The organism is Cyclobacterium roseum (assembly GCF_010119225.1).
GTDB classification, from domain to species: domain Bacteria; phylum Bacteroidota; class Bacteroidia; order Cytophagales; family Cyclobacteriaceae; genus Cyclobacterium; species Cyclobacterium roseum.
On sequence record NZ_WNKF01000009.1, the window covers coordinates 115,344 to 230,686 of the forward strand.

General features: G+C 45.3%; 101 protein-coding genes, 1 tRNA gene, 1 other RNA gene and 1 pseudogene (2 of these 104 cut by a window edge). 40 read left to right on the top strand and 64 right to left on the bottom strand.

Features of this window, described 5'->3' with window-relative positions:
* The 4 genes in view from fucP to GJQ68_RS13920 are tightly spaced (at most 29 nt apart) and all read right to left on the bottom strand, a layout consistent with a single transcriptional unit that may run on beyond the window.
* Window positions 1-687, bottom strand: the 5' portion of a protein-coding gene (fucP, locus tag GJQ68_RS13905; protein ID WP_162417862.1) for an L-fucose:H+ symporter permease. 615 nt of this gene lie to the left of the window's left edge; 687 of the gene's 1,302 nt are visible here — the first part of the coding sequence; its start codon is at window positions 685-687; its stop codon lies beyond the left edge, outside the window.
* A 21-nt stretch (window positions 688-708) separates the two neighbouring features.
* The gene (locus GJQ68_RS13910; RefSeq protein WP_162417863.1) at window positions 709-1,752 is read right to left on the bottom strand and encodes an aldo/keto reductase; all 1,044 of its coding nucleotides are present in this window, start codon (window positions 1,750-1,752) and stop codon (window positions 709-711) included.
* 29 nt (window positions 1,753-1,781) lie between these two features.
* Window positions 1,782-2,735 carry a GNAT family N-acetyltransferase gene (locus GJQ68_RS13915; protein WP_162417864.1) on the bottom strand — a complete coding sequence of 318 codons (954 nt, stop codon included), beginning with the start codon at window positions 2,733-2,735 and terminating at the stop codon, window positions 1,782-1,784.
* 8 nt (window positions 2,736-2,743) lie between these two features.
* Entirely contained in the window at window positions 2,744-3,562 is an 819-nt protein-coding gene (locus GJQ68_RS13920) for a 1-acyl-sn-glycerol-3-phosphate acyltransferase (protein WP_235941517.1), read from the bottom strand.
* A gap of 274 nt (window positions 3,563-3,836) precedes the next feature.
* Between GJQ68_RS13920 and GJQ68_RS13925 the strand changes: the two genes are divergently transcribed.
* Window positions 3,837-4,673, top strand: a complete 837-nt coding sequence (locus GJQ68_RS13925) for an SDR family NAD(P)-dependent oxidoreductase (protein WP_235941540.1) — start codon at window positions 3,837-3,839, stop codon at window positions 4,671-4,673.
* Here GJQ68_RS13925 and GJQ68_RS13930 read toward each other — a convergent pair.
* Together GJQ68_RS13930 and GJQ68_RS13935 are read right to left on the bottom strand one after the other, a co-directional pair.
* A complete protein-coding gene (locus GJQ68_RS13930; protein WP_162417865.1) occupies window positions 4,670-5,506 on the bottom strand; it encodes a DUF4249 family protein in 837 nt (278 codons plus the stop codon). The two genes, GJQ68_RS13925 and GJQ68_RS13930, sit on opposite strands and share 4 nt — an antisense overlap.
* 4 nt (window positions 5,507-5,510) lie before the next feature.
* Window positions 5,511-7,922: a TonB-dependent receptor gene (locus GJQ68_RS13935; RefSeq protein WP_162417866.1), complete on the bottom strand. Its 2,412-nt coding sequence runs from the start codon at window positions 7,920-7,922 to the stop codon at window positions 5,511-5,513.
* A gap of 197 nt (window positions 7,923-8,119) precedes the next feature.
* Between GJQ68_RS13935 and GJQ68_RS13940 the strand changes: the two genes are divergently transcribed.
* The 8 genes from GJQ68_RS13940 to GJQ68_RS13975 all read left to right on the top strand — a co-directional run bounded on the left by GJQ68_RS13940 (window position 8,120) and on the right by GJQ68_RS13975 (window position 14,533).
* The gene (locus GJQ68_RS13940) at window positions 8,120-9,085 is read left to right on the top strand and encodes a vWA domain-containing protein (protein ID WP_162417867.1); all 966 of its coding nucleotides are present in this window, start codon (window positions 8,120-8,122) and stop codon (window positions 9,083-9,085) included.
* A 3-nt stretch (window positions 9,086-9,088) separates the two neighbouring features.
* The gene (locus GJQ68_RS13945; RefSeq protein WP_235941542.1) at window positions 9,089-9,760 is read left to right on the top strand and encodes a hypothetical protein; all 672 of its coding nucleotides are present in this window, start codon (window positions 9,089-9,091) and stop codon (window positions 9,758-9,760) included.
* Window positions 9,738-10,361: a hypothetical protein gene (locus GJQ68_RS13950; protein WP_162417868.1), complete on the top strand. Its 624-nt coding sequence runs from the start codon at window positions 9,738-9,740 to the stop codon at window positions 10,359-10,361. The genes GJQ68_RS13945 and GJQ68_RS13950 overlap by 23 nt, the downstream gene beginning before the upstream one ends.
* Window positions 10,362-10,441: 80 nt before the next feature.
* Window positions 10,442-11,251, top strand: coding sequence for a toxin-antitoxin system YwqK family antitoxin (locus tag GJQ68_RS13955; protein ID WP_162417869.1), 810 nt, complete (start codon window positions 10,442-10,444; stop codon window positions 11,249-11,251).
* A 119-nt stretch (window positions 11,252-11,370) separates the two neighbouring features.
* Window positions 11,371-12,306, top strand: coding sequence for a phosphoribosylaminoimidazolesuccinocarboxamide synthase (locus GJQ68_RS13960; protein WP_162417870.1), 936 nt, complete (start codon window positions 11,371-11,373; stop codon window positions 12,304-12,306).
* Window positions 12,307-12,419: 113 nt separating this feature from the next.
* Window positions 12,420-12,800: an STAS domain-containing protein gene (locus GJQ68_RS13965; RefSeq protein ID WP_162417871.1), complete on the top strand. Its 381-nt coding sequence runs from the start codon at window positions 12,420-12,422 to the stop codon at window positions 12,798-12,800.
* A gap of 15 nt (window positions 12,801-12,815) precedes the next feature.
* Window positions 12,816-13,730, top strand: coding sequence for a ribonuclease Z (locus GJQ68_RS13970; RefSeq protein WP_162417872.1), 915 nt, complete (start codon window positions 12,816-12,818; stop codon window positions 13,728-13,730).
* A gap of 2 nt (window positions 13,731-13,732) precedes the next feature.
* Window positions 13,733-14,533 carry a queuosine precursor transporter gene (locus tag GJQ68_RS13975; protein ID WP_162417873.1) on the top strand — a complete coding sequence of 267 codons (801 nt, stop codon included), beginning with the start codon at window positions 13,733-13,735 and terminating at the stop codon, window positions 14,531-14,533.
* Here GJQ68_RS13975 and GJQ68_RS13980 read toward each other — a convergent pair.
* The 3 genes from GJQ68_RS13980 to GJQ68_RS13990 form a co-directional block, all read right to left on the bottom strand.
* Complete coding sequence (locus tag GJQ68_RS13980) at window positions 14,526-15,509, bottom strand: bile acid:sodium symporter family protein (protein ID WP_162417874.1); 984 nt, start codon at window positions 15,507-15,509, stop codon at window positions 14,526-14,528. The two genes, GJQ68_RS13975 and GJQ68_RS13980, sit on opposite strands and share 8 nt — an antisense overlap.
* Window positions 15,510-15,686: 177 nt before the next feature.
* Window positions 15,687-16,118 carry an SRPBCC domain-containing protein gene (locus tag GJQ68_RS13985; protein ID WP_162417875.1) on the bottom strand — a complete coding sequence of 144 codons (432 nt, stop codon included), beginning with the start codon at window positions 16,116-16,118 and terminating at the stop codon, window positions 15,687-15,689.
* 220 nt (window positions 16,119-16,338) lie between these two features.
* Window positions 16,339-17,094 carry a TrmH family RNA methyltransferase gene (locus GJQ68_RS13990; RefSeq protein WP_162417876.1) on the bottom strand — a complete coding sequence of 252 codons (756 nt, stop codon included), beginning with the start codon at window positions 17,092-17,094 and terminating at the stop codon, window positions 16,339-16,341.
* A gap of 50 nt (window positions 17,095-17,144) precedes the next feature.
* On the opposite strand from GJQ68_RS13990, the gene tamL reads away from it, so the two are divergent.
* The 3 genes from tamL to GJQ68_RS14005 are packed head-to-tail and all read left to right on the top strand — an operon-like array spanning window position 17,145 to window position 21,052.
* Window positions 17,145-19,529, top strand: a complete 2,385-nt coding sequence (gene tamL / locus GJQ68_RS13995) for a translocation and assembly module lipoprotein TamL (protein ID WP_235941551.1) — start codon at window positions 17,145-17,147, stop codon at window positions 19,527-19,529.
* Window positions 19,530-19,550: 21 nt separating this feature from the next.
* Complete coding sequence (hemF, locus tag GJQ68_RS14000) at window positions 19,551-20,462, top strand: oxygen-dependent coproporphyrinogen oxidase (RefSeq protein WP_162417878.1); 912 nt, start codon at window positions 19,551-19,553, stop codon at window positions 20,460-20,462.
* Window positions 20,459-21,052: a phosphatase PAP2 family protein gene (locus GJQ68_RS14005; RefSeq protein WP_162417879.1), complete on the top strand. Its 594-nt coding sequence runs from the start codon at window positions 20,459-20,461 to the stop codon at window positions 21,050-21,052. The genes hemF and GJQ68_RS14005 overlap by 4 nt, the downstream gene beginning before the upstream one ends.
* On the opposite strand, the gene GJQ68_RS14010 is transcribed toward GJQ68_RS14005, so the two are convergent.
* Window positions 21,039-21,626, bottom strand: coding sequence for a riboflavin synthase (locus GJQ68_RS14010; RefSeq protein WP_162417880.1), 588 nt, complete (start codon window positions 21,624-21,626; stop codon window positions 21,039-21,041). The two genes, GJQ68_RS14005 and GJQ68_RS14010, sit on opposite strands and share 14 nt — an antisense overlap.
* Window positions 21,627-21,749: 123 nt before the next feature.
* Between GJQ68_RS14010 and GJQ68_RS14015 the strand changes: the two genes are divergently transcribed.
* From GJQ68_RS14015 to GJQ68_RS14040, 6 genes are all read left to right on the top strand, one after another.
* A complete protein-coding gene (locus tag GJQ68_RS14015) occupies window positions 21,750-22,406 on the top strand; it encodes a protein-L-isoaspartate(D-aspartate) O-methyltransferase (RefSeq protein WP_162417881.1) in 657 nt (218 codons plus the stop codon).
* A gap of 12 nt (window positions 22,407-22,418) precedes the next feature.
* Window positions 22,419-22,958, top strand: a complete 540-nt coding sequence (locus tag GJQ68_RS14020) for an acyl-CoA thioesterase (protein ID WP_162417882.1) — start codon at window positions 22,419-22,421, stop codon at window positions 22,956-22,958.
* A gap of 5 nt (window positions 22,959-22,963) precedes the next feature.
* Entirely contained in the window at window positions 22,964-23,542 is a 579-nt protein-coding gene (locus GJQ68_RS14025; RefSeq protein WP_162417883.1) for a hypothetical protein, read from the top strand.
* 7 nt (window positions 23,543-23,549) lie between these two features.
* A complete protein-coding gene (locus tag GJQ68_RS14030) occupies window positions 23,550-23,876 on the top strand; it encodes a DUF3817 domain-containing protein (RefSeq protein ID WP_162417884.1) in 327 nt (108 codons plus the stop codon).
* Between the two features lie 12 nt (window positions 23,877-23,888).
* Entirely contained in the window at window positions 23,889-24,911 is a 1,023-nt protein-coding gene (locus tag GJQ68_RS14035) for a hypothetical protein (RefSeq protein ID WP_162417885.1), read from the top strand.
* A 223-nt stretch (window positions 24,912-25,134) separates the two neighbouring features.
* Window positions 25,135-25,629, top strand: coding sequence for a Dps family protein (locus GJQ68_RS14040; protein ID WP_162417886.1), 495 nt, complete (start codon window positions 25,135-25,137; stop codon window positions 25,627-25,629).
* A gap of 67 nt (window positions 25,630-25,696) precedes the next feature.
* Here the strand turns inward: GJQ68_RS14040 and GJQ68_RS14045 are convergent, their stop codons facing one another.
* The 7 genes from GJQ68_RS14045 to alaS all read right to left on the bottom strand — a co-directional run bounded on the left by GJQ68_RS14045 (window position 25,697) and on the right by alaS (window position 35,705).
* The gene (locus tag GJQ68_RS14045) at window positions 25,697-28,141 is read right to left on the bottom strand and encodes a leucine-rich repeat domain-containing protein (protein WP_162417887.1); all 2,445 of its coding nucleotides are present in this window, start codon (window positions 28,139-28,141) and stop codon (window positions 25,697-25,699) included.
* Window positions 28,128-28,970, bottom strand: a complete 843-nt coding sequence (locus tag GJQ68_RS14050) for a hypothetical protein (protein ID WP_162417888.1) — start codon at window positions 28,968-28,970, stop codon at window positions 28,128-28,130. The genes GJQ68_RS14045 and GJQ68_RS14050 overlap by 14 nt, the downstream gene beginning before the upstream one ends.
* Window positions 28,967-29,545, bottom strand: coding sequence for a hypothetical protein (locus GJQ68_RS14055; RefSeq protein WP_092174978.1), 579 nt, complete (start codon window positions 29,543-29,545; stop codon window positions 28,967-28,969). Before GJQ68_RS14055 ends, GJQ68_RS14050 begins: the two co-directional genes overlap by 4 nt.
* Window positions 29,546-29,576: 31 nt before the next feature.
* Complete coding sequence (locus tag GJQ68_RS14060) at window positions 29,577-30,047, bottom strand: nucleoid-structuring protein H-NS (RefSeq protein WP_162417889.1); 471 nt, start codon at window positions 30,045-30,047, stop codon at window positions 29,577-29,579.
* A 345-nt stretch (window positions 30,048-30,392) separates the two neighbouring features.
* A complete protein-coding gene (locus GJQ68_RS14065) occupies window positions 30,393-31,514 on the bottom strand; it encodes a redoxin domain-containing protein (RefSeq protein ID WP_394351314.1) in 1,122 nt (373 codons plus the stop codon).
* The gene (gene gatB / locus GJQ68_RS14070; RefSeq protein ID WP_202927942.1) at window positions 31,514-32,995 is read right to left on the bottom strand and encodes an Asp-tRNA(Asn)/Glu-tRNA(Gln) amidotransferase subunit GatB; all 1,482 of its coding nucleotides are present in this window, start codon (window positions 32,993-32,995) and stop codon (window positions 31,514-31,516) included. Before gatB ends, GJQ68_RS14065 begins: the two co-directional genes overlap by 1 nt.
* Before the next feature lie 73 nt (window positions 32,996-33,068).
* Window positions 33,069-35,705, bottom strand: a complete 2,637-nt coding sequence (alaS, locus tag GJQ68_RS14075; protein ID WP_162417890.1) for an alanine--tRNA ligase — start codon at window positions 35,703-35,705, stop codon at window positions 33,069-33,071.
* A gap of 156 nt (window positions 35,706-35,861) precedes the next feature.
* Here alaS and GJQ68_RS14080 point away from each other — a divergent pair.
* The 4 genes and pseudogenes from GJQ68_RS14080 (at window position 35,862) to GJQ68_RS14095 (ending at window position 39,190) form a co-directional block, all read left to right on the top strand.
* A pseudogene (locus tag GJQ68_RS14080) lies at window positions 35,862-36,840 on the top strand (M23 family metallopeptidase).
* 159 nt (window positions 36,841-36,999) lie between these two features.
* Window positions 37,000-37,356 carry a MerR family transcriptional regulator gene (locus tag GJQ68_RS14085; protein ID WP_162417891.1) on the top strand — a complete coding sequence of 119 codons (357 nt, stop codon included), beginning with the start codon at window positions 37,000-37,002 and terminating at the stop codon, window positions 37,354-37,356.
* A complete protein-coding gene (gene dprA, locus GJQ68_RS14090; protein ID WP_162417892.1) occupies window positions 37,334-38,461 on the top strand; it encodes a DNA-processing protein DprA in 1,128 nt (375 codons plus the stop codon). The genes GJQ68_RS14085 and dprA overlap by 23 nt, the downstream gene beginning before the upstream one ends.
* Before the next feature lie 72 nt (window positions 38,462-38,533).
* Window positions 38,534-39,190 carry a hypothetical protein gene (locus GJQ68_RS14095; RefSeq protein WP_162417893.1) on the top strand — a complete coding sequence of 219 codons (657 nt, stop codon included), beginning with the start codon at window positions 38,534-38,536 and terminating at the stop codon, window positions 39,188-39,190.
* 227 nt (window positions 39,191-39,417) lie between these two features.
* Here the strand turns inward: GJQ68_RS14095 and dnaN are convergent, their stop codons facing one another.
* From dnaN to GJQ68_RS14165, 14 genes are all read right to left on the bottom strand, one after another.
* Entirely contained in the window at window positions 39,418-40,542 is a 1,125-nt protein-coding gene (gene dnaN, locus GJQ68_RS14100; protein WP_162417894.1) for a DNA polymerase III subunit beta, read from the bottom strand.
* A 233-nt stretch (window positions 40,543-40,775) separates the two neighbouring features.
* Window positions 40,776-42,464, bottom strand: a complete 1,689-nt coding sequence (gene gldG / locus GJQ68_RS14105) for a gliding motility-associated ABC transporter substrate-binding protein GldG (RefSeq protein ID WP_162417895.1) — start codon at window positions 42,462-42,464, stop codon at window positions 40,776-40,778.
* A complete protein-coding gene (gene gldF / locus GJQ68_RS14110; RefSeq protein WP_162417896.1) occupies window positions 42,457-43,179 on the bottom strand; it encodes a gliding motility-associated ABC transporter permease subunit GldF in 723 nt (240 codons plus the stop codon). The genes gldG and gldF overlap by 8 nt, the downstream gene beginning before the upstream one ends.
* A gap of 4 nt (window positions 43,180-43,183) precedes the next feature.
* Window positions 43,184-44,092, bottom strand: a complete 909-nt coding sequence (locus GJQ68_RS14115) for an ATP-binding cassette domain-containing protein (protein WP_162417897.1) — start codon at window positions 44,090-44,092, stop codon at window positions 43,184-43,186.
* Between the two features lie 231 nt (window positions 44,093-44,323).
* Window positions 44,324-45,523 carry a phosphoglycerate kinase gene (locus tag GJQ68_RS14120; protein ID WP_162417898.1) on the bottom strand — a complete coding sequence of 400 codons (1,200 nt, stop codon included), beginning with the start codon at window positions 45,521-45,523 and terminating at the stop codon, window positions 44,324-44,326.
* A 37-nt stretch (window positions 45,524-45,560) separates the two neighbouring features.
* Entirely contained in the window at window positions 45,561-46,523 is a 963-nt protein-coding gene (locus tag GJQ68_RS14125; RefSeq protein WP_162417899.1) for an L-threonylcarbamoyladenylate synthase, read from the bottom strand.
* Window positions 46,523-47,236 (bottom strand): tetratricopeptide repeat protein, encoded by a 714-nt coding sequence (locus GJQ68_RS14130; protein WP_162417900.1) that lies wholly within the window; start codon window positions 47,234-47,236, stop codon window positions 46,523-46,525. Before GJQ68_RS14130 ends, GJQ68_RS14125 begins: the two co-directional genes overlap by 1 nt.
* 84 nt (window positions 47,237-47,320) lie before the next feature.
* The gene (locus GJQ68_RS14135) at window positions 47,321-47,872 is read right to left on the bottom strand and encodes an NUDIX hydrolase (protein WP_162417901.1); all 552 of its coding nucleotides are present in this window, start codon (window positions 47,870-47,872) and stop codon (window positions 47,321-47,323) included.
* A gap of 2 nt (window positions 47,873-47,874) precedes the next feature.
* Window positions 47,875-48,462, bottom strand: a complete 588-nt coding sequence (locus GJQ68_RS14140; protein WP_162417902.1) for a hypothetical protein — start codon at window positions 48,460-48,462, stop codon at window positions 47,875-47,877.
* A complete protein-coding gene (locus GJQ68_RS14145) occupies window positions 48,459-50,381 on the bottom strand; it encodes a RecQ family ATP-dependent DNA helicase (RefSeq protein ID WP_162417903.1) in 1,923 nt (640 codons plus the stop codon). Before GJQ68_RS14145 ends, GJQ68_RS14140 begins: the two co-directional genes overlap by 4 nt.
* Window positions 50,382-50,450: 69 nt before the next feature.
* Window positions 50,451-52,427 (bottom strand): ComEC/Rec2 family competence protein, encoded by a 1,977-nt coding sequence (locus tag GJQ68_RS14150; protein WP_162417904.1) that lies wholly within the window; start codon window positions 52,425-52,427, stop codon window positions 50,451-50,453.
* A 164-nt stretch (window positions 52,428-52,591) separates the two neighbouring features.
* Entirely contained in the window at window positions 52,592-53,158 is a 567-nt protein-coding gene (locus GJQ68_RS14155; RefSeq protein ID WP_162417905.1) for a DUF3575 domain-containing protein, read from the bottom strand.
* A 31-nt stretch (window positions 53,159-53,189) separates the two neighbouring features.
* Window positions 53,190-53,648, bottom strand: a complete 459-nt coding sequence (locus GJQ68_RS14160; RefSeq protein ID WP_162417906.1) for a GNAT family N-acetyltransferase — start codon at window positions 53,646-53,648, stop codon at window positions 53,190-53,192.
* Window positions 53,645-54,607 carry a PhoH family protein gene (locus GJQ68_RS14165; RefSeq protein WP_162417907.1) on the bottom strand — a complete coding sequence of 321 codons (963 nt, stop codon included), beginning with the start codon at window positions 54,605-54,607 and terminating at the stop codon, window positions 53,645-53,647. The genes GJQ68_RS14160 and GJQ68_RS14165 overlap by 4 nt, the downstream gene beginning before the upstream one ends.
* A 105-nt stretch (window positions 54,608-54,712) precedes the next feature.
* Between GJQ68_RS14165 and GJQ68_RS14170 the strand changes: the two genes are divergently transcribed.
* Both GJQ68_RS14170 and GJQ68_RS14175 read left to right on the top strand, forming a co-directional pair.
* Complete coding sequence (locus GJQ68_RS14170; RefSeq protein WP_162417908.1) at window positions 54,713-55,483, top strand: SAM hydrolase/SAM-dependent halogenase family protein; 771 nt, start codon at window positions 54,713-54,715, stop codon at window positions 55,481-55,483.
* Between the two features lie 146 nt (window positions 55,484-55,629).
* Window positions 55,630-55,713, top strand: a tRNA-Leu gene (locus GJQ68_RS14175).
* Window positions 55,714-56,244: 531 nt separating this feature from the next.
* Here the strand turns inward: GJQ68_RS14175 and GJQ68_RS14180 are convergent.
* The 5 genes from GJQ68_RS14180 to GJQ68_RS14200 form a co-directional block, all read right to left on the bottom strand.
* On the bottom strand, window positions 56,245-57,555 hold the full coding sequence (locus tag GJQ68_RS14180; RefSeq protein ID WP_162417909.1) for an AAA family ATPase: 1,311 nt from the start codon (window positions 57,553-57,555) through the stop codon (window positions 56,245-56,247).
* Between the two features lie 110 nt (window positions 57,556-57,665).
* Window positions 57,666-57,818 carry a hypothetical protein gene (locus GJQ68_RS14185; RefSeq protein WP_162417910.1) on the bottom strand — a complete coding sequence of 51 codons (153 nt, stop codon included), beginning with the start codon at window positions 57,816-57,818 and terminating at the stop codon, window positions 57,666-57,668.
* A gap of 103 nt (window positions 57,819-57,921) precedes the next feature.
* Window positions 57,922-58,323, bottom strand: coding sequence for a helix-turn-helix domain-containing protein (locus GJQ68_RS14190; protein ID WP_162342841.1), 402 nt, complete (start codon window positions 58,321-58,323; stop codon window positions 57,922-57,924).
* Between the two features lie 51 nt (window positions 58,324-58,374).
* Entirely contained in the window at window positions 58,375-58,563 is a 189-nt protein-coding gene (locus GJQ68_RS14195; RefSeq protein ID WP_162417911.1) for a type II toxin-antitoxin system HicA family toxin, read from the bottom strand.
* A gap of 380 nt (window positions 58,564-58,943) precedes the next feature.
* Window positions 58,944-59,405: a hypothetical protein gene (locus tag GJQ68_RS14200; RefSeq protein ID WP_162417912.1), complete on the bottom strand. Its 462-nt coding sequence runs from the start codon at window positions 59,403-59,405 to the stop codon at window positions 58,944-58,946.
* Between the two features lie 172 nt (window positions 59,406-59,577).
* On the opposite strand from GJQ68_RS14200, the gene GJQ68_RS14205 reads away from it, so the two are divergent.
* Complete coding sequence (locus GJQ68_RS14205; protein ID WP_162417913.1) at window positions 59,578-59,964, top strand: helix-turn-helix domain-containing protein; 387 nt, start codon at window positions 59,578-59,580, stop codon at window positions 59,962-59,964.
* 213 nt (window positions 59,965-60,177) lie between these two features.
* Here GJQ68_RS14205 and GJQ68_RS14210 read toward each other — a convergent pair whose 3' ends face one another.
* The 8 genes from GJQ68_RS14210 to GJQ68_RS14245 form a co-directional block, all read right to left on the bottom strand.
* Window positions 60,178-60,687 (bottom strand): hypothetical protein, encoded by a 510-nt coding sequence (locus tag GJQ68_RS14210; protein ID WP_162417914.1) that lies wholly within the window; start codon window positions 60,685-60,687, stop codon window positions 60,178-60,180.
* A gap of 428 nt (window positions 60,688-61,115) precedes the next feature.
* Complete coding sequence (locus tag GJQ68_RS14215; RefSeq protein ID WP_162417915.1) at window positions 61,116-61,820, bottom strand: hypothetical protein; 705 nt, start codon at window positions 61,818-61,820, stop codon at window positions 61,116-61,118.
* The gene (locus tag GJQ68_RS14220) at window positions 61,813-66,348 is read right to left on the bottom strand and encodes a DUF6443 domain-containing protein (protein WP_202927943.1); all 4,536 of its coding nucleotides are present in this window, start codon (window positions 66,346-66,348) and stop codon (window positions 61,813-61,815) included. Before GJQ68_RS14220 ends, GJQ68_RS14215 begins: the two co-directional genes overlap by 8 nt.
* Window positions 66,345-66,785: a hypothetical protein gene (locus tag GJQ68_RS14225; RefSeq protein ID WP_162417916.1), complete on the bottom strand. Its 441-nt coding sequence runs from the start codon at window positions 66,783-66,785 to the stop codon at window positions 66,345-66,347. The genes GJQ68_RS14220 and GJQ68_RS14225 overlap by 4 nt, the downstream gene beginning before the upstream one ends.
* Before the next feature lie 7 nt (window positions 66,786-66,792).
* On the bottom strand, window positions 66,793-69,978 hold the full coding sequence (locus GJQ68_RS14230; RefSeq protein WP_162417917.1) for a hypothetical protein: 3,186 nt from the start codon (window positions 69,976-69,978) through the stop codon (window positions 66,793-66,795).
* Between the two features lie 408 nt (window positions 69,979-70,386).
* On the bottom strand, window positions 70,387-71,106 hold the full coding sequence (locus tag GJQ68_RS14235; RefSeq protein ID WP_162417918.1) for a DUF4197 domain-containing protein: 720 nt from the start codon (window positions 71,104-71,106) through the stop codon (window positions 70,387-70,389).
* Window positions 71,107-71,208: 102 nt separating this feature from the next.
* Entirely contained in the window at window positions 71,209-72,075 is an 867-nt protein-coding gene (locus GJQ68_RS14240) for a hypothetical protein (RefSeq protein WP_162417919.1), read from the bottom strand.
* A gap of 72 nt (window positions 72,076-72,147) precedes the next feature.
* Entirely contained in the window at window positions 72,148-73,383 is a 1,236-nt protein-coding gene (locus GJQ68_RS14245; RefSeq protein ID WP_235941553.1) for an MBOAT family O-acyltransferase, read from the bottom strand.
* Window positions 73,384-73,890: 507 nt separating this feature from the next.
* On the opposite strand from GJQ68_RS14245, the gene GJQ68_RS14250 reads away from it, so the two are divergent.
* Window positions 73,891-74,997 carry an AI-2E family transporter gene (locus tag GJQ68_RS14250; RefSeq protein WP_162417921.1) on the top strand — a complete coding sequence of 369 codons (1,107 nt, stop codon included), beginning with the start codon at window positions 73,891-73,893 and terminating at the stop codon, window positions 74,995-74,997.
* A gap of 73 nt (window positions 74,998-75,070) precedes the next feature.
* Here the strand turns inward: GJQ68_RS14250 and GJQ68_RS14255 are convergent, their stop codons facing one another.
* The 3 genes from GJQ68_RS14255 to GJQ68_RS14265 form a co-directional block, all read right to left on the bottom strand.
* Window positions 75,071-77,719, bottom strand: a complete 2,649-nt coding sequence (locus GJQ68_RS14255; protein WP_162417922.1) for a DUF7133 domain-containing protein — start codon at window positions 77,717-77,719, stop codon at window positions 75,071-75,073.
* Window positions 77,720-77,840: 121 nt separating this feature from the next.
* On the bottom strand, window positions 77,841-78,533 hold the full coding sequence (locus tag GJQ68_RS14260) for a phosphoadenylyl-sulfate reductase (protein WP_162417923.1): 693 nt from the start codon (window positions 78,531-78,533) through the stop codon (window positions 77,841-77,843).
* A 120-nt stretch (window positions 78,534-78,653) separates the two neighbouring features.
* The gene (locus GJQ68_RS14265; RefSeq protein WP_162417924.1) at window positions 78,654-79,811 is read right to left on the bottom strand and encodes an MFS transporter; all 1,158 of its coding nucleotides are present in this window, start codon (window positions 79,809-79,811) and stop codon (window positions 78,654-78,656) included.
* Window positions 79,812-80,186: 375 nt separating this feature from the next.
* On the opposite strand from GJQ68_RS14265, the gene GJQ68_RS14270 reads away from it, so the two are divergent.
* Both GJQ68_RS14270 and GJQ68_RS14275 read left to right on the top strand, forming a co-directional pair.
* Window positions 80,187-80,870, top strand: a complete 684-nt coding sequence (locus GJQ68_RS14270; RefSeq protein ID WP_162417925.1) for a spheroidene monooxygenase — start codon at window positions 80,187-80,189, stop codon at window positions 80,868-80,870.
* A 6-nt stretch (window positions 80,871-80,876) separates the two neighbouring features.
* Window positions 80,877-81,785 (top strand): glutamate--tRNA ligase family protein, encoded by a 909-nt coding sequence (locus GJQ68_RS14275; RefSeq protein ID WP_162417926.1) that lies wholly within the window; start codon window positions 80,877-80,879, stop codon window positions 81,783-81,785.
* Here the strand turns inward: GJQ68_RS14275 and GJQ68_RS14280 are convergent.
* The gene (locus GJQ68_RS14280; RefSeq protein WP_162417927.1) at window positions 81,763-82,965 is read right to left on the bottom strand and encodes a Gfo/Idh/MocA family protein; all 1,203 of its coding nucleotides are present in this window, start codon (window positions 82,963-82,965) and stop codon (window positions 81,763-81,765) included. The genes GJQ68_RS14275 and GJQ68_RS14280 overlap by 23 nt on opposite strands.
* Before the next feature lie 215 nt (window positions 82,966-83,180).
* Here GJQ68_RS14280 and GJQ68_RS14285 point away from each other — a divergent pair, with 215 nt between their 5' ends.
* Window positions 83,181-86,249 (top strand): PVC-type heme-binding CxxCH protein, encoded by a 3,069-nt coding sequence (locus tag GJQ68_RS14285; RefSeq protein WP_162417928.1) that lies wholly within the window; start codon window positions 83,181-83,183, stop codon window positions 86,247-86,249.
* Window positions 86,250-86,264: 15 nt separating this feature from the next.
* Window positions 86,265-87,158, top strand: coding sequence for a hydroxypyruvate isomerase family protein (locus GJQ68_RS14290; protein WP_162417929.1), 894 nt, complete (start codon window positions 86,265-86,267; stop codon window positions 87,156-87,158).
* A 96-nt stretch (window positions 87,159-87,254) separates the two neighbouring features.
* On the opposite strand, the gene GJQ68_RS14295 is transcribed toward GJQ68_RS14290, so the two are convergent.
* The 5 genes from GJQ68_RS14295 to GJQ68_RS14315 form a co-directional block, all read right to left on the bottom strand.
* The gene (locus GJQ68_RS14295) at window positions 87,255-88,421 is read right to left on the bottom strand and encodes a glycosyltransferase family 4 protein (protein ID WP_162417930.1); all 1,167 of its coding nucleotides are present in this window, start codon (window positions 88,419-88,421) and stop codon (window positions 87,255-87,257) included.
* 85 nt (window positions 88,422-88,506) lie between these two features.
* Complete coding sequence (locus GJQ68_RS14300; RefSeq protein WP_162417931.1) at window positions 88,507-89,559, bottom strand: NAD-dependent epimerase; 1,053 nt, start codon at window positions 89,557-89,559, stop codon at window positions 88,507-88,509.
* Window positions 89,560-89,826: 267 nt separating this feature from the next.
* Window positions 89,827-92,877 (bottom strand): efflux RND transporter permease subunit, encoded by a 3,051-nt coding sequence (locus GJQ68_RS14305; protein WP_162417932.1) that lies wholly within the window; start codon window positions 92,875-92,877, stop codon window positions 89,827-89,829.
* Window positions 92,878-92,880: 3 nt separating this feature from the next.
* Window positions 92,881-93,954, bottom strand: coding sequence for an efflux RND transporter periplasmic adaptor subunit (locus GJQ68_RS14310; protein WP_162417933.1), 1,074 nt, complete (start codon window positions 93,952-93,954; stop codon window positions 92,881-92,883).
* 259 nt (window positions 93,955-94,213) lie between these two features.
* Window positions 94,214-95,773, bottom strand: coding sequence for a SulP family inorganic anion transporter (locus GJQ68_RS14315; RefSeq protein WP_162417934.1), 1,560 nt, complete (start codon window positions 95,771-95,773; stop codon window positions 94,214-94,216).
* A gap of 234 nt (window positions 95,774-96,007) precedes the next feature.
* Here GJQ68_RS14315 and GJQ68_RS14320 point away from each other — a divergent pair, with 234 nt between their 5' ends.
* The gene (locus GJQ68_RS14320) at window positions 96,008-96,259 is read left to right on the top strand and encodes a TraR/DksA family transcriptional regulator (protein ID WP_162417935.1); all 252 of its coding nucleotides are present in this window, start codon (window positions 96,008-96,010) and stop codon (window positions 96,257-96,259) included.
* Between the two features lie 28 nt (window positions 96,260-96,287).
* On the opposite strand, the gene GJQ68_RS14325 is transcribed toward GJQ68_RS14320, so the two are convergent.
* Entirely contained in the window at window positions 96,288-96,593 is a 306-nt protein-coding gene (locus tag GJQ68_RS14325) for a serine hydrolase (RefSeq protein WP_235941555.1), read from the bottom strand.
* Window positions 96,594-96,657: 64 nt separating this feature from the next.
* Here GJQ68_RS14325 and GJQ68_RS23540 point away from each other — a divergent pair, with 64 nt between their 5' ends.
* Complete coding sequence (locus tag GJQ68_RS23540; RefSeq protein WP_262888117.1) at window positions 96,658-96,792, top strand: hypothetical protein; 135 nt, start codon at window positions 96,658-96,660, stop codon at window positions 96,790-96,792.
* Between the two features lie 201 nt (window positions 96,793-96,993).
* Here GJQ68_RS23540 and GJQ68_RS14330 read toward each other — a convergent pair whose 3' ends face one another.
* Window positions 96,994-98,652: a vWA domain-containing protein gene (locus GJQ68_RS14330; RefSeq protein ID WP_162417937.1), complete on the bottom strand. Its 1,659-nt coding sequence runs from the start codon at window positions 98,650-98,652 to the stop codon at window positions 96,994-96,996.
* A gap of 650 nt (window positions 98,653-99,302) precedes the next feature.
* Here GJQ68_RS14330 and GJQ68_RS14335 point away from each other — a divergent pair.
* The gene (locus tag GJQ68_RS14335; protein WP_162417938.1) at window positions 99,303-99,797 is read left to right on the top strand and encodes a LytR/AlgR family response regulator transcription factor; all 495 of its coding nucleotides are present in this window, start codon (window positions 99,303-99,305) and stop codon (window positions 99,795-99,797) included.
* Window positions 99,798-99,967: 170 nt separating this feature from the next.
* On the opposite strand, the gene GJQ68_RS14340 is transcribed toward GJQ68_RS14335, so the two are convergent.
* Entirely contained in the window at window positions 99,968-100,858 is an 891-nt protein-coding gene (locus GJQ68_RS14340) for a serine hydrolase (RefSeq protein WP_162417939.1), read from the bottom strand.
* Window positions 100,859-100,882: 24 nt separating this feature from the next.
* Window positions 100,883-102,406 (bottom strand): SLC13 family permease, encoded by a 1,524-nt coding sequence (locus GJQ68_RS14345; RefSeq protein WP_317174438.1) that lies wholly within the window; start codon window positions 102,404-102,406, stop codon window positions 100,883-100,885.
* A 100-nt stretch (window positions 102,407-102,506) separates the two neighbouring features.
* Between GJQ68_RS14345 and GJQ68_RS14350 the strand changes: the two genes are divergently transcribed.
* Entirely contained in the window at window positions 102,507-103,526 is a 1,020-nt protein-coding gene (locus tag GJQ68_RS14350; RefSeq protein ID WP_162417940.1) for a hypothetical protein, read from the top strand.
* Between the two features lie 351 nt (window positions 103,527-103,877).
* Here GJQ68_RS14350 and GJQ68_RS14355 read toward each other — a convergent pair whose 3' ends face one another.
* Entirely contained in the window at window positions 103,878-104,438 is a 561-nt protein-coding gene (locus GJQ68_RS14355) for a helix-turn-helix domain-containing protein (protein ID WP_162417941.1), read from the bottom strand.
* Window position 104,439: 1 nt separating this feature from the next.
* Window positions 104,440-104,778 carry a type II toxin-antitoxin system HigB family toxin gene (locus GJQ68_RS14360; RefSeq protein WP_162417942.1) on the bottom strand — a complete coding sequence of 113 codons (339 nt, stop codon included), beginning with the start codon at window positions 104,776-104,778 and terminating at the stop codon, window positions 104,440-104,442.
* Between the two features lie 190 nt (window positions 104,779-104,968).
* On the opposite strand from GJQ68_RS14360, the gene ssrA reads away from it, so the two are divergent.
* Window positions 104,969-105,373, top strand: a transfer-messenger RNA (tmRNA) gene (gene ssrA / locus GJQ68_RS14365).
* Window positions 105,374-105,557: 184 nt separating this feature from the next.
* Window positions 105,558-105,899 carry a hypothetical protein gene (locus GJQ68_RS14370; RefSeq protein ID WP_162417943.1) on the top strand — a complete coding sequence of 114 codons (342 nt, stop codon included), beginning with the start codon at window positions 105,558-105,560 and terminating at the stop codon, window positions 105,897-105,899.
* A 322-nt stretch (window positions 105,900-106,221) separates the two neighbouring features.
* Here the strand turns inward: GJQ68_RS14370 and GJQ68_RS14375 are convergent, their stop codons facing one another.
* The 3 genes from GJQ68_RS14375 to GJQ68_RS14385 form a co-directional block, all read right to left on the bottom strand.
* The gene (locus GJQ68_RS14375; RefSeq protein ID WP_235941557.1) at window positions 106,222-107,358 is read right to left on the bottom strand and encodes a Fic family protein; all 1,137 of its coding nucleotides are present in this window, start codon (window positions 107,356-107,358) and stop codon (window positions 106,222-106,224) included.
* A 411-nt stretch (window positions 107,359-107,769) separates the two neighbouring features.
* Window positions 107,770-110,010 (bottom strand): S9 family peptidase, encoded by a 2,241-nt coding sequence (locus GJQ68_RS14380; RefSeq protein WP_162417944.1) that lies wholly within the window; start codon window positions 110,008-110,010, stop codon window positions 107,770-107,772.
* 699 nt (window positions 110,011-110,709) lie between these two features.
* Window positions 110,710-111,153 (bottom strand): DinB family protein, encoded by a 444-nt coding sequence (locus tag GJQ68_RS14385; RefSeq protein ID WP_162417945.1) that lies wholly within the window; start codon window positions 111,151-111,153, stop codon window positions 110,710-110,712.
* Window positions 111,154-111,338: 185 nt separating this feature from the next.
* Between GJQ68_RS14385 and GJQ68_RS14390 the strand changes: the two genes are divergently transcribed.
* The 4 genes from GJQ68_RS14390 (at window position 111,339) to GJQ68_RS14405 (ending at window position 113,486) form a co-directional block, all read left to right on the top strand.
* Window positions 111,339-111,881 carry a DUF6428 family protein gene (locus GJQ68_RS14390; RefSeq protein WP_162417946.1) on the top strand — a complete coding sequence of 181 codons (543 nt, stop codon included), beginning with the start codon at window positions 111,339-111,341 and terminating at the stop codon, window positions 111,879-111,881.
* A 237-nt stretch (window positions 111,882-112,118) separates the two neighbouring features.
* Entirely contained in the window at window positions 112,119-112,418 is a 300-nt protein-coding gene (locus tag GJQ68_RS14395; RefSeq protein WP_162417947.1) for an SDR family oxidoreductase, read from the top strand.
* Between the two features lie 81 nt (window positions 112,419-112,499).
* The gene (locus GJQ68_RS14400) at window positions 112,500-112,958 is read left to right on the top strand and encodes a DUF305 domain-containing protein (protein ID WP_162417948.1); all 459 of its coding nucleotides are present in this window, start codon (window positions 112,500-112,502) and stop codon (window positions 112,956-112,958) included.
* Between the two features lie 6 nt (window positions 112,959-112,964).
* Window positions 112,965-113,486, top strand: a complete 522-nt coding sequence (locus GJQ68_RS14405) for a DUF421 domain-containing protein (protein ID WP_162417949.1) — start codon at window positions 112,965-112,967, stop codon at window positions 113,484-113,486.
* 93 nt (window positions 113,487-113,579) lie between these two features.
* Here the strand turns inward: GJQ68_RS14405 and GJQ68_RS14410 are convergent, their stop codons facing one another.
* Window positions 113,580-114,293 (bottom strand): collagen-like triple helix repeat-containing protein, encoded by a 714-nt coding sequence (locus GJQ68_RS14410; RefSeq protein WP_162417950.1) that lies wholly within the window; start codon window positions 114,291-114,293, stop codon window positions 113,580-113,582.
* A gap of 429 nt (window positions 114,294-114,722) precedes the next feature.
* Window positions 114,723-115,343: the 3' portion of an arabinan endo-1,5-alpha-L-arabinosidase gene (locus GJQ68_RS14420; protein WP_202927944.1), read on the bottom strand. 411 nt of this gene lie beyond the right edge of the window; 621 of the gene's 1,032 nt are visible here — the last part of the coding sequence; its start codon lies beyond the right edge, outside the window — the gene reads right to left on this strand; the stop codon is at window positions 114,723-114,725.

Below are 115,343 nucleotides of genomic sequence, written 5' to 3' on the forward strand. Positions count from 1 at the left end.
CTCTGAGGCCACCGGCATGCGCACGGCCCGGATTACAAACCAAACGACCACCAGAAACAGAGCCACGCCTACATATGTGCTGACGACCCCGGCAAGTTCTTCCGCCTGCATGGCTTTCAGCGTTTCCGGATCCATCGTCGTTCGGTCTGCTGCCTCAGCCGTATTCAATTGGGAGAGGATAAAAACCTTGCTCAAATAGACGCCGATAACCGACCCAATGGGATTGAAGGACTGCGCCAGATTAAGCCGTTGAGTGGCCGTCTCTGGCGGACCAATCACCAAAATATAGGGATTAGCCGCTGTCTCCAAAATGGATAAGCCTCCTGCCAGCACGTATAAGGCCACCAGAAAAAACCCATAGGACATCATGATGCCTGCGGGATAAAAAAGCAATGACCCCAGGGCAAAGAGCCCCAGCCCCAATAGAATACCGGATTTATAGGTGTATTTTCTGATAAATATGGCTGCTGGTAAGGCCAGGCAAAAATAAGAACCATAAAAAGCCAACTGAATCCAGGAGGTCTGAAAGTCAGTCATGCTCATGATCCTCTTGAAAGCAGCCAACAAGGTGTCGGTCATATTATGCGCCACTCCCCAAAGCATAAAAAGAGTAGTGAGTAATAAGAAAGGCCAAAAATTCTTTTTGGAAATCAGTCCGGCTTTTTCAGAGGTTATTTGTGAACTCATGGGTTTGAATTGAAGGTGAATCTATTCTGATGTTAAAAAGGGGAAATCTGAAATTAAGGATTTATCTATTAATTCCTGCCAAAAGGAAGCTGGCAATTTATGATTTACTGCACGTATATTTTTCCGAATCCAATCGGGATGGTTGATGCTAAGCGCAATGCTACACAGTCCGGGAATGGCAAGAGAAAATTGAATACACGCATGATAAGGGGCTATCTTGTACTGCGTGCAGGTCTCAAAAAACCGTCGCCGCCACGAAAATTTCTCTTTTCCTTCCTTGCTATCCGGATTGATTTTACGGTAGTCAAAGAAATCTTCGCCCACCAGAAATCCGGAATGGAAAATGGCCGCATTGATGATTCCCACCTTCTTTTCCCTCAATGATTCCACAAACTCCATCAGTTCCGGGGGGTGCGAATAAAGCGACAGGCTATTCGCCAGCATGACATAATCCAGCGAGACTTCCTGGCAGAGGCGGCAAATAATGGTCCAGTCCTTGGCCCCTACACCTATTCCCGCTACCTTCCCCGCACGTTTTAGATCACTTAATGCGCGATACGCCTCCAGAATATGCTCCCAACGACGCGCCTTCTCCTCTTTGCCTTTTGCCGCCATCAGGTATTCATCCGGATCGTGCAGCGAAATCAACTGGGGTTGGTAGCCCTGTAGTAGGGCATTATCCTTTTCGAAGCATTCCATCATTCCGGCATAGCCAATCTTTTGGACGGCATCCTGCTGAATCCCTTTCCAAATACCCGGTTCAAAGGTGGGCTCCTCTGCTTCCAGTGGCACTCTCACCCACCCCAACTTATTGCTAATGATTACTTCCTCTTTCTTTATACCTGCTTCCTGTAAAAAATCCCCCAGCACCTCCAGTGCAAGCCCAGCTCCGTACTTTCCAGCCGTATCAAAAACGGTGTGCGGGGAGCTCGCCTGAAAAATCTCTTTCAGAATGGCTACCTTATCCTTTTTGGGATATTCCTGAAAAAGATTCCCCAGGGAGCTGCTACCAAAAATGATAGGAGGCACCTGCAGTCCGGTATTTCCTAGGGGACTTACATTCATCTTCCAGGTATTTCACTATACTGCATCGCCTATTTCTTTTTCACGCCATACTCCCGGTCCCGGTCAAAGGTCTCCAGATGCCGGTGTTTTTTGGAATCATAGATATCCGCAATCGTAATCAAAATACCCGTTTCCTCCACCGCACCAAATTCATAATTCATTGCCGTGCCAAAAGTCTTCATGGTAGAGGATAGGTTCATATACGTATTGATGAGCGGAGGAATATTTTCTCCCTGTAGCCGTACCTGAGAATTAAGCGCCTTGTATCCTTCTTTATAACTCAAACCGTCGAAAAAGCCTTCATAATTTTCCGGATTGGTCTTATAACCCAGCGGCGTGATCGGCCAGATCAGTTCGTCCTTGTCCGGAAAGTAATGATTCATAAAATAAAGCAACAAATCCCGGGCTTTTGCATTGTAATGTGGATACATGGTCACTTTTCCGAACAAATACCTAATATCGGGATTGATCATGACCACTGCACCTAAGCCATCCCAGAGGTTGTCCAGGGAAAAAATCCCCTTTCGGTTATCCACGCTGGGCTGATAATTTGGCTGGACAAACGACCTTCCCAATTCGATGGTATAGGGAAGGTACTCCTGTACAAACCGATCTGAAAAATTGAAGAGGTGAGCGGTAGAAAGATTCACTGCCCCATCCGAAGTAAATCCGGCATCTGCACATTTAATCAGCCGGTACCCTGCGATGATCTCCTTATCTTCGGGGTTCCAGGCGATCAATTGCTCGTAACAATTTTCACAGGTATCGTTTTCGTCGATGTCCAGCGGTAAACCCGTTCCTCCTCCTGCTGCTCTAAATGACACTTCACGCAACCTTCCAATTTCCTTCAGTACATTGGGTGCGTTGTGCTGATTAACCAGATAAATTTCATTCTCACCGTTGTTTACATATCTCAAAAACCGCTCGGCCGATAATTCACGTTGGATAACTTCCCGGTCAATCGGGTTGATAATTGCTTGCATAAATCCTACTAGTCTTGGACAATGTTGTAAACTATTTTTTTGACCTCTTCTGCCCAGTATTTGTCCGTTTTGGAAGCATCAAAATACTTGTAAGAAATTGGTTTTCCTATATGGACTACGATATTTTTGTTTTTTTGCCCAAACATCTCGTCAGCCAAATAAAACATCTCAATATTGGCCTTTACTCCTACTTTTTTCCTAAGGCTTGCCAAATTATAAAAAAAAGACGAGTTCCTCCCCTCTATGTAAACAGGAACCACGTCTTTTTTGTATTTTCTTGCCTTATTGATAAAACTTTTTTTCCATTCCAAATCCTTGATCCCATGCTCCTGTTTTCTGGAAACCAAGCCTGCCGGAAAGACCAGGATCCCATTGGTAGAGGCATACGTTTCTTCAATGAGCTCTGCCCCTTTCTTACCACTGCTGCCGTGTTTGTTTACCGGAACAAACAGTTTTCCAAAATGGGGGATATTCATTAGCAGGTCATTCACCAAAAACCGCAAATCTTCCCGGTATTTTCCCAGCACATGCATCAAAACGACCCCATCCAAAGCACCCAAGGGGTGATTAGATGCAAAAATCACGCTTCGGTCACGGGGGATATTATTCTCCCCACTTACTGATACGTTTACCCCAAATTCCTTAATGAGCGCATCCACAAATTCCAATTCCTTCAAATCAGCATGGCGCAGCATGATGTCATTGACCTCCTCTTCATGTACGATTCTCTTGATGTATCCCAGAACAAATCCCGGCATCCAGTTCAATAAAGCGGGGTTTTTGGATGCAATTACCTTTTTAATATCTATAAATTTCTCGTTCTCCACAAAAAACAATTAATTGAATGATCGAAAACAGTCGCCTCTATTTTCCTTCGGCTTTCCAGGCCAGGAAACTAAACTTACCGTAAATTAATCTTTAACAAAAATAGGGAAAATAAATTTATTGGCTTTATTTGGTATAGGCATTGCTCCAAACTTTCTTGATTGCATGCTGGCGCATTGTGGTTACACTAACTAATAATTTCAACAAGTCACGATCCGCTAACCGGCTGAACATTCGACAATGCCTCCATGTTACTACCCTTAAACAGAAACGCTTATGATGCAACTGGCAATTACAGGCGCCACTTCAGGAATTGGTGCTGAAAAAGCAAAGGTCCTCGCTCCGAAATGCAGTAGAATTTTCCTACTCGTTCGAAATCGGGAAAAAGCAAAAGAACTGGTACAATCCATCGACCCTTCCGGCAATAACGATAAGTTCACCATTATTCATTGCGACCTGGCAGACCTCCAGTCCGTGGCTGCTGCGGCCAGAGCACTTCGGGAGGCCACCGATAACCTGGACCTCCTGATCAATAATGCAGGGGGGATTTTTCCCGAAAAGGAATTAACCAAAGACGGTCATGAACTTACCTTTTCCGCCAACCACCTGGGGCACTTTCTACTGACACAGCAAGTGATGTCCCTACTCACTAACGGAGACGGAGGAAGGGTAGTCAGCGTCAGTTCTGAGGCGCACAAAGGTGCCTCCATAGACAGAAAGGACCTGGAGTTAATCCGGAATTTCAGTTCATTTAAGGCCTACGCCAATGCCAAATTATACAACATCCTTTTCACCAAATCGCTGGCCGAAAAATACGCCGATAAAAACCTGGAAGCCTACGCCCTTCATCCCGGGGTAGTTAATACTGGCTTTGGTAACCAAAGCAAAGGAATTTTTAAAATCCTCCTTTCCCTGTTCAAGCCCTTAATGATCAGCCCCGCCAAAGGTGCGAAAACCGGGATTTTCCTGGCCACCACTAAGCAGGTTCCCGGTAAAAACGGGGATTACTTTAAGAAGTCAAAAACCGCAAGTGTATCCTCCCAGGCCAAATCTAAAAAATTGAGGGATCAACTTTGGGAATACAGCATGGATCAAATCAAGGAATTTGTTTAATTAACTTCTTCATCCTGGATCAGAATCGTTCGGGTGACCACCGGCGCGGTCATAAAATAGCCCATTACCTCGCCCACTCCCTGACTAACGGTAATGTTGGTTCTAGGATTGGCCGGTGGCGGACTAAATAACCCTCCATCGTTAAATAACAAATTCACCAACTGGTTCAGATAATCGTACGAACTTTCATTTAGTCGCAGCATTTGCAGTTTGACCTTGTCCTCTTTTTCAAAAGTAAAAGCCGTGAGCTCAAACCCATTATTCAATACGGAACTACCAAAGGTGTCATCAAAAAGAAAATAATCGGATCGCCTGTTTAATAAGGTGTCATTTCGTGTAAGTTTCAGGCGGTAAAAGTTACTTTCAGTAAACGGAATCTTTCCATACAAGGTCAAATAATATCCTTCATCTGCAAAGAACCGTTCCTCTTTGAATTCATAGGTAATGCTATCCAATACGGGTGCTTCCAGGGTGGTGCCAGTGGCGCTGTACTCCTTTCCCTCCAATGCTATCCGCAACCGGTATTCATGTCCGATTTCGGCGGCTTGCTGATCTAGAGGCAGGTACTGCCCCAATTCTACCACATATCGAAAATCAATGATCTCTCCATTCTCCAAATCCTCAATTTGAACGAGGGCATCCGGGATGAGCTCATTGTCAAGCGTATCGTAATAATCACGCGAATAGGCTACGGACACAAAATTATCCGAAGGATTATCTGTCCATACGCCTTCAATCACCGGAATTTTATCCCGAGCGCCCAATTCAAGAGCGGCCTCCTCCTGGCAGGAATAAAGAAAAAATACGAGTCCAAAAATGACAACTAACCTCATGGAATTAGAATTTGAAATTATACGTGATAGACGGTAAAACACTAAATAAATAAGTCATAACTACCCCTGGACGAGCCGAAGCTGCTTCTTCACCCAGACCAGGTTGAAACCCGATATCATTGTTGTAGATGGTCGTAAACTCATATGAAAAAGGATTTTTTCGACCATAGGCATTGTATACACTGAAGTTCCAACTTCCTTGCCACCATTTGCCTTTATCCTTGTTTTTCAGCGTCACCGAAAGGTCCAATCGATGATAATCCGGGAAGCGGTCCCTGTTTCGTTGCTCACTATACAATGGCACCCGCTGATCATCCACCTCATAAGATCCTACCGGAAAGGTCACTGCTATTCCCGTGGTGTAAATAAACGTACCGGAAAATGACAATCGATCGTTTAATTGATGGGATACCACCAGGCTTAGATCATGCGGTCTGTCAAATCGGGGAGGATATGGCAGCCCCCGATTGATCCCTTCAATTTTTCGAAACACCCGCGACCAGGTATAACTCAGCCAACCGGACGTTTTGCCGACATTTTTTCGCAGCAAAAATTCCATACCATAAGACCAGCCATTGCCCGTTAGGATTTCGGTCTCAATATTATCCGTAAAAAGTACGTTGGCTCCCTGTTTCAGATCCACAATATTCCTGAAATCCCGGTAATAGCCCTCCAGAGAAACTTCCCATTGATTATCCATCAGGTTTTGAAATAAACCTGCGGAAACCTGATCTCCTCTAATGGGTAAAATATACCTGCCGGCCGGTACCCAGCAGTCTATGGGTAATCCCGCTGAACTGTTGGAGGCCACCTGGATGTACTGGTAATTTCGGTTAAACCCTGCTTTCAGGGAGGTTCCCGATGCGATTCGGTACCGGGCTGAAAACCGGGGCTCCCAACCCTGATACGCCTGCATCCGTTGCCCCAGCCGGTATTCCAGGGTATCGATTACCTGCTCATTTTCCTGAGGATCATCATTGTCATACAGGTAATTGATTCCGTTCCCTATTTGCTGGTAATTTCCCCAGCGTAATCCCGCCTCCAGACTTAAGCGGTCCGAAACCTCTGTTTTTCCAGCCAGAAACAGATTGAACTGCAGGCCTGTTCTCGGGTGTGAGTCCAGGGGCTCAATGCCACTATCCGGACTCCCCTGAAGGTCGACGGGAGCAAAGTGGTAGAGCTGCCCGTGCATACCGGCTTTTAATTCCGAATTTTCTTCCGGTATATAGGTCCAGGCCGCCTTGACACCCGACTCCGCAAAGTGATTGGACCAATCAAACCCATTCTCTTCATCGGAAAAGCTGATCAGGTATTCGTAACGGCTGTAATAGGCAGACACATCCAGGTAATTTCGATCGTTGATCTGCCGGTCCCAGGTAAACGAATTGACCCAATTTTTCCATCCCAACCCAAACTGACCTCGCAAACCCAAAAAATCACTGCCATAATAGGAAGATAGGGTAAATTTATTTTGCGGCCCCTTCCTCCACATAAACTTACCGCTCAAATCGTAAAAGTAGAGTTGGTTATCTCGTATGTCTTCATTGCCAGAAAACGTCAGAAACAAATCCGCATACGTTCGCCTGCCGGAGACAATAAAGGAGGAGTTATCCGAAAACAAGGGTCCGTCTACGGTCAATCTGGAACTGATACTGCCAATCCCTCCCTCTCCCTGGATTTTGGAGGTATTTCCTTCTTTCAAGGAAATATCGACCAGCGAAGATACCCTTCCTCCAAATTCAGCAGGAATAGTACCTTTATAAAGGGCAACATCGCTAAGGGCATCGGGATTAAACACGGAGAAAAACCCAAAAAAATGAGATGGATTATATATGGGGGCACCATCGATCTGAATCAGGTTTTGATCTGCTGAACCTCCCCTTACAAACAAGCCTGTTGACCCTTCTCCCGCAGTGGTCACTCCCGGAAGCAATTGGATCCCTCGAAGCAAATCCACCTCCCCAAACAAGGCCGGAATGCGCTTCAATTCCTGACCTGATATCACGTTTTTCCCCATTTCCGTGCTAGCCACATTTTGGTCCGGTTTCCGTTCCGAAACCACTACTTCCTCCAGGGTCCATTCCTCTGGGCTTAAATAAAAGACCAGACCCTCCATTTTGCTTTTCTCTTTCAGGTCCCGGGCAATGGGTTGGTACCCCAGGAATCGAATCACCAAGGTACCGGAAGTAGCTTCTTTACCTAGGGTGAAATTCCCATTCTCGTCAGTAATGGTACCTTTATCAGCCTGCCCCTCCCAATTTACCGTTGCCCCGGGTAAGGGTTCACCGGAAGCCTTGTCCACTACCTGACCGCTTACAGTACCATTTTGTTGTCCGGAAACGGAATTAACTACTAAAAGGCAGGTAAAAAAAACAAATAAATATACCCAAAAAGATTTTTGTTCGTATGTAAACATGCGTTGTGGTAGATGTAAAATGTAATCAATGACGCTAAAGAAAGAACCCAATGCCAAACCAAAAATGATAACGACATCCACCTCAAATGGTTAAGGAAATCCGGCTTTATTTCGAAAGAAACAACACAATTTCAATACGGGGGTAATAATTCGGACACATCCATGACGTTTTAAGTATTAATGATTAATTTCGAACTATGATTTGGGCCTATCCTGATACCAATTTGATATTAACCCTTACAACGGTCTTTGTGCTACTCTATGCAGCGTATTTGTACCGTTTTTGGACGATCAATCAAAAAATAGTCGTAAAAAAAAGAAGCCTGGTGTGGAAAATGATTCTGCGCAGCCTGTATTTCTGTTTGTTTTTGATTGCTCTGGCAGGGCCATCTATAGGTAATGCTATGAAAGAAATCAAACAGGAAGGAAAAGACATCTTCCTGGCGATTGATCTCTCCCGCTCCATGAACGCCGAAGACATACAGCCCAGCAGGCTGCAGCGAATAAAATTCGAATTGAAAAACCTGGTGAAAAATTTCAGCTCGGACCGGCTGGGAATCATCATCTTTTCATCAGAAGCTTTTATTCAGTGTCCGTTGACATTTGACCAGAATGTGATCCAATTGCACCTGGACGGATTAAATACAGGCCTGGTTCCGAATTCAGGAACCGACATCGAGGCACCGCTCAATATGGCCTACAGTAAGTTTTTGTCGGATGAAAGCCAGGAACCCAAATCAAAAGCCATCATTCTGATTAGCGATGGAGAGGATTTCGGAGAGGCATTGGATGGTACACTGGAAAAACTTCGGGAGTCAGGTATCCGGGTCTACACCATGGGCGTGGGCACCAGTTCCGGGAGCACTATCCCCAGAGGCAGCGGAGTGGTCATCGATCAGCAAACCAACCGTCCGGCCATCTCCAGACTCAGTTCGGACAATCTCCGAAAAATTGCCAATCAGACAGACGGGGACTATTTTGAATTAAGTGATGACTTGCAGGAGATTCCCCAACTAATAGATGCCATTTCCAATCTGGAAGGAACCGTAATGGCCAGTCGTACCGTAGAGGCCTCTTCTAACAAATATTTCTATTTCCTGCTGGCCGGTCTGGTTTTGGCAGTGCTGGATTCCCTCTTACCCATCAGGACTTTATCCCTTTAAAAAATGATCTATACCATGGTATACAGAATGTTGCTTTGGGTGTTTTTGATAATTCCCGGTGATTGGAAAAAAATTTCCATCACCAACGAAGCCCTGGCCTCTGCCGAAAAGTCATTCAAGGAGGCCGATTACGAAAATTCGGTGCGAAATCACCTTTCCCTGCTGGAGGACCATGGATTGGACCACCCGGAAGTCCGCTTTAATCTTGCCCTGAGCTACCACAACAACGGGCAGGAAGAAGATGCTAAAAAAACCTATGAACCCCTGATTTCCGTAGACGCCAATAACATTCCTTCATTCGCAGCCAATCAGCAAGGCGTTTTACTTGGCAACGAAAAAAAATACCAGGAAGCCCTATCCTATTTCAAAACGGCCCTGTTAAAGGATCCGGAAAATGAACAGGCGCGGTACAATTACGAAGTTCTGGCCCGCTGGCTGGAAGGAAATGAAGAAAACCAGGAAAATGAGGAGGACAGAGAAGAGGAAGACCAGATCCAACCCTCCAATTATGCCAAAAGGATGAAAGCGCAGGCGGATGAAATGGTCGACAGGTTCCAGTTTGGCGAAGCAAGTGAGATCATGGATCGGGCGCTGGAAATAGATGAAACGGTAGCCCACTACCAAAAATTTATGGATCACTTAAACGAGATCAATGAAATCAATGAAAACCAATAACTGCTTCCTTTTCGTCCTGCTTTTGATGGGCCCTTTGAGCCTGTTGGCACAATCTGAAACGGAATATTTTAACCAGGCTGCCAGGCAGTATGTAAACGAAGACATACAGGGAACCAGCCAGCTATTGGCCGAAGGTCTTGACAAATACCCAAACGATCCCCGGCTAAATGCGTTGTGGGAAAAGCTTCAAAAAGATCAGCAGGACCAGGAAAAGCAAGATCAGGAAAATCAGGAGCAGCAAGACCAAGACCAGCTGGACTCTCAGGAACAAGAGCAACAGGATCAGCAAAGTGAGGATCAGGAAAGTGGTGAAGGTGAAGAGGAAACACAGGAAGACGGGGCAGATGAATCAGACGAGATGGAAGAACAGCGGGGAGAACAAACCGATGAAGAATCGGAGGATCCGGGCGAATTAGACAGTGACCTCAGCGATCGGGAAAAAGCCATGGAAGAAATGCGCCAACGACTGGAAGAAATGAACATTACGCCGGAGCAGGCCACCCAAATTCTGGATGCGATGAACAGCAATGAACTGCGCTACATTCAACAAAATAGAAAAAAACCCACGGAGCAACCAAAACGGGGACTTCCTGACTATTAAGTCCCGGTTTTAATTTCGTTCTTTTCCTAATACGGATCTACTTTTGAACGTTGATAATGGTAAAGGTTTTGCTCTATACGATGAAATTTTACAAGCTCAAAAAAATGGGTTTCCTGCTCTTTATACAGATTTTCTGTTTATCAGCTCCTACCTTTGCGCAAGTAGAGACTACTTATTACGATGATGAAAATTCCCGTGTTAAGGAACGGTACCAAACGAAAGGGGGAATAGCCCACGGAGCTTACCAGTATTACGACCCCTTCGGTAATTTAACCCAAACCGGACAGTTTGACGAGGGTAAAAAATCGGGCGTGTTTGTCGAACTACACCCGGAAACGGGAGATACACTTAAAATCACCCCCTATGTGGACGATCAGGTAGATGGAAAAGTCACTTCCTTCTACGCAAGTGGAAAGGTGGCGCAGCGTGCTGCCTTCCAGGCTGGAAACCTGCAGGGAACACTGGAATCATTTTACGAATCAGGAGAGATTCAGGGCCGGGTAGCTTTTCAAAATGGAAAACCTCACGGAAGCCAGGAGACCTTCTATCCGGACGGGCAACTAATGGAAGTACAGCATTTTGATCAGGGTATCCCGCAAGGTATTCATCGGGAATATGCTGAAAATGGGCAATTACTGGCCGAAAAAAACTTCAACGAGGGGCAACTGGAAGGTTTGTACACCAGCTACCATCCCGGTGGTCAGAAAGCATCCGAAGTATCCTACAAAAGAGGAATCAAACACGGAAAATTTGTCACTTTTCACGAAAATGGAACGGTTGCCTCCCGGGGAAACTATCGAAGGGGACTGCGGCACGGAACTTTTGTCACTTTTGACGAGACAGGAGAACAGGTCGCGGAAGTCATTTACAAAAGAGGCGTTACTCAGTAATTTTTAACCGGTCTCTGAAGAAAGTCCCGGTCCGGATTGGTTTTCCCTTCGCTGATTTTGAAGGAAATTCCTCAAGCTTGAGAATAATTTCTATTTTTGCAAGTAAAAATGGATACTACATGAGTCAAGGCATAAAAAATACCCGGTTCCAATTTCCCGGTCAGGTGGATTTTTACCGTGGAAAAGTAAGGGACGTTTATATTTTTGATAAAACCATCGCTGTGGTGGCGACCGACAGGATATCTGCATTCGATGTGGTCTTGCCTGTTCCCATCCCCTTCAAAGGGCAGGTTTTAAACCAAATTGCCTATCACTTTCTGGCGGCTACGGCATCCGCCGTACCCAACTGGGTGGAAGTGGCACCGGATCCAAACGTAACGTTGGGAAAGCGATGCCTTCCTTTTAAAGTGGAGATGGTAATCCGGGGGTACCTGGCAGGACATGCCTGGAGAGAATACCGGGATGGGAAAAGATCCCTATGCGGGGTAGCCCTACCGGAGGGATTGAAAGAAAACGATCCCTTGCCCGAACCGATCATCACCCCTACCACCAAAGCATCAGAGGGCCACGATGAAGACATTTCGAGAGAAGATATTCTGAAAAAGGGTATTGTCAGCGAAAATGATTACCTGCAATTAGAAGATTATACCCGCAAACTATTTCAACTGGGAAGCGCGATGGCCCGTGAAAAGGGGTTGATTTTGGTGGATACTAAATATGAATTTGGAACCTACGAGGGTCAGATCTATTTGATTGACGAAATTCATACACCGGACTCCTCCCGATACTTTTATAGGGAGGGGTATGAAGAAAGGCAGGCGCGAGGCGAAGCGCAAAAGCAGCTTTCCAAAGAATTTGTCCGGCAGTGGCTGATCGAAAACGGGTTTCAGGGGAAGCCCGGTCAAACCATCCCCGAAATGAGTCCTTCCATCGTGGATTCCATTTCGAATCGATACATCGAGTTATTTGAACAGATCACCGGCAAAACTTTTGTGCCAGCAGATAGTTCGGATATGGAAGGGCGAATTAAAAGTGCGATTCTGAAACATATTTGAATGAAGGTACCGGATCGTTTTGGCACCAACATATTTTAAGCTAATTTTAAACTCGGAAGTCTCCCTTAGGGAGATTTCCAACCTTACGTAATGCGAAGTAAATACACTCAAAAATGAAATACGCTGTAGATAAGAAAGAACAATTTGTACTTTTCACCTTAATGGAGGAAAAACTAGACTCCACCCTTTCACCACAACTGAAATCGGAATTGCTGACGGTACATGCCGAAGGATATAAAAACCTGATATTGGATATGGCAAGCGTAAAATACGCCGATTCCAGCGGGCTCAGTGCCCTACTAGTAGGAAACCGGGCTTTTGGAGAAGAAGGGGGTGTTTTTATCCTTTCTTCCCTTCAGGAGCATGTGCTAAAATTGATGAAAATATCCATGCTGGACAAAGTTTTTAAAGTCGTTGAGGACAACGAGGCGGCTGCTGAGGCCGTTTTTATACATGAAATAGAGCAGGGGGCTGAAAAGGACGAAGAAGAGTAGAAGATAGGTATCCATTTGGACTTTGCAATCACCATCCTGGGTTCCAACTCTGCTGCCCCGGCCCATGGCAGAAATCAGACCTCCCAGGTAGTTACCTGGGGTAAGCACTCCTTTTTGCTCGATTGTGGCGAATCCACCCAGCACCAGCTCAGGAAATTTAAAGTCAAATACTTTAAAATCAATCACATTTTCATTTCCCACCTACATAGAGACCATTACCTGGGATTGATGGGCCTGCTAGGTACTTACCATCTGAATAACCGAAAAGAACCCCTGCACTTGTACGGGCCGAAAGGCCTGGATGAGATCATTACGGTACAACTGAAATATTCGGGTACGCTACTAAAGTTTCCCCTGGTTTTTCACCTTGTAGCAGTGGACCAAAAAACCCGCCTGCTGGAGTTGGGAGACCTGGAAATATATGCCTTTCCATTAAAACACCGGATCCCATGCACAGGATTTAGCTTTGAGGAAAAAACCGGCCGGGTAAAGTTGCGGAAAGAGCCGATCCGACAACAAAAACCAGGACTGGAGGCCATCCGCACCTTGTTAAAAGCAAAGGATGTTAGGGACATGACAGGCAAAATCCTGTATAAAGCAGCGGATTTCTGCCAGCTAAAAGCACCACGAAAGTATGCCTTTTGTTCCGATACGGTATTTGACCCCAGCCTTGCCCACTATATTCATGGAGTAGATTTACTGTACCACGAAGCTACCTTCATGGAAGCAGAAAAGGATCGGGCAAAGCAAACCCGGCACAGCACTACCAGGGAAGCGGCGGAAATGGCAAACCTATCCGCTGCCAAAAAGCTATTGCTGGGCCACTATTCCGTAAGGTATAGTGACCTGCAGCCCCTTCTTCTGGAAGCCCGGGAGGTATTTCCCAATAGTTTTTTAAGTGAAGAAGGAAGCATTTACCCCATTCCCTAACCATGGATCATCAGGATAAGGTTAATCAGTCAAAAAAGACGAATCTATTCATCATACTGGGTGGCATCTTTCTAACCAATGCCATCCTGGCTGAAATTATTGGCGTGAAAATATTTTCAGGGGAACAAACCCTGGGACTGAACCCCGCTGGGTGGACTTTTTTTGACAGCTATGTCCTGGATTTCAACCTCACTGCCGGAGCCGTCATCTGGCCCGTAGTTTTCATCACCACGGATATTATCAATGAGTATTTTGGAAAAAAGGGCGTTCGGAAAATCAGCTTTATTACGGCCGGGCTGATTGTATACGTATTTATCGTCATCAGCCTGGTAACCCAACTTCCTCCCGCTGGCTTCTGGATTGAGGTAAATGCTACCGATGCATCGGGTGCTCCCTTCAACATTGACTATGCCTTCAATACCATTTTCCGGCAGGGACTGGGCATTATCATCGGATCCCTGATCGCTTTTTTGCTGGGGCAGTTGCTGGACGTGTTTGTTTTCCAGAAACTTAGGAAAATCACCGGCTCCAAAATGATCTGGCTCCGGGCCACCGGATCCACGCTGGTTTCTCAGTTTATTGATTCCTTTGTCGTGCTGGGGATTGCCTTTTACATTTTTGGTAACTGGTCGCTGCAACAGATCATTGCCGTGGGCATCATCAATTACATTTATAAATTCTCTGTAGCCATCTTGCTCACCCCGCTGTTGTACCTGGGGCATGCCCTGATCGACCGGTACCTCGGAAAAACGCTAGCGGAAAAGATGGCCACAGAAGCTTCCCGGGACACATCCTTTATATAGCGGCTTTTTCCGCTCCCAGCCGCTCAGCCAGCGCGCTGCCGATAATAAGTTGTAGGGTATGGTAGAGCATGGTGGGCAAAAGCACTACGCCAAATACCACGGGATCGGGAAACAACACCTTGCCCATGACCGCCGCCTGTACCAGGGATTTTTTGGACCCACAGAAAAGCACCGTGATCCGGTCCGGCCGGTTGAAGCCAAGCCACTTCCCTACTCCGTACATTACCCCCAGCATTACCAAAAACAGCAGCAACATCCAGAACCCAAGCCCCAGCACATTCTGCCCGGCAAACATGTTTTGTCCAAAGGATTGGGAGAATGCTGAAAAAACGATCAACAGAATAACCGACTGGTCGAAATACTTTAATTGCCGGCCACGTCGCTGCACCCAGGCACCCAGGTAGCGATGCAGTAAAAAACCGACTCCCACCGGAAGGAATATTTGCAGGACCAACTGCCCCACCGTATCCCATAGCGCAAAATCCGTCTCCGAGGCACTGAGAAAAAGATCCATCCAAAGGGGCGTAATAAAGATCCCCAGCAGGCTGGAAATACTAGCATTGAAGATCGCGGCGGGCAAATTTCCGCCGGCAATGGACACCATCACCACCGAAGAGGAAACCGTGGAAGGGAGCACTGCCAGGTAAAAAGTCCCCAGCCAAAAAAGGCTATCCGCATCTCCAAAGAAAACATAACATGCAAAAATGAGGGATGGAAAAACCAGAAAAGTGGTGCTCTGAATCCAAAGGTGCAATCGCCAATTGGACAGCCCGACTTTCAATGTCGCCGGACTGATCTTCACCCCATAAAAGAAAAAGATGATAGACACCCCATAATAAGTGAGGTCATCCAGGCTTACCCTTCCATTGCCTTGTCCCCATTCTGGAAATAAATAGGCGATTAAAATGGTTAGCAGAAGCAGAAAAAAAAAGCCGTTGATCCCGGCCTTGGCCAGGTATATTTTCAGGGATGCCATAAGGAACCGCTTGGTCAGAAAGTAGGGCAAATTAAGGAAAAAACAGGCAATTTCCCTCCTTATTAGCAATTATTGAATATTTGTCTACGATATATTTTCTAAAAAAAAAGGATTGCTCCGGAATGTCGAAAACAACAAACGTCCCCTCGCTCTGGAAGCATGCGTGTCAAACCCTGCCTACGATGCCTCCACTTGTTTTTTAAAGTTGTTTAAGATCGCCTGCCAGCCATCCCGCTGCATAGCTGCAGAATTATTCGGTTCGGAATCAAAGGAAATGGATACCCTGGTTTGATCACCCGCTTCCTCAAAAGATACCCGAACTTGCCGACCATCCGTCAGGGCATAGCTCAGGAATTCTTCCGGCTGTACCTCCTCGTAAATCGCCTCGTAATCAAAGCCAAAACTTCCGTCTCTAGCCTCCATTCGGGCATAAAACCGTCCTCCAACGCACACTTCATTCCGAGCTCGGGGGCAATGCCAATCAGGAGAGGCAAAATTCCACTGAATGATGTGCCGGGGCTCGGTATAGTATTGCCAGACTTTTTTTCTTCCGGCGGCAATTACTGCCACCACGGTGATCTTTTCGGATTTCTTCGTTTCTTGATACATTTAAATCAATGGATTATTAGTTCTTTAATTCGGTCAACCATTAGAAACCAGCTGGTCTCTGTAAGAATTAACGAATAAACCTACCCTTCCGTATATTCCTAAAAATATACAGTATATATACCAATTTAATCTTTTTATATGTTTTTTGAGGGGTTGCTGTCGATTTTTTATGTTACTGATTTGGATACCCGTTATTACCTGGCTCAGATCAGCCAAAAAGCTACTTACCCTCGCCTTTAAGCCGCCGTAAATGATCGCACAGTACCGCCGTAGCCACTGCGACATTAAGAGATTCAGCACCTCCAAAGGCAGGTATGGTGAGTTTTTGGCTTACCAGCGGTTCCAACTCCGGGTTGATCCCATGGGATTCGTTGCCCATCAGCAGGATGCCCTCTGCAGGCCCCCGGTGTGCATGAATGGACTGTCCTTTCAGGAATGCCCCGAATACCGGCACTTGCACCTTCCGTAGCTTTCCTAACAAGGCTACGTACTCAAATTCCAACCGGGTAAAGGAACCCATGCTGGCATGCAGTACCTTGGGATTGTACAGGTCGGCGGTTTCCGGCGACAACAGCATTTTTTTAATTCCGTACCAATCTGCGATGCGAATGATGGTCCCCAGGTTGCCTGGATCCCGGATATCGTCCAGGGCAATTATCAGTTCGCCGGAAGCTACCTGAACGGGTAGATTGGGTTTCACCTGAGCGATCACCAAGGCCTGGTCATTGCTGGAAAAGGTGCCTACCGCTTTTAGCGCTGCCGGATTCACTGGTACTTTTTCTCCATCAAAAGCCAAAAGCAACCCGGGCTGTGCATCAACAAATTTTTCGGTATACAACAAGTGTGTGCAAGTATAATCCGAACGCAACAATTCCGTTACATTTTTGGCCCCTTCCACAAAAAAGGCCTGTTCTTGTTTACGGAATTTTTTGTGGTGCAAGGATTTAATAAACTTAACCGTATTTTTGCTTAGCATTTGTCGAGACTGTCGTAGTGAAGAATACCAAATATATAAACTTTCTTTTTTTGATCCTTACGCTCTGGAGCTGTAGCCTTACCCGGGAGCTGCCTTCGAACGAACTTTTGCTCTTTGAGGTGGACACGGAAGGAATCCGGGAAAGCGATGCGGAAGCGCTAAGAAGCCTGATCCGGCAAAAGCCCAATACCCGCATTCCCCTGATCAACCTTTCGCCCGGGGTGCTGGTCCACTCCCTGGGAAAGCGCTTCTACGACAGTGCCCGCCTCGCTGAAAATATCAGGCAAAGCAAACAGGAAGCCACGGAACTTTCCGAAACGATCAGCCGTGGAAATGCTTCCCGGAAAATAGAAAAGCGTTACCGAAAACTAAACGCACGGGTAAATTCCCTGGAACGAAAACTGGAATACGGCAACTGGTTTATGCGTACGGGAAATCCACGAGTGATCCTGGATAGTAGCGAAACGGCTATTTCCAGGCAACAAATGCTTCTTTACCTTCAAAATAACGGCTTTTTTGACGCTGCTGTCACCACCCAAACGGATACCTCGGGAAAAAAAGCAAGCCTGACCTACCGAATCGAGGAAAATTCCCCCTACCGGATCGACAGTGCCTTTACCCAATCCGATGATCCGGACATTTACCAGATCTTAGACAAAAACAAAAAATACAGCCATCTGGAAGCAGGGGAGCGTTACCGGCAATCAGACCTGACCAGCGAGCGGCAACGGGTTGAGGACTTGCTAAAGGATAGTGGCTATTATACTTTTTCAAAGTCCTTTATTGAATACAACGTGTATAAGGACAGTGTGGAGAAACATGTAGTCATTGAGGAAGTAATCCGAAAACCCGGGCAGGCCGAAAAACACCGCATCTACACCATCGACTCCATCGTTTTTACCATTGCCAGCCCCAACGAACTCATTCCGGACGAAAACATTTCCACGGAGTGGAACGGCATCCGGTACATCATGTACCAGGACCGCTATGCTGAAAAAATTATCGGGTCGCGGATTTTTCAAAAAAAAGGTGACGTGTACAGCAAAAATGCCGTCATCGAAACCCAGCGGCAATTGGCCAATCTGGACGTATTTCGAATGGTAAACATTTCCTTTGACACACTTGGAAATAGCATCAGGACAAATATTTTTACCCGGCCCAATCAGAAATTTCAAATAACAAATCAATTGGGTGCCAGTGTGACAGAACAACTTCCCGGTCCCTTCTTCAGCCATTCTCTGCGAAACCGAAACCTGTTTCGGGGATTGGAGATCTTTGAGTTTAATTTTCGGGCAGGGTTGGAAGGAGTGGCCTCAGCCACCACCGAAGGGGGCGTGTACCGAAGTCGGGAACTGTCCACATCCGCCTCCGTTATATTTCCGCAGTTTCTGGTACCCTTCAATTTTGGCACCCTGGAAAAATTTGGGCGCTACAATCCCCGTACCCGGACCCTGCTGGGTTACAGCTATGTAAACCGCCCGGAATACGTGAGGGATGCGCTTAATACCATCCTGGCTTATACCTGGGCTACCCGAAACCTGCGGCACCAATTTTCAGTAAACCTGCTGGATGCCAACCTTATCCGCTCTTCGCTGGATTCCCTGTTTCAATCCAGGCTGGAAGAGCTGCAGGAACAGGGAAACAACCTGATCAATTCCTTTTTGCCCTCCTATGTGAGCAGTATTTCGGGTCAGGTAATCATTAACTTTAACCAGTACGGCTTATTTCAACGAAACCAGGCATCTCTTTGGCGCTTGTTTGTGGAAAGCGGCGGCACCACGTTCAATTTCCTGAACCCCGAGAGCCTGGCTGATCGCAGCCTCAATTACTTTCAATTCCTCAAATTCCAATCGGATTTCAGGCGGTACATACCGATGAGCACGAATAGCACCTTTGCCTACCGCCTTAATCTGGGGCTGGCCAAACCCTACGGTATCAGCGGAGGGGTTTTACCCTACGAAAAATACTTTTTTGCCGGTGGCAGCACCAGCATCCGGGCCTGGCAACCGCGAAGACTGGGACCGGGGAGTTTTACACCTCAAACCCGGGAAGACGGTACCTTTGATTACCGCTTTGAGCAGCCGGGAGAAATTCTGTTTGAGGCGATGTTTGAATTCAGGCGAAAACTTTTTGGGTATTTTGACGGTGCCTTTTTTATTGACGCAGGCAATACCTGGACGTTTGCGGTGGATCCTTCCCGTGAGGGAACTGATTTCAAAGTGAATCGTTTTTATAAAGAATTGGCCGTTGGTACCGGCTTGGGTCTGCGTATGGATTTTGATTTCCTGGTACTTCGACTGGATATGGGAATAAAAGCTTACGATCCGGCAAGACCGGAAGGTGAACGGTTTATTCTGGATAAAGTTTCCTTCAGGCAGCCGCTGGGAGAGCGTGGACAATCGGTATTTAATATCGGTATTGGCTATCCTTTTTAACGAGATAAACGCAGAAAAAACATGGAAAACGTGAGCAAAGAACATATTGCGGAAAAATTCAGAGTAATACAGGCCCATATCTGCAGCGAGCTGGAAGCTGAGGATGGGAAGGGCCGCTTTGAAAGTGATCATTGGGAGCGAAAGCAAGGAGGTGGGGGAACGACCCGAGTCCTGAATAAGGGCCGCGTCATTGCAAAAGGAGGGGTCGCTTTTTCGGCGGTTCATGGACCTACTCCTGATAAAATCCTACGGAAACTAAAACTGCAGCAGGCGGACTTTTTTGCTACCGGAGTATCCATTGTCATCCATCCGATCAGCCCCATGGTTCCAATCATCCATATGAATATCCGGTACTTTGAAATGAGTAACGGCACCTACTGGTTTGGAGGAGGAATTGACCTGACCCCTCATTACCTGGATAGTGCAGATGCCCGCTATTTTCATCAGGAACTGAAAAACCTCTGTGACTCCTACCATCCGGAGTTTTACCCCCGCTTTAAAAAATGGGCCGATGACTATTTTTACCTACCCCATCGGGAGGAGACCCGCGGAGTCGGTGGCATTTTCTTTGATCGGTTGGTTGCTGACGAGGTGCTTTCTTTCCCTCAATTGCTTTCATTTGTAGAAGAGGTGGGTTACCTTTTCCCAAAGCTATACCGCCATTTTATGGCTAAGAATGCCGAGCTAGCTTATGGTGAGCCGGAACTGCAATGGCAAGCCTTACGAAGAGGCCGGTACGTGGAGTTTAACCTGGTATGGGATGCGGGCACCAAATTCGGACTGGATACCAATGGTCGAACGGAAAGCATCTTGATGAGCATGCCTCCGGTTGCGCATTGGGAATACAATCATACGCCCGCGCCGGGATCCCGCGAAGCCCTTACCCTGGAGGGGTTGAAAAAAAATCGAAACTGGCTAAATTCCGACTCATGATCGAGCAGATAAAACAATGGGACGAAGCGTTATTCCTTTTTCTAAACCAACAGCATGCCGCCTGGTTGGACCCCGTCATGCTAGCACTTACCGGAAGATACATCTGGATACCTTTATACCTGTACCTGTTGTACTTGATCATCCGGCATTATCCCAGCGAACGAGTATGGTACATCTTGGGACTGATTTTGACCATTATCCTGGCAGATCAACTTACATCAAGCTTTATGAAACCCTTTTTTGAAAGGCTACGGCCCTGTCACGATGCCCGTTGGGATGAGCTGATCCGGAATTATGCGGGCTGTGGGGGAAGGTATGGCTTTGCGTCCTCCCATGCGGCCAACACTTTTGCACTGGCGGCTTTTATGCAGAAAGTTGGAAAAAAGCGACTCCGGAGCATGGGCTGGCTATTCGCCTGGGCTGGATTGGTATCCTATACCCGGATTTACCTGGGGGTGCATTATCCAATGGATGTGCTGGTCGGTGCGGTATTAGGTATATTGCTGGCCTGGCTGGTATGGTGGATGACAGGAATGGGAAAGCGATTGTGGCAAGCCCGATTCGGTACGGCGGGTATCAATACCCCTTGAGTATCCGTTGCATGTATTTTCCAATGATATCAAATTCCAGATTTACGCGGTCTCCGGGACGTAGTCGGTGAAAGGTGGTATGCTCGTAGGTGTAGGGAATAATGGCCACCCGAAAGCTGCCTTCCCGGGAATGAAAACAAGTGAGACTGATTCCGTTGATGCAAATTGAGCCTTTTTCCACGGTAAGGTTTCCAATACTACTATCGTATGCAAAGCTGGCAATCCAACTCCCCTCTTCGGAGCGGATTTCCTGCAAGATTCCCGTTTGATCTACATGGCCCTGTACAATATGTCCGTCAAATCTGCCATTAGCCGGCATGCAGCGCTCCAGATTGACCAGATGCCCGACTTCCAAATCACCAAGGTTGGTCTTTTGAAGCGTTTCGTCTATGGCCGTAACGCGATAGGTATTCTTATCAAGATCTACTACCGTAAGGCAGACGCCGTTATGACTGAGCGACTGGTCGATTTTAAGTTCGGGTACCAGCCCACTCTCGATATCAAAATGTACATTATTCCCTTCTGGGGTGATGTGCCTGACGGTTCCAAGGCTTTCAATGATTCCTGTAAACATGCTATTGGTATTTTTAACCAGCGGGATACCACCCGGTTGGAGATAAATCTGTTTCGGTGGCAAAGTAAGCCATTTTTAGCATTAACTTAGCATATCAATCGGGATAAGATACGATCAAAAACCATGTTGAAACTCGAAGACAGCTATTTACACAAAGGCCAGCGGCGATGGCTGATCAGTACCCTTCGCAAAAAAGGGATTCAAGATGAAGCCGTACTGGATGCGATTAACCAAATACCCAGGCATTTCTTCTTTGATTCGGCACTGCTTAGTCATGCCTATGAAGACAAGGCCTTTCCTATAGGCGAGGGACAAACCATCTCCCAACCCTACACGGTGGCCTTCCAAACCAGTCTCCTGGCGGTAAAACCCGGAGAAAAGGTTTTGGAAATTGGCACGGGATCGGGATATCAGGCAGGGATTTTGTACTGTTTGGGGGCAAAGGTGCATACCATTGAATACAACGAGGCACTTTACGAGCGAACCCGGCGGTTCCTTCCTAAAATCGGCGTAAAAGTTCAGCACTACCAAGGAGACGGGAGCTTGGGGCTACCGGAAAAGGCTCCCTTCGACAAAATTATCGTTACTGCAGGGGCACCGGTTGTCCCGAAAGCCTTATTAGAGCAGTTGGCTATAGGCGGAACGCTGGTAATTCCTGTGGGTGATCGAAAAAGCCAACAGATGCTACGGCTGACCCGGCAGACGGAAAAGAAGGTCCTCCGGGAAAATTTTGACAATTTTTCCTTTGTCCCTTTATTGGGAGATGAAGGATGGGAATAATGCTCCATGGCTATGAAAACAGTAAAAAAACACGTTCAGGATTCGGAAGTAATCAAGACCGAGATGGTGTTGCCGAATGATACGAATACCCTGAACAACCTAATGGGCGGAAAATTAATGCATTGGATGGATGTGGTCGCTGCCATTTCTGCACAGCGGCATTCCAATTCGATTGTAGTAACTGCTTCTGTGGACAATATTTCCTTTAAAAACCCCATCGCCCTGGGAAATGTGGTAACCTTGAAAGCGCAAGTAACCCGGGCGTTTTCCACTTCTATGGAAGTCTTCATCGAAGTGATTGCCGAAGACATTCCCGCCAAATCCAGGTATGCCACGCACAAAGCATTCTTTACCTTTGTGGCCGTGGATGATAAGGGGCATCCGGTAAAAGTCCCACCCCTGGAACCCATCACCGAACGGGAAAAGGAACTGTTTGACGGCGCGCTCAGAAGAAGGCAGTTGCGTCTTATTCTGGCTAAACGCATGGACCCGCAGGATGCCACCGAATTAAAGTCCCTGTTCGATTTGGAAGGCGTCAGCCAAAAGCAATAAATTGTATGACGAAAAGTACTGCATCTGAAATGAACAACCAGGAACTAAAACTCTTTCTAACGGAAGATATTTTCGTCATAAAAGACGAAGTACGTGAAAAATTAGCAGCCGCACAGCTGGCAGCCCGTCTGGAGCTGGAACAAGAAGCCACCGAGCTACTCGAAGAGCCAATGGAAAAGCCTCAACCATCCGGCAGCGCTGATCCGGAGCCCCTCCCCTACGAGGGCACGTTTCAAAAATCCATTTTGGTCGTCTACCAGGGAGAGGAACTGAGTTCCGGTACCCGGGAGTTTTTGCTAAAAATATTCCGTGCCGTAAATTTATCCCTGAAAGACATCGCTCTGGTTTCTGAAAAATCCCTCAAAGAAAGTAACGAGGACCCCTTGGCCCAATTGAGCCCCGGCAAGCTGATCCTTTTCGGAACCATCCACCATCCTTTGATGAAATTGAAAAAAGAAAATTACCGCATCATGCAGGACCCTCTGGAGTACTTCTTTGCCGACGAACTGGAAGAATTGGAAAAAAATGTTCCATTAAAACGAAAACTGTGGGATACCCTCCAGGTCTTTTTTAACGTAAAATAACACTATAATGACAAATGAAGAAAGATTGGCTATTGTAAAACGTTTCCGGATCATCAGCCTTACCGAGGGCACCTCCATGTTGGTGCTGGTATTTATTGCGATGCCGCTGAAGTGGATATTTGAACTTCCTGACATGGTAACCTATGTCGGTTGGATTCACGGAATATTATTTATAATCTACGTTCTGGTTCTTTTTCCGACCTCCCGGAAACTGCGATGGTCCTTTCAAAACGCGCTTTTCGGTCTCATTGCCTCGGTTTTGCCCTTTGGCCCTTTCTTGTTTGACCGAAAATTACGCAAACAGGAACAAAATCTGGAAGAACAAAAACAGTAAGACTCGGATCCGATGGCGGTCATCAGTAAAAAAAAGATAATCTACCCGATCAGTGAGAACCTGCGAGCCTACCTGGTCAAATACGGCAGGGAGGTAGATATCCCTATTCATTACAAGGAACTGCTACGGTACACCAATTCGATTGCGCTCTATGACTTTAAAGGTAATGACACGCTTTGGGAAACGGTATTTTATGATGAGTCGGATCGAAACGATATTCATTACAAGGTAAAAAAAATCTATGCCCTTCTAAAAGCGGATGGGGACATGTCCGTCATGCAGCATTTGTATGTGGACCGAATAGACCTGTGCACCTACGGAAATACACAACCTTTCCGGGTCCGGATTGTCAATCGGATCAACGATAACTTTGATTATTTTTATATCAAAAATGCGGATGCTTCCAGGGTATATGGTCTGGAGTTGGAGCATTTACTATCCCCCAACAGAATAGGATACCTGGTATACCGCGACTCGCTGATCGAGGAACACATAGCCGGGATACCTGGAGAGCATTTTATGAAGCAACAGATCCACGATCCCTTGCTAAATCCCATACGCCTATCCAAAGAGTTTGTTAAATTCAATGAAAGGTGCTTTGTACGCTTACTAGGAGACATGCATTCTTCTAATTTTGTAATAGATGTGACACCGGATTTTGAAGAAACGCACTACCGGATCCGCTCCATCGATTTTGACCAACAGTCCTATGAAGGGAAGAAATCGATCTATTTACCGCAGTATTTCAAACAAAACAACGCTCTGATCCAATTGGGAATCCGGCACATTACGCCAGAGTCCATGGCGCAGTATCAGAAGGAAGAAAGGGCGCTGATCGCTACCCGGCTGAAAAGCTCCCCCAAGGAAATCACCGACATCCTCAATAGCATGGAGAAAGACCTCCTTTCCACCGAAGAAAACACCTATACCCTGAAACAGGAACTTGGCAGGCACTATAAAAATGCGGCATTTTTACGTTGCAATAACATGGGTGAAATCCTGAGAATAAGTTTGAATCAGGTTCTCCATCGTTGAATTTTTTAGAAGTGATTCGGGTGATTCTTTTGATTTAGTAACAAAAAGGCCCGAATCCAAAACAAAAACCTGCTAATACTGTCTATAAGTAGGTAGTTGTCATGAAGCCGGGCATCAGACCCATGAAAAGCATATTATAAACACATGAAACATTGGCATCATTTATGATCCATTATTTCATGTAGAAATCAGTTAAAAGAAATATTAAATTAAAAAAATTGTTATGAGCGCAACAGCAGAAAAAAGAGTTTTTAAGAAGCTAGGTTATAATAAAGACGAGTCTGAAAAAATTGTAAGTTCCCTGAATAAGCTCTTGGCCAATTACCACGTGCATTACCAAAAGCTGCGTAATTTTCACTGGAACGTTACCGGCAGCGATTTCTTCGACTTACATGAAAAATTTGAGGAACTGTACGATGAGTCCTTTGCCAATATTGATCTGATTGCTGAGCGAATCCGGGTATTCGGTATGACGCCCTACAGCCTTATGAAAGAATACCTGCAACATGCCGACATTGAAGAGGTAGGTACCGACCTAAGTTCGAAAGAAATGGTGGAGGAAGTACTTCGAGACTTTCAGGTCTTGGTGGATACCATGAACGAGTGCGCCATCAAGGTAGCAGACCTGGGAGATACGGCGACAGAAGACATGTTAATAGCCTTTATTAAAAGCCTGGAATTGCACCACTGGATGCTGACTTCTTTTATCAAAGAATAAAAAAGTACGTGCAGCATAAATGCTAAAAAAGGCTATCAGGTAATCCTGATAGCCTTTTTTAGTTTTTTTAATAATACCTTACTTCACAATCGGGAAGCTCTTCCTGAAACTTTCCGACGTTTCGACTACTGATACGGGTATTATAGCAAACCAGCCGTTCCAGATTAATCATGTGACTGATGGGATTTAGATTTCTTACACTAGTGCTGGCAATATCTAGATGCCTCAAATCATATAGCATTTCTAATCCTTTCAGATTGCGGATATTGGTACCCGAAAGGTTTAAATACCTGAGCCGTCCCAGATCACTGAGCGGTTCCAAATCTTCTACAGCGGTATTGGAGAGGTCGAGCTCTTCCAGAAAGCTGAGAGGTTGGAGAACGGACAGGTCACGAAATGGTGTCTCCACCAATTGCAGCAATTCCAATCCTTCTAACCTGGAAATGGCAGAGGGATCCTGTAGCGGGACGCTGGCTATCCGTAATTCTTTCAGATTAAAGAAAAGCAACAACGGTTCCAGGTTGGATATGTCTTCATTTTCAATCGCAATGGAGGTACTGGCAGTCATCCGGTGCAATGCTCTCGTCTCCGGATTGGAGGTAAGATCGAATTGAGTACTGAATAAATTCTTCCAGGTGCCATCAAGACTTTCCCACCATTGAGCTAATTCCTCCGAACGGAAAACGATGGTGGCCTTGGGAAGAAAGCCAGCAAGCTCCTGGATTTCCCAATCGGCTACTTCCGTTTGATCCAAATTGATGAATTCCAGGGTATGGAGTCCTTTCAAAGGGGCCACGGAGTTCAGTTTAGTACCGGCGAAGGAGATCTTTTTCAGATTATTCAATTCCTGTAAAGCTCCCAGATTTCTTACACCGCTTAGATCTGCCTGGATGTGTTCCAGGCTCTTCATTTCGGCCAAGGGAGAAAGGTCCTCCACCTGGGTGTTTTCGAAGGAAATATATACCGCATTTTTGAATTTCAACGCCGGCCGCAGGTTGACAATTCGGCTGTCATTAAGCATCAGCGAGTCTATGTTTACAAGCTCGGACAAGGCTTCAATACTAGGCTTTCCTCTTCCTAAATTTGGTAATTTCTGGATAAATACCTGGTTCCAACCCTCGGGAAGGGTCTCCCACCAGGTTTGGAGATTTTCTACATTGTGAATGAGCAAAATTCCCCGGTTGGTTCTGGCAAAAGCCTCTGCCGCATTTTCCGAAATACTGGTCCGGTCAGCGTATATTCGCTGGATGGAACTTGATCCGCTCAATGGATCCAGCTGACTCACTTCCGTGCCGTTAATATTGACACGCCAAAGTGCCGGTAGTTCGGCAAGTGGCGACAGATCCAGTATATTGGTAGCTTCCAGGTTGATCTCCTCCAGATTTTTCAATTCGGATAAAAACCCAAAATTAATCAGGTAATTCCCTTTTAGATTAAGTGTCTTCAGCTTCGTCAAAGGCTGGATATTTTCAATATTATTAAATCCACTTTCCTTCAAATTAAGGTGGACCAGTTCGGTAAAGTTCTCCAAGACTCCAAACCCAGTCAGCGGGGTTTGGACAGCACTGAACACTTTCAGATTTTTCAGGCTACCCAATTCCTCTATATTCGTAACTTCCGTACCCGATATGTCCAGGTAGGTCAGCTTATCGGAATATTTGATAAACTGAATATCTGAGGTGGGCGTATGTGCAATATTCAGGTACGATAGAAACGTTACATTACTGATTGGTGCCAATTCTTCGATTCGGGTATGGCTGATATCAACGTATTTCAGGTTTTGAAACACCTGGATCGGTGAAAGGTCCACAAGTAATCGGTTTCCGGACAGATTGAGTGAATCCAGGCTGGATACTTTATACAGCATGTCCAGGGACACGGAATCTTCCTGCAGGTCAAACTTCTCCCGGATTACCGTCTCCCACTCCAGCGACAGGGAGTTCCACCAATCGATCAATTCTTCATCCCTGCTGAGCTTGGTGGTATACATGCTGGCAATCTTAAGCTCATTGGAATCCCTATCAAGATTGATTTCAATATACCTCCCTTTGGTATTTTCGACGGGTTCGTTATTCAAGCCCACTCCGGTCAGGGTCCTATCGAGGGAGATTTCAAAAAACAGTTCCTCCTGATCGTTTAGCTTTGGTTCGATTTCCTTGACTTTAAATTCGAACGCTACGTCTTTAAAAAAGAACTCTATGTCTTTAAGGTAAGAAACGATGCTCTTATTGGTGATTACCTGTCTATCTGTCAGCAAGTCATCTTCCACCTGTACCTGTTCGTCTCTAAATATCTTTTTATAACTTTCCCGGATGATTACATCCTTATCTCTGGCGGAAGTTTCATTGCTTCCGACGGTATTGAGAAAATATTGCAAAAAACGGACCTGATCTTCCGCCTGCTGGGTAAAATCCTTGATTTCCTGTTTACTGTACCCTCCTAAATCCTGGGTAAAGGCTATTTGGGTACAAAAAAAAAGCAGGATTGAAACAATTGATCTAATTCCTGTCATAGATGTAATTCAGTATAATTTGCTTATCTCCATCCTCTAATTTCATCAGATTGGCAATAAGCCAACCCGTGTTGAAGCCCGGACGATTGAACTGTGAAAGTTCAAAGTACCAGTTGTCAATTTGAAAAAAATGAAATCTGGTGTCCTTTACGGTAACAAATTTCAATCTGTCTTTCTTTATTTCATAAAGAAAAAGCGTGAGGTAGTCCGGTTGATAGTCATCCGGAGTATATGATTCGGGCTTGGGATTTTCCACGATAGCCTTCCTCAAGTTCATAAATCCCAATTCGTGACTAAGGGGATGAAGAAATTTCTTTTCATCTCCTTCCGGTTTGTCAAAGGCAGCGGTAAAGGGGTCAAAGGAAACGTTCTCAATGACCCATTCGTACCCCAGTCCTTGTGGCTGTAGCTTCAAAAACAATACCACTTCCAGCCTTTCCCCATTATAATTGAAAACGGTATTGACTTCGGAGAACCAATCTCCCCCGTGAAAATTGAGAAACTGCGGATAGGTATCCGAAACCACATGATTTATGAATTCTCTTTTTAATTCATTACTTACATCAGATGTTTCATTATCAAAAAGGATATTGATAAAGGATTTCCTTAGGTCCGTGTTGTGGTAATTTTCATCGTCAGGTAGGTACCTGACCGTCCCGTCTTTGCTTTCTTCGGCATTAAATCTTCTAAAAAATTGATTGACTTGTTTGGTTGCGGCAGCGAATCTGCCATCATCTATAATCCGCCCGGAGCTGTTCAAGGTCTGCCCCGGAGCGGAATGTATAGATAAGATTATGGTAATTAGCGTAATTAGGGGTACTATTCTCATGCTGATGTTTCCGTCACTCTCACGTCTCCCAGTAGCACATCCCAAAACTCAATGGTTCTTCCGGAAATCTGGGTTTGCTTCTTCTCTACGTAAATCGTAATGTCTTTTTTGGTGGTGTCTCTGTAATTAAGTCCCGCTTCTTGGGAAGTTCCTTCGAATCGTTGGTAGATGGTGATGACTCCCACATACCTGCCGTCAGGTTGTCTTTCCAAATCGCTAATGTAGTGGATATCGTACCAACTGATATTAACGCGATCGTAATTCAACGCCATCAATCGCTCAAAATACCTTCTAATTTTATAGTAGGCGATCTCATTGGTATTTATAGAAGACACTCCCATTTCTGCATCCGGAGCAAACAACTCTTCGGCTCGGTCCATAACGCGGGTGGCTTCAGAAAATTGCGTTTCTTTACTACCGATGATACTGATGTATTTACTAAGGTCCTTTACTTTTTCCAATGCAAGGGAATCAATGGCTTGCTTTCTTTGAGGACTTATGCTTTCGTCCTGCGCAAATACCGAGATAGAGGTCGCCAGGAAAAAGATCAAAAGGGATGGGATATATTTTTTCATAATCACTTACTTTCTTTTATGTTTTTTAAAATTATCTTCTTCTAAGTTCTAGTTCGGTGACCTTCCCGGATCCATCCATTCTGATGTCACTGATAAAATTCAGATTCTTTTTGGTGTCTTTCAGATAGTTAAGATACCTTTCAATGGTCGTCGGTTCATCGTAATCTTTCACTCCACTTTCCTCATGGATGACAATCAGCACGGGCGTATTTTGATTGGAAAACATTCCCATCGCTTCCCGGATCGTATTATTGGCACTTTGAAGGGTGGAAGCATTGGCTACCGCATCAAAGTAACTTTCCAATTTTCCTACAGCAACTTCTTCAGCGGAAGGCTGTTCCGGCTCTGGTTCTGGCTCAGGAGCTGGCTCTTCTACAGGTACTGGTTCAGGCTCTGCCTCAACTACCTTTTTTTTACTTTTACATGCTCCCATGGCTAGCAAAACGAATAGCATCACGGCAAATGACCGTGTCAAGGGAAATTTTAGGTTTCTTTTTTTCATAAGAATTGAATGGTTTTTAAGTTAAATGCAAATCAAGTGCCGGGGTTTTAGTACCACCCTGCTTTTCTGCTTTACATCGGAGATTGGGAAATTTATTTTTGTATGTGGTTATTGTTATTCTTTTCAATGACACAAATTTGGCCATGGGTGACAAATTTATTTGTATAAATACTTAAATACTTCCTTTTAATGAACAGAAGAATTGTAATAAATCTTATCCAATAATAGGGAATTATTTTATCAATTACACATGGAATGATCAGTTCATTGTTAATTATCCAAATTGCTACTGAAATACTAACTCTGGATTGTTGGAAAAGATTATTTTAACGGTCAAATCCTCATTTAATCAAATATTTCCTCCAATTTTCTTTCCAGGGATCTTCCCCGCAGATCTTTCGCCAGTATATTTCCCTCGGGGTCAATCATGTAAGTAGCGGGGATGGCATTGATTTGATAGGTGGCAGCTGCTTCCGAATTAAAATACTTTAAATCCGAAACCTGAGTCCACTCCAAACCATCTTCTTCTATTGCTTTCAGCCACATTTCCCGGGTACGGTCCAGGGACACCCCAAATACCTCAAACCCATCTCCTTTGTATTTGTTATAAAGTCTGACCACATTGGGGTTTTCATCCCTACAGGGCTTGCACCAGCCTGCCCAGAAGTCCACCAATACATATTTCCCCTGTAAATCCGACAATTTTACTATTTCCCCCTCCGGATTCGGAAGGGATATCTCAGGTGCCGGCTGCCCGATGGACAGGGCTCTTAATTCATCCAGTTCCTGCTTCCAGGAAGTGATAAGCTTCATATCCGGATACCGCTCACCCAGGTCTGTTATTAGACTATCCAGGTAGTTAAAATCGGTTCGGGGGTCTAGCATGCCCATTCCTGCCAGGGCAGCGAAACTTCCACCGCTTTCTGCGATAATCTCCTTGATTTTCTCCGCGTGGTTCAACTCCAGATCCATGGCCTGCTCCTGGATTTGTTTGATTTTTTCCTGGTCTTTATCTGCCATGGCCTCATAGAAAGCGGAGTTAAGTTCATTTCCCGCTTCCTGATAAACCGTTGTGAGCGAGTCAATGGCCACTACCAGTTGGCTATCAGAGGAGCCCGCCAATTGGAGCTCCTCGGTGTCGAAGTCATAACGGACCTGCACGTCTTCTTCATAGAGTGCCAGGCGTACCGTTTTCGCACCAAAAAGGTCCAGTTCGTAAAAGTTGGGCGACTCCAGATCCAAATCATAGGTAAATTCCCCATTATCTGCGACGGTCAAGGTATCCAGCACGTTGATACTGTTATTATCGTACTGAGACAACACCAACTCCCCCTCCGGCCGATTTTGAATTTGACCAGAGATGGTGACCTGACCATCAAACACTTGTTTTTCTTCTTCCCCACAAGAGAAAAGGAAGCCCATCGCTACCCCCAGGGAAAAAATATTATAAATCCATTTTTTCATCATCACTGTTCCAATAATTCAGTTAAAATTTTACTGGCAATCTTTGGGTCTGCCTTTCCCTTGGATTTCTTCATTACCTGTCCCATAAACATGCCCATCAGCCCCTTTTTTCCGGACCGGTATTCCAGAACCTTGGCTTCATTTTCAGCAAGAATGGCTTCAATCACCGGTTTGATGGTATCCTCATCACTATCTTGAATCAGGTTTAACTCCTGCGCTATTTCGAGCGGAGACCGCTCCGGATATTGTAATAATTCAGGATAAACCTTTTGGGAAGCTGCGGTATAGCTGACCTTCCCTTCATCAATCAGACTGATGAGTTCGGCCAGTTTTTTAGGGCTTATCGGAAAATCGGCAATTCCAAGCGTCAATTCGTTCAAATATGATTTTACGGGGCCCATTAACCAATTGGAGGCACTTTTGTAGTTTTGGGTATGGCTGCAGAGAACTTCAAACCAAAGCGCAATCTCCTTTTGGTCCGTAAGCACCCCTGCATCGTATTCGGGCAAACCATAGGTGTCAACGAATTTAGAAAACAGAACTCCCGGCAAGACGGGCATTTCTGCTTTTACCGACTCAAGCCACTCTTCGGAAATGACCACCGGACTCAGGTCCGGTTCCGGAAAATAACGGTAATCGTTCAGGTCTTCCTTGGTACGCATGCTGCCCGTTAGCCCGGAAGTCGCATCGAAGGTCCTGGTTTCAGAGACAATTTCCTTTCCTTCTTCCAGTAGCCGGGCCTGCCTTTCGAATTCGTGCTCGATGGCTCGGGCTACATTCCGGAAAGAGTTCATATTTTTTACTTCCACTTTCTTTCCCAACACCTGGTCGCCCCAGCGTCTGACCGATACATTGGCATCGCAACGCAAGGAACCCTCCTCCATGTTTCCATCACAAATCTCCAGGTATTTAACCAGCTTTTTGATCTCTGTCAGCAGGTTGTAGGCCTCTTCGGAAGAGCGCATGTCGGGTTCTGTGACGATTTCTATCAGTGGTACGCCTGCCCGGTTAAAATCAACCAGGGTATCCACTTCTCCCGCCAGGTGAATGGACTTGCCCGCATCCTCTTCCATGTGAATCCGGGTAAGCGCAATGTTCTTTTTTTCCCCACTCGACAACACGATCGGTACATGCCCGCCTACACAGATTGGATTTTTGTCCTGAGTAAGCTGATAGCCTTTGGGCAAATCCGGGTAAAAATAATTTTTCCGGGCGAAGACATTTCTTCTGGTGATGGAGCAATGACATGCCAAGCCCATTTTAATCGCATATTCCACTGCCCGCTTATTTACCTTCGGCAAGGTACCCGGGTGCCCGAGGGTAATGACGGACACGTTTGTATTGGGCATGTTACCATAAGTGGTCGCATCCGAGGTATACATTTTACTGTTGGTGAGTAGTTGGGCATGAACCTCCAACCCTATCACCAACTCGTATTTTTCCCGAATGGCATCAGCTGAGGAAATGGATTTTTCGTCAATCATCGCTTAATCATTACATTTATTGTTCCAAAAATGGCAGAGAATTCCCCCAAAACCAAATCTGGAATAGGCAAAATTATTTCAGGGAATGCTGAAGGATGGCATCCGCTTTGGAAAGCACTCGCGGCAAACCTGAGGAATCTTTTCCCCCAGCTGTGGCGTAAAAGGGCTGTCCCCCGCCGCCGCCATTGATTTCCTTAGCAAGCTCCTTAACCAAATTCCCGGCATGTAGCCCTTTTTCTTTTACTAAGCTGTCACTTATGACAACGGCTAATTGGGGTTTACCGCCGATATCGGCCGCCAGGATGGCTATCAGGTTTTCCATTTCATTTTTTAACTCAAAAGAAAGCTTTTTTAACGCTTCTCCGTTAGGCAATTTAATCAAAGCTGATACCAATTGGTAACCGTTCAAGGATTTTGCCTGATTTTTCAGGCTTTCTTTTATTTCTTCGGTGGCTTTCAGGTGCAAAACTTCAATCTCTTTGCGAAGAAGGGACCGCTCTTCTGCCAACGCCTCAATCGCCCCCACCAGATCTTTTGGATTTTTTAACAGTTCCTGAACTTCCTGAATCACTTGAGACTGCTTATTCACAAAGGCTTCTGCCTGCCTGCCGGTAACCGCTTCCACTCGCCGGACACCCGCGGAAATGGAGCTTTCAGAAATCAATTTAAAAAACCCAATTTCTCCGGTGGCTTTTACATGCGTTCCCCCGCACAATTCTACCGAAAACTCCGGATCAAAAGTAATCACCCGAACGAAATCACCATATTTTTCCCCAAAAAGAGCCGTGGCTCCCTGGGCCTTGGCTTCCTCAATGGGTACATTCCGTTGCTCTCTTAGCGAAATATTTTCCCTGATTTTTGCATTTACGATGGTCTCTGTCTGCGCTATTTCTTCGGGAGTCATTTTCGCAAAATGCGAAAAATCAAAGCGAAGTATCTGCTCGTTGACCAGGGAACCTTTTTGCTGCACATGGGTTCCCAGCACTGTTTTCAACGCCGCCTGCAACAAATGGGTAGCCGTGTGATTGGCTTTGATTCTTGCCCTTTTTTCGTCGTTTACCAGGCAGAAAAATTCATTGTCAATGCGTTCTGGTAATTTATCTACCCAATGGACGATCAGATCGTTTTCTTTTTTTGTATCCAGTACCTGAAGTACCTCGTTGCCGCTACTCAGGGTACCGGTATCCCCTACCTGTCCGCCACTCTCCGCGTAGAAGGGTGTTTGGCTCAAAACCAATTGAAACCGGTCTGATTTCTTGTCTTTTATTTTACGGTACTTGATGATTCGAGCCTGTGCATGGAGTGTATCATAGCCAACAAACCCTTCACTTTCCTCCTCGTGTACGGTCATCCAGTCTCCGGTTTCCAGTTGAGCGGCAGATCTTGAGCGTTCCTTTTGAAGGACCATGGCCCGCTCAAAGCCCTTTTCATCGACACTTAGCCCATTTTCTCTGGCGATCAGGGAAGTCAGGTCTAGCGGAAATCCATAGGTATCGTACAATTCAAAGGCAATTTCTCCCGGTATCACCTGCTCCTTTTTTACCTCCAGGGACTGCTGTATGTTTTCCAGGTTTTTTAGCCCCTTATCGAGGGTTCGGAGAAAGGCCAGCTCTTCTTCCTGAATCACTTTGGCAATAAACGCTTGCTGTTCCGCGATTTCAGGATAAAATTCACCAAACTTCTCTGCCAAAACAGCCACAAGCTGGTATAGAAACGGAGTTTTCAGGTCCAGAAAGGTGTACCCGTACCGAACGGCCCTACGAAGTATTCTTCGGATAACGTACCCTGCTTTATTATTGGAGGGCAGTTGTCCATCGGCTATGGTGAAGGATATCGCCCGGATATGATCCACAATCACCCGGAATGCAATGTCTGTTTTTTCAGATTGCCCGTATTGGTAACCGGAAATGGCTGCTATCTTTTCTATAAAGGGTACAAACAGATCCGTATCGTAATTGGATGCCTTCTGCTGAATAACCCGTACCAAACGTTCCAGTCCCATTCCGGTATCCACATGTTGCGAAGGAAGTGCTTTCAGATGCCCGTCCGAAAACCGGTTATATTGGATAAAAACCAGGTTCCATATTTCAATTACCTGGGGATGATCTGCATTGACCAGCTCTTCTCCAGGAGTCCGATCGATCTCCTCCTGAGGCCGCATGTCAATGTGTATCTCTGAGCAGGGACCACAGGGGCCGGTTTCTCCCATTTCCCAAAAATTATCCTTTTTGGAACCAAACAGGATCTTATCCCGGTCGATCCATTCCTCCCAGTAGGCAAAGGCTTCCTTATCCTCTTCTAACCCGTCTTCCCGGTCCCCGCCGAATACAGTCACATACATACGGTCTACGGGCAGCTTGTACACCTCCGTGAGCAACTCCCAGGCCCAGGCGATGGCTTCTTGCTTAAAATAATCGCCAAAAGACCAGTTTCCCATCATCTCAAACATGGTATGATGATAGGTATCCACCCCGACTTCCTCCAAATCATTGTGTTTTCCAGAAACCCTAAGGCACTTTTGACTGTTAGTTACTCGAAAATGCGTCGGAATTTCATTTCCAAGGAAAAAATCCTTAAATTGATTCATTCCTGCGTTGGTAAACATTAACGAAGGATCATTCTTCACTACGATTGGTGCAGAAGAAACAAATTGATGCTTTTTTGATTGAAAAAATTCAATGAATTGGCTTCTGATTTGTTTTGAATTCATATTTAGTTAGCTTAGAATGAATTACTTGGAAATTATAAAGTTTTTGGATTATCTTTGTACCCAAACACCCAAATAAGTGATTTTCTGGTAGTAATGAAATTAACCGATTTTTTTTTCGGATTACAAAATTAGCAGTTTTAACGTACTATTTGTTAAATGAGTAGAATAAAATATTATTACGATCCCAAAACCTGCAAGTACGAACGGTATGTCAGGAGCAAGTGGGATGTAACCCTAAACCTATTGGGTTTTTTGTCCCTATCTTCCATGTTGGCAGTCGGGATATTGTTGGTCTTCCATTATTATTTTGACAGCCCCAAAGAATTAATGCTGAAAAAAGAAAACCGGGAGTTGAAACTTTATTACGAGCTTCTAGAACAGGAAGTCGGGCAACTAAATACGATGATGGCTGACCTGCAGGAGCGTGATGATAACCTATACCGGGTTATTTTCGAATCGGAACCGATACCCACTTCCGTCAGGAAAGCAGGGTTTGGGGGTTCAGACCGGTTTCGGGAAATCAAAGAGAAGGGATTGAACCAGGAAAAAATGATCGTTTCCGTTTCCAATAAGGTAGAAACACTTAAAAGACAGCTCTTTATCCAGTGGGAATCTTACGATGAACTATCTGAAACGGCGATGAACAAGGAAGAGTATTGGGCTTCTATTCCTGCCATACAGCCCATACATAACGAAGAGTTAAATCGGCTGGCTTCCCGGATATGGTGTTCGCCTGCACCCCATTTTGAAGGTTAGGAAAATGCATACCGGCGTGGATTTCTCCGCACCCAAGGGCACGCCTATCTACTCCACCGGTGATGGGGTCGTGGAACGGGTTCGTACCGAATTTGGAGGTTATGGCAAATCCATTATCATTGATCATGGTTTCGGATTTAAAACCCGATACGCACATATGAACGATTTTGATGTCAGGGTGGGAGATAAAATTAAAAGAGGTGACAAAATTGGTTCGGTAGGTAATACAGGGTCTTCTACCGCACCACACGTTCACTATGAAGTAATCAAAGATGACAAGTACGTAAATCCGGTAAATTACTTCTTTAAAGATCTGGAACCCTCTGAATTTGACAAAATACTGGAATTGGCTTCCAGAGAAAACCAGTCCCTGTCCTAAAATAAAGAAGCTTATCAAGGCCAGAAACATTTCCAATATGACCGGATATGTTTCTGGTTTTTTATTTTTACCGGCCAACCACCATGGAAAATAGTTACCGGTAAACCTATGTTGTTTGCCGATTAAATTGTATATTTTTGGTGAAAAACTACCTGCAAATTGCCTTACAGAGAAAAAGAAATAGAGAAAAAATACTTTTCTATAGGAGAAGTGGCCGATAAATTTAAGGTGGCTACTTCCCTAATCCGCTATTGGGAAGGTGAATTCGACATCATCAAACCCAAAAAAGATAAGAAAGGAAACCGTAGGTTTACCAAAGATGACATTGAAAAACTTCAGCTCATCTATCACCTGGTAAAAGAAAAGGGCTACACGCTAACCGGTGCTCAGGAAATCATCAAAAAAGACCTGCACAAGATACAGGACACTGCGTCGATGATCCATAGGCTACACGAAATCAGAAGTTTTTTGATTGAAATCAGGGAAAATCTGGATGAGCAGCGGACAGAGCAGTAAGGTTTTGCATACGGTGGCACTAAGTCTGGTTCCCAAACTAGGCCCCAGCATTTTCAAGACCATCATCAGCTATTGCGGATCGGCTGAAAATTTTTTCACGCTTCCACAGGGGAAGGTGGCCAAAATTCCGGGTATTGGACCGAAGCTACTTGCCCACCGAAAATCCAAAGACACTTATCTGAGTGAAGCAGCCTCCTTACTTGAGGTGGCGGCCAAAAAGAACATTCAGGTACACTGTTACCCGGATAGTACCTTTCCGGACCGGCTACGAGGTATCCCGGATGCCCCTCCCATTCTCTTTACCAAAGGCAACCTGAATCTTAATCCCGACCGGACAGTAGGTATCGTGGGAACCCGCAATGCAAGCAGGTATGGCAAAAATATCACCCAAAAAATCACCGAGGACCTGGCCCGTTTCCAACCTACCATCATCAGCGGGCTGGCCTACGGGATCGATGTGGAGGCCCATCGGGCTGCCCTATCTCTAAATTTACCCACCATCGGCATCATGGGATCCGATCTGGAAACCATCTATCCAGCTGCCCACACCGGCACTGCCACGCAAATGATGGAAAACGGTGGCTTGTTATCCGAGTTTAAAATCGGATCCAAACTGAACCCCATGAATTTCCCTCAACGAAACCGGATCATAGCAGGGCTTTCGGATGCGCTAATTGTGGTGGAAGCCGCAAAAAAAGGGGGCGCCCTCATAACGGCCGAAATTGCCTACAGCTATAATCGGGAGGTTTTCGCCGTGCCGGGTAATTTACAGTCGAAATACAGTGAAGGGTGCAATAATCTGATTCGCAGTATGAAAGCCGGAATTTACATGGGGGTAAAGGAAATCGAAGAGGCACTTTCCTGGGACAAGGAGTACGGAGAGAATGGTCCTACAGCGACGCTACCGGATACATCCAATTTGGATTCCATTGAGATCAAGGTGCTGGAGCGGCTATTTGAAAAAAATGAGGCAGAGATCGATTGGCTGAGCCGGGACATGGGGATTCCGATCGCCGAACTTGCGATCAAACTCTTAAATCTGGAATTCCTGGGATTTGTAAAGGCGATCCCTGGAAAAAAATACCAGTGGACCCATAAACCATAAGAAATTCCAAGCCCCTCGCGTAAATGCCTTAAAATGTTTACCTTAGCAAACAACTACAAAAACCACGATCCCATGAAAAATTGCAACTACTTCCTGATTATCCTTATTTTGTTTGCGTTGTCCTGCACGCCCAAAACGGAAGATTCCGATTCCATTACCATGAAAATAGCCAAAGCATATGGTTATGAGCAGTTGGATGACGTAAGTTCAATCGCCTATACCTGGAACGTTCGCAGAGACAGTGTGAATGTATTGGTGAGGGACTGGAAATGGAACATGGAAAAAGGCGAAGTGCAATACCGGGGGCCGGATACCACCGCTAGTTATCTCATTGCAGACAAGACGGCTCAAGTCGAAGGAGTGGACCAGAAATTCATAAATGATAAATATTGGCTGCTCTTTCCATTTCAGTTGGCCTGGGATGATGGATACGAGGCGGAAGTGATCGAAAATCAATCCTCTCCCATCCATGGAGAAACGACTACCAAGGTGATCATCCGCTACAATAATACCGATGGGTACACCCCCGGAGATGCCTACGATCTGTATGTGGACGAGGAGTACATGATCAAAGAATGGGTCTTTCGCAGGGGGGATGGTCCGGATGGCAGGGCTTTTACCTGGGAGAATGTACAGGAATTCGACGGCATAAAAATTGCCCTGGACCACCGGTTAGAAAGCGGAGATAAGATCATTTGGTTTACAAACGTAGAAGTGGCAAAAGAATAACGCTATCCTTTTCAAAAGGAACACTAGCCTCCCGATAAGTCCGCCATAAGGCGATGCCTGGGTGAATATTATTTGACTACTACTTGTAAACAAAGCATGGATTTCAAGCCTGACGCAAGCGATACACCCAGGTTTGAAAATTTGCCATTTTCACAGTGCAAAATCAAAAAGACTGCATAAAAAAAGCAAACCCGAAATGAAAGGGTTACCTGTCAAAGGTAGCTTTTTTATACGTAGTTGCTCAACATCACCGGCATGACGAGCATAAGGATATCCTCGTTTTCACTCATGTCAGAGGGCAATATCAACCCGGCCCTGTTGGGGGCACTGAATTTTAAGGTTACTTCCTTGGCGGTAATGTTATTTAACATTTCCACGAGGAATTTGGCGTTGAATCCTATCTCAATGTCCTCTCCTTCGTGTTCGCAGGAAAGGCGTTCGTTCGCTTCGTTCGAAAAGTCCAGATCTTCAGCAGAAATCTGAAGTTCGCTACCCGTAAGTTTCAATCGCACCTGATGCGTGGTTTTATTCGCATAAATGGCAATCCTTCGCAGAGAACCTAAAAATTCCTGCCGATTGATCACCATGTCGTTTTCATTGTCGGTGGGGATGACGTTTTCGTAATCCGGAAAACGTTCATCAATCAACCGACAAATCATTTTGATATTATTGAATTTGAAGTAGGCATTGCTGCTATTAAATTCCACTGTCACCGGTACGTTATCCGAAGGAAGTGTTGATTTTAACAGGTTCAACGCCTTTCTCGGTACGATAATATTAGCGGCCTCCGGTGAGGCGATATCTACCCTCCGGTAACGAATAAGCCGGTGTCCGTCCGTGGCCACGAAGGTGGTATTGGTATCGCTAAGATTGACATAGACGCCCGTCATGGCCGGTCGGAGCTCATCGTTGCTGGTGGCAAAAATGGTATTGGCAATGGCACTGCTCAGTACCTCGGTGGACATTTCCACGGAAGTGGCATTGGTCACTCCGGGTATTCGTGGGAAATCGGTGGCATTTTCCCCAGCCAGCTTGTAGCGGCCATTGTCGGAACTGATCTCTATACTATAGGTTTCTTTGTCAATGCTAAAGGTAACCGGCTGTTCAGGCAGGTTTTTTAGCGTTTCGATAAGAATTTTAGCAGGAACGGCAATATTTCCATCTTCCTTGGCCTCCACATCTATTTCTGTCATCATTGAAGTTTGCAGGTCGGAAGCCGTCACCGTCAGTTTACTGTCCTTGATTTCAAAAAGAAAGTTTTCCAAAATCGGTACCACCGGGTTGGTGGTTACTACCCCGTTTATGGAAGACAGCTGCTTCAAAAGGGATGAAGAAGAAACAATAAATTTCATAGGTGTATTTTTTTTATTACGTCGGTCAATTGATGCGCCTGGCCCAAATTGAGGGTCTGGCTACGGTAAAAAGATGATTTCTGATTTCCAAACCGTTGCGTAAGGGCAATGGTTGACTCCCCAGATGCATCCGATGGATTTAACAGGGTAAAGTTATAAATAAAATTACAAATGCCCTCATTGGGATTTGATTAGATGAAATAAAAATACCCCGAAATTTGCCGACCTTACTTTTAAACATGCTTCCTTTCGTATTTTCTTTTCTTAAAAAAATACTGCACCCAGCCGATTAGCAGTACCAGCAGCACAGGGAAGGCAATGTTTATGACCTGCCAAACGCTTTTTTGCCGGTTTACTTTTACTTTATTCAGCGGCCTGATTTGGAATTGCTTTCGTTTGGTAGCCATGATACCCTCGGGGTCCACCAGGAAATTCACTGCATTCTGCAAAAACTCCCTGTTTGCCGTTTGGTTTTCAGCAAATGGACTCATGCCAAGCGGCAGGGGTTCTTTTTCGCTGGGGTCCACCCAACTTTTCACCAAATCTGCATCCCCAGCCACCAGAACGCGCCCGGCGTTCCCTTCGGGAATAAAACTGCTGGCATCAAACTCATCGGGTACAAACCTGTTTTTAAAATACGAAGTAAAATTGCCTTCCAACAGGTATACCAGCGGTAGGTTTCCGGAAGTAAAGGATTCCACTTCCGGTTCTCCCGCCATGTCCTCAAAAGCAACCCGCACCGGAGCGCTCAATTTTTTACTAAAATTACTACTAAAAATAAGGGGAGTTTTGGTAACCCCTTCCGCCTTTACCGTATCCATGGTACTGACAAAGCGGAATTGAACTTGATCTAAACCCTTGGTAATGGGGTGGTTGGCCATCTTACCTGCCTGCACATAAAAAGGCCAGGGCAAAGGAACCAGCTGCGACTGATTCCCAAAATCTCCTGAAACCACCGGATGATATCCAAAAGTCAAATCCTGTATCAAATCCCGGTTGATTCGGATTCCATACCGGAAAAGCAAGCCATCCAATCCGGTGTCGAAGGGCATCGCTACCGTCCCCTCTCCCGCCGCCTCTTCCAGGTTCACCGCCATTTGATCCACAAAAAATACCAGGTTTCCACCATGCATAAGATACTGGTCCAGCAGGTATTGTTCCCGTTCTTCGTAGGCTTCCTGAGGACCCGCCACCAGCAATGTCTCAAAAGTAAGCAGATCGGCCACCTCTTCTGCCTGATCAAAGGGAACCTTATAAACTTCATAATCCTCATTCAAGGCTTCTACCATACCGAATCCATTGTCCTCTGCCATTTCACCTTGCCCGATGATGATGCCCACTGCCTTTTTATTTTTCGTATAAAGCCGCTGAAGAGCCTGACTGATTTCGAATTCCAGGTTTTCGATGGAAAGGTTCAGTATTTCATCGGGCCGCATCCCCATCTCGCCTTTAAGCAGCAAAACGCCCAATTCATAGTCCTGGCTTCTAAGGACTATCCCTGGAAAAATCATGCGTGAGGTTTGCGCCCCATTTTGGGTACTATATAAGTTAGTCGGGTTGATACCGTAAGCGGCCAGATCAAGGATGAAGGCTTCCCTGGATTCACTATCCATTTTTAAGGGATCCTGGTAACGGATGGTGATTTCTTCGTTACTGTAATTTTGAAAAGTGGTTAGCGTTTCCTCAATTCCCTTCTGAAATCGTTTCATTCCTGCCGGCAAATCTCCATCCAATAAAATTTCAACTTCCAGGGGCCCGTCCATATTGGCCAAAACGTCTCTGGTAGCGTCGGACAGGGAATAGCGGCCTTCTTCGGTCAGGTCCATCCGAAACTGCCACCAAGACCCCAATCCCCATAACCCTAGCCATAGGAGTATCAGGAATAGGATGCCGAGTACAATGGGTCGCTGCTTTCTATCCATTTCGCTCTATCAAAATCCAGGTGAAAATCAACCAGGTAAGGATCATCCCCAGAAAGTAAAAGACGTTTTCTGAAACGATCACCCCCCTACCCATTTGTTCAAAGTGAAAACTGATGCCCAATTCTTCCAGAAACAATCCCCATTCCCCGGAGGATAAGGCCGCCAGTGCCCCCAGCCCCCCGTACAATAGGAAGCATAAAAACACCGCTATTACAAAGGCCATTATTTGGTTCGAAGTAAGGGAGGAACTAAAAAGCCCAATGGCCGCAAATAAGGCTCCCACAAAAAGCAACCCAATATAGGAACCAAAAAAACCGGCACTATCGATATTTCCAACGGGATCACCCAGCTGAACGATACTAAAATAATAAATCAGTGTGGGTAACAGCGCAAAGAGGATCAACAATAAAGCGGCCAGGTACTTGGCCAAAATGATTTGGTGGCTTTTAAGCGGGGAGGTTTTAAGGAGTACCCAGGTACCTGATTTTTTCTCTTCTGCGACCATACCCATGGTAATGGCCGGTATCAGAAAAATAAACACGAAAGGGGTGTAGGTAAACAGGCTGTCCAAATCAGCATAGCCATATTCCAGCACACTGGTGCCTGGAAAAACCCAAACAATCAATCCCAGCGCTATTAAAAAAATACTGGTAATCAGGTAAGCAGAGAGGTTGCTGAAAAAGCCGTTTATTTCCTTATATAACAAACTAACCATCTTGCTAATTTTGTGTGAGCCTGTAGAAAATAGATTCCAGGTTATTTTCCTGCTGCCGGATACTGATCAGGTTGAGGCCTTTTTCCTGCACCAGGCCCATCAATTCCAAGCGTAATTGTTTCGGATTCCCACTGGAAAAGACATAGGTAGTAGGGTTAGGCTGGGAATATGCTGAATAGTCCATGCCTTTGATCCAGTCCGGGACCAATGGCGCTTCCGTTTCAAACAGCAGTTCCCCCTCTCCCTGCCCGGATTTCAAGTGCTGCAACAGGTCCTGGGCTACGATATTCCCCTTGTGGATAATTACCACTTTGTCGCAGAGGGCTTCTACCTCCTGCATGATGTGGGTACTTAAAATAAGGGTCTTGTTTTGGCTGATGGTTCGGATCAGTTGCCTGATTTCTGCCAGTTGATTTGGATCCAGGCCTGAGGTGGGTTCATCCAGAACGATAATTTCCGGATCGTGCACCAGGCTTTTTGCCAGGCCTACCCGTTGTTTATAGCCTTTGGATAACAAGCCTATTTTCTTCTTCCTTTCAGCCATCAAGCCACATTGGTCCATAACCATTTGCACTCGGTTTTTCAGCACCTTAGTATGCATTTGATAAAGCCCCCCGACAAACGTCAGAAATTCTGAAATGTACATTTCCGGATACAGCGGATTATGCTCCGGCAAATAGCCAATCAACTTGCTGATGACCTTGGGATGCCTGCTTACCGAAATTCCATTCACCAACACATCCCCCTCATCCGCAGGGAGGTACCCTGTCAAAATCTTCATGGTGGTGGATTTACCAGCACCATTAGGTCCTAAAAAACCAAGCACCTGACCTGGTTTAGCCTGAAAACTAACCCCATTGAGTACTTGCTGAGAACCGAATGTTTTGGATAACTGATGTATTTCTATGGACATGAAAACCAGCTTATATTAATTCGGGGTCAATCCCTAAACGACAAAGAAATACGATCTAGTGCCTGAAAGGTGATTTTCCCCCGTCCCAAACCAAGTGTCAGGACAGGGGGAGTAAACCATTGAATTGCCTGCCTTCTTCCCCAAAAGCCCTGTTATCCATAAATTTGAAATCAATCAAGTTGGAATGGCGCTGGGTCCGGGTAGAATGACAGGCTACTTAGTGGCGAATTATTAAGGTTCCAGGGCTTTTACACCAGGAAGGGTCTTTCCTTCCATCAATTCCAGCAGCGCACCTCCACCCGTAGAAACGAAAGAAACGTCATCCCCATAGCCAAATTTATTGACCGCAGCGGCAGAATCGCCTCCTCCTATCAGGGTAAACGCTCCCTTTTTGGTGGCGGCGACTATGGATTCGGCAATGGCTTTGGTGCCGTTTTCAAAACTGCTCATCTCAAAAACACCCATGGGTCCGTTCCATAGCACCGTTTTCGAGGCCATGATCACTTCAGAGAATTTTTTCCGGCTTTCAGGTCCAATGTCCAATCCCATCCAACCATCTGGAATTTGTCCTCTTTGCGCGGTGCCTTGTTCGGCATCATTGGCAAAAGCCTTGGAAGTGACCGCATCTTCCGGTAAAATCAGGTTAACATTTTGCTTTTTGGCCTTTTCTACCAATTGAAGGGCTAGTTCCATTTTATCCGCTTCCAAAAGGGAATCCCCAATCGAGCCTCCCTGCGCTTTGGCAAACGTATAGGACATGCCCCCGCCAATGATCAGATTATCTACCTTATCTAATAATTTATCGATCAGCAATATTTTATCGGAAATTTTGGCTCCTCCCATGATGGCTGTAAAGGGCCTTTCCGGAGCACCTAATACCTTATCTGCATTTTTTAACTCCGCCTGCATCAGGTATCCTGCCACTTTATCATTGAAAAATTCGGCCACAATGGCGGTGGAAGCGTGCGCTCTGTGAGCAGTACCAAAAGCGTCGTTTACGTAAATATCTCCCAGAGATGCCAATTTTTTAGCAAATTCCCTATCTCCCTTTTCCTCTTCTTTATGGAACCTTAGGTTTTCAAGTAGCAACACGTCGCCCGGGTTTAGGCTGGTCGCTAATTGGCTGGCTTCATTTCCGATACAGTCTTTTGCGAATTTGACAGACACCTCCAGTTCTTTATTCAACTCGGTGATCAGATGCCTCAGGGAGAATTTATCCTCCGGACCGGACTTAGGCCGACCCAAATGGGACATGAGGATCACTGCGCCTCCCCCTTCTAAAATCTTTTTGATCGTAGGTAATGCGTATACAATCCGGGTATTATCCGTAATGTTATGTTGATCGTCCAGGGGCACATTAAAATCCACTCTTACCAGGGCTTTCTTCCCTTTAAAATCAACATTATCGACAGTCTTGATTCTATTGTTCATACGTTGTAGGTTTAAAATTTTATCAAAAATAAGGATTTTATTTGGCAGCTGCCCGCCTCAAGCGGTCATTTATGGCCTTTCCCAGATGAATTTCCGGCAATTCCTGCGCTAATATCACTGCTGCCTCACTATCATCCAATAGCCTCATGGAGGAAAACAGGTTTCTCGCCGCCTCATCGTAGTTTCCTTCCTTGCTCAACGCCAGTTGCAAGGAATCCGGTACTTCCGCAAAGGTTCTGGTAAACGATAAGACCGCAAAAACGGTACCCTTTCTACCAAAGTTTTCCATCAATTCATCCAAATCACCCAAATAGACCGGTTTTTTAGGGGCATAGTGGCTTTTGAGCATCCCGGGAGATTTTGGATTACTGCTGGACTGAGGGAGAATCAGCACTTTCCCCACCGTTTCCTCAATATCCGCAACGGAAATCCCGCCTAGCCTGTACACGATTACCTGTCCTTGCTCCATGCCAACAATGGTGCTTTCCAGGCCTACTTCACAATCCCCTCCATCCAAAATATACCTTATTTTATCCCCTAGCTGGTCCTGAACGTGGCTCGCCCGGGTAGGGCTGATGTATCCAAAAGGATTGGCACTTGGAGCCGCCAGCGGAAAGGTAAGCGATTGCAATAGTTTCCTGGTAAGCGGATGCCTGGGAACACGAACCCCAACGGTATCCAGGCCACTGGTAACCAAATCGGGAATCAGGTCTTTTTTAGGCAACAAGAGCGTAAGGGGCCCCGGCCAAAAACGGCTGGCAAGGGCCGCCAGTTCTTCCGGGACATCCTGCACGTAGTCCATTAATTGACTTTTTTCAGCCAGATGGATTATCAGAGGATCAAATTCCGGTCTTTCTTTGGTCTTAAATATTTTTAGAACGGCATTTTCATCCAGGGCATTACCTGCCAAGCCATACACCGTTTCTGTGGGTATGGCCACAAGCTCTCCATCCGTAAGAAATTTGGCTGCTTTGGCTATGTTTTTTCCGATTTCCGCCATTATTCCTCACAGAATTCGTCTATCCATTCTTTTGCCTGCGTATACCCTAAGGAAAGCGCCATTTTCAATTGGGAACAGCCTTCCTCCTTGTTTCCCAGGGCACTCATCTGGGTAACACCCAGCAGGTAGTAAGCCGAACCATTCCGCTGATCCAATCGTACCACCTCATTGAGCGTCGCAATGGCCGTCAAAGGATCATTGTTTCCCAATTGGGCCTTCGCCTTGTTGAAAAGGACGGTGGGTTGCTCTGGATTAGCCCGCAAGGCCATGTCAAAATCGATCAGCGCATCCTCGTACATTTCCAGCCCCAATAATGCCAGCCCCCGGTTGTAATAAACATCCGATTGATTAATGTCCAGCCCATTGGCACGGTTATAGTCGAGGAGTGCTTCCCTAAAGGATTCTTTTTCCATCCAGGCATTGCCTCTGTTAAAAAAAGGTTTGTAATTAAGGGAGTCGGTTTCTATGGATTGGCTAAAAGAGTCAATGGCATCATCCCATTGCCCCAGCTCAAAAAAAGCCACTCCTCTGGCATTCCAGGCAGCAGCGTGCGTACTATCTTTGGCAACCAGCCGGTCAAAATAGCCGATTGACTCCTCGTAATTTTCCCCTTCCAGGGCCGTTACCCCAGCCTCAAACAGCTCTTCTACCGAAGGCTGACAGGAAACCAGTAAAAAAAGCAATGCCAGGGATTTGAACAGGTTGTTATTCATCTCAAAATTTTTGGCAAAGATAAGGATTCCCAGGGGCACAACCCGAAAATTTGAACAATAAAACCAGAACTACCGAACCTCTGCTTATAAAAGTATTTCAGAACGGCTGGTTTTTTCCAACATCCGAAGGATAGAGACATTGTTTCCGACCAACTCGGAAGTCATGTCAAAGCCAACCCAGGCAAGGTCCTTACTTTCCGGACTTATGATCAAGGGCTCGTCCATTTCAGCCTCGATCAAAAATCGGACATCGTAATGAAAGTGCTGCGCATCGGTAGCATTGGCCGGTATCAGATGCCGGTCCAGGTCGAATATAAACCGGTCCACCAGCCTCAGGGAAGTCAAGCCACTTTCTTCACGGGCCTCATTCATAGCCACCTCCAGCAGGTTTTGGTTGCCGTCCGCATGGCCTCCCAGTTGCAGCCACTTCTGTAATTTCCGGTGCAGGGTCAATAAGGTATGCGTTCGCCTTCGATTTACGATCCAGGCGGATGCGGTAAAATGTCCCTCCTTGCGTTCCCGACTAAAAGCCATCGGGTCGTCCAGGAGTGCCAAAAAATCGGGAATCATTGCTTTTTCCTCTTCGAAAGGTGTCCTGTAGTTGGCTATAAATTCTCTTAGTAATCTGTTGTCCATAGTTAGTCCTGGTTAAATAGCTGGTCCATAAATCGGTCAAAAGGTGCCGCTTCGTGGTATAAGCTGTCGGCATATACCGTAGCCAACACCTTGAGGTAGCTGGGGCGGTTGTTGATAAAGATTTTTTCTATACTTACGTTGCCAAACAACTGATCAATTTTACTGTTCAGGTCCCCTGCTGATAAGGGTGGCTTAAAATAATATTTTTCGGTCACCTTGACCTGTTCGTTTGATTCCTCGATTTTTCTATCCAGGCTTACTTTTCGATACCCCAATTCCGGCATTCCCAGCCCCCAACCAATAAACAAGTTGCCGAAGTCAGACGGGGTCAAAGGCTCCTGAAAACTTACCGCAAAACCATTCGCGTAGGGAGAATGCAACACATGCACTTCCGGTTGCTTATTTACTCCGGCAATTTTCAGGTGGTAATTATCGTATATCGTTTTCATCAGCCCCCGGCCTTCTTCGGAGTCCATCCAGGAAGCCACCTGCGCTTCTTCTTTCCCGGAAAAGTTGAAATTCTCTTTGATGGATACTTTACTATCTTTCCTTGGAAACAATCCGCCTAACAAATCATCAATGAATTTCATTTAAGCCTGATTTTACCGTTTTCTCCTGTGAAAATTAACCCCTCATCTTCCATATATCGAATGACTTCCACCGTACCGTCATCCGGACGCTCCCCCGCAAGGTCTACTAAATCCTCTAAAGAAAACGCTTGCCCGGCTGCTAAAGTTTTGAGTATTTTACTTTCCACTCGTTTATGATAGCTCGCCCGATCACTTTCCTTCTTATTTTGGACACAGGTATCACAAATACCACAGGTATATTCATTCTTTTCCCCAAAATAATCTAAAATAAGCGATGTCCTGCAATTTCTCATATTTTTCGCATAAGCCACCATCTGTGCGGCCTTTTCTTTCGCCTGGTTCCTCCTTTGATTGATCCGCTTTTTGTCCAGTGGAAGCGTACCGGCATCTTTTCTGGGAGTCATAAAGGTTACCTGGGGCTGATCTTTTTTGGGAGTGTAGGCTACCAAACCAAGTTCGTCCATCCAATGCAGCATTTTCACAATCTCCTTTTCCGGAATGTTTAGAAGCTGGCTGAGTTTATTCTCCCGAATACGGATGTAGTTGACAAAAAGCTCCCCACCATGTAATCTAAGCAACAGCTTAATCAACGGGTCTATTCGGGCATAGGCAATTTGTGCTTCGTAAATTTTGGTCTGAGATACCAGAAAATGAAGGGACGAAGGGACGAAAACACTTTCTGAGAATAATAGAAAGGACTCTTCCTGAAGTACCTTAATGGCATTATAGGCCATCTTTACATCCAGGGAATAGGTATTGGCAAAATTGGCAAAATCGAAATCAAAACTGCTCATCTCGGCACTTCCCACCGCCAGCCGGTAATAATTGGCCAGGCATTGGTACACCCGCTTGATTTGATCCTCAGGAGGATAGGCCTTCTCTGCCATTTCGATTAGCCCCAGACAATCCTGCTCACGAACCATCAACACGGCAAAGGCCTTGATTCCATCCCTACCGCCTCTCCCGGCCTCCTGGTAATAGTTTTCGAGGTTTTCCGGTAGGTCCAGGTGCAACACCAATCGTACGTCCGGTTTGTCGATCCCCATGCCAAAAGCATTGGTCGCCACCATCACCCGGACGTTGCCCTGTATCCAATCCATTTGCCGCTGATTCCGGTCTTTTTGCTCCAGACCCGCGTGGTAGAAAGTAGCCGAAATGCCCAACTGAATCAGGTGCTGTGCGGTCTCCTTCGTACCTTTCCGGCTTCTCAGGTAGATAATGGCACTGCCCGGTACTTTCTGAAGAATCTCCACCGCCTTTTCGATCTTATTTTCCGCCCAACGAACCGCATAAGACAAATTGGGCCGGGCAAAAGACTGTACGAAAACAGCCGCGGGCTTCATCTCGAGTTTTTCGATAATGTCCTCTCGCACCGTTAAGGTCGCCGAAGCCGTCAGGGCCAGCACGGGCACTTCCGGTACCCATTCCCGGATTTTTACAATCTCCAGATAGGCCGGACGGAAATCATAGCCCCACTGAGAAATACAATGGGCTTCGTCCACTGCCAGCAGGTTCACATTCATTTTTTTAAACCGTTCCAGAAATAGCTCGGTTTTCAATCGCTCGGGAGATACGTACAAAAATTTATAATCTCCATAGACGCAATTGTCCAAAAGGGTGTCTATCTCCCGCTTTTGCATGCCCGAGTGAATGGCCAGGGCCTTTATCCCCCGCTTCTTCAGCTGGTCCACCTGGTCTTTCATCAAAGCGATCAAAGGACTTACTACCAGGCAAATGCCAGGTTTCATCAAGGCCGGAACCTGAAAACAAATCGACTTTCCTCCCCCAGTCGGCATCAACGCCAGGGTATCGGTGCCTTGTGCAGCCGACAATACAATTTCTTCCTGCAAGGGGCGGAAATCAAGGTATCCGAAGTACTGTTTTAAGGTGGCAAGGGCCGCTGTTTTTAATTCATCCATTCCGAACTGCTACGATATTCTTCCTACCGAAAGGCTATTTTTACACAAAGTAAACTGCCTTCCGGCCAATCACAAGGAAGTGAGCTGATTGTTAAACGTTATTTTTAACGCAGCTTTGGGAGGGCTGGGCGCATTGGCAGCAGGCCGGTACTCCCGCCACTTCCCTGCTGACCAGAAATGCATGGTCAGGGCTTCATCCGGCCTTGGCCTGAAAGTCCCTTTTTCCAATTGCAAGACCCTGCCACCAGGAAGATCCAACCGGATAAACTGCTCTTCGTTACGGATCAGCAGTTTCCGTACATTTGTTCCAGCTTGTTTGATTCGGTGAGGGAGCACCTGATAGCGAAAGTCTTGCGGATCTACTTCCACCATCGCTTCAAATACCTGCGCTCCGTAAACGTAGTCAATGGCCAGCCCCTGTTCAACCTGGTAAACCAGCAAGTAATGCTGCCTGGCTTTCTCCCAGGATTCAAAAATCCGGTAAACGCCCAGCAATACCAGCACCGAAACCACCCATAACACCTGCCGCTTCCTTTTTTGAAGGAGCAATTGGTAGATACAGAATAAAAGGAACCATATTAAGATCATCTCCGGAAGGCGAAAATAGAGAAATTCAAGTTTAGCGAAGGGCAATTTCTGAAAACCAAAAATCCCTTCATTCAATAGCCCTATCGCCTTGTTGACCAAACTTCCTAAGAAGGAAGCCGGTACCGACCAGTAAGACAGCAATAAAAAAGGCAATCCCAGGGACATAATGATAAAAGCACCCGGTATGGCCAGCAAATTGGACAAGAAAAAATAGGTAGGGAAAACGTGAAAATAGTGGATGGCCAATGGAAACGTGGCCAACTGCGCTGCCAATCCCACACTGCTTATGTCCCATAGGTACCGCAGCCAGCGGCTATCGGGATTCCATAGGGAAGCAATCAGCGGTTGAAAAAGCAGGATACCCAATAGGGCCGTATAACTCAACTGAAACCCGACCGCATACACTAAAAAAGGATCGTAAACCAACAATACCATGGCAGATAACGCCAGGGGGTTAAAAATCGAAGGGTTTCTGGATTTCATTTGGGCGATGGAGATAAAGGTAAACATGGTGGCTGCCCGGAGGACCGAGGGAGAAAAACCGGTAATAGCCGCATACAACCAAATCAGTAGCACCACCAGGCTCAGATAAAGTACCCGTTGAATCTTTTTGGCCTTTTGGGGTTTGAAAAACAAAAAGAAAAACCCGTAAATAATGCCGACATGCAATCCGGAAACCGCCAGAATATGCATGGCCCCAGCGGTGGCATAGGCCTCGCCGATTTCCTCGTCCAGGTCTTTTTTTTGCCCCAGCAGTAAGGCTTTGGCAATCTGGGCCGAAGCATCGTCTTCCACATACTTCAATACCTTTCCCTCCAAATATTGCCGTAATGCTAATATTCCCGATTGCCAGGGAGGTAATTCCCCCAGATGTAGTAGTTTAAAATCAGCGGCTATGAAATCACTAAAATAAATACGCTTCTGAGCCATAAAGGAGGCGTAATCAAAGGCTTCCGGATTTTTAGAGGAGGGGATTCGTTCCGGCCTTCCGGCTATCAGCAATAGGGATCCCGGCATCAGTTGACTGGCTGATCGATGGTAAATCTGCACTTTTCCTTTAGCCGTTTGCCATCCTGATGGGGTGCGGACGGCATAGACCTCCACCAGGTTCGCGATGCTTTTAGGCTTTTGTTGATCCAGTTCTTTTACTTCAGCCAGGTATTCCGATATACCGGAAAAATGGACCAAATGATCCGGATCATGGTGCACATCACGAATAGAGGCAACAAACATCCCCATCACTACCAGATTGGAATAGGCGATGGTCGGAACAAGAAAATAAAGAGACTTCCTGGCTTTAGGAGTGTAGGTTCCTACCAAGCCAATATACAAAACCAAAAGAATACTCAATATGAGCAGCAGCCGACCGGGCGGCATGTGGTTGGAATAGGGATACAGCAATACCCCGATCACAAAAAAAATCGTGTACCTGACGAAAGGAAATTCACTGAACTTCATAAAAAAAGAAAAAATGGACTAAAATCTTTTCCTGTTTTTTACTTTTTCTTCCGCATTAATTTAAACGGAAGCCCATTATTTCAAACGAAGAAAGAAATTAGTGAATTTTTTCAAAAAGCCCAACGAATTTGTCTGAATTTCAACTAATTAAGGACGTTTCCTCCCTAAAACCGGAAGCCAATGCTAAAGCCGGCATTAAATTCTACCGGGTCAAAGCGATCACTAACCTCCTCATTAAATCCCCGGGCGATATTGACATAGGGGCCGAGGGCGAATTTTTCATTATGAACCCACTTGTATCCCGCACCAAAACCAATCATAAAACTATTCAAATCGGTCTCTTGTACCGTATTGTTTTCGCCAACTTCCGAAAACGTACCCCCTCTGTATTTCATAAAGGGATGCACATAAAATCCGGAAGGATCCGTGGCCGTCACAAAATAGTAATTGTAGGAAAGCATCAGGCTGGTCGCCTTAAAATCCTGTCCTTCCCCGCTGTCCGAAACGTATGAAAACCGGTCCATAAACATCACCTCCACTGCTATCGCCTGATTTTGATCCAGCAAACGCTCGTAGCCCAACTCCAGGGAGCCAATGACTATCGTATTGACAATGTTAATCTTGACCTCATTGGCAGGGGAGATGGGATCCATGGGACGCTGCGCATACGCTGAAGCTCCTAAAAACCCAAAAAAGATACTAAAAATCAGGAAATGTGGTAATTTTCTCATTTTTTATAAACAATTCATTAAACATAGTAAACTAAGTGGTTCTAACGTCCCTATCAATTGAAAGTTCCATTTGGTAGTGGTCAATACCACATTCTACAAACAGATCGCCGACTTTTTGGAAGCCAAATTTTTCGTATAACCCCATGGCGGTCAGCTGTCCGTGCAAATAGACGGTTTTGCCAGCACTTTCCGGATGGGATTGAATATCTGCCAGGACCGCCTTCACCAGTGCCTGTCCTACTCCTTTTCCCCGAAATGGCTTCAAAACGGCGAACCGTTCCAATTTGATGCCGTTTTCGGTAAACCGCCATCGCGCCGTACCCACTTCCTGCTGGCCCTGATAGGCTAAAAACTGAGCGGATTCGTTTTCAAAACCGTCGTATTCCTCATCCGGATCGACGCATTGTTCCTTGACGAAGACCTCTTCCCTGATTCTAAAGGCCTTTTTCAGGGTGATTTCATCCGTGATCTTATGTACTGAAAATTTCATCGCGGTTGTTTTACCTCCACTTCATTTTTTTCATAGGCTTCGATGATGGATTTTACCAGCCGGTGCCGTACCACATCCTTGCCGGAAAGGTGCACCACTCCGATCCCTTTTACGTCTTTCAGAATCCGGAGCGATTCTCTAAGCCCCGATTTCTGCTTGGACGGAAGATCTACCTGAGACTGATCTCCTGTTATGATCACTCTTGAGTTGGGCCCCATTCGGGTCAAAAACATCTTAATTTGCTCGCTGGTGGTATTCTGAGCTTCGTCAAGTAGGACAAAGGCATCGTGAAGCGTTCTTCCCCGCATGTAAGCCAGCGGGGCTATTTCGATCACCCTGTTTTCCTGATAAAACCGTAATTTCTCGGAAGGGACCATGTCTCCCAGGGCATCGTAAATGGGTCTGAGGTAGGGATCCAGTTTTTCCTGGAGATCTCCTGGCAAAAAGCCGAGGTTTTCACCTGCCTCCACCGCCGGGCGGGTAATGATGATCCGCTTTACTTCCCTGTTTTTAAGCGCTCTTACCGCCAAGGCCACCGCAATATAGGTTTTTCCGGTTCCGGCCGGTCCCAGCGCAAACACCAGGTCATTCGCATAGGAAGAGTCTACTAATTTTTTCTGGTTAGGGGATTTTGGCTTTACTACCAAGCCCTTGTTTCCATAAAGTATGATGTCATTTTTTGTTTCCGCCTGTCCCGGAGGGTTGCCTTCGAGGGCAATGTATTCCTTGACATTATCCGGAGTCACCTGGCCAAAACGACTGAAATGCTCCAAAAGCATGTTTAGAATCTCATTGATTTTAAGGATTTCGGGGGCTTGCCCTTTGATCCGTATTTCATTTCCCCGGGAAACAATCTTGCTTTGGGGAAAGGCAGCCGATATCTGCCTGATATTTTCATTTTCCGATCCCAGGAAATCCAGGAGGGAAATGTTTTCCAATGTGATGACTTTTTCTACCAATATACTGTCTTCTGTTTATCCTATTCAAAAAACTAATTTAAAATCCCTATTTTTGTTTATCTTATCATTAAAACAAAAGTACGAATTTTTAATTGACTTGCTTCTATGGCTTTGGTAACATTCATATCAGATTTTGGAAACGCTGACTACTACGTTCCGGTAGTAAAAGCGAAAATGTTATCCATAAACCCCCAATTATCCATTGTCGACATCAGTCATGATATCGCGCTTTACGATATTGCGCATGCGGCTTTCGTACTTCGTGCTAGCTATAACGAATTTCCGAAAGGTACTGTTCACCTGGTGGCCTTAAATTCCACCAGTGACATCACGGATGGCTACATCGGCATCAAACTAAACGAACATATTTTTGTGGGCCCGAACAATGGTGTCTTGAGCATGCTGGCGGATCATGACCCGGGAATAGTAGTCAAGTTCTCGGATATTCATATCCGTAACAGCAGCTTTCCCGCGAAAGACATCCTGGCACCCATTGCTGCCAAAGTTGCCAGCGGGGCGGCCATTCATGATTTTGGAGGGCCGCTTCAAAACATCAAAAAAATGATGAGCAGGCAATTTAAAGCCAGCAAAAAGCAAATCGTCGGCTATGTATTACGGGTAGATCATTATGGGAACCTGATCACCAACATCCCCAAGGATGTTTTTGACAAGCTAAATCCCGGCAAATTTGAAATTGCCTTTGGCCGGGAAACCCTGGAGACGATCCAGCAGAATTACGACGAGGTAGAGCCCGGTGATTGTTGGGCCTTTTTCAACAGTTTGGGTTTGTTGGAGATCGGCATTAATCATGGCCATGGGGCGGATTTATTGGGTTTGAAATACGACAGTGCCATTTACATTAATTTCGAGGTCTAAAGGGATGCTGTTCAGGGTCAGCCGGCGGTTTTCCGGGTGCTTGAAGATAAAAAAATAAGGATTAGAAGGCGGCAAAGTATTGTTTGAGAAAATTTCTTTGCCCATATTTGCATCCCGTTCAGAAAGGAACGGGATTAGTTTGAAATGCCTTGGTGGCGGAATTGGTAGACGCGTTGGTCTCAAACACCAATGAGGTAACACTCGTGCCGGTTCGACTCCGGCCCAAGGTACAATCTGAAGGCTCCTTCTTGGAAAGAAGGGGCCTTTTTTGATTTAAAATGCCGGAGGAGAAGTTTATCCCGATGCAGCGCAGCGGAATCGGGAACTCCGGCGTATAAATCATAAACTTTTTGGGTAGCAAGCTATTTTGAGTTACTGGATACGGCTTCAACAATAAGACTATGGGATTTAGTACAGGACCAACGGGTGCTTTGGCTTTTATTTGTGTCTTATGGATGAGATACAAATTCCATAGCGTCTCATGAAAACGAAAATATGAGACGCAAAAAAACACAATTAAGCTTCCAAGGATCTAAAATAAACGATCAAGTCCGGAATGCTGCAATAAGGATTTCGCTCAAAAAGAGGCATGTCCTGCTGCCTGAGGTTTATATGGATGGCCCTTTCAATGGCATCTTCAAGCTTATCCTTGAGAAGAGCATAGTGGTTAAGTTTGGTTTTATGATAGTTTTTCCAAAATTTTTTCAGATGCCGAACCACTTCCTCTCCTTTTTGGAATGCCCTACCGCAATCCTGGTAATTTATTCGGTTTCCTCTGGGACATCTTCCTGCATTTCGATTAAAAAATCCACATCGTTGATGATCGGGGTGGCTCCCAATTTACCAGAGGCATACCATTTGTCCAATGGATTCTCTGTACGCAGGCCCTTGATATCGGAACATACGTACAATTCCGTCGCCCCGAATTCATCTTTTTCGGTAAACCATAGCTGATCCCTTCTGAATTCTCCACTTGCTAGTTGCGTAATGTCGTGGGTGGCAAAGATCAATTGGGCGTTTTTTGGATTGGTAAGCGGATTATGGAAAAGGCCGATTAGATAGTTGGTAATAGATGGATGTAGGTTTTTCTCAAATTCATCCACTACCAGTACCCGGCCTGCTTCCAGAGAATCAAGGATAAGGCCTCCGATGACCAACAAACTTTTGGTCCCGGTAGATTCTTCCTCCACATCAAACAATTCCTTTCCCGTTATTTTATTGTTTTCAAATAGGGAATGTTCGGTGCGAATATCATATTTGAAATCATCTTTGATCTGCTTCTTAAGGTCTTCTGGCATGTGGTCAGGAAATTTGAAACTGTTTTCATCCACCTCTTTGGCCGAAACAGCCAAAATCCCTGTATCCAAGGCGCAAATCAACGCATTTAACTTTCGCGAAAAGTTTGCATTTCCCTCTTCCGCCAAGCGCCTGGCATACAATCTGGTCAAATTAGATTCTTGGTTTTCGCTGAGAAAGGGGAATACCATCATCCCCTCGCCGAAAAAGCGATAAGCAGGCTGTAAGGATTCGACATTGTTTTCTGCTGCCTTGGAAATAAACAACTGATTGGGCAACAGCAGTCGTTCAATGGTCTTTTTGGCTCCCCGATAGCCATCGCCAAATTTGATCTCCTTGCCCTGAATACGTTGATATAAGAGCGATTGCACCCCATTCGGGTAGAAATACATTTCCTCCCGGACGATACTTTTTTCGATAAATGCCAATTCCAATTCATATTTGACCTGATCTTTCCCGAAAAACACCATGCGAAATTCCACCGGACGTTCCTTAAACGCCCTATCCAGCAGGTGAGGTTCATAGGGAGGAATCGCTTGATCCGGTTTGAATCCTGCAGAACTCAACACCAAATATTCCAACGCTTTAAATGCCTTTAAGAAGGTGCTCTTGCCGGAAGCATTGGGCCCATACAGGACGGCTGTTTTCAGCAGCTTGGTTTTGGAAGGCCCCTCAAAATAATTGTTGGGCAATCCTTTTAACCCTGTTTTTTTAAAACTGATTTCCATTCGCTCCTTGACGGAACGAAAGTTCTGAACGGAAAAATGGACGATCATGGTTTTCTTGTTTGGGATCTCAAATATACAGTAAAATGTATAATTAACCGATTTGTTTAAAACATTTACGTTTTTTTAACGGATTTAATGCTTAAAACCAGTATATGGGTTTAATAGATCGATGTTGGTTCCAGGAATTCCCCGTTCGAAAAGTCTGCATCCGGACTCCTGGGACGCAGCCTGTCCCGATTCACTTCCACGATTCCCTCGGTTGAACGCTTCCGCATCTCAGAAATGCCTTCGAAAACGGCTAATTGACCCATGCTACTAATTTCGCATGGAATTAGGAGGGGTAAAAGGACATAAAAAAATCCGGCCCTGATAAACAGGGGCCGGGGCTGCAGCTTACTTATGCATGAGTACCAATCAAACGAACTGAATCTGCTGCAGATCTTTGCCAAATGCTTTCAAACGGTTTTCTATTTTCTGAACGGTTTTTTTGCCGGGTTTCCTTCTTCCGGTCACGTAATGACTCAGCTGCCCCTGATTGATTCCGGTAAGCCGCTCCAATCCCGCCAGAGAAAGCACCTTGCCATAATAATCAAGAAATGAAGCAACATCATACGCAAATTCAAATTCGCACTCCGTGAATTTCATTTTCCGCTCTTTAAATAGCCCTCTCATCTCTTCATAAGAATTATAGAAATCATCTATTGCCTCCTGGGCGGTGTCACCATCACCCAGCAATCCAAATGGAGGATTATCGGAATCAATGTACGCACCGTAGGTGCCGTCATCACCTCTTTCGATTAAAACTTTCAGTTTCATTTTACGATTTGTTTTATGATTTACAGATTTTATAGATTGGGAAATGAGGGGTTAAAGCTTAACTCCTGAATCCCTGCTGATACTTTTTAATGTTCCCTGTTTTACCTCCTGGCTTTTATGATGACTCAGGTCAAAAAACTTTTCGGTAATAGGGCTAAACCATTTTGGATGCTTTTTTCCATCAAAGGCGAAGTAGCAACCTTGTTTTTTCAGCTTTCGCTCTACTTCTGAATACTTCATTTTTCCGCTTAAATGGTATGCTCCAAAGATACGAATATTAATATCATTTACGAAAGTCAGAATCGTTTTTTAAGAAAATAGCCCTAACCCCTCACACTCGCATCAACCACTTCTGGCTTTCTCGTACGACGAACATACCGGTGCTAAGTCTTGTGCATCATCAGGTAGTTGAAGCTGTCAGATGGGTCGGTACACTCCGGGGCCAGCCAGTGGATGGGGAGCTTTTCGGGGGGGGTTGTCTTTGGCGACGATGTTCCGGCCCCGATCGGTGCGCTCTTTTTGGTTTTGGCTAGCTGCGGGGTACTGCCAGTGAATTTTTTCATCAATATCGTAAAACCCATATATACTTTTCCCTATACCAAAACGCTCAATAAAAGAAGCTACTCATCATTATCCTCCTCAAAATCGTCTATGTATTTTAGGCAGGGGCAATATTCCTTGAAAACGCATTCCTCCGGAGAACCGGAGCAGTAGTCAAAGGACATAAATCCCTCGCTAACGATAGCGGTTTTTTGATTAAGGGTGTCTACCGTCATGGTATAGGCAATGGACAGGGGAAGCGTGTCCGGCAAATCAATACCCAAGTTCCAGGAAAACATCATTTTTTTGAATGCTTCCAGGACTAATGTCATATCCGCTTCCGATAGCTGTTTGGCAGGAGGAAAATCGAGGGTTTTCAACCCACAGTACTCGCCAAAAGTAGTGGTCGGCTCCTCTGAAAGCCAGCGTTCCATTTCTTCAAATTCCTCCTCAATGCTTTGAGCAGGCTTTTTTTGCAAGGAATCCCGGTTTCGGTGGGCCTTGGCGATGTCTTCCAGCAAATGGGGGATATAGGGATGCATGGTTCAATATAAGTAAAATTTTGAATTAGGCATTTCCCTAACAATCAAAATGGTATTTCAAAAATACCCATAAAGTATCCAGCTACTGATCTTGTCGTACTTTTTTCCTACCTTAAAGGCTCCAAAAGGGCAATGCGAAAACAATTACCCCCTCAACCAAAAAAAGACCGCAATGACGACGCTTACACTCGACCTGGTAATCACCAAAGAAGACAATACCTATAAAGGCAGCCTTACCTACAACGATAATCCCCTGACCCAATCCGCTCCTAGCATTCCGGGGCTGGAAACACAATTGAAAAAACTGCTCTGGGAATTTGAAAGCCTGGACCCGGAGACGGTGACATTTAACCATTACTACCAATGCCCTGCTTTTTTTAGCGAATTTGCTGTACTGAACAAAGAACAACTGGCCGCCCTCTCGGAGATCAGCACCTCACAACTGGAGGCCTTTTCTTCCGGCAAGGAAAAACCCAGTCCGGCTGAGGCCGAGAGGATAGAAAGAGCCTTAAAAGAGTTGGCTTCCCGCTTGCTGAAAACATCCCTGGTGCTTTCCTAATCTGAAAAAAAGGCAATCCTTTGGTAATTCCCCGTACTGTCTGCTGGGCAGGAATATCAACGGCTTTTTCAGATGATACCGTCGGGAGGTCAAAAAAAGTACAATCCTGGGACCGGCAACACATCTTCGCACTGATCAACCCATTCCTGTTCAAGCGCAAGGTAGAGAACTCGTTCAGCGCATAAAAAAAGGCTGGCAATGTCGGTACTTTGCTCATGTGTCTTGAACAATCGGATAAAACCTTTTCTCCAGTCTTATCCTTCCGGAAGCAATGGGAAGGCCCATATTGGGAACAAGCAGGCTGGTAATAATAAACTCCTTTCCATTTTTTAACCGGATAACGGAATAATTGTAACTATCCCAGGGAAACCACTGCATCCGGTTTTCAGCTAGAGGATAGGATTTGAACCGCTTTATCAGTTGAATATCATTAAATGAAAAGCTCACCGATTCACCCTTGTGGTTTATCGTAATTTTTTGACCTGAAGGATCATAAAAAAATATATCCGCCTTGTTCCTAGTGTAATAATTAATGTGAACGAGTAATTGAGGAATAAAAAACATTAAAAACAATGTAGCAGTTAAAATGATAAATATCCAAGTATCTCCTGACCCAAATCTCTTTGTAATATAAAAAGGTAAAATAAACGCACCAACCAAATAGATTAAAATTGGCCAAGAATTTTGAAAATGATGTTCAAAACTAATTTTATATGTAAACATGCTCATTCTATCTAGGTCTCCAACCGCTTCTTAAAGCATTTTCAAATTGCCAATACTGTTGGCTTATTTTATCTCTCATAGGCCATGTCATATCCCAAGTTTTTTCACCTAAGAAAAATAAGCCCCTAACGGCAACTCCATAAGGGCCTATCTATCTTTTTAGCCACTTCGAAAAATTAGTATCCACCTGTACCTCTTTAATTGATGTCTTTGTAGTTTTAAATCAATTTAACAAGTCTTCATTTTCACTACCCGGTAATTTGCATTAAATGCTTTTCGGTGTTTAAAACCAAAACATTCTCGAAATAATTTAAGCTTCCTTGCTACTTCTCTTCCGCGAATTTAAACAGGTAGTTTTTAAAAAATAATCTTATTTTGTTAAACATTTAATATTTAAAACTATAGTCGTACAAAATTAAACCCATTGATTAATATTCTAAAAATATTTCTTGTGTGAAAATTGAATTCATTAAAGAATCACTTTCTGATGGAACTATTTCTATATCAAATTTAATGCTTTTTTGTTGACCAGTTTCCTTTTGAAACTCAACCAAGTAGTAATTTTTTTCAATCCTTTTTGAAATTAGCTTTTCCTTTGAATTTAAATAATAGAATTTAAATTCACCATCAAATGGGAAATAATTTTTTAGTAACAATTTTACCTTATCATCACTTATCCATTCTGAATCTACCAATTTCAAATTCAACGCATTGTATCTTTTTCTTCCATTTTCTATCATATCTAAATATAAAATGTCACCGTTGTATTTAAATTCCCTGGTAGTTATTAAGTTATGGTATATTTCTTTGGTTAACGAATCATTTACTTTTTGCTTTTCTACTTCACTTGAGAAATATTTATAGGTATTATATGAAATAGAATCGATATTACTTTCTTTCGACTTAATAATAAACATCCCCTGATCATCAAATGATTGTTCTAAAACCAATTCCCTCTCGTTATTGTAAATTTCAATTTTATCCAATAAAATTGAATTTTTTAGAAGATTAAGCCTTATTTCCCCTAATTCCCCAATCAAAATTATTGGTTTATCATCTCGTATATGATATTTATTCTTTTCTTGACTACAAGAAATTACCAAAATCAAAAATACAATTAATATTTTATTCATTTTCATCCAAACTTTCTAATGCCCTTTTTCCCTCATTTAAACCATTTCTAGTACCAGTAACTTGCATGGTATCCGATCCTATAACTCTTTTATAACTAACACTTCTTCCGTTTCCATTGCTATATGTTTTAACATCAAAAAACGCAGTGTCATTTTCACTTTGGGATTTAATTTCACTGCTTATTTTTTCGTCAGTAGTAGTTTCAATCAAATAATTCGATGTTTCAGATGTTAATCCAAATATGGCACCAATAGCATTTGCAATTTTTTCCATAACATTTCCTGATGGTCCGCTTTTTGCCACCCCATCGATGCCATCTGTATTAACAAAGCCACCTATATTTCCTATTGTTCCAACATCCATTGGGCCACTTGATCCTTCAGAAACCGTAACAATACCTGAAGGCTGACTATTACTTGTTCCAATCCTTGAGCTTTTAAAACCAAAGAAATTATCAGCTGTTGTTTTCAGAAATCCAAATTGCTCCTGAACCTCTGAAAAGAAAACTGAACCGGATGACGGTGGGCAGCAGTTTTTAGGAGCCATCCCATCAGGATCAATAAACCTTATCGGGTTGTTAAATGCATAATTATAAGGGGAATGCCTTCTCATCTGCCCCGCCAACGGATCTACAGTCATCCACCTCCCAACAGCCGGATCATAAAACCTCGCCCCGTAATCGTATAAATTCAGGCCATCTTGTAATTCCTTCCCATTATACAAATACCGATTCTCCTTCACCCCCTCGCGTTGAAAGCCCAAACCAGTCAACTCCAAACCCCAGGGATCGTAGTGGGTTTCCTGAACCACCGGTGAATGGATCGTCTCTACGGTGAAATCGTCGAACCAGACGTGTTCTGATGTTTCATTTACCAGAAAGGCTTCCATATAACCTTCCTTACTAATATACAGCTCTTTTTCCAGTTTTTCATGTCCGTTAGCTGCTTTTTTACTGAGCAACTCCTTGCCGCTTTTATAAAGTTTTCCCTGCTTATCGTACAAAGCATACATCATATAGGCCTCAGGGGCGGCTTTTTGCTGCAGGTCTCTGATCACCAAATCGACCAAGTGTAAAATCCCCAAACTCGTTGGTGCCGAATTGGAAATGCCTATTTCCCGCAAATCAGCGATCAATCCTTCCCTGATGCCGGCTTTGATAAAATCATCCGGGCGGATACTGGTCTTGCCCGGTGCTTCGTATTTCGCCTGCACAGACAGTTTGAGTCGGCTGCCCGATTCCACCGCTTGTCTGCGCGAGGGCCCCAACAGCCTTCCACGGCCTGCATTCAGCCAGGCAACCTGTGTTCCTCCGGGAGTCGTATTGTGCTCCGGACCTAGCTGCCTGCTGGCAGCAATTTGACCAAAATCTTCCGCTTCCCTCTTTGCATGTGCCTTTTCCATAGTGGCAACTACCCGCTCGGTTAAGGGTTTCCGGATCACCTGGCGCACGTTGCCCAGATGGTCCCGAAGAAAAAATTCATAGATAGCCTTTCCCGACTCAAACACCACCCTGCCCTCTTCATGAAGCATGTAGTCCAGCCGGCCATCGGTGAACACAAAATCACCGGCATAATGGGTCTCTTTTGTCAGCGTTCCATTTCGGTAGGAAGCCTGCCGACGCTTGGTTCCTGCAGCATCGTAGGCGTATTTCAGCTTTTGCCCACCCTCAAAGACAAACTCCTCTGGTAGGTTCAGGTGATTGTACGACACAGCCCTGAGGTTTTTGTCCTGATTGTTCCGTTGGTTGCCATTGGCATCATAATCGTATAAACCGTTGGCTTGGTTCGGCTTGAAATCGGAAGATATATATACTTTTTCGGATTGGCTATCCTTTACCCGGGTCAGTTGGTTTCCATATTCGCCGAGCGTTGTATTGCGATCGTATTCGTATTTCAGGTTATCCACCACCGCATATTCCTTTTCCGTTCTGGCTCCTCTCCTTCGCAGGCTTTTGAGGTTACCATTGGCATCATAGCTGATCTGATCCAGCGTATAGCGGTTCTTTTCAGCGGCTGCAGCAGGAACCATATAGTCCGCCTGAAGCAGTCTGCCCGGTTTATCGTAGGTATAGGTATACTGCCGGACCATCCCATCCATTCCCGTCCACCCGGTGGCGGTAATGTTACCATCCCACCGTTTTCCACTCTCTTGGTACTGCAGGCTCTGGGAAAAAAGTCCCGGAGAGGAACTTCCTATTTCCGCTAACCAGCCCCGGATAGTGTATCTGTAATCCTGACCAGCATCGGGAATGGCAGGGAAATGAACTCCGGATTTCCTCCCTAGTTCATCGTAGCTATAACTTGCGAGGGTAATCGTAGCTCCATTATCGATCTGCTGGCTAATACTGGAAAGCAGACCGGCCTGGTTATAGGAATACATCTTCCGTATCTTCATATTAACCGGCTGAATCAATTCCGTAAGCGTCTCCGTTACCTGGTCTTCAAAATTGTACCTACTGGAGCGTCTGATGGTTCCCCCCAAAGGATGCTCTTCCAGGGATTGTATCTCACGGCCTTTGTCGTCGTAGAAATAGGAGCTGGTATAATACCTGCCGGTTTCCAGGTCTTTGACTTTCATTGTGGTCAGCAATCCAGTGCTGCGGGTAGAGGGAGACCGAGGGTATTCCGGGGCTTGCCTGTATTTTTTTGCGGGCGTATTTTCATAACGATCGTAGTAATACAGCGTAAGAATCTCCCCCTCTTCCATCGGAAAAACACTGTTTCCCGATTTTTCTACGGCTCCAATAATTCCTGAAAAATTACTACCGCTTCGGGCTTTAAAATGGAGGCCAGGCCTAAACACGATACTTTCCGAAGTTCGAAAGACCTCCTGCCCGGTATAGTTGGATGTAACCAGCTTTTTGCCGGTTTTCCAATTTCCGGTGTCCCAGTCATTTCTTGACGGCTCTACAGATGGCTGCCGGTCAAGTTCATGCTGTATCGCCGAAACACTTCTACTGTCTGAAACAAGGCCGATTTTCACAGGCCTGTCAAATGCATCGTGCCGAGTATATTGCCATTTGCCATCTTTTCTAAGTTCGCCATCCTGAAAGCCCACCTGCCTGTCCAGTCGGTCATACAACAGGTACTCAATGGCTTTTCCGGGAAGCTTTTTCGCCACCAGGCGCCTCCTACCGTCGTACCGGTAGCAAAAATATTGCGCCTCCGACAAATTTGGGTCTATGGACAATTCCCAGCCTTTGGTATGCAGAATTTCAACGGCTTTCGGAGGCATTACCACTCTGAGATCGCCAAAATCATCGAAAACGTAGTACGTACTAAGCCAGCCGGTGTGCCCTCCCGATTCGTTACTGGCAGTAACCTGTGTCCTTTTTAATACCTCCCTGCCTTGGTCATCGGTGAATGTCAGTTCACGAAGATTGTCTTCATTATCGGTGATCTCCACCCACAGACTGCCCTCCTGCCATTCCCCCCGGAATTCCGGAAGCCCCTTTCCGTTTATTTCAAACCGTTTCACATCATCCTCCAGGCTGTTGGATCTTCTGTAGAATTTAGTTTCTTTTCCACTGCCCATCTTCCAGGCATTCCCTGGAGCCGATTTTTTTGCTATTCTATTTAATGGAGAGAATTCATATGCTGTTTCCTGGTAGCCACGAGAATCATTGAAGGCTTGCTGGAAATAATCCCCATGCAATGCCTGCACATTTTCCCTGTAAAGCCCTATTTGCTGCCCTGAACCAGGAAAGGGAAGGAATTCCAACGCTTGCCTGCCTGCTTCATCGTAAGCGAAGGGAGTGATAAGATCCTGACCCATAGACGTAGCCGTCACGTTTACCAATTGCTCCTTTCTGCCAATTCCGTCGTAATAGGTGTTCGTTTGATGGATTGACTCAGGGGTACTTTCCAGTAGAGCACCGACAGACTGTATGGGTTGCCTGGCACGGTAGCTGCTGATCCGATTCCGGTTTTCTGCCAGTACTTTTACCGTAACCGGAATCTTATCTGTCAGGCAGCCAGTTTTTATGTGCTGATAAGCCAGGTAGTAGGTTTTGTTTTCGAAAAGCATCGGAGTCAGAAACTGTTTTCTCCCCGATACTTTTCTAGTCTGGTCTGAATCATACCAACGATAAGTAAACCCTTCGGGAGCAGGGTTAGCAATAAGTCTTGCCCTTCCTTTGCGGACAAGGGTTACTTCCGGTGCTGATGGAGTTGCTTGCGGACAGGGGCGTTGGCTTTTCACTTCTACGACCTTACTGTCGTATAAATAACTCCCAAATTCGCTGTAACCATAAAACACCTCGTAATGGCCTGGCTCGGAAAAGATCAGGCTTAGCCCTGATACGTCCGATCGCTCCCGCTGTCCTCCCGAGTGCATCCAGTTAAAACTGCCATTTGACAGCGCATTTACCCGCCGATAATTTGTATAAAAAGCGACATTAAAAAAGGCTTCCTCGCCGATCGCTATAGATGCAGGACCGGAGATAGTCACTGAGGTAATTTCTTCCTGTCCAAACAAGCGGCCAAATGAAACAAAAAGCACGAGGGAAAAGTGAAAAAGTGTTTTCATAGCCCTTCTCGTTTAAGGTATAGCGTTTGCAACACATTTCCAGTATTTCCCTTGGAAACCAGTATTATTACCTCCCCGGTCTTTGACAGCTTATAAACCCTATCCGGTCCGTTTTCATGGGACAGGTGCAAAGCAGCATTCTTCATTTTCCAGGTTCCGCTGAGCATTTGGGATTTACCACCCAACAGCCAGTAGGCCTCAAAGCGTCCATCCGGGTAAAAAATGTATTTCCTCGTTTCAAGGGAAGCTAAAAACATTTCCTGAACAGGCGGGGGCATGGCAGTGAATTTATTATCCCCTTGCTTTTGAAGTGCCTGTATCTGCAATCCAAGGTCAAGCTCCCAGGCACCTGCCAATGACGATTCATTAGCTACTTCTTGAGCTAAAACTCTAAAGGGGATGCTGACTAAAATAAATAGATAAAGTAGTGGTTTCATGGTTTCTTTAGGGTATCAGATAGGAATATTCGTGGTATTCTTTCAAAAATCCATCCTGATCACGGACAGACGCCAGCCTTCCAAAAGCATCGTATTCATAAAACATGGCCGCATTTCGGCTGTCCAACACACTGGTTATACCCCTTAAAGGCGCATAAGTAAACGTCGTCATCTGTGCCTCTTCGGGATGAAGCCTTAGCTCGTCAATGTAGATTCCTTCTCCTTTAATGGTAATGGCAGGATTCGTTACCGACCGCTCAATCAGCTTCCACTCGGTAGTTAAGCTTTCTGACTTCCCCATAAAGAACCAGGTGCGGGTCCCTGAGACGGCTTTTGCCCAAAAACTTAATTTGAATGCATTGCTTTCACTTGCACCCGGAATACCTCCAGAAACCTGACCGTTTGATAGTAAATACACCTTTTTTCCTGCTTTGGCAGACGTTTCCGGCAGGGGTATTTCTTTCCCTTCATAGGTCCACCCTCCCTTCTCCTCGCTTTCAAATGAAGTAAAGGCAATCTGATTTCTTTCGGCATTTTCTACCATGGCTACAGGAAATGAGCCATCCAATCCATATAAAAATGCAGATGGCTTCCCGCCAGCTCTGCTCATCTGGATTACATTTCCTGATCGATCATATCGATCGATTCTAATTCCGGATTGGTAGCGTTCGTCTGCTTTTAGATTTCCTGCATCATCGAATCTGGCCTGAGAATAAGAGGCCCTTTTCACCGGGTTAACTGCCTCAAAAAAGTAGACTTCGTCTATTTTGTACCTACCTGTCCCCCGGAAAGATTCTTTGAATGTAGTTACTTGTCCGGAAATAATCCGTTCTTCCCCCTCCTCGCCATGTTTTATAATTGTATAGGTCTCTATCGGGGTATGCAACCGGTTTTGCAGGAACATTTGGTGATATACAAAGGCCTGTCCGGACAGTTGTGATTTAAAAGCTGAAAGGTCTGAAACGTACCTGCTCACCTTGATGGTCGATCTCAGGCTTGCATCTGTTCGTTTTTCTTCCTTAACCAACTGCAGAAAATCAGGGTGGTATTCATACTCGGTGACAGTAGTGAAGTCTTTAAATCCAGGAGAAAGCAATTTTTCCTCCACTTTCGACTGTTTATAAACTCCCGTAGTTTTGTTCTGAGTAGTAATAATGTATTCGAACGCATCGTACAAAATAATATTTTGCCTACACATCGTGAAATACGGATGACTGAAGTTGCCGCTCTGATGGACGTATTGATGCACTCCCTGCCCGATAGGCTGCTCGTCTGGTCTGTAGTTCTTGTATTGAATGGACGTAACCGCCTGAATTTCTTCCTTGCCGTCGTAGATGGTTTTTTTGGTCAATTTCCCCCTTGCCCAGGCCATGGAATTAATAAAGGGCTTCGTGGACGTACCAAAGGGATAACCAACAACTTTATCGGGTATATGCAGCTTATTATCGAATTCGTAAACCGTCTTGCCATTTTCCGGGCCTCCGGTTTCGTATTCAGTCACGATGGGATACACCACAGGGCATTCCTCATATCCTCTTCCCGTCACCGCATTTGAAAAGTACATCCTGCTTCTATACCGCAATGAGGACGTGCTGGTTCCTGTTTTAAAATACCTTGTATTTGAATAAAGAAACTTATCCAATGTGAAATTCTTATACCCGCTTCCCGGCCCATTACCACCGTAGGCATAGGTTTTTATTAGCGTGTCTGTACCTGTGAACGTCCTGACATTCTTCACCCTTAGCCCGCCCGCATAATGCACCTTTTCCAGAATGCGGTACTGATGTGGTTCAAAATCAAACTCTGAATATCCGCCGGTGGGATAGGTGATTCTTTTCAGGGTACCTTCTTTCAGGTAAGTGGTATCCGTATTTCTATCTGCCGAACCAAAATAAACCGTATATCCGGTTGTTAAATCTACATCGGTAGGGGGTATCAGGTCGGCATTCGGCTTGTTATTGAAAAAACCAAAATTATCAATTCTAAAGCTGTTATTGGCCTGGTCCCAAGAAAAGGTATCTGTGTAATAACTAAAGCTATACTGATTGATCAGCGTATTTGCGCCATCTTTTATCAGCAGGCCGTCCAGCTTTAATCGATAGTTTTCACTGCGGCTTCTATTCTGAAAATATTCATCCAGGTCAAATTCAACCTGCTTCAACAACAAATAGTCGTTGCCAGCCTTTTCATATACCTCTATTCGGTCCAGATGATTAAGCCCAGGTTGGTCCAGCCTTTTGGAGCCCAAAATAAATTTTACCATTCCGGTTTTAAACCTGATTTCGGATATCCCCAGTTGGGTAGACGAGGTGTTTGAATACAGGGTGGAAATGTTGGTATCCAGATTAGGACAGTCCAAGTCGTTATTGGCCAAGAAAGTACAATCATCCAAAAGGGTTACATGATTGTTTACCGCCTGTTGATGGAATTTCCCTACATTCTGGTAAGAAAAAGAAATAAAATCGTCCGTATCAGGGGCCGATATTTCCATCAAATACCAGGTAGAAACATATCCCTCCGATCCGCCCGAAGTAATGTATTCGGTTGCCCGGTCCTCATTGCTACCTTTGCCAAAACGATATCGGATACCGTTATCATCGAGCATTTCGAATTGGTCAAGGTTCTCCGTATAGGATATTTTCAGGGGAAGGTTGGGAATCAAAAAAGGGTCTGTCCCTCCTTGCCTCAGGTAAAACTTTCCGCTGTGCCCCGGCACCTGGTAGGAAAACAGATCCGCCTCCCGATCAATGAGATCCACAGACATCTTTTTGTATTCGTAAAAACTACAGTCGGGTGTATTGGGAACCTCGTAATTGTTGATATTGCGGAGAAAACTGGTTTCATCCGGCTTATTGTTGACATTGCGGGAAATAAAGCCTCCTGCCATTAGCGACCAGCCAAGCCCTACCCAACTGGCCTGATCGGTATATTTAATGCCAGAAGCGTGGTAACTCAACCGTATGGGTAAATGTAAGGGTCCACTCTTCACCTCAAAAACAGGTACAGAAATATCGGGCAGCCCGGTATATAAGTTTACCGGATAATCACCAAATTTTTCCATAGCCGCCACATTAGGTGTTTTTTGTTGGGATTTAGGGCTTAACCTATTCGCGACTTCGGCAGGTCCCTGCGCCTGAAGCTGGCAGCAGATGGTGATACAAAAAATCACCGTTGCCCATGAATTGCTATTCATAGCTAATCGATTTTTGTGAATAAATAAAACAGAGTGATAAAGGCAGATGGACTGCCCTCATGCTTTATAGAAATCGACAACCGATAAGCAATACTGGCACTACAGTAGGATGCAGAAGAAAAACGCCACCTATCGGCAAAAAATCCGGCTCAGTTGGTTTTATAAAACCGGATTTTAAAGAATGTAAATGATTCGTAAAATTAATTGAAAGACCTTCACGACAAGGGCTCAACCTCCACAGGTCATGAAAATACCGGATGCCTAAAAAGCATTTGACAACGGGATTTCCTTTTGAAAAGCTTAGGAAATACCTTCCACCGCTTAAATTAAGAAAAAAATAATTTACTCCAAATTTTTAGTACAATTTTTATTGATTGACAACTGTTTCAGTGTCCTAAAAACGAAAAATCAATTATCCTGCGCAGCAAAAACCCTACGTAATAACGCCGTGGTCCTTTCGGCCGGGTTTTCACGAATGGCTTTCTCTTCCTGCGCTATCAAGGTAAACAATCCGGAAATGGCCCTGTCGGTCACATAGGCTTTCAGGTCAGGGTCCAGCTTACGGGAGGTGGTGGGAAAATTATTATACGAACTGACCAAATCCCCGTAATACCGCGTGGCACCTACCTGCTCCAGCGATTTTTGAATATGGGGTTCAAACAGTTCGGTTAGTTTTTCGGTGGTTTGCCCTTGCAGGTATTGCGTGGCCGCATCGTCCTCGCCCCTCAGAATATTCCAGGCATCCTGCACGGTAAGCTGCCGGATGGCCTCAATAAAGATGGGCTTTGCTTCATTGGCGGCATTTTCTGCCCCCCGGTTAATGGTCAAAAGTACCCGGTCTACTTCCGTGCCCAGGCCAATCCTCCGTAGGGTGGCCTCCACCCGCTGCACATCCTCCGGCAAAGCGATGCGTATGAGTTCATTTTTGAAAAACCCATCCTCACGAGATGCCTGATCTGCCCCGGTAGAAATGCCCTTGACAAGGGCTTCTTTCAAGCCATTTCCCACATCCTGCTCGGTCAGGCTGGCTTCAGTAGCCCCTTGGATAAAGCGGTTCACCTCGGCTGCCGTACAACCGACCATCAAAATGGTTACCAATAAAACGTACACTATCTTTAAAATACTCATTCGGCCTATTTTCATTATTCTTTTAAAAATTTACGATGGGCAGTTAGCATGCCTCGTTTTTTTATTTTAAACACACAATCATTGAGCCATGTTATAAAAATCTTATTCCCTTGTCAATTCTTTTAATAGTAATTGTTGGCCTTTCTCACTCAGGTGACCGTGATCGATGTAATTGGAAAGGTCTCCGGTAAAAAAGGAGAAATCACTACGGTTAAAATTTTTAAAAGTGATCAGGGGACTCTTTCCGGAATAGGTCGATTTTACCTGCTCCCAATAGTGCGAAAACGATCCCTTGTGAGCCTCATAGATGGGCAAGGGAACCGGATGAAAATAAACGGTGGTCTGTATTTGGTTAGCCTCCAACAATCGCCACAGTTCCTTTAATGAAGCTTCCGAAATAGGCGTAATCTCAAAATCTTCCGAATGAAGCAGGGCTTTCTCCTCTTCAATCTTAGCAGCTACATCGGGCACCCTGAATAGCGGCTCAAATTTATTGGTTCCATTCTCCAGGTATTGCTCCGACGGGTATTTGTGGGGAGCCAAATTCATCCACCTAATCAAGGCAAACCCATATACGCGGAGCAGATGAATGGACCCAAAGGCTGTCCAATAGGCGCTGGGAGTCATTATCTGGCTGGCTTCTTTTTCATTGCTTTGGGTCATGTAGGGATGGATACATACCCAGGCTCGCTTCATTTGATGCTCCGATGCCAGCACGTTTTCAAGTAGGGGGATCATCGTTTGAATCCTGGCACCCATCAGGCTGGCATTGAAATAGCGAATCTCTTTGATGGGCTCCGGGTTGATATTTGCCGACAGCGAGGGCCCCAGAATAATGCCTTCGAAATTTTCCGGAAGGTATCGGAACGTCATCAGGTATTTGGATACCCGCTCTTCCCCGTACACGCGGGTGTTTTTCGCTATCCCAAAAACGCCAAAAACATCCAGCCAGGTATTCAATAGGACCAAGCCAATTGCGGCTAAAAAGCAAGTGGAAAGGACACGTTTAAAATATCGATTAAATTCCCTATTCATAGATCACTAGAAATCGAAATATAGAAAATCATTTTGAACAATCGAATTCAGGAATATCAGGTTTAGGACGAATAAAAAGACGGTCATCAACCCGTATTTGAGGGTTGGTTGAATCCGGCTGCCAAGTTGCATATCGTTGGGCAAAAAAAGAAGCAACACCCCGGCGGCCCAGATGGGAGCATTATAAAGATTACTGACCAGGTGAAAATCCGGCGGAGCGGCTTTTGTAAAATGGAACATGGCCATAAGAAGGTTGTTGGCATCCTGAAGATTTTCAGCCCTAAAAAAGACCCAGGTAATGTTTACAAATAAAAAGGTAACCAGAATGGCGGGGATTCTTGGTATCGCCAGTCCCGTTTTCTTCCATTGCCGATGAACCACCAGGGCCGAGCCGTGTAGCATACCCCAGATAATAAAGGTCCATCCGGCTCCGTGCCAGATCCCGCCAAGGAGAAAGGTTATCATCAAATTGACATTCGTTCTTCCCGGACTTATTTTATTTCCACCCAACGGGATGTATATGTAATCCCGCAAAAAGCGGCTGAGGGTGATGTGCCAATTCCTCCAGAATTCCTGAATGGTAGCTGATCGGTATGGGGAATTGAAGTTCTGAGGCAGCTGAATATTTAAAAGCAGCCCGAGTCCTATGGCCATGGAGGAATAGCCACTAAAATCAAAATACAATTGCAGGGAATAGGCCAGGGAAGTGATCCAGGCTTCCTGGCTTCCCAGCGATTCAATATGGGCATACCCATTATTTGCGATTACCCCAAAGGTATCTGCCAAAATGATTTTTTTGGCCAGCCCCATCATTAAAATAAAAAAACCCCTGGAGAGATTCTGGTAATTGATTTGGGTTAGTAACGGATTCCTGAACTGAGGCATCATTTCTTTGTGATGCACGATGGGACCCGCAATAAGTTGAGGGAAAAATGAAACGAATAATCCGTAGGAAAAGAAATTGGTTTTGGCTGCGATCCCTTTATAAGAATCCACCAAATAGGCTATTTGCTGAAAAGTATAAAAAGAAATTCCTAATGGCAGTGCCCAATCAAGGTAAGAAAAGGATTCTCCGGAAATCACATTGACATTAAATATCACGAAATCCGCGTATTTGTAAAAAAATAGGATCAGGAGATTAACCGCTATACCGGCCACTAAAAACCGCCTTTTCCCGCTCGCTACCGGCTTGCTGATAAAAAAATTGAAACCGATGGAGATCCCAATGAGAATCAAATACATAGGCTTCCACCAACCATAAAATACGAGCGAACTTAGAAACAACCAACCTACGACGGCAGAAGGCTTTGTTTTTGAACCTAATCCGTAGAATCCTAAAAGAACAATTGGTAAAAAAACGAAAAGGAATAGAAAAGAATTGAAGAGCATGGCCAAAAATGCTTTAAAAATTTAAAGATACACATGTTTGCATTATTTTAATCCTTAACCGAAAATAATCCGCACCAAACAGAAAAAAATAGCCTTTTATCAAATTACAGCTCGCTAAAAAAAGGACAACATGGAAAAGGTTTTTTGACCGACAGTTGCCCGTAACGATAATAAATTCCAATAATTTTTCTTTATCTTTTGATAAAATTTCAGCTGCTAACGAATAAAGTGACAACCGACAAAACGCATCTTCTGATTTCTGTTAAGAAATAACTCGATCTACCGGACTACGCGTTTCTCTTCTTAAGCGTTAACGCAGTCCATTAATCATTCGAAAACTGCCATTTTCAACTTAGCCCTATGCAATTATCCTTTCGAGATTTGTTTTTCACACTGGCCTTCGCTGCTTTGGTCATCGCCATCATGGTCATCGCCAAATCCATTCTCATTCCCTTGAGTTTGGCCCTGCTTCTTTCCTTTATTTTACATCCTCTACACAAAAGGTTACAAGTAAAATTTGGGAATATTGGTGCCGCCTTTACCGTATTGCTGGGGTTTTTTCTGGTTATCATTGGTGTGTTGACATTTTTTTCCGCCGAAATCCTCTCACTTTCAGATCAATTGACCGATTTCGGTGACAAACTGATGATTATATTTACCGATTCAGTGGTATTCGTCAATGAAAACCTCAGCTTTCTGGGCAATTTCGATAAAGATCAGCTTCTGGAAGATGGAAAAACCTGGATAAAAGAAGGAGCCGCCGGATTATTGGGAAAAACCTTCAGCAACACCGCCAGTTTTCTGACAGGTATTTTCACCATGATTATCTACACCTTCCTGTTTCTGATTTACAAAAAGAGCCTGGTCAGTGCCTTCAAAAAATTTGCATCGGAAGAAAATGAAAACCAGTACCTAAAAATGCTGAAAAAAATCCAACTGGTAGGACAGAAATACCTTTCCGGCATGCTGACGCTGATTCTAATCCTCGGGCTGGCCAATAGTACCGGCTTATGGATCATTGGATTGGACAATCCCATCTTATTTGGCTTTCTGGCTGCGACCCTCTCTATTATTCCCTATATCGGGACCACCATTGGGGCCAGTATTCCGGTTCTTTACGGTTTCATATCCTCGGATGAGCTTTGGGTACCCTTGGCGGTGGCAGGGATGTTTTGGCTTATACAGGTGATCGAAAGTAATTTTTTGAGTCCCAAAATTGTCGGCAACAGTGTAAACGTAAATGCCTTTGCCGCCATACTCAGTCTCATCGTGGGTGCCTCGGTATGGGGAGTAGCGGGAATGGTATTGTTTCTTCCCTTTGCGGCAATGTTAAAAGTAATTTGTGAAAGTTACCTCCCCCTTCAGCCGCTCGCCCTTCTGATCGGGGACGATCATTTTAATAATAAACAAGAGTCAGAAAACGGTCCGTCATGGTTTAGTAAAATTAAAAAAAGATTGAGCCACTAGAGGCAAATAAAAGGCCCGCTTGTTTCCAAGCAGGCCTTTTATTGGTTAATATTATTGTAATAGATGGAAATCGTTATTTCTGTTCCGAGAGGTAGGTAATCAGCGATGCAAACTCCTCATAAGAAAGGGAGTTGGCCAATCCGGCGGGCATCATGGAATTCTCCATTTCCGTACGCTCCTTTACATTATCGGCAGCAAGGGTAAACGCCTGTCCGGCAATGTTGCGAATAACGATCCGGTCTGCACTTTCTTCCGTGACAAACCCCACGTAAGATTTATCATCTTTGGTTTGGATCATCACCGTAGCAAATCCCTGAGAAATGGATGCGTTCGGCTTGAGTATGGATTCTGCTATTTGTTCCCGGGTCATGATGCTTCCTATCTGCCCCATAAAAGGCCCTTTCATCTGCTCCCCGGCTTCTACGCTATGGCAAGCTTTGCAGCCCTGTTGCTCGAAAATAGCTTTGCCCTTAACGGCCTCTCCGGCTATCTCCTGCATGGCCAATAAAATATCTTCTATGGAGGATTCTCCAATCTGCCCTTGCTGGTTTTTGATTTCTTCCAGATCTACTTCCGGTTCTTCCAACACCTCCGTCACCGAATAGTCCCCTCCAAATTCAAGGATGCCCATCCGGTTTTTTTGATTCAGCATGGCAATGTAGTCCTTGTCACTTCTACTTCCGGTATCCCACAGCTGTTGAAATAACGCTTTGATCTCAGGTGAAGCCGACCACAACACCGATTTATAGTAAGGTCCATGGGTATCCGGACGGGTTCCCCACCACCAGGAGCCGTCGTAGGGAGCCTCCTTGGTATACAACCGGGCAAGGGTAGCGAGAATGCTCCGCATTAATTCCACACTTTCCGTCCCTGAACCATTATACCTGGAAATTAATCCGGATACGGCAGCAGGGGTATGCATGTAACGCAAGGTCCAAAGTGCCAGGTCTGAATTTCCAGATCCCACTTCTTCCAATATTTCTTTGTCAGCCTCCAGGTCTACCAATGCCCTGACAGCCAAATGAGGTAGGATAATTTCCGAATTCGGGCTGGCATGGGGTCCCTCCTCTCCCAATTCGGGAGCCTGGAATGAATTGGGAACCTCTACTTCCAATAAATGAGGAATCGCTTCCTTATTTCCAATCCTTCCCAAGGCAATGATCGCAGCCGCCCGTACCCTGGGAGACGGATCATTCATCGCTTCTACAAAAGGTCCGGTGGAGAGGTTTTCCAAATGGGCAGCCCGATCGGTAATCGCCCGGATGGCATGCTCCTTCATTTCGGCATCATCCATCAACGCCATCATCTCTGCTACGCCTTCTGCACCTCTTAGCTGCGAAAATGCATACATGGCGGCTACCCGCGCATAAAGCGGTTCCCCTGAGCTTTTCGCTAAATCTAACGCTTCATCTGCTGCCTCTGAACTCCCCCTGCTAACCAACTCCTGCTGCGCATACAGTCGGATGGTAGCACTTTCTTCTTTCAATAAATCGACCAGGTCATCTATATCGGCCGCATTCAGATCGGGCATTTCGCTGTATTCCCAGACGTTGGGTACTACACGTACCACAAATCCCTTCTCGTCATTACCGGAATACCCCGCGCCATCCCATGCGGCCATAAACATTCGTCCGGTTCCGTCTATGTCCAGATCGGTGATTTGAGGCAGTTTAAAAAACTCCTCTTCCTCTTGGGTATAGGAAGGGCCATCGGCGGTCACCCGGTGAATGTACAGTTGGTTTCTTCCCCAGTCCGCCATCATCGGCACCTTATTATACTTCTCCGGCCAGCGGTTGTCATCGATAAACAGTGCTCCGGTACCCGATCCTCCTCCTACATCCACCAGGGCGGGGATAATCTCTTCGGTGAAGTTTTTGAATAAAACCGGGTATCCGTACTCGCCGGTTTGAATCTGATGGATAAACCGAATGTTCCAGCCCCCTCCATCATTGGTATTTCCCCTGGTAAACATATTCATATAGGGGTCGATGGCCACATCGTAGATATTCCTCAAGCCATGGGTATACACTTCCATTTCGGTACCATCGGGCCGGACTCTCAAAATGCCACCGCCAAGCATGGTCATCTCCGTCCCCTCCCGGTCCACTGCACCATGAAATCCAAAATCCCCTACCGCTATGTAGATCCAGCCGTCAATTCCCAGGCGAATGCCGTTCGTCGCATGATCCGTACCCCTTCCTTGAAGAAACTTGGGCGAACTGATATGCTGAATCAGCGGCTTAGAGGGACCATCGGCAACGCCGTCTCCATTTGCATCCTCGAAAACCACCAGGTCCATCCCCGTGGCCAGGCTGTCTTCCAGCGAAAAAACCGTGTGCAACACATAAAGCTTATCACCCAGCGGAATAATTCCACGCGGATTGTCCACTTCGGCAAAAACGGTATGTTCGTCCGCCTTACCATCGTTGTCCTTATCTATGAGTTTGACAATCCTTCCTTTCCCAGGCGTTTTACCCAAGGACCCGATGGCATCTACCCCAACGTACACTTCTCCATAAGGAGAAACGGCCAGACAAGCGGGGCTTGGGGTCAAATCCGGACCGGAAAATGCCTGCACTGCCAACTCATCCGGCCAGCCCAAGGCCTGGCTAAGCGAGTCCAGGGAAGGAGAAGTACTCGATTCGATGATTTCGACCTTTTTTTCGGGTTTACATGCCAATGCGATCAGCAATACAACGAATAAAATAGAAGTTCCTTTCATTAGGTTTACGTTTTTTGCGGACGAAAAATATAGAAAAAGAAAAACCCATCCAACAATCGGATGGGTTTTGTGTCAAATGAACGTTTAATTTACAGGGACGGAGCCTAAAAACCTCCTCCGATTAAAGGTGTAACCCGCATTCGGTCTTCGGACTATTATTCCACCTTCCACTCCTATCTTCTCCCGGCACCGTACAATGCTTGCAACCGATGGAATGGTATCCAAACGCGATTAAGGGGTGAAAGGGCAATTGATGCTCCTTAATATACTGATCCCTTTCCTCTTCCGTCACATCCAAAAGCGGATAGAATTTGAGTATCCCGCCCCTCTCTTCAAAAATATCCAGCGTAGCCCGGTGGTCACTTTGCCAGCTCATCAATCCAGAAACCCATACGGAAAACCGGCTTTTGATTAACTCCAGCGGCTTTACCTTGTTGATGGAGCAACACAGTTCGGGATCCGTTTTCCAGGTTTGGTTAGTGGTCGTATATTCGTGATCTTCTCTTCCCGCACTGACAGAGGCAACATTCAACCCGTAGAGCTCGGTGAGTTTTTTCTTGTATTCCAGGGTTTCTGGAAAATGATACCCGGTATCAATAAAGTATATTTTTTGCTTGGGATTGCATTTGGAAAAAACACTCAGGAGCAAAGCGGAAGTAGCGGCAAAAGAACTGGTCAGCATGACCTCCTTTTCGTCAAAATCCTCGTAAAGCTGAAGTACCCGCTCATTTACGCTTAAGTTTCGGTACCGGGCGTTCAACTCCTTAATCTCTTCTTTCGAATATACTTTTTTTGAAACCAGTGATTCCTGCATGTTGCCTCTCTATTAATTCTATAAAACCTACCAATTTGGTATGGTATTAAATTTTGGTAAAAATAAGGAAAAAATTTTGAAAACCAATAAAGTGGAATGTAAACCGACTTCGATATTCCATCAGGGCTTTGCCTGGGCAAAATCTTGTCTTCCCACCCTTACCCAAAAAGGGATCATCAGCCCTACCAGGGCCATCAATGCAAAGGACCCTTTCAATCCAATCAATTCCGCTACGAAACCGATGAGCGGTGGTCCCAGCAGGAACCCGAAGTAAGAGATGGTGGACACCATGGCAATCGCCAATCCGGGAGCATAGCCAGAAGCATTCCCTGCGAGACTATAGGTAAGTGGAACCACGGCGGCTGCTCCAAAACCCACCATCATAAAAGACGGTATCACTACCCAAATAGAGGGGAAAAGTACGGATAATAGTAATCCTGAAAAAACCAGAAGGCCTGATACTTGCAATACCATCGTTTTACCAAACCGGTTGGCAAATTTATCAGCCAAAAACCGACCCAGTGCCATGGCTCCCATGTAGGCCACATAACCGCTGGGTACCCAGGCCGCCGAAGCGCCCACTTCCTTTGCCATGTACACACCCGACCAGTCAAACATGCAGCCTTCACACATCATTCCACAGAACCCCACCATACCCAGGTTGGCTAGCGTCCTGTTAGGTTTCTTCCAGACGAATCCACCTCCGCCAGTTTCTTTTTTACCTCCATCTGGGAGGATCCCCTTTTCAAAATAAAACAGCATACCTGCTCCCAGCAAGAGAATAATCAGGTAATGGTCCCTCGGACTAAGGTCAAAATACACCATCAAAGCCCCTATTCCTGCCCCGATAAAGCCTGCCAGACTCCATAAGCCGTGAAAGGAACTCAAAATATTTCTACCATAATCCTTTTCAATTCCGAGGGCTTGGGTGTTTAAGGAAATATTCATCATATTCCCCATCATACCAAAAATAAATACCATCAGGGCGAGAATAACCGCATCCGGAGAAAAGCCTATTCCCACCAGAAACAATATGTAAAAGGACATCCCTGCCAAAATCACCCACTTGCTCCCAAACCGAAACACGGCCCAGGCAGCTAAGGGTAGCGCCAATAAAGATCCAAGTGGCAGGCCCAATAAAACCGAGCCCAACTGCCCTTCGCTTAGTTGAAATTTATCCTGAAAATCCGGTATACGCGATGCCCAGGAAGAAAAACACAAGCCTGTCAGAAAAAAGAATGCCCCGGCAGAAAGTCGTCTCGTTTTTAATTTTACCATAGTTGCTCAACAGCCTGCAAAGGTAAGGTAGAAGCGGTAGGTTTTTGTGGTCATTCCCGTATCTTTTTGTAGCCTGGAAATAAAACTTTATTCCCCCCAATCCGGTTTCTTTTGTTAACAAGGTTTGATTTGGAAAGGAATACCCGTCCACTTTCATTTTTTGTTGGTTTTCCATCATTACTTCTTAGCCACCTAAAATTTAATTACTTATGGAATTCGTTATTGCAGGAACCACCATCGCCCTGGCCATCCTATTAATCCGGGTGATCATAAAAAAGGTTTTCGATTGATTTTTAGAAGGGGAAGGGTTGTTCATTCGGTTGACTTTGCCAGCAATGAAAGGATAAATTCATCCTGATGTTTATATTTGTAGCAATGAGTGATAACCAAGAAATCGTATCTTTGACTTTTTTTGAATATCCCAGGTGGAATCGCTGGTGGGCCTTTAATCAAATGCAATTGGCAATGGCACCACTAAAACAGACCTCCGGGCTTAAATTTTATAAACTCATGGGCACAGGCGGTGGATTTGGGTTTTCCCTTCGCCCGGATTTCAAAACCTATGCCTTGTTGTTGGTATGGAAGAGCGCAGCCTTTGCCAAAAACTATACGGAGTCTGACATATACCAGCGGTTTAACCAGCAATGCAAAAGTAATTTCACCTATTGGATGCACTGCATACAGGCTCATGGGAGCTGGAATGGAATGCAACCCTTCGCCGTAAGAGAAGTGAAGACCGAGGGACCCGTGATGGTCATCACCAGAGCCCGCGTAAAATTCCATAAAATCCTACGGTTTCTATCCTTTGTGCCCAAAAGCAGTCGATCAGCGGAAGGTGCCGACGGCTTGCTTTTCACCAAAGGCATTGGAGAATGGCCGGCTATAGAACAGGCTACCTTTAGCTATTGGAAAAGCCAGCAAAAAATGGAAGCCTTTGCGTACCAGTCGGATCATCGGGAAATCATTCAAAAAGTAAAAAAAGAAGGATGGTACAAGGAAGAACTCTTTGCGCGTTTTATCCCAGCCCCACTTCCGGAATCTGAACCAGACGACCTCTAATTCAAAATGTATCTCCGGAAAACCAGACTTGCTCCTACGCCAAGTGGATTGCTACACCTGGGAAACGTGGTTTCTTTCCTCATCACCGTCAGTTTGGCGAAAAAACACCAGGCAAAAATCCTACTCCGGATTGACGATTTGGATCTAAAGAGAATGAGGGCAGAATACGTCCAGGATATTTTCGATACACTGGATTTTCTGGAAATCCCTTATGACGAAGGACCAAGGTCCCTTTCTGATTTGCAACAAAACCATTCTCAAATTCACCGATTGCCCCATTACCGGCAACTCCTGGATGAACTTGCCTCCAATCAACTCGTTTTCGCTTGCAACTGCTCCCGAAAAGATATCCGGGAAAGCCATCCAAAGGGCTGGTACGGTGGGCAATGCCGGACAAAAAATATCCCCTTGTCAGCGCAGGGGGTAGCCTGGAGACTTAAAACTACCGGGGACCGTCCACTTTCCATGAAGCAGTATCCCGAAGCCAGGCAGGGCTACCGTATTCCCGATTCCATGGACTTTTTTATCGTTAAAAAAAAAGACGGTGACCCGGCTTATCAGTTAACCTCCTTGGCCGATGATCACCATTACGGCATTGATTTTATTGTCAGAGGTCAGGATTTGTGGGAGTCATCTTGCGCCCAATCGTACCTTTCTTCCCTGCTGCCGGGTGATCCCCTGAGTAATACTACCTTTTTTCATCATCCCCTACTCCTGGATGGTAAGCGGAAATTATCCAAATCAGCGGGAGCCCTTGCCATCCGATCCATGCGCAAATCCGGAATGAAAAAAGAAGCCATTTTAACAAAAGCCGCCTCTTTTTTAGGGATACAAACTCCTGTCCGCAGCCTCGAAGAGTTTATCCCTGCCTACTTGTATCGGCTGGAAAATCTCAATCGTCATAATCCGGAATAAGAAGCTGTTCCCCTCCGTTCAAAGCTGATTGATGCGCAATAATCCCTGGTACGGTGTAGGCCAATGCCTCATAGATATCCACCATGGGCGACCTGTTTTCCAGAATTGCCTGAATAAATTCGTGGGTGATAAAGGTGTGAGACCCGTCGTGGCCGCTATTGTGTCGCAGCGGTTCCGGCAAAAGATCGGTTTTCCACCAATTTGGGAACTCGAATGCTTCTACGTTATTTTTAGTATGGACAAAACCGGCATCGTCCTTTCCTTCTTCATTTTCCTCCCTGATTATGGTCCCGGCCTCTACGTGCCCGGTGGGTAGATACAAACTCATTTTCTCTCCTCGCCACTCCCCTCTTTCGGCGTTTCTCAAGGCACCTTTCCAGTTCACTTCCACCCGGAAAGGATGGTCCCGGTCCGTATGGAAAAATGCCGTTTCGTTCCAAAATGGGTTATGGTAAGGGTTACCTTTCAGTAAGCCATCCCCTTCACCCCAGCCAAGGCAACTTACTTTTTTTAACCGCTCACCCGTCACGCTGATTAGAAATGCGGTGCAATGCGTAGGGTAATGCATGGGAGGTAGTCCATGTCTCCAGGTAGGTTCACCGTTTTCAAACCACAGGATTTCCAGCCCGGGATGATTGTATTCGGCAGCCGCACTGAAAATCTCGCCAAATTTTCCTTCCTGATAGAATTTCCTGGCGGTAATGGTGCCTTGCATAAAAGTCGTTGTTTCCGCCATCATAAAAACCTTTCCGGAGGACAACACCGCCTCTTTTACCCGGTTACATTCTTCAATGTTCATGGCCAGCGGCACTGCGCACAGTACATGCTTCCCCGCCGTAAGGCTTTCGATAATGTGGTCCGCATGGTCGGGAGCCGGAGTCGCCAAAAAAACCGCATCTACCTTGGGGTCGGTCAGCAGTTGCTTCAGGGAAGGATAGCTTTTTTGACATGCGTAGGTTTTCATCAAATGATTCCGCCGATCTTCCCGCAAATCACTGACTGCCTCTACGATGCAGTCCGGGTGTTCGTGAAACTGAAAAGTGGCTCCGAACCTGCCGCCAACAATTCCTACCCGAACCTTAGAAAAGGTTTCATTACCATAGCTAGTAAATGGGCCCATCGCCAACAGGCTGGATGCCATGGCTGATTGTTGGATAAATTTTCTTCTGTTTATACTCATCGTCCGTATTTTTTGTAAACACCCCTACACAAATATACCCTTAGGATAAAGGAACAGACTACTTTGTCCCGGAGAACCGGCTCCCCAAACCACCTGTAAGCTTACCCTGCTCCAGTGATAACTGTCAAAAAAACAGTTAAATAATTGGAATAATATCGGAATTTTCTGTTTATTCAACGAATAATTAACCAATGAATGCCCATACCTGCAACATCATGCCCAAAATAATTCAATCAAACCAGCTGAAATCACTCTTATTGCTTTTGATTATCAGCTTTTCCTGTGAGGAAGCATCCGAAACGACCGCTGTTCATCCCTTCGATCAATTAAGTGAAGAGGAGAAGCGAAATCCTGAGAATGCCCTTCTTGGAATCAAGGTCAACGAGAGCCTGGAAGCAAGCCTTTTTGCCTCCGAACCAATGATCACCAACCCTACCAATATTGACATTGATCACAAAGGAAGGGTGTGGGTTTGTGAAGCATACAATTACCGTCCGGATATCACTGGAAACGAAACCAAGGGAGAAGGGGATCGGATTTTAATCCTGGAAGACAGCAACGGCGACGGAAAAGCGGACAAAAGTACGGTGTTTTACCAGGACCCAGAACTGAATGCCCCATTGGGAATATGGGTCATGGGGCATCAGGCGATTGTTTCTCAAAGTCCCTACGTGTGGTTATTGACCGACACGGATGGCGACGATAAAGCGGATAAAAAGGAAGTTATTTTTAAAGGTGTTGGCGGGGAGCAGCATGACCATGGGATGCATGCGTTTGTTTTTGGCCCGGATGGTAAATTTTATTTTAATTTTGGTAATTCTGGTGGGACCATTCAGGATAAGAGCGGCCAAACCCTGAAAGATACCAACGGGAAGCTTATTGATGCCGGGAATTACAAAGAAGGACTGGTTTTTCGCTGCGATGCGGATTTTTCCAATATTGAAGTACTGGGACAAAATTTCCGGAACAACTACGAGGTAGCACTCGACTCGTACGGCACCATGTGGCAGTCCGACAACGACGATGATGGAAACAAAGGAGTCCGCATCAATTACGTCATGGAATACGGCAATTTTGGCTACAAGGATGAAATGACCGGAGCGGGCTGGAGAGCCAATCGCACCAATAAGGAAAAAGAAGTCCCCTTACAACACTGGCACTTAAACGACCCTGGTGTGGTTCCCAATTTGCTACAAACCGGAGCGGGATCGCCTACCGGCATGGTGGTATACGAAGGCAATGCGCTACCGGAAGTATTTCAGAATCAGATGATCCACACGGATGCGGGACCCAATGTGGTCCGGGCGTATCCGGTAGAAAAAGATGGGGCCGGTTACAAAGCCTCCATCATCAACCTGATGGAAGGCGACAAAGACCAGTGGTTCCGGCCATCCGACGTATGCGTAGCACCCGATGGATCGCTGATGGTTTCGGACTGGTACGATCCCGGAGTGGGAGGCCATCAGGTGGGAGATCTGAATAGAGGTCGTATTTTCCGGGTTTCCGCACCAGGTACCCCCTATGAGGTTCCCGAGGCGGACATTAACTCCCCAAATGGAGCCGTAGAAGCATTGCTAAATCCCAACCTCTCCCTGCGCTTTCAGGCATGGAAAAGCCTGGAGGCCATGGGACCCGATGCCAGGCCGGCACTGGAAAACATCTTTTACGAGCATGATAACCCGCGTTTCAAGGCCAGGGCATTTTGGCTTTTAGCGAGATTGGATGAAAAATACATTCAGGAAGCTGTTCGTCACCCAAACCCCGATCTTCGGATTTCGGGTATCCGAGCCGCCCGCCAGCATAACCTGGACCTAATACCCTACCTGGAAACACTGGTGCAGGATTCAGATGCGCAGGTACGAAGAGAAGTAGCCATCGCATTGAGAGGCATGAATTCACCAAAAGCCCCGGAGCTTTGGGCAGCATTAGCCCAACAACACGATGGGGAAGACCGCTGGTATTTGGAAGCATTGGGAATTGGGGCTACTGGCCAGTGGGATCGTTTTTATTCGGCCTGGATGGAAAAATCCGGAGCGGATATTAGCAGCAAGAAAAATCAGGATATCGTCTGGAGATCCAGAACGGGTAAAGCCATTCCCCATTTGGCAAGCCTGGCCTCTGAAGCTTCCGAACCCCTAGAAACCAGACTGCGGTATTTCAGGGCCTTTGATTTTAATCCGGATAAAGAAGGGAAGTCTGCTGCGCTGATTAAAATGTTAGAAGCGGAGCAACTTCGTCATGAAAACCAGGAGGAGGGACAACAAATAAACAGGCTGGTGTTAACCCACCTGGACCCGGAATACCTGGACAGATCCCCGGCTGTGCGCTCTGTGCTTACCACTACGCTGAATGAAAGTGCTGGAACCGAGGCTTATTTGGAGCTGGTACAGAAGTTCGAAGTTAAATCCGAAAATCCACGGCTGCTACAAATGGCATTGGAAGAAAGCGACAATACCCTTGGAAAATCCGCTGCGACCCTATTGCTCCGGCAAGGGGGCCTGAACAGTGTACAAGAGGTGCTTTACAGTGGAGAAGATGACAAGATTCACGCCATGTTTGCTGTATTGCGAGGGATCGGTAGTGCGGAATCACTGGATCTGTTAGAGAATATGGCATTTGACAGCTCCCTTCCGCTTTCCGTTCGCAAAGAAGCTACCGCTGCAATAGGGGGTAGTTATGGCGGTGAAGACAGGGTTTTGGCATTATTGGAAAATGAAAAGCTTCCGGAAAATCTAATTCCGTCGGCGGTTACGGGGGTAAGTCGTGCCTGGAGGAAAAGCGTTCGTGCTGAAGCGGCCACCTATCTGGATGCTACCGCCAGTGAAGAAAACCCACTACCGCCTATGAAAGAGCTCCTCGCTATGGAAGGAAGCATAGAAAAAGGATTGGTAGTATTTAAAAACAATTGCGCGGTGTGTCACCAGGTAGGCGATATGGGGATGGACTTTGGTCCCAAACTTTCCGAAATAGGCAGTAAGCTTTCTAAAGAGGCCCAATTCATATCCATTCTTCACCCGGATGCAGGCATTAGCTTTGGCTACGAAGGGTACCTAATTCAAATGAAAGATGGCAGCAGTCTGGGAGGAATAATCGCCAGCCAGACGGAAACAGATATTGACCTAAAACTACCGGGAGGTAGTACAGTACCCATTAAAACCAGCGAAATGAAAAGCATGGAACAAATGGAAAACTCGATGATGCCTGCCGGATTAGAAAAGACAATGAGTACCCAGGAACTGGTAGATCTGGTGAGCTACCTGATGTCCCTTAAGAAACAATCTTAAATTAGAATACTATATATGAACCAGGAAGAAAATAACCCAAGAAGACGCACATTGAAGAAAATGGCCGGTGTAGGCCTGGCTGGCATGCTGGCACCGGGACTATCCCAACGGCTCCTGGCTGCTGAGAGACAGCTTCCGGATGCCCTAAAGGGCAACGTCAACCATTCCGTATGCCGGTGGTGTTACAATGATATTGCATTCGAGGACCTGTGCAAGGCTGCGGTAGAAATCGGTTTAAAATCTATCGAGTTGGCCGGACCAGAAGAATGGCCGGTTCTCAAAAAATACGGGCTGGACTGTGCCATGCCCTGGGGTGCGGGTTTGGGCATCGAAAGGGGCTGGAACAATCCGGAGCTGCATGAAGAACTGATCAAAAGTTACGAAGAGGTAATCCCTAAAGTGGCTGCCGCAGGCTACAAGCAGATCATTTGTTTCTCCGGCAACCGAAATGGACTGGAGGATACCAAAGGGATTGAAAATTGTGCCATGGGATTGAAAAAAATCATGCCTGTTGCTGAAAAGCACGGGGTCATCATGTGCATGGAATTATTAAACAGCAAAGTAAATCACAAAGACTACCAGGCTGACCATACCGCCTGGGGAGTCGAGGTTTGCAAGGCCGTAGGTTCCGAAAACATCAAGCTCCTATATGACATTTACCACATGCAGATTATGGAGGGTGATGTCATTGCCACCATCAAGGAGTACCACCCGTACATTTCCCATTATCACACCGGCGGTGTACCGGGAAGAAACGAAATAGACGAAAGCCAGGAACTCTATTATCCCGCCATAATGAAAGCCATTCTCGAAACCGGATATCAGGGCTATGTAGGCCAGGAATTTATCCCAAAGAGACCCGATAAATTGGCTTCTCTAAAGCAAGGGGTAGAAATTTGTGATGTTTAATCTTATAGGATTTAGAAATACAAAAGCCGACTCGCAATGAGTCGGCTTTTCTATTTCAATAGTCGTTCCTGCCTGTCAGTTCAGCATTTTTGACCTTCAGTTCATATTGATTTCGTTGTCGGAAAATACACTTTTTGAGATCTCCGGTTTGCGTCGGGACAGCAGCTTCTTTCTTCTGACACCTTGTTTTTCTGACAAACTCGGTCTCCTTTTACAATTATTCTTGATGTTTTTCAGGGTTTGCTTATCCATCCAGATCCCCAGGCCTACCGCCACCAGAATTAGCGTCGGAAACAGAAAATGATCGCTAAGTGAATACCCAAAAAATACGAGTGCTATGAAAAGTAACTTGACCGTTCCCAATGTTAACGCCACCTGATCATGCTTCAGTCCCATTCGAATAAGAAAATGGTGCACATGGCTTTTATCAGGCTTTAAGGGAGACTTTCCCTTCAGGCTGCGTTTGACAAAAATACGTACCGTATCATAAATGGGAACAATCAAAAAGGCCATGCCGGCAGCAAATGGGGCGTTCAATTTCAACCCTTCCCAGGGGGCCATGGTACCGGTTTTGTCCACAAATAAAATCACCAGCACCGTAAGCGCAAACCCCAAACTCAGGGACCCGGTATCTCCCATAAATATTTTCGCCGGATGCCAGTTGAATACTAAGAAAGCAAGTATCCCCCCTACCAGGGTAAAGGAAATAAGGCTATAGGAAACCATATCGGCCGTGTAAAACCAAAAGCCAAGAATGGTTAAGGTCACCAGACTAAGAGCGCCCGCAAGCCCGTCTGCGCCATCTATTAAATTAAACGAATTGGTCAAAACCAGAATGGCAAAAAAGGTGATTGCTACGCTGACAATGTAGGGGATTTCATAAATCCCCAAAAAACCATAAAGGCCGGAAATCCGGATATCCGCCATTACAATCACAAAAAAGGCTGGAATAGATTGACCGATTAGCTTCTGAAATGCCGTCAATTCGATTAAATCATCTCGAAGTCCTACTGAAAACATGATTCCCAGGGCCACCAGAAAATACCTTGTTTCCACGATCTGGTCAAAACTAAGCCAGGCAAATAAACCCAGAAATGAGGCAACGATGATGGCAATTCCTCCCATTGAGGGAATACTCCCTGCATGAATCTTCCTTCCCCCAGGAGCCTCCATGAAATTGATCCTTTTTAGAATCATGATCAAGACTGGCGTCATCAAAAAACCAAAGAAAAAAGAAGTAGCCGTGGAAAGAAAAATATTCATAATATGAAAGTTTTCACAAAAATAAACATAATGAATTTATAATATTAGTTTTTTACTGCGAATTTTATACCAAAAAACAGTTTATTTACACTTTATAGTAACTTCTGTACCATTTTACAAATTGCTCGATACCAAAGGGGACCGAAGTAGAAGGCTTATATCCCAATTCCTTTTCGAGTGGAGTGGTATCCGCAAAGGTAGCAGGTACGTCTCCTGGTTGAATGGGCAACATTTCCTTTTTCGCCTCTTTCCCAAGAGACTCTTCGATGGCCTGTATAAAATCCATCAACTTTACCGGACTGGAATTTCCAATATTGTAAACCGTGTAGGGAGCCTTGGATTTGCTCGCATCTCCTGTATCAGGATCCCAATGTTCATCTGCTACGGGAACTTTGTCCACCACACGAATCACCCCTTGTACAATATCGTCTACATAGGTAAAGTCTCGTTGCATTTCGCCGTAATTAAACACCTGAATGGGTTTGTCTTCCAATATGGCTTTTGTAAACAGAAATAGTGCCATATCTGGTCTGCCCCAGGGCCCATACACGGTAAAGAACCGTAGACCTGTAGTCGGAAGGCCAAAAAGATGACTATAGGTATGAGCCATCAATTCGTTTGATTTCTTAGAGGCAGCGTATAAAGACACCGGGTGATCCACGTTCTGACTGGTCGCAAAGGGCATTTGCGTATTGGTTCCGTAAACCGAACTGGAAGAAGCGTAAGCCAAATGTTTTATATCATGATGCCTGCACGCCTCCAGAATGTTTAAAAACCCAACAATATTGGCCTGGATGTAGGCATCTGGATTCGTCAACGAATACCGGACACCAGCCTGAGCTGCAAGGTTCACCACTTTGTCAAACTTCTGTTCAGCAAATAATTTCATCACCCCTTCCTTATCTTCCAATTGCAGTTGAATAAACTGATACCCAGGGTATTTATTACTGGATTGTACTTTCCCATACTGAACGGCAGCCGGGTCGATACCGGTTTTGCTTAACCGGTCGTATTTTAGCTGTATGTCATAATAATCATTGATACTGTCCAGTCCTACCACTTCATCCCCTCTTTCAAGGAGCTTTTCAGCCAAATGCATACCGATAAATCCAGCAGTTCCTGTGATCAAAATTTTCATGTGCTTGTTAATTTTTGCGGATAACAGTTATTAGGGATAAAAATTCAATCGAATCCATCACTTAAACCAAAAACTATAATTACGGCAGTAAAGATACTAATTTTAATGAAAAACCTGACTTTCTCCCAACTGAAAAACCTATTTCGATTTTAACTATTTGATTAATGGTAAACCTGTGTGACATCCGTAACCAGGTCGATTCCAACCCCTCAAGCACCACATTTACCCAGGTTTCAAATTAACGCTTAATAAAAAAGGGGCTATTGCCTACTGAACGACCGACCTGGAAAGTTTCGTCTTCCTCGCCACAAACCAGTACGCCAACGGGACAAAATACAAGGCTGTAAAGGTACCTATGGTCAACCCTCCAATCACCGACACTACTAATGGTCGCTGCAGATCAGCTCCCAGTCCTGCGCTAAATACCACCGGCAATAACGCCAGAATGGTGGTAATCGATGTCATCACGATGGGTTTCAGACGGATTTCTCCCGCCCTGAATAACGCTTTTTCCAATGCCTCTACCGATCCTCCATCTGCTTGCCAATACTGTTTTCTAAGCCGGTTTATGGTGTCGATTTTCAAAATGGCATCGTTGACCATTATTCCTAACATGACCACCAAACCAATGGCCGACATCACATTCAGGGAGGTCCCGCTCAGCCAAAGCAACAGAAATGCCCCACCTATGCCCAAAGGAAGCGTGAAAATGACGATCAATGGCTGTACAAAATTTTCAAACTGAGCGGCCAGTATAAAGTACAATAGCAACACGGATACCAATAAAATCCCCCCTAACTGCCAGATCGTTTCCCGATCCTGAAAATACTGCCCGGTAAATTCTACCGCCAAATTTTTCCCGGAGGCCCAGTCCCTAATAGTCCGTTCCTGCTGTGGCGAAAGCGAGGTATCATAGGTCAGGGATTGAAAAATTCCAGCGCGATCGGCGGTAACAAATTTATATTGCTCGTCATAGGAGAAATGAATAAATTCATCCAGGGCATAGGGAATTCCTTCTTCTCCATATATGTAATTCGTCTTTAATAATGTCTGAAAATCCAAGGTCTCAGCGGCCAGAAGAATCGGGGTAATTTCTCCGAAACGTTTGATATCGGCAATGAGATAGTTTCCGAAAAGTTGTTGAATTTTTTCTACTAATTGTTGACCTTCCAACCCATATAAGGCCAATTTTCTCATGTCCGTTCTGAATATTACCGAGGCACCTTTTTGAAGGCCCGGCCCCTTGGACCAACCGGAAACCGGAAAGGCTTCCAGCCAGGGATCCATCTGGTTTACAGCCACCGGTTGCTTGGAGGTGAGATCCTTCCAGCGCACTTCAAAAAAAGGCCGATTAGAACTAAATAACTGGTCAAAAGCATTGGGAGCATCCTGAATTTCTACACTGGCCAGGGGAAACCGTTGACGAATAAATTGCAACAGTTGAGAACTGATCATCTCCTTTTGTTCGCCATTTTCAAACATCAGAAACACATCTGCCTGCTGGATGTCATTATCTCCCTCGTACAAAAGAAATTGCCGTAAGCCCAGGTCACTTTCGGCCCATTGGTACTCCCCTTCCACCAGGGCCATCATGTCCAGTAACCGTTCTTTATTTTGGCTGGCATTAATGGGCTCGTTCCAATCCAAAGAGACCATCACATCATACTTTTCGATGGGGGGCAAGCCCTCCACCTTTAGCAGCCTCACCGTAAGCAACAACAGGGGTATCAATAGCAGCAATACCAAAAGAGACCCTGTGCGGTAGGCAAAAACCAATCGGTAAATCCGTTTATACCCTTTCAATAAAAGCAAAAACAAGCGGCTGTCCTCTCCGGAACGCTGATAGGTCTTCCCTTTGAAAAACAGGTAATAAAGCAGGGGCAAAACAATAAATGCCACCAACAGCGAAACGGATAAAATGGCGGCAACTGAGACCGCCTGATCGTAAAATAGGGCCCCGGATATGCCACTTAAAAACACCAGTGGAACAAACACCGCCAGGGTGGTAAGCACCGAACTGATCAACGCGGACATCACTTCATTTACCCCGGAAATGCAAGCCTCAAAAAGCGGAATCCCTTCCGATCGCTTTCGGCTAATATTGTCCAGGACAATGATCGAATTGTCTATCAGCATCCCCAACCCAAGGGCCAGGCCGCTCAAAGAGATCACATTGATGGAAATCCCGGCAAAATAAAAAACGGCAAAACTTATTATGAGCGATGAGGGCAGGCTAATGCCGATGATAATCGGCATGCGGAAATCACCCATAAAAACAAAGAGAATTCCGAAGGCAAAAAGCCCTCCAAAAAGCAAGCTTGTTTGCAGGTTGGTAATTCCCGCGTTCAGCAGTGTAGATTGATCCTGGGTAAGTGCGAATTCTACCTGGGGATAATCCGCTTCAAAGCCCTGGACTGCCTCGTAAAGCAGGGGCATGATATCGTTCATTCGGGCGGAAGTCTGCTTATGTACCGTCACTACCAGGCCTTCCCGTTCCTGAAACAGGTGAAATCCGTCGGGTTTGGCCAGGGAATGACGCACTTCCGCCACCTTGCCCAGGTTTACCGTGTTGCCCGCAGGTCCCCTTACCGGAAGGTTACGGATATCTTCCGGCGTTTCCAGTCTGCTCGCCAGTCGAAGGTAGTACCGGAATTGGCCATCCTCCACGCTAATTCCCGGCAATTCGCTATTTCCGGCTTCAATGGCCCGAATCACATCCGATTCCCGCATGCCCAGGCCCGCCAATACAGGCTTGTCAGGACTGACGGAAATCACCCGTTCCTGCCTCCCGTTAATGTCTACCAGTGCCACTCCGTCCAACTGCTCTACCCTCTTTTTTATTACATTTTCAGTGAGCAGCGATACATCGGCAAAGTCCACTCCCTCTTTGGGCACCACCTGTAGCCGAACAATAGGGATGTCATTGGTATTGATGCGTACCACCCGGGGCCTTTCCAGGTCTTCCGGCAGGCTGTTGGTAAGCCGGTCTATCTTTTCATTTACCGCAATGTAAGCCAACTCCATCTGGGTGTCGTAACTAAACGTAAGTCTTACATTGCCCACTTCCGATCCGGCTTTACTTCCCATATCCTCGAGCCCATCCAGCGTTACCATGGCCTCCCGGATGGGACGTAAAACATTTTGTTCTATAGACTCCGGAGAAGTATTGGGGTAGGCCACCTTGATCACTATCTGAGGTACATCCATCGGAGGCAACAAGGAAATGGGCAAGGTACGGAACAGGATAAGGCTGAAAATAAGCAGGGCCAGAAAGGTCATGCCTACGGCGATGGGGCGTGCCAATAAAAATCTAACCATGGCTTATTCCGTTATCACCTGTACCGGTGCCTGATGCGCTAATTGAACATTATTGCTGATAATCACTGGCTGACTGGTCAGCAGACCGTCGAGAATTTCCATTTCCCTGCCGTTATCCTTGCCTACTTCCACGTAATTCCATATTGCTTCATTGTTTTCGATGGTAAAAACTACCGGCCTGCCGGATCGGTATACCACTGCCTCTTTAGGAACTACCAAACTATTGTTTTGTGGGGAACGAATTATTGCCCGGGCATTCATTCCAGGTAGCAGGCTTCCCCCCTGCTGAAGGCTCAGGGTTACCTGGACCAGGCCGTTTTCATCTACTTTTGGATTGATGCTACCAACGGTCCCGGAAATACCCTCTCCGGAACCCGAAACCGGATACACCTCCGCCTTTTGCCCTTTGCGGATATAAGCAATATCGGATTCCAGCACTTTCACCTTCATCTCCAGCAGGTCGGTGCTGAGCAGCAGGCATACTTCATCCCCGGCATTCACCAGGCTTCCCTTTTTTAATTGTAAATCGGCTATGGCTCCAGCGATGGGTGCCTTGATTTCTGTTTTTTCCAAATTCCGTTCCGCCTCCCTCACAGCAATCTGTGCAGACAAAAGACCACTGGATGCCTTCCAGAACTCATCCCGTTCCGAACTCTCCAGGGAGTCCATCAGCGTCGTTTCCACATCTGCAGCAATGCGACGGCTCTGGTACTCTGCGGTAGAAGACCGGAGATCCACCTGTGCCCTTTCCCATTCCATTTGACTGTCCGTTTTGTCCAGACGAGCCAGAATTTGTCCGGCCTGCACCCTTTGCCCCTCCTCTACCTGAAGCTCGATCAGGTAGCCCGGCCGCTCTACGATCACCATTACCTCATTGGCTGCTTCGATTTTGCCGGTAGCATTGATCAGGTAATCAAACGACTTGGTTTCCGATTGACTCACCATCACCGAGGTGGCCTGTACTTCATCCCGGAAAGTTTCAATGGGAATCTCCTCATTGGATTCTTCCGGCTCTCCGCAGGAAAAAAAAACCAGATTAAGGCAAAATAATGCAATGACAAAAGCGGAACGTTTCATTTTAGCAGGAGTTAATTAATGGATTGATTCCCAGTCCACATCAAGTGAATAGGTTAAATAACTAATTAATTAAATTAGCTCCAAATTTTTTAAGGAAATTTTAAAAAAAAACAGGACCGATGTTATCAGTCCTGTCTTATCATTGACCATGAGACCCGGGCCTTGCCTGACTAGCGTCAGGGATGATGCACCAGGAGCTGCTTGCATGTCTGCCCTTTTTACTTACAAAAAAATGGCAAAAAAAAACGCCCTTCACGGCTCAACTATTTACTGATTTTTCCTGTTCCAGGATGATTTTGAAACTGGCATCGTCTTCCGTGTAATTCACATTGATGATCTTTTCTGCCTTGGAGAGCAATACACGACTGCTGTTATTTAAGTGTCGGATGTAAACGGTCTTGCCCAGCTTCTCGTACCGCTCGGTTACCTTATGGATGGCATCAATACCCGAGTGATCCACGATGCGACTTTCCTTAAAATCGATTACAATTTCCTCAGGATCTCCCAAAGGATCAAATTTCTGCCCAAAGGTCATGGCAGAACCAAAAAACAAGGGACCGTAAATTTCGTAATGTTTAACACCATTTTCATCCAAAAACTTTCTGGCCCGAATCATTTTGGAATTTTCCCAGGCAAATACCAGGGCTGCGATAATCACACCGATCAAAACGGCCAGCGCTAGATTATGCAGCAGGACGGTGACCAGGGTGACCAACACCATCACCAACACATCAGATTTGGGGACTTTCCGGAAGACCCGCAGGGATGCCCATTCAAAGGTCCCAATGGCCACCATAAACATCAGCCCTACCAGAGCAGCCATGGGTACCATCTCAATATAGGTAGATAGAAACAGGATAAATACCAGCAGGCCTACCGCGGCCACGATGCCGGATATCCGGTTTCGCCCGCCGGCATTGACATTGATCAGCGACTGACCGATCATGGCACAGCCCCCCATGCCCCCAAAAAAACCGGTGGTTACATTGGCAATTCCCTGGGCCACGCATTCTTTGTTGCCATGTCCCCGGGTTTCGGTGATTTCGTCTATCAGGGTCAGGGTCAGCAGGCTCTCAATCAACCCCACGCCTGCCATGATAGCCGAATAAGGTAAAATGATCAGTAGGGTTTCCAAATTGATTGGTACCATGGGAAGGTGAAATTCCGGCAAGCCACCACTAATGGATGCCAGGTCACCGACCGTTCGGGTATCTATTCCTCCAAAAATAACCAAAAGACTTACAACCAATATAGCTACTAAAGCTGAAGGAACAGCCCTGGTTAATTTGGGTAAAAACTTTATTATAACCATGGTTAAAACCACCAGCCCTAACATTAGGTACAGCGGCGTGCCACTCATCCATTCCAGCGTTCCAGCGGCGGTTACTTCTTTAAACTGGTCCAACTGGGACATGGCGATGACGATCGCCAGACCATTGACAAATCCAAACATCACCGGATGGGGTACCAATCGGATTAATTTCCCCAGCTTTAATACCCCCACTAATATTTGGATAAGGCCCATCAACACCACGGCTGCAAATAGATACTCTACCCCGTGTTGTGCGATCAGTGCTACCACCACCACTGCAATGGCTCCGGTAGCTCCTGAGATCATCCCGGGCCTTCCTCCCAAAATGGAAGTAATCAAGCCAATAATAAATGCAGTATACAGCCCCACCAAAGGACTCACTCCGGCAATCAATGAAAAAGCTACTGCCTCTGGCACCAGCGCCAGGGCTACCGTCAGGCCGGAAAGCACCTCATCCTTCAGATTTGCCTCCTTGGGCATAAATAATCGGTAAAATGTTTGCGTCATCGTTCGTCTGATTAAAGGTCTCGCTAACCGACCTGATTAAAAAATGAGGCCTTCTAGTGTTGAATTTGGTTATTCCAGGCGAGAATTAAGATGCAAATGTAATTCATTTTTAATAGTTTCGAAATAATATTTCGAAAATTAACTAAGGATTAATACCCCAAAATAAAAAATTTTGACTTTCATTTCTATCCTAACATTCAGATGCTTAGAAAGAAATCAAGAAAATAAAATGAAATGACCCAACCCCAGGGGCTGGATAGTGCCATTGGCAGGGTAAGCCGCATGGACTACATCAATAATAAATCCATAAACGAGGCCCAAATCCTGAAAATCCAGAAAAAGATCAAGGGATTGCAGCATTGGCTGGGGAAATTGGGTACCGCGGCTTTTGGCAAATGCATCCGCTGCGGAGAACCCATCAATCATAACCGATTGTTATTGGTGCCGGAAAGTGCCCATTGCATTCGCTGTGCTTCCAGGCCATAGAGCTTAAAGCTTTTAGTAAATGGTAATCTCACCTTTCATCCGGTTTCCCGGAAACATATTCAAAAACCAATCGACTTATCTGCGCAATGGTCTCCTTCCCTGCCGCCACATCCGCCAGGTTTTTACTCAGAATCACCAACACATAGCGGTTCCCATTGGGCAATTCCAATATGGCCGCATCGTGTTGCACCCCTGTAATGGATCCCGTTTTATGCGCAATTTTAACATCTGCAGGAAGTAATTTGGGAATTTGGCTGTTCCAGCCCCCCTGTTCCCTGAATATACGCCTACAAAAAAAACTAAAAGAAGACAGGGGTACCATTCGGTTTTCCATCAATGATCTGCTCAATACCATCAATATCCAGACCTATGCCCAAATTCAGCAACCCCCGTTACATATGTCAGTGGATTATTTTTTACGGATGAGGACCATTACCATCAACTATTCCCGTCCACTTGGCAATAAAAAACTCAAAGCAATCAAAATTGACTCCTCTTCAGAGGAAGACAGGAGAAGGATGGTGGTGGAGTAATGCTCAGGGTTAATATAAGCAGCCTACTTCCAATCCAAAAAAATGTAATCCAACGCATAAAAGCCTAACTATATAGTGAAATTTCTATTTGTTAGGACAAAAACGATAGGTGCCCCATTACCTTCTTCTATGTGATCATAAAAATAAATAAAGAGGTTGGCAAAAAACCCAACCTCTTTATTTGGTTCAGATTAAATCTATTTATTTGATGATGATAATGTCTTCCCCCTCAAAATCTGTTCCATCCGTTAACTGACCTTTTACTTTAACCTTAATAACATCATCTCTGGAAACATCTCCAAGTGCCTGAATGACATCCTGAGCATCAAATTTTATGGCCAAATCCATAAATCCATCACTTTCCAGGGTATTGCATGCATCGGATTCAAGTGGCTTATCTACTATTGGTTCGTATGGTGTCGCCACATCACTGTAGTCGTGACGTACTGGTGAAACGCCTTCCAAAGTAATCGTCGATAGGTCAATGTCGCTAACATCAAAGTCTGCTGATCCCAGAATTGCGGTAGGAATAACACCATTTCTTTTCAACTGGATGGGATTGGGGCAACTTCCCGGATGCACGTCAAAAGCAACGGGAACTAGTGGATCAGGAACAGTGATGGTCACTGAGGTTGTCGCATATTCAGCACCATCGCCGACCAGGCAAAGGTCAAATGTGTATTCCCCGGGTGCCGTACCTTCTGGGACAGTTATGGTGACATCAAAGTCTCTTTCAATAGGCTCATCCAAAACAATGCCTGTATGAGAACTGGGAGAAACACCAGTCAGCCAGGTTGCATAGGTTGGATCGCAGGATTCAATACTTAAATTATCAATTTTATTCAAGTTTTCAGCAATAATGTCCGCTATAAAATCTGCAACATCTGGGCTGGAGGAATTAAAGGGAAAAGCATCTCCACCCGTAAGTTGGGAGGCAGCTTTCCATAGAGCAAATTCATCACCCGTGGATGACCCTGAAAATAAAGTGATTATGGTATAACCGTTATCTTTTAATCCATTAATGGTTTTGACGAACTCCAAATCATCTTCTGTTCCCACTGTTTCGTCTCTACCGGGGTCTGGGCCTGTGTTTCTATTCTTTTCAATCAGACCATAGACATCACAATCGTGAGGTACATTGTCTAACCAAAAAATGGCAATCTTTTTTGAACCCGATCTCCAATTTATGGTTTCATCGTTGTACAACTCCCAAAGGGGTCTGGTGTAATTTTCAGGGCCATCGGATCCCCAACCCAATTCCATAGAATTTATCCCATTGGCAGTATTGGAAAGTTCAGAACTTAAGTTCGCATCCAATTTATAGGGATAATCTGATAAACCTCCATAGTTAGCAGAATATCCACATCCACTTTTGACACCTATGTAATCCATATGGGAGATGGCACCAAAATTCGTGTCTGGTATCAAGCCTCTTAATGCATTCATAATGTTAATAGAGTTGGTTTTTGCAGTATTGAGTTCTCCTCCCATGCTCCCTGTAAGATCCAAAATAAACATCACATCTCCCGTGGAAGGGGCACCATTAATCTTCCCGGTTAAGGTCTGCACATGGCTTTCTTCCGGCATAAGCGTTGCTTCAATCGGGGATTCTAAACTTGATTCCGAAGATGAGGTACTTACCCTTTGATTTGCCGAAAAATCCTTTGAATAATCCTTCAAAGGAACTAAAGAAGGTGGTGGATCTCCTTCAAACTGATTAGCAGACATATCTTCTGTCGTTTGTTGGTGAAAATTTGCCGCCTCTTTCTGAACTTCTGTCAAATCCTGACAGGCCATAAAGGCCAAAAGGATAAACAGAGTACCAAAGGTTTTTAAATTGGTTTTCTTTAAGTTTTTCATAAAACAAATAATTTTGGGGTTAACATAGAATTGGGTTTAAAATAATTACACCGGCTTGCACCAGACCCTTAGCCAAACAACTTGATAATATTTCAATTCAAAACTGAAAATTGATCGATAGTTCCTAAAGCAATATGTCCTTTTCTGCATTTCAAATAAATTATTAATACATTTGAAAATTTACTTTTGATATCTTCGGAAAAAAATAAAGAATGTACACCTATGCCTTAAAAGTGTCCCAATACTACCTTTCAATGTCCGATAAAAAAATCCAAACCCTTTTTTCTGTATATAAGATAAAAATTAATGAGTAAAAAAATTAATATTCGAATTGAATAAGAAGGAGATAGGACTAAACTGATTATCAGGTAAAATGTTATTTGAAATGTGGACGGTCAATTTGCAAAACTGAATAAAGAACTTGAGCGAAAACTGAATGGGCTAAATATGATAAGGGAAAGTTTAAATATCCGCAAACATTCCAAATAAATTAAATTCATGAATTCAAAAATATGATTATCAGAAATAAATTTGTACATTTATAAGGTTTTATGACCAAAAACCCTTAAAAATACCCCATAAAGGTGATTGTTCGGAAGTTTAATCTTTTTTATCTTTACAATCTCCAAATAAAATTTTACACATGTATTATGAAAGACCCTATTCGTAGAATTAGTGTAGATGATGAATTTCAAACCTTGGATACTTTGCAGCAAATTCTTGAAAATAACAAGGATGGACCGCAGCTCGTAAACCCTTTGCAAATCCAGCTCCTACAACAGTTTGTGGAAAAGTCCAATAATGCGAGAAATAAGTTGGCCATACCCACATTGGAAGGTTATGAAATCATAGATATTGACCAAATTATCAGGTGTGAGGCTGACAGAAATTACAGTTACATTTTTGTTAATGGAATAAAACAGCCCTACCTGATATCCAAAAATTTAAAAGAATTAGAAAATGCCCTCATTCCCAATGGATTCCTTAGGATTCATAATTCACACCTGATTAACCCTGTGCATGTTAGGAAGGTTATAAAAACTGATGGAGGCATGATTGAAATGGTAGATCACACCAAAATTAGAATGACCAAAAATAAAGCCATCATATTGGAAGAACTTTTTAATAATATTACCAAAATCTGATTATTTATTATTTCACAATAGCAGGCTTAATCCCAATGAGCTGTTGGGCTGAGAACTCAATTATTTTTCGGACCTGAAAACTTTGGTCTGAAACTTGGAGTAATGATAAGGCATGCACGCTTATAGAAATGCAACTGTCAATTTTTGAATAAATCCCCACCATTTGAAAGCTACTCCTTGCGTAAGGTCACATAATCATAAATCAACCTGCTGATTTCAGCAATGGTCTCCTTCCCTGCCGCCACATCCGCCAGGTTTTTACTCAGAATCACCAACACATAGCGGTTCCCATTGGGCAATTCCAATATGGCCGCATCGTGTTGCACCCCTGTAATGGATCCCGTTTTATGCGCAATTTTAACATCTGCAGGAAGTAATTTGGGAATCAGGTCCTTAAAGTACTGGTCGGAGAGTATCTTCATCATTTCTTCGGAACCCTCCACTTTCCCAAGGGCTATGGCCTCCATGATCCGCATCATGTCCAGGGCGGTAGTGGTATTGCTGAGACCAGCCTCAAAGGCCTTGAGGTCTTCCACCCCCCGCAGCACCTCAATGTCCTCCGCTCCCAACTCCCGCATGGACTGGGTAACCTTTTCCGCTCCTACCAAATCGATCAGAATATTGGTGGCCAGGTTGCTGCTTTTGATAATCATCTGGTACATCAACTCATAGATCGTGGTTTTCTCGCCGATCCTTTCATAAAGGCCCTCCTGGCTGTCCACCCCCAAATCCATGCTAAATGGGCTTCCGTCTACAATGCTGGTGAATTCGTTGACAATGAGAATGGAATCCTGCAAATCAAACTTTCCCGCCCCGGCCTGTTTAAAAAGCTCGATCATCACCGGGGTTTTCATGGTACTGGCTGCGTGAAACACTTCCTTTTCATTGATAAGTAATTCCTTTCCCGAATCATCCAGCATCCTGAACGCCACTCCAAAATCGCCTTCCGTGGCTTGCATTAAGGACAGAATACCTTCTTCCAAGGCCTCCAATCCGGATTTATCCCTGGCACCGGAGCAGGCAAGCAGAATGCATAGGGGCAAGAGCAAAATTACTTTCATCGATTAAAGTGGTTAAGGTGTCGCTTACATTAATAACATGACCCAGGCCATAACGGCCAAAAAAGCAATTATCGGTCCCAGAAAGATAAAAAATAATCCACCGGAACGAAAATCTTTTTGTTCCACCATGCCAGTGGCGTAAGCAATGGCATTGGCAGGCGTAGAAACAGGGAGCAACAGGGAGCAGGAGCAGCTAATGGCCACCATCACTGGTCCGGCTATGCCGTAAATGCCAGGTAGTGCCAAACTCAGTGGAACCAATATGGAAGCAGCCGCCGTGTTACTCATGACATTGGAAAGCAAAACAGCTACCAGGCAAAAGACAATGGCTATCAGCATGTTTGGCAAAGGCAGGGCGTTGATTTTTTGCATGACGATTTCTGCCAGGCCCACCTCCACCAGGGCGATGCCCAATGCCAGGCCTCCCGCTACCAACATCAGCGTGTCCCAGGGAAGGCTTCGAACATGTTCGGAGTGAATAACCTGGGTCATGGTCAGCAGGACAATGGGAATGGCAGAGGTAGCCGCAACGGGGATGCCGTGCAATGCCTCTGTCAACCACATCAGCACGGTAATGATCAAGGTAACGATAACCGCATTTTTTTCAAACCGCCCCACTTCTCCCTGCCCCTTGGGCAAAAGCGATAAATCCAGGTTGACATCCGAGAAATCATGGGTCTTGCAAAGGAATTTCCAAAACAGCCATACCAGCAACAAACCGGTCGGAAACCCTACTACCATCCAGTCCACAAAGGTAATGCTGATCCCTTTTTCCTGTAGTGCTCCCACGGCGATGGCATTCGGAGTGCTTCCAATAATGGTACCGATACCCCCTACCGAAGCGGCGGCAGGGATGGCCGTCAATAATGCTTTCCCATAGGGAGATTTTTTACCGATTAGTTGTACCAGCGGAATGATCGACGAAATCATCATCGCCGTCGTGGCCGTATTGGACATGATCATGCTGGCGATGGCCGTGGTCATCATCAAGCCCAGCAAAAGACCTTGCGGTTTTTGCCCAAATCGCTTGACTGTAAATCGGAACAGTTGCCGGTCCAGCTCTACCAGGCTCATGCCTTTGGCCAGAAAGAAGCCCCCCAGTAGTAGCCAAATCACATTGCTGGTCCAGGTACTCACATATAGATCCGGAGGCATGGTCTTTTCGAAAAACCAGTCGGTACTGAACCCTGTCAGCAAAGCCGCAATGATAAAAATACCGACGGCAAAGGGAGGCATGGCTTCCGAAATCCACAAGCCAATCGCAAGAATACTGATGAAGAATACAAAATTTACCTGGGGATCGTACCCGATTTTTCTGAAAAAATAGGATATCAACAGGGCCATCAGAAAATTCCCTAGAAAAGAAGAGGTGCTGAACACCCAATTCAGTTTGAGTTTCCGATAGAGTCTCCGGGCTGCACTTCTGGAATCGGAATAATACATGCGCTGTTTGGTTATTAATGTAAAAAAAAGATCAGTGAAATAAAATGCTTTCCCTACCGTCAGAAAGGCATTCCCCCCTATCCAAACCCCAGGCAAGTTAACCATTTTTTAAAAAAGTCAGCAGCACGGTGATCCAAAATGCTCCGGCAGTTCGTAATTCCTTCCAACTAAGAAAAAGTGTTAAACTGCTAAATTTTAATTGACCATGAAAAAGTATTGGAATGTAACGAAAACAATGAGTTTGGGAATGATGGTAGCCGGACTGGGGCTCTTTACGGCCTGTAACGATGATCCGGAACCGGAAATGCCTTTTACTCCCGGTATGGAAACCTTTGAGTACGGATTCAACGAGGGGCAATTGCTGGACAATCCCGCCACGGCGTACAATGGAGATGGAGAAGGGGATCACCCGAGAAACCTATCCGCCCAATTGGAGATCACAGAAATGGAAAACGGCAATGCCGAAGTGACCATCCGCCTGGAAAATGGACTGGATGGCATGCAGTACCCGGTGCATGTACATGATGCCGCGGATCCCAGCACCACACCCAATGGCATTCCCTATAATGAAACGCCAAATGGAAATATTTTTGCCGGAATGATCAGCATCAGCAATGGAATGGGAAGCCAATCCATGCAAACAGAGATGGACTACGACATGCTGTTAGATACCTACGAAGGCTTTCTGGTCGTACACGATCCCACCCAGGAACTAAGCACCACAGACCTGGGCACCTACCTGGTACTGGGCGTATTTGGACAGGACCTTGCAGATGCAGAGGCAGATTTGCGTACCGAAACCTTTATGTACGACTTTAATGAGGGGCAATTACTGGACAATACCGACCTGGCCTATGAAGGAGATCATGCCCGGAACCTGATGGCAGAGATAATGGTGGAAGAAATGATTGACGGAACCTCCAAGATCACCATCAGCCTGATGAATACCATGGAAGGCATGACGTACATGGTACATGCGCATGATGCTGCCGACCCTTCTACCACTCCTAACGGTACTCCTTACAATGAAACACCAAATGGGGATATCTTTGCCGGTGGCATTGAGGGCAATGGAGGAACCGTGATGGCCGAGAATGAGCTGGAAATTTCTTACAATGAATTGACAAGAGACTACGAGGGCTTTCTGGTGGTGCATGATCCCACGCAGGAAATCAGCACGGTAGATTTGACCACCTACCTGGTACTAGGTGCCTTTGCAAGATAATTTTTTAATAATAAATGTTGGTCAAGAGGTCATGGAAGCGATTCCATGGCCTTTTTTTGTTCGTTCTGGCAAGTAGCTGACTTGCTTTTCGGACTGACCTCCCCCGAACCACTCCTGTTTTCAGAAGATTGAGTATGGGAATAAAAAATTATAGTTATTGGAACCAAAGCCGCCTTTATTCAGGCTTTGGCTTGACATTTAATAGTAAAAACCCTCGGAGCCGTTTTCCTCCAGGCCCTGACCAACTTCCTTAAATGTACCAAAATAGTACTTTAACCAGGCAATTCCTGTCCGTCTGCCGAATGGCAGATTTCTCCCAAATTGATAGCATCCAAGGTAGACACTTCCTTGTCAATCCATTTGTAAATCAAAATCCCTTTCTATGAGCCTGATTTTATTTTTTGAAAGCGACGCTAATGTCTTATTAATATAAGACGCTCTCTCTTGGTTTATAAAAGCTGGTATCAAATCCTCAAATTTTATTTTAAACAGTCGATTTATTACAACTAAATCATCCTTGGAAAATGGCCTTAACCCATTTATCAATTCAGACATGTAGCCCTTTCTATGCCCAAGAATTTTGGCCAAATCATTTTGATTTAATCCTGCATCCTTGAGTTTCATTTTAATCAGCTCTTTTCTTCTTTGAGAAAACATATTTTCAGCCTCAACTAACGTTTCAGCTAAATCACTCTCTTTAATCTGATCTTTGCTTAAACGATCCTCATCTGACCAATTATCCTCTTCGTAATTTTTAATCAAATCACGTAAATGGTTCCTTATTGGTTCATATAATTTATTGTTTTTAACCAGCACCCGAAGCTGCAAAAACAGCGATGATGCTTTTTCATATTCCAGCTCACTTGTCAGAGAAGTAATCTTTTGTATGTTTTGTATTGAAAATTTATCCATTTTATATCAGTTTTTGACCACGTAGCCACTTCTCAATTGTCGTCCTATTACCTTTGAAAGTTTTATCATATTCCTCATGGGAGGCAGTCCAGATAACGGTTGCCTCGCTGTCCTCAAATACTATCAAAATCATAGTACGATGGATATTTATATCAAAAAAGTAAAATCCATCACTATGCACACAATCGCAATCAGGTCGGGCTTCTTTAATTTCGGTCTGCTTTGTCCAATTGGCATTTTCAATAGCTGAAATTAATTTATCAATGGCCTTAATCAACTGCGTATTGCCACGGTTTTTGTTTTTGAGCTTAATCAGCTTATGTTTTCGTAATAATTCCAAAATCTTGCCAGTACTCAACGCAAAGATGAAAAATATGTTCCATATATTATAGAACTCAATCTGTTTTTTTGCCTTTGGATTTCGGAAGTTTTTTACGACAGCCAAAAAAATGAACCAACAAAAACCCCGGTGATAAAAATTTAAAGGTTTGGAACCAAATTTGTGCTACTTTTGTCTATTCATTTCAAATGGGGCTGACCGGTTTTGACAGTAGGTGTAAGGACTGGGCTCGCATGCAGGCTGGAGTATGTACGGCCTTGAAAGATTCATACGAACCATACTTGGCGAATCTAATTACGCCATGGCTGCCTAATCTTACCCTTCGGGGAATAGATACTGCTTAAAGGGTTGAGCTTCGATAGATGCTCCCCGGCCACATCCCACTACCCGTTGCACTGTCCGGGTAGAGTTGGGGTGTCGACTTGACGGTGCTGCTCCCTGTGAGGCTACTAAGCAGGGCTAAGACAAGTGGCTAAGCCGGAAGTAGGTGTGTCACCCAGCAGCTTTCGGCCGACAATCCAATCGGTGACTAAGCATGTAGACGGTACGGTGTTTCCCTATCTGGACGCGGGTTCGACTCCCGCCAGCTCCACTTAAAAATCCCTCCCTCCGCCTGGAATCTTCGAGTCCAGGGGGAGGGAGGGATTTTTGTTTGGGATGTTTAAATTGGGGATTCATTCTTGGCCTGGGACCATTTTGTCCAAAACTGAATGCTTATTAGGGGATTAAATAAATTGAGGGAACTGTAGCAATTCCCCGCTCCCTTGCGTCTTGAACATATGAAGATTTATAACGTTAAAACCTTGCTATTTTTCCTCTTCCTGATTTTTTCCTGTGAAAATAACATGGTGGATCCAATTAGAGAAGGTACTGCCGAGGTGGTCATCTCAGTAGCTTCGAGGGGATTTTATCAGTTTCTCATCAAATTCGGCGACGATCTTTATTATCCTGAAAACCTAACAGAGGAATTTAAGGTGGTATCTCAGGAACCCATACCTGTAAACATAAAATTTCAGCTCCTGGATAACCAGGAAGACATCTTTCAACCAGCTCCAAATGATGTACCGGTTTTCCTGATAGCTGTACCAGTGATCAGGATAGTATCGATCGAAAAAATTTAATCAACTCCCTAAAGAGTCAAATGGAAAAATATCCCCTCCCCCTGTTTCCCGCTATGGTTTTCGATATAAGTTAATCTTTGCTGGTCGAAGGGTAAGAAAAGCCACCAAAACCAATTCATGCTTTTGACAGGTCTCCTTTACACCATTCTCAAAGCAAATGCAATCCGCTTCAGATGCTATGCTTGCATATTTAAATAAATCCTTCAAATGATCATTATTCCTTTGGTTGGTAATTTTCAGTAGTGGTAGGCCAGGATCATCACAATTCCCTACTCAAAGAGACCTGTAATCGCAAGGATGGGCAGGTAAGCAGTCCGTTATTTTAAAATAAATTTAAATATGATTCAAACACGAATATACGGTTTCTCTGCTGCCCCGTCATTTCTTTGAGTATACCTACTTTGATAAAGTCAGCAACCAAATCGTTTGCGGCTTTAAATGATAGTCCAGTCGCATTTTTCACGTCGTTTACATGGATCACTGGTTTTTTCAAAAGGTTTTGTAGTAGAATACTCGCACTTTGGCTTTTTCTTCCAAATGATTGATTGATTTCTAATTCGCACTTTTCCTTTAATGCCAGAACATTAGAAAGTGTGTTGGCTGACTTCTCCGCTGTATCGTGCACCCCAATTAAGAAATATTTAATCCACTGTGTCATGTCCGACTTAGTTCTCACAAAAGTCAGATTGTCATAATACAAGCTTTTATTGTTTTCAAAAAATGCTGAAAGGTACAGCAATGGTTTGGTTAAAACTTTCTGATCGACGAGAAATAAAGTAATAAAGAGTCTTCCAATTCTACCATTCCCATCAAGAAAAGGATGGACGGTCTCAAATTGGTAATGCGCAATGGCTATTTTTATTAGCGACGGTACATTATTGGATTCATTATGTAGGAAGTTCTCCAGATCGCCCATTAGGTCATTAACGTAACTTGCGTGAGGGGGAATAAATGAAGCATCTGATAAGGTTGCACCTCCAATCCAATTCTGACTAGTTCTAAACTCTCCAGGTTGCTTATTTTCCCCCCTGACACTATCCAATAGAATTTCATGGGTTTGCTTTAATAGCCTTGAGGAAATCGGCAAACTTTCAAGACTTATTACAGCGGAATTTAATGCTTTGATATAATTATTTACCTCCCTCCAGTCATTTTTTCTTTCTGGGGAAATTTCGTCTTCCTCCAATAGCGCTTCATCTAATTCTGTTTGTGTGCCCTCAATCCTACTGGAAACAACTGCTTCCTTAGTCACGTGAAGTTGTATAAAAAGATCAATATTTGGAACTAGCTTTGAAAATGAATTGAGTTCTCCCAGCTTAAAAGCTGCTTTTTCTAATAAATTATTAATTACAGGACTATCCCATTTCCATTCTTGATTTATTTTACTTGGCAAAAAGTATTTGTAGCCTGTGAGGCTATTTTCGAAATTACCTGATTTATATTTACTCAAATCTATCATACCTAAATTGCTGAAAGTAAAATAAGAATAAATGTATTTTACTTACGAATTCAAAAGTAAAATAAAAAATTAACTAATTCAATTCCAATTTGCCAGATCTTCATCCCAGGATATTTGTCTCTGGCCAAAAAACATGTTCCCAAAGCTTATGGCATCTATGAAGAAAGTTTCACTTATTCTTTCTTTAATTTCCTTTTATTGATGCCCCCGTGAATTAAAAGCTACCATCGTTTTCAAACCAATGGAAGCTAAACACGCACTACCTCGACCTTGCATGCTAATAAATGAAACCTCTTGAAGAAGTGACCCGTAAAAGCCTCCGAAACCAGGATTGCAAATCCTGGTTTATCTGGGTTCGACATTGCAAATGTCGAACAGCTCGGCCCCGTACCGCTCCGCGGAGTTTGCAACTTACTCGCCCCTTTGACCCCAGGCCGGAGGGGTTACGCCCAGTAGGTGTTTTACAAAGAAATCCCTGCGCTTCCGTTCACCATAAGCTCCTCCCGAACTGTGGCCCATCCCAGGAATCATCAAGAATTCGAATTCTTTGTCATTTTTGATCAGTTGGTCTGCAAACTGATACGTAGACGAAGGATCTACATTGTCGTCCACTTCTCCCACAATCAGTAAGAGTTTCCCCTCCAGGTTTTTTGCATGCACCACATTCGAGCTCTCCTCATAATGTACGTCCACCGGATAACCCATCCACTGTTCGTTCCACCAGATTTTATCCATGCGGTTGTCGTGGCAGCCACAGGAAGATACGGCCACTTTGTAAAACTCAGGGTGAAATAGCAGGGCTCCCGCAGCGCTTTGCCCGCCGGCGGAGGTGCCAAAAATACCCACCCGCTCCAGATCCATATAGGGGCGCTCCTTTGCGGCGGCCTTCATCCAGCGGATCCGATCCGGAAATCCGGCGTCTTTCAGGTTTTTCCAGGCAATGTCGTGAAAGGCTTTCGATCGATTGGAAGTGCCCATGCCATCCATCTGCACCACCACAAAACCCAGTTCGGCCAATTCATTGAGCCCATTGTAATTGGGCGCAAAGGATTTGGGCACAAAAGCGCTGTGCGGACCGGCATAGATGTATTCGATGACCGGATAGGTCTTTCCGGGGTCAAAGTTGGAAGGCTTGATGATAAGCCCCCAGATATCCGTTTTGCCATCCCTTCCCCTGGCCTTAAAAATCTCCGGTGCCGACCAACCTTCCGCCAGTAAGGTGCTTATATCCGCTTTCTCCAGTTCCATGATTAGCTCCCCATTTTCGGTGTCCTTTAATACCGTGGTCGGCGCAAGGTCTTGCCGGGAATAGTGGTCCACAAAGTATTGCTGATCGGAGGACAGCGAAATCTCGTGGTTGGCATTGCCTTCGGTCAGCTGTACGAGGTTTTTTCCGTCTATGCCGATTTTATAAAAATGCAAATGGTAGGGATCTTCATTTTTGTTTTTTCCGCTGGCCGTAAAGTAAATCACCCCGGCTTCCTCATCCACCTGCAGGATTTCCCGTACCACCCATTCTCCCCGGGTTACCTGCCGCAGCAGCTCACCCGTACCGGCATCAAACAGGTACAAATGCCGCCATCCATCCCTTTCCGATGCCCACAGGATTTGGTTTTCCTTTTCCAGGTCCTTCCTGAAATACTTACCGCTGTAATCGATAAAGGTGGGACTTTTTTCCTCGATCAGCGTGTGCAAGGTTCCTGTTTCAGCATCCATCTCGAATACCTTATACAGCTGGTGGCCCCGTTGGTTGTATTCCCAACGAACCGCTGAACCGTCTTTTTTCCAGTTGAGGCGGGTCAGGGCAAATTGATGATCCATTTGGTTCAGTGGTGCTTTCCAGCTGCTGCCATTTTCCAGATTAAAAATAACCGGCACGCGTACGGGCAGGGCATCTCCAGGCTTCAGGTAATCCCTTTCTATCAGTTTGGGCTGTAGCTGGTCTGCGGGGGAAGAGGCGATCAAGGTCAATTTCCGGACCTCACTGGGCCTGAATTTAAAGGTAGCTATCTTTTTACTGTCGGCTGACCATTCCAATCGGGCAGCATAATGGTCACCGATGACCCCATCGCTGCTCAGTTTTTCCTCCTTGCCCGAAGCCAGGTCTTTTACATACACATTATAATCCCTGATAAACGCTTCCTTTTTACCATCTGGAGAGGACACTGGCCTCCCTTCGTATGCCGGACGTATGGTTCCCCAATAGCGAGAATCACGGGATTCAGGCTCCTCTATTTTTTCAAGCCGGCTTTGCTGCTCATCCCATTCCCAAACCACCCCCTGGTTTTTGAACTGGATTTTGCCTTTCTCCAATTTGATATCCGTCAATTTCAGTTCCCTTTCTGAAAATTCCCTGCCGGTACTATCGGCCAGGGCTTTTGCCAGGAGGTGCCGGTCAAACAAGGGGGCTTTCTCCTTACCTTCCGGATCAATTTTCAGGTAGTGGATACCTTCGGTCGTTCTTACCGAGTAGGTAAGCACATTTTCCTCCTGCCATTCGATACCCATAGGGGAATGGTATACCTTGTCCTTGTAGGCTTCTTTTACAGCGGCAGCCCGTTGATAATCTTCCAGCCTCCCCTGCCCATGCCCATGCCCCATCCAGGGAAGTATCAAAAATGCGAGGGTAAAGAGAAGGGAGTAATTTTTCATGGTTTAAATCGATTAAAGATGTCTGTAAGCATTTCGCTCCGCGGAATTTGTAATTCCGTGGTACAGATAAAGGGGATTTGTAATCCCCCGGTCGGGCACGAACCCAGGATTGCAAATCCTGAGTAGCTGTAGTCCGACATTGCAAATGTCGAACAGCAAGGCCCCGTACCGCTCCGCGGAATTTGTAATTCCGTGGACAGATAAAGGGGATTTGTAATCCCCGGAACGCACACGTAACCAGGATTGCAAATCCTGATTTATCTGGGTTCGACATTGCAAATGTCGAACAGCTCGGCCTCGTACCGCTCCGCGGAATTTGCAATTCCGTGGGGCAGATAATGGGGATTTGTAATCCCCGAACGCGCACGTAACCAGGATTGCAAATCCTGAATATCTGAAGTTCGACATTGCAAATGTCGAACAGCACGGTCTCGTACTGCTCCGCGGAATTTACAATTCCGTGAGGCAGATAAAGGGGATTTGTAATCCCCGAACGCGCACGTAACCAGGATTGCAAATCCTGATTTATCTGGGTTCGCCATTGCAAATGTCGAACAGCACGGTCTCGTACCGCTCCGCGGAATTTGCAATTCCGTGGGGCAGATAATGGGGATTTGTAATCCCCGGAACGCACACGAAAGCAGGATTGCAAATCCTGAGCATCTGGGTTAGACATGGCAAATGTCGAGCAACTCTACGTTATTTTCCATACTTCACCACGATCCCCAACTGCCCAGCGTGGTAGGCCGTGTGTGTACTAATTCTGCCTAAGGCCTCTATTTTCGACTTTTTCCCAAATTCCTTGGTTTCAATAACGGTTTCCCAGTTTTCCTGGTTTCCGATGGCTTTTTCCAGTTGCTTTCCAGCCTCTTCTACAAAGGCCAACAACGATTCCAAATTTGTCCATACCCCATTGTCTTTCCCCTCCTTGAGCGTTTGAGCATCTACTTTAACACCCATATTACCAAAAACATTCTTAGCAAAGAGCAATTCTACCTCAGCAATGTGGCGGATCAAAAAGCCTGCGGAATTGGGACTGTCTCCCAATTTTTTCGGAAGGTCCTCGGTTTTGATTGTGTTTAGTTGATTTGTCAATCGGGTACGGCCTTCTTTCCAAAGTGTGATAATTGCTGTTCGATCCATCGTTCTTTTTTTTATCGTAAAAATACGCTGCTTAAAAAATGGATGGGGTGATAATAATCATGTTCCATATAGTTTTTTGCTTTCTCGTTTTTGGGATTCCCTTGTATTAATCGTAATATTGCAATATGTAAATATAGGTAGTTGCCAGTGCTAAATTTGAACCTTAAGACTAAAACTTTAAAATAATGAAAACAGCAGAATTTACCCAATTCCTTGAAGAAAATCCCTTTAAGGCCCTGTTCTTCGAATATCAAACCGGTCAGTACGTACGTACCGACTACCACATTACCGAAATTAAGAATGTCAATTTCGATACCGTAGACTGTGGTGGTTTGCGGAATCAATGGTCGGAGGTGCATATACAATTGTGGGAAAATAAAAACCCGGAGCCAGATCATGCTGTGGATACCACCAAAGCCCTGAAGATTTTTGAATTGGTCAATAGCGTAAGGGAAACTTACCCTCAAGCTGAGATCAAATTCGAATATGGGAATGCAGTTTTCCCAACTGCAGTGCTTCCGGTTCATCAGGTTAAGGATACCGGCAATGCACTGATCGTACAGCTTGTTCCCGATCAGACCACCTGTAAAGCCAAGGACAGAGCCAGCAGCCCGGAAGAAAAAGCAGCCGCCTGCTGCGGACCAGTGTCTGAAAAACCCAAAATTAACGTTTCAATGACTTCCCTTCAGCCTGCAGATAGCTGCGAACCTGGATCAAACTGCTGTTGATAATCCCTGATGCCCTTTATAGTAAGGGCATGAGTTCCTGCCATGAATGCCTGAATAATGCGTTTATTCACGCATTCGTGGCCATCACATTTTCCGATAGGAGGGATTTTCGAACCATGAATTTTTAAAAACTTCCTAAACAACCGAAATACTTCTTACTTTTTTCTCTCATTTTACCAAAATTTATAAGAGACTCTCCCTTTCTACCCAATTAATTAGCTTATCTTAACAAGGAGATTGATCCGCCACCTGCTGCCACCGCATGCCGACAACGAACAGGCATCGGAATATTTACGTTTGGAAATCGGTGCAAAAGATCCCCATATCGAATGGGTGGTGGTACGGCCGGACTCGCTGATAGACCAAAGCGAAGTCACGGCCTACCAGGCTTTTCCCTCCCCTACCCGAAGTGCCCTTTTCAACCCAGGGAAAACCAGCCGCATCCATGTGGGGAATTTTATGGCCCGGCTTTTGGTGGAAAATGAACTGTGGGAGCAATGGAAAGGGCAAATGCCCGTACTGTATAACCGGGCATGAAAAGGCTACTCCCTCTACCTTAAAGCAGGTCCCGAAAATCCTGTGACGACAACTGAACCCCTTGACTAAATAAAACTCACTATGAAAAATGCACCGTACACCACCTTTATTTTGATGCTTGCCTGTTCGGCCATTTCCATGTACATCACCATGTATTTCAATACCTATGAGCTAAGTCATGTCTTTTTCAGCTGGACCAGAATGTACATGACCCTGATCGGTATTGGCGGCATGGCCATCATCATGTTTTTGTTTATGCGGAAAATGTACGCCAACCAGAAAAAAAATATGGCCATTATCCTGGGCAGTATTTTGCTGATGGCAAGCGCCACCTTTTTGGTAAGGCAGCAGATCCCCATTACGGACGTGAAATGGATGCGGGCGATGATCCCTCACCATTCCATTGCCATCCTGACCAGCAAACAGGCAGACTTGCAGGATCCGGAGGTGAAAAAATTAGCCGATGAAATCATCAAAGCCCAGGAAAGAGAAATAGCCGAGATGAAAGCGATGATCAGGCGATTGGAAAATAATCAATAGGAAAAGATGGAAACTATTTGGTTTGATAACTGGGAAAGCCTGTTCCGTACCGTTTGTTTAACCACCCTGGGATACATTGCCATGGTGTTGTTATTAAGGATATCAGGTAAAAGGACCCTTTCTAAAATGAATGCCTTTGATTTTGTCGTTACCATTGCCCTAGGCTCCTGCCTGGCCAGTGTAGCTCTAAACAAAAACATTTCCTTGGCCGATGGGGTAACGGCAATTGGTCTGTTTATCGCCTTCCAGTTTTTATTAACCTGGCTGTCTGTCCGGATAAAAACCATTAAAAAATTAATTACCAGTAGCCCTTCCTTACTGTTTTACAAAGGTGAATTTCTGTATCCTGCCATGAAAAAGGAGCGAATCACGGTAGAGGAGATTTATAGTAAAGGCCGGCAGGAAGGCATGGCCAGCCTGGATGAAGTCGATATGATCATTTTAGAGACTACCGGTGATATCACCATTATCGAAAAGGTCATTGGGAGTAAGAAATCGACCTATAAAAACGTTAAGGTAGCCACCTGAAACAGCTTCTCTAATGAAGCCACTTTGTTGTAAATGGACATCTTTTGACCTGACAAGAGATACCTTTTACAAGGCTACCGGTTCAACGGATATTCATTTATCCAAAAGCCCTTCGGCGGCCAAAAAGGCTTCCAACGCCTCCAGGTTGCTGAAATCCACCCGGGAACTGGCCAGTCGAGCCATGGCAGTGCCGCTAATAATGACATAGCGAATGCTATTGTCCGGTACCGTCCAGTCCCGGATATTGGGCATGGAGCCTTCCGTGTTTCTGGTAAAATAAAAGGACAGACTAAAGGTATTCAGACTAAAGGCACTGGAATAATTGCCGGTATAAATCTGGTTCAGATGTCGGTAAGTATACGGTAGACTGGTCCATTGGCTGGGTTCGAAAGCCAGGCCTATCGGAACCCGGATATAGGCCAGCACCATACCATTAGCAACGATGTCTTCCGTAATATCGGGATCATTGATCTTGGCAATTTTTGCCGGAAAAAAGAACAGGGTATTGTTGGAATGCTTTGCCGACAGGTAATCATCGCTATAGCTCTGATCGGTGACGGTGATGGTTTTGACCATTACATTGGCATTTCCATCTTTTCCATCCTCCCCGGGCGCTCCCTCTGGCCCCTGTTCGCCTTGCGGACCCTGAGCACCAGTTGCTCCATCTTCACCGGGAATTCCTTGCTCCCCTTGCGGTCCTTGGTCGCCCGGAGGGCCTTCCGGCCCTTCAAATAAACTACAACCAAGCACTAAGCAACACAGCACAAAGATACTAAACGAGGGAATAGAGGAAAGGGACTTTTTCATTTTCGGCGCAGGTAACGGTTGAAAGTAATTTTTTGAATCGGATATAGGGATAAATTGGTACTAAATATATATTTTTTTCTAAAATAACCAAAATCCTATTTGGCTATTTTTCCTACCGAACGAATCCGGTAAGCCAGGTGACCGAAGGGATGGTCTCTGGTATTTTGGTACAACCAATCGAGACAATGGACCCTTCGATAAAAAAATCGGTTTAAATTAAGCATCTATCCCCATTGCAGGGATTATCCATTATTGGAGAAATAGCAGTTTTCGGGTATCTTGATAGCCGTTTTTCCCTACTTTTTGCCATCATGGTACTCACTGGCATGACCTTAAGCCCCATCGGAGAAGAATTGTTTTTCAGAGGGATGGTTCATTCCAGTTTTACTCGTTCAATGGGAGAAAGAAAATTCAACCGGAAGATACATTTTAGCGCTTTACCGTTGGCCAGCCATCCACCCAGCTTATCTTTTCAATGCCCAGGCGCTCATAGCTGTCTGTATAGGCATGAAAAATCAAATAATCGATTCCGTCAAATGTATAGGCAGCATTGTGTCCCCGGGCGTAGACGGTGCGGTCCGGTCCCGTATCACCGCCCAGCACGAAGGTTCCCCCATTTTTGGCCAGGTCGACCCCGTCCTTGTCCAGATAGGGACCGGTGATATTTTCAGCCCTTCCCACCCGGATATTATAGGTGCTATTGGGACCGGCGCAGCACCTGTCCCAGGACACGAAGAGGTAATAATACTTGTCTTTTTTAAAGATAAAGGGGGCTTCAATGGCGCTATTGCCTGGCTCTTCGTCCGTATATTTAAAGTCTCTCGGCCGGGCGGCGATGGTGTGCCACTCCTGTGGTTCGGCGGGTGTTTTAAAGTCATTGCTGAGCTTGACCATTTTCAGCCCGTTCCAATGGGAGCCAAAGCTCAGCCAGGGCGTCCCTTGTTCGTCCACGGTCAGGTGAGGGTCGATGGCATTCCAATGGTCGCGGCCCGTTACGGATTGCATCACCAGGCCCCGGTCCTCCCATTTGTAATCTTCTGATAAGGGGTT

What these genes read in the sequence shown, in the direction of transcription:
- GJQ68_RS14280 (WP_162417927.1), bottom strand. Translation starts at nt 82,965, where the DNA reads ATGAGTATAAACAGAAGAAAATTTATCCAACAATCAGCCATGGCATCC.
- GJQ68_RS14225 (WP_162417916.1), bottom strand. Translation starts at nt 66,785, where the DNA reads ATGAAACCACTACTTTATCTATTTATTTTAGTCAGCATCCCCTTTAGA.
- GJQ68_RS13985 (WP_162417875.1), bottom strand. Translation starts at nt 16,118, where the DNA reads ATGTATCAAGAAACGAAGAAATCCGAAAAGATCACCGTGGTGGCAGTA.
- GJQ68_RS14025 (WP_162417883.1), top strand. Translation starts at nt 22,964, where the DNA reads ATGACGAAAAGTACTGCATCTGAAATGAACAACCAGGAACTAAAACTC.
- GJQ68_RS14290 (WP_162417929.1), top strand. Translation starts at nt 86,265, where the DNA reads ATGAACCAGGAAGAAAATAACCCAAGAAGACGCACATTGAAGAAAATG.
- GJQ68_RS14300 (WP_162417931.1), bottom strand. Translation starts at nt 89,559, where the DNA reads ATGAAAATTTTGATCACAGGAACTGCTGGATTTATCGGTATGCATTTG.
- alaS (WP_162417890.1), bottom strand. Translation starts at nt 35,705, where the DNA reads ATGAATTCAAAACAAATCAGAAGCCAATTCATTGAATTTTTTCAATCA.
- GJQ68_RS14200 (WP_162417912.1), bottom strand. Translation starts at nt 59,405, where the DNA reads ATGCATCCCTATATCCCCCATTTGCTGGAAGACATCGCCAAGGCCCAC.
- GJQ68_RS14220 (WP_202927943.1), bottom strand. Translation starts at nt 66,348, where the DNA reads ATGAAAACACTTTTTCACTTTTCCCTCGTGCTTTTTGTTTCATTTGGC.
- GJQ68_RS14315 (WP_162417934.1), bottom strand. Translation starts at nt 95,773, where the DNA reads ATGACGCAAACATTTTACCGATTATTTATGCCCAAGGAGGCAAATCTG.
- GJQ68_RS13950 (WP_162417868.1), top strand. Translation starts at nt 9,738, where the DNA reads ATGAAATCAATGAAAACCAATAACTGCTTCCTTTTCGTCCTGCTTTTG.
- GJQ68_RS14015 (WP_162417881.1), top strand. Translation starts at nt 21,750, where the DNA reads ATGTTGAAACTCGAAGACAGCTATTTACACAAAGGCCAGCGGCGATGG.
- GJQ68_RS13910 (WP_162417863.1), bottom strand. Translation starts at nt 1,752, where the DNA reads ATGAATGTAAGTCCCCTAGGAAATACCGGACTGCAGGTGCCTCCTATC.
- GJQ68_RS14185 (WP_162417910.1), bottom strand. Translation starts at nt 57,818, where the DNA reads ATGGGTCAATTAGCCGTTTTCGAAGGCATTTCTGAGATGCGGAAGCGT.
- GJQ68_RS14310 (WP_162417933.1), bottom strand. Translation starts at nt 93,954, where the DNA reads ATGAAACGTTCCGCTTTTGTCATTGCATTATTTTGCCTTAATCTGGTT.
- GJQ68_RS14380 (WP_162417944.1), bottom strand. Translation starts at nt 110,010, where the DNA reads ATGAAAAATTACTCCCTTCTCTTTACCCTCGCATTTTTGATACTTCCC.
- GJQ68_RS14195 (WP_162417911.1), bottom strand. Translation starts at nt 58,563, where the DNA reads ATGAAGTATTCAGAAGTAGAGCGAAAGCTGAAAAAACAAGGTTGCTAC.
- GJQ68_RS14305 (WP_162417932.1), bottom strand. Translation starts at nt 92,877, where the DNA reads ATGGTTAGATTTTTATTGGCACGCCCCATCGCCGTAGGCATGACCTTT.
- GJQ68_RS14295 (WP_162417930.1), bottom strand. Translation starts at nt 88,421, where the DNA reads ATGAATATTTTTCTTTCCACGGCTACTTCTTTTTTCTTTGGTTTTTTG.
- GJQ68_RS14355 (WP_162417941.1), bottom strand. Translation starts at nt 104,438, where the DNA reads ATGGATAAATTTTCAATACAAAACATACAAAAGATTACTTCTCTGACA.
- GJQ68_RS14155 (WP_162417905.1), bottom strand. Translation starts at nt 53,158, where the DNA reads ATGAGAAAATTACCACATTTCCTGATTTTTAGTATCTTTTTTGGGTTT.
- GJQ68_RS14205 (WP_162417913.1), top strand. Translation starts at nt 59,578, where the DNA reads ATGACGACGCTTACACTCGACCTGGTAATCACCAAAGAAGACAATACC.
- dnaN (WP_162417894.1), bottom strand. Translation starts at nt 40,542, where the DNA reads ATGAAATTTATTGTTTCTTCTTCATCCCTTTTGAAGCAGCTGTCTTCC.
- GJQ68_RS14140 (WP_162417902.1), bottom strand. Translation starts at nt 48,462, where the DNA reads ATGAAATTCATTGATGATTTGTTAGGCGGATTGTTTCCAAGGAAAGAT.
- GJQ68_RS14120 (WP_162417898.1), bottom strand. Translation starts at nt 45,523, where the DNA reads ATGAACAATAGAATCAAGACTGTCGATAATGTTGATTTTAAAGGGAAG.
- GJQ68_RS13960 (WP_162417870.1), top strand. Translation starts at nt 11,371, where the DNA reads ATGAGTCAAGGCATAAAAAATACCCGGTTCCAATTTCCCGGTCAGGTG.
- GJQ68_RS14410 (WP_162417950.1), bottom strand. Translation starts at nt 114,293, where the DNA reads ATGAAAAAGTCCCTTTCCTCTATTCCCTCGTTTAGTATCTTTGTGCTG.
- GJQ68_RS14230 (WP_162417917.1), bottom strand. Translation starts at nt 69,978, where the DNA reads ATGAATAGCAATTCATGGGCAACGGTGATTTTTTGTATCACCATCTGC.
- gldG (WP_162417895.1), bottom strand. Translation starts at nt 42,464, where the DNA reads ATGGATAGAAAGCAGCGACCCATTGTACTCGGCATCCTATTCCTGATA.
- GJQ68_RS14245 (WP_235941553.1), bottom strand. Translation starts at nt 73,383, where the DNA reads ATGTATTTGATTCTCATTGGGATCTCCATCGGTTTCAATTTTTTTATC.
- GJQ68_RS14170 (WP_162417908.1), top strand. Translation starts at nt 54,713, where the DNA reads ATGGCTTTGGTAACATTCATATCAGATTTTGGAAACGCTGACTACTAC.
- GJQ68_RS14235 (WP_162417918.1), bottom strand. Translation starts at nt 71,106, where the DNA reads ATGAGTATTTTAAAGATAGTGTACGTTTTATTGGTAACCATTTTGATG.
- GJQ68_RS14095 (WP_162417893.1), top strand. Translation starts at nt 38,534, where the DNA reads ATGAAAAATTGCAACTACTTCCTGATTATCCTTATTTTGTTTGCGTTG.
- GJQ68_RS14115 (WP_162417897.1), bottom strand. Translation starts at nt 44,092, where the DNA reads ATGTCCATAGAAATACATCAGTTATCCAAAACATTCGGTTCTCAGCAA.
- GJQ68_RS14345 (WP_317174438.1), bottom strand. Translation starts at nt 102,406, where the DNA reads ATGGTTAACTTGCCTGGGGTTTGGATAGGGGGGAATGCCTTTCTGACG.
- GJQ68_RS14045 (WP_162417887.1), bottom strand. Translation starts at nt 28,141, where the DNA reads ATGACAGGAATTAGATCAATTGTTTCAATCCTGCTTTTTTTTTGTACC.
- GJQ68_RS14275 (WP_162417926.1), top strand. Translation starts at nt 80,877, where the DNA reads ATGTATCTCCGGAAAACCAGACTTGCTCCTACGCCAAGTGGATTGCTA.
- GJQ68_RS14065 (WP_394351314.1), bottom strand. Translation starts at nt 31,514, where the DNA reads ATGATGAAAAAATGGATTTATAATATTTTTTCCCTGGGGGTAGCGATG.
- gldF (WP_162417896.1), bottom strand. Translation starts at nt 43,179, where the DNA reads ATGGTTAGTTTGTTATATAAGGAAATAAACGGCTTTTTCAGCAACCTC.
- GJQ68_RS14020 (WP_162417882.1), top strand. Translation starts at nt 22,419, where the DNA reads ATGAAAACAGTAAAAAAACACGTTCAGGATTCGGAAGTAATCAAGACC.
- gatB (WP_202927942.1), bottom strand. Translation starts at nt 32,995, where the DNA reads ATGATTGACGAAAAATCCATTTCCTCAGCTGATGCCATTCGGGAAAAA.
- GJQ68_RS14055 (WP_092174978.1), bottom strand. Translation starts at nt 29,545, where the DNA reads ATGAAAAAATATATCCCATCCCTTTTGATCTTTTTCCTGGCGACCTCT.
- GJQ68_RS14375 (WP_235941557.1), bottom strand. Translation starts at nt 107,358, where the DNA reads ATGATAGATTTGAGTAAATATAAATCAGGTAATTTCGAAAATAGCCTC.
- GJQ68_RS14035 (WP_162417885.1), top strand. Translation starts at nt 23,889, where the DNA reads ATGGCGGTCATCAGTAAAAAAAAGATAATCTACCCGATCAGTGAGAAC.
- GJQ68_RS13965 (WP_162417871.1), top strand. Translation starts at nt 12,420, where the DNA reads ATGAAATACGCTGTAGATAAGAAAGAACAATTTGTACTTTTCACCTTA.
- GJQ68_RS13990 (WP_162417876.1), bottom strand. Translation starts at nt 17,094, where the DNA reads ATGCTAAGCAAAAATACGGTTAAGTTTATTAAATCCTTGCACCACAAA.
- dprA (WP_162417892.1), top strand. Translation starts at nt 37,334, where the DNA reads ATGAGCAGCGGACAGAGCAGTAAGGTTTTGCATACGGTGGCACTAAGT.
- GJQ68_RS14180 (WP_162417909.1), bottom strand. Translation starts at nt 57,555, where the DNA reads ATGATCGTCCATTTTTCCGTTCAGAACTTTCGTTCCGTCAAGGAGCGA.
- GJQ68_RS14135 (WP_162417901.1), bottom strand. Translation starts at nt 47,872, where the DNA reads ATGGACAACAGATTACTAAGAGAATTTATAGCCAACTACAGGACACCT.
- GJQ68_RS13935 (WP_162417866.1), bottom strand. Translation starts at nt 7,922, where the DNA reads ATGTTTACATACGAACAAAAATCTTTTTGGGTATATTTATTTGTTTTT.
- GJQ68_RS14325 (WP_235941555.1), bottom strand. Translation starts at nt 96,593, where the DNA reads ATGGAAAACCGAATGGTACCCCTGTCTTCTTTTAGTTTTTTTTGTAGG.
- GJQ68_RS23540 (WP_262888117.1), top strand. Translation starts at nt 96,658, where the DNA reads ATGTCAGTGGATTATTTTTTACGGATGAGGACCATTACCATCAACTAT.
- GJQ68_RS14050 (WP_162417888.1), bottom strand. Translation starts at nt 28,970, where the DNA reads ATGAGAATAGTACCCCTAATTACGCTAATTACCATAATCTTATCTATA.
- GJQ68_RS14285 (WP_162417928.1), top strand. Translation starts at nt 83,181, where the DNA reads ATGCCCAAAATAATTCAATCAAACCAGCTGAAATCACTCTTATTGCTT.
- GJQ68_RS14210 (WP_162417914.1), bottom strand. Translation starts at nt 60,687, where the DNA reads ATGTTTACATATAAAATTAGTTTTGAACATCATTTTCAAAATTCTTGG.
- GJQ68_RS13955 (WP_162417869.1), top strand. Translation starts at nt 10,442, where the DNA reads ATGAAATTTTACAAGCTCAAAAAAATGGGTTTCCTGCTCTTTATACAG.
- GJQ68_RS14260 (WP_162417923.1), bottom strand. Translation starts at nt 78,533, where the DNA reads ATGCAGGAATCACTGGTTTCAAAAAAAGTATATTCGAAAGAAGAGATT.
- GJQ68_RS14390 (WP_162417946.1), top strand. Translation starts at nt 111,339, where the DNA reads ATGAAAACAGCAGAATTTACCCAATTCCTTGAAGAAAATCCCTTTAAG.
- GJQ68_RS14215 (WP_162417915.1), bottom strand. Translation starts at nt 61,820, where the DNA reads ATGAATAAAATATTAATTGTATTTTTGATTTTGGTAATTTCTTGTAGT.
- GJQ68_RS13975 (WP_162417873.1), top strand. Translation starts at nt 13,733, where the DNA reads ATGGATCATCAGGATAAGGTTAATCAGTCAAAAAAGACGAATCTATTC.
- GJQ68_RS14400 (WP_162417948.1), top strand. Translation starts at nt 112,500, where the DNA reads ATGAAAAATGCACCGTACACCACCTTTATTTTGATGCTTGCCTGTTCG.
- GJQ68_RS14060 (WP_162417889.1), bottom strand. Translation starts at nt 30,047, where the DNA reads ATGAAAAAAAGAAACCTAAAATTTCCCTTGACACGGTCATTTGCCGTG.
- GJQ68_RS14005 (WP_162417879.1), top strand. Translation starts at nt 20,459, where the DNA reads ATGATCGAGCAGATAAAACAATGGGACGAAGCGTTATTCCTTTTTCTA.
- GJQ68_RS14265 (WP_162417924.1), bottom strand. Translation starts at nt 79,811, where the DNA reads ATGGTAAAATTAAAAACGAGACGACTTTCTGCCGGGGCATTCTTTTTT.
- GJQ68_RS14160 (WP_162417906.1), bottom strand. Translation starts at nt 53,648, where the DNA reads ATGAAATTTTCAGTACATAAGATCACGGATGAAATCACCCTGAAAAAG.
- GJQ68_RS13915 (WP_162417864.1), bottom strand. Translation starts at nt 2,735, where the DNA reads ATGCAAGCAATTATCAACCCGATTGACCGGGAAGTTATCCAACGTGAA.
- GJQ68_RS14350 (WP_162417940.1), top strand. Translation starts at nt 102,507, where the DNA reads ATGAAAAAGTATTGGAATGTAACGAAAACAATGAGTTTGGGAATGATG.
- GJQ68_RS14040 (WP_162417886.1), top strand. Translation starts at nt 25,135, where the DNA reads ATGAGCGCAACAGCAGAAAAAAGAGTTTTTAAGAAGCTAGGTTATAAT.
- GJQ68_RS14150 (WP_162417904.1), bottom strand. Translation starts at nt 52,427, where the DNA reads ATGAAGTTCAGTGAATTTCCTTTCGTCAGGTACACGATTTTTTTTGTG.
- GJQ68_RS14330 (WP_162417937.1), bottom strand. Translation starts at nt 98,652, where the DNA reads ATGAAAAACTTAAAGAAAACCAATTTAAAAACCTTTGGTACTCTGTTT.
- GJQ68_RS14405 (WP_162417949.1), top strand. Translation starts at nt 112,965, where the DNA reads ATGGAAACTATTTGGTTTGATAACTGGGAAAGCCTGTTCCGTACCGTT.
- GJQ68_RS14385 (WP_162417945.1), bottom strand. Translation starts at nt 111,153, where the DNA reads ATGGATCGAACAGCAATTATCACACTTTGGAAAGAAGGCCGTACCCGA.
- GJQ68_RS14335 (WP_162417938.1), top strand. Translation starts at nt 99,303, where the DNA reads ATGAAAGACCCTATTCGTAGAATTAGTGTAGATGATGAATTTCAAACC.
- GJQ68_RS14340 (WP_162417939.1), bottom strand. Translation starts at nt 100,858, where the DNA reads ATGAAAGTAATTTTGCTCTTGCCCCTATGCATTCTGCTTGCCTGCTCC.
- GJQ68_RS14255 (WP_162417922.1), bottom strand. Translation starts at nt 77,719, where the DNA reads ATGAAAGGAACTTCTATTTTATTCGTTGTATTGCTGATCGCATTGGCA.
- GJQ68_RS14125 (WP_162417899.1), bottom strand. Translation starts at nt 46,523, where the DNA reads ATGGCGGAAATCGGAAAAAACATAGCCAAAGCAGCCAAATTTCTTACG.
- GJQ68_RS13980 (WP_162417874.1), bottom strand. Translation starts at nt 15,509, where the DNA reads ATGGCATCCCTGAAAATATACCTGGCCAAGGCCGGGATCAACGGCTTT.
- GJQ68_RS13945 (WP_235941542.1), top strand. Translation starts at nt 9,089, where the DNA reads ATGATCTATACCATGGTATACAGAATGTTGCTTTGGGTGTTTTTGATA.
- GJQ68_RS13940 (WP_162417867.1), top strand. Translation starts at nt 8,120, where the DNA reads ATGATTTGGGCCTATCCTGATACCAATTTGATATTAACCCTTACAACG.
- GJQ68_RS14190 (WP_162342841.1), bottom strand. Translation starts at nt 58,323, where the DNA reads ATGAAACTGAAAGTTTTAATCGAAAGAGGTGATGACGGCACCTACGGT.
- GJQ68_RS14145 (WP_162417903.1), bottom strand. Translation starts at nt 50,381, where the DNA reads ATGGATGAATTAAAAACAGCGGCCCTTGCCACCTTAAAACAGTACTTC.
- GJQ68_RS14030 (WP_162417884.1), top strand. Translation starts at nt 23,550, where the DNA reads ATGACAAATGAAGAAAGATTGGCTATTGTAAAACGTTTCCGGATCATC.
- GJQ68_RS14010 (WP_162417880.1), bottom strand. Translation starts at nt 21,626, where the DNA reads ATGTTTACAGGAATCATTGAAAGCCTTGGAACCGTCAGGCACATCACC.
- GJQ68_RS13930 (WP_162417865.1), bottom strand. Translation starts at nt 5,506, where the DNA reads ATGAGGTTAGTTGTCATTTTTGGACTCGTATTTTTTCTTTATTCCTGC.
- GJQ68_RS14130 (WP_162417900.1), bottom strand. Translation starts at nt 47,236, where the DNA reads ATGAATAACAACCTGTTCAAATCCCTGGCATTGCTTTTTTTACTGGTT.
- GJQ68_RS13925 (WP_235941540.1), top strand. Translation starts at nt 3,837, where the DNA reads ATGATGCAACTGGCAATTACAGGCGCCACTTCAGGAATTGGTGCTGAA.
- GJQ68_RS14320 (WP_162417935.1), top strand. Translation starts at nt 96,008, where the DNA reads ATGACCCAACCCCAGGGGCTGGATAGTGCCATTGGCAGGGTAAGCCGC.
- hemF (WP_162417878.1), top strand. Translation starts at nt 19,551, where the DNA reads ATGGAAAACGTGAGCAAAGAACATATTGCGGAAAAATTCAGAGTAATA.
- GJQ68_RS14370 (WP_162417943.1), top strand. Translation starts at nt 105,558, where the DNA reads ATGAAGATTTATAACGTTAAAACCTTGCTATTTTTCCTCTTCCTGATT.
- GJQ68_RS14250 (WP_162417921.1), top strand. Translation starts at nt 73,891, where the DNA reads ATGCAATTATCCTTTCGAGATTTGTTTTTCACACTGGCCTTCGCTGCT.
- GJQ68_RS14270 (WP_162417925.1), top strand. Translation starts at nt 80,187, where the DNA reads ATGAGTGATAACCAAGAAATCGTATCTTTGACTTTTTTTGAATATCCC.